General features: G+C 58.6%; 96 protein-coding genes and 6 pseudogenes (2 of these 102 running past the window's edge). 41 read left to right on the forward strand and 61 right to left on the reverse strand.

The features are described from left to right. Nucleotides 1-169: the 3' portion of a carbon-nitrogen hydrolase family protein gene (locus tag ELQ88_RS15845; protein WP_138966194.1), read on the forward strand. It extends 755 nt beyond the left edge of the window; 169 of the gene's 924 nt are visible here — the last part of the coding sequence; the start codon falls outside the window, past its left edge; the stop codon is at nt 167-169. Between the two features lie 110 nt (nt 170-279). Here ELQ88_RS15845 and ELQ88_RS15850 read toward each other — a convergent pair whose 3' ends face one another. From ELQ88_RS15850 to ELQ88_RS15865, 4 genes are all read right to left on the reverse strand, one after another. Then, nucleotides 280-822 carry a GNAT family N-acetyltransferase gene (locus ELQ88_RS15850; protein WP_128869799.1) on the reverse strand — a complete coding sequence of 181 codons (543 nt, stop codon included), beginning with the start codon at nt 820-822 and terminating at the stop codon, nt 280-282. A 51-nt stretch (nt 823-873) separates the two neighbouring features. Continuing rightward, nucleotides 874-1,347 (reverse strand): LEA type 2 family protein, encoded by a 474-nt coding sequence (locus ELQ88_RS15855; protein ID WP_138966196.1) that lies wholly within the window; start codon nt 1,345-1,347, stop codon nt 874-876. A gap of 114 nt (nt 1,348-1,461) precedes the next feature. Then, a complete protein-coding gene (locus ELQ88_RS15860; protein ID WP_128869797.1) occupies nt 1,462-2,910 on the reverse strand; it encodes a nucleobase:cation symporter-2 family protein in 1,449 nt (482 codons plus the stop codon). A gap of 95 nt (nt 2,911-3,005) precedes the next feature. Beyond that, nucleotides 3,006-3,899, reverse strand: coding sequence for a LysR family transcriptional regulator (locus ELQ88_RS15865; protein WP_128869796.1), 894 nt, complete (start codon nt 3,897-3,899; stop codon nt 3,006-3,008). 101 nt (nt 3,900-4,000) lie between these two features. Here ELQ88_RS15865 and ELQ88_RS15870 point away from each other — a divergent pair, with 101 nt between their 5' ends. Both ELQ88_RS15870 and speB read left to right on the forward strand, forming a co-directional pair. Further along, the gene (locus tag ELQ88_RS15870) at nt 4,001-5,092 is read left to right on the forward strand and encodes a polyamine ABC transporter substrate-binding protein (RefSeq protein ID WP_138966198.1); all 1,092 of its coding nucleotides are present in this window, start codon (nt 4,001-4,003) and stop codon (nt 5,090-5,092) included. Between the two features lie 13 nt (nt 5,093-5,105). Then, entirely contained in the window at nt 5,106-6,065 is a 960-nt protein-coding gene (gene speB / locus ELQ88_RS15875; protein WP_138966200.1) for an agmatinase, read from the forward strand. A 127-nt stretch (nt 6,066-6,192) separates the two neighbouring features. On the opposite strand, the gene ELQ88_RS15880 is transcribed toward speB, so the two are convergent. Continuing rightward, a complete protein-coding gene (locus tag ELQ88_RS15880; protein WP_138966202.1) occupies nt 6,193-7,245 on the reverse strand; it encodes an aldo/keto reductase in 1,053 nt (350 codons plus the stop codon). Between the two features lie 285 nt (nt 7,246-7,530). Between ELQ88_RS15880 and zapE the strand changes: the two genes are divergently transcribed. Beyond that, nucleotides 7,531-8,649, forward strand: coding sequence for a cell division protein ZapE (gene zapE / locus ELQ88_RS15885; protein ID WP_138966204.1), 1,119 nt, complete (start codon nt 7,531-7,533; stop codon nt 8,647-8,649). Between the two features lie 18 nt (nt 8,650-8,667). Next, a complete protein-coding gene (locus ELQ88_RS15890) occupies nt 8,668-9,249 on the forward strand; it encodes a DinB family protein (RefSeq protein WP_138966206.1) in 582 nt (193 codons plus the stop codon). A 1,330-nt stretch (nt 9,250-10,579) separates the two neighbouring features. On the opposite strand, the gene ELQ88_RS15905 is transcribed toward ELQ88_RS15890, so the two are convergent. The 4 genes from ELQ88_RS15905 to ELQ88_RS15920 form a co-directional block, all read right to left on the reverse strand. Next, nucleotides 10,580-10,783: a hypothetical protein gene (locus ELQ88_RS15905; protein WP_128869791.1), complete on the reverse strand. Its 204-nt coding sequence runs from the start codon at nt 10,781-10,783 to the stop codon at nt 10,580-10,582. Nucleotides 10,784-10,883: 100 nt separating this feature from the next. Further along, the gene (locus tag ELQ88_RS15910) at nt 10,884-13,121 is read right to left on the reverse strand and encodes a TonB-dependent siderophore receptor (RefSeq protein WP_138966210.1); all 2,238 of its coding nucleotides are present in this window, start codon (nt 13,119-13,121) and stop codon (nt 10,884-10,886) included. A 274-nt stretch (nt 13,122-13,395) separates the two neighbouring features. Beyond that, on the reverse strand, nt 13,396-15,141 hold the full coding sequence (locus ELQ88_RS15915) for a phosphoethanolamine transferase CptA (protein ID WP_128869789.1): 1,746 nt from the start codon (nt 15,139-15,141) through the stop codon (nt 13,396-13,398). A 196-nt stretch (nt 15,142-15,337) separates the two neighbouring features. Further along, nucleotides 15,338-15,520, reverse strand: coding sequence for a DUF6026 family protein (locus ELQ88_RS15920; RefSeq protein ID WP_128869788.1), 183 nt, complete (start codon nt 15,518-15,520; stop codon nt 15,338-15,340). Between the two features lie 271 nt (nt 15,521-15,791). On the opposite strand from ELQ88_RS15920, the gene gnd reads away from it, so the two are divergent. From gnd to ELQ88_RS15935, 3 genes are read left to right on the forward strand one after another with little or no spacing between them, the layout of a single operon-like run. Further along, nucleotides 15,792-16,772, forward strand: coding sequence for a phosphogluconate dehydrogenase (NAD(+)-dependent, decarboxylating) (gene gnd, locus ELQ88_RS15925; RefSeq protein WP_128869787.1), 981 nt, complete (start codon nt 15,792-15,794; stop codon nt 16,770-16,772). Beyond that, a complete protein-coding gene (gene zwf, locus ELQ88_RS15930; RefSeq protein ID WP_138966212.1) occupies nt 16,769-18,292 on the forward strand; it encodes a glucose-6-phosphate dehydrogenase in 1,524 nt (507 codons plus the stop codon). Before gnd ends, zwf begins: the two co-directional genes overlap by 4 nt. After that, complete coding sequence (locus ELQ88_RS15935; RefSeq protein WP_138966214.1) at nt 18,289-19,110, forward strand: HAD family hydrolase; 822 nt, start codon at nt 18,289-18,291, stop codon at nt 19,108-19,110. Before zwf ends, ELQ88_RS15935 begins: the two co-directional genes overlap by 4 nt. A gap of 114 nt (nt 19,111-19,224) precedes the next feature. Here the strand turns inward: ELQ88_RS15935 and ELQ88_RS15940 are convergent. The 3 genes and pseudogenes from ELQ88_RS15940 to ELQ88_RS15950 all read right to left on the reverse strand — a co-directional run bounded on the left by ELQ88_RS15940 (nt 19,225) and on the right by ELQ88_RS15950 (nt 22,218). Beyond that, nucleotides 19,225-20,299: pseudogene (locus ELQ88_RS15940) on the reverse strand (hypothetical protein). Between the two features lie 78 nt (nt 20,300-20,377). Beyond that, nucleotides 20,378-21,667, reverse strand: coding sequence for a hypothetical protein (locus tag ELQ88_RS15945; RefSeq protein ID WP_138966216.1), 1,290 nt, complete (start codon nt 21,665-21,667; stop codon nt 20,378-20,380). A gap of 284 nt (nt 21,668-21,951) precedes the next feature. After that, nucleotides 21,952-22,218 (reverse strand): hypothetical protein, encoded by a 267-nt coding sequence (locus tag ELQ88_RS15950; protein ID WP_128873511.1) that lies wholly within the window; start codon nt 22,216-22,218, stop codon nt 21,952-21,954. Between the two features lie 341 nt (nt 22,219-22,559). On the opposite strand from ELQ88_RS15950, the gene ELQ88_RS15955 reads away from it, so the two are divergent. Further along, nucleotides 22,560-23,885, forward strand: a complete 1,326-nt coding sequence (locus ELQ88_RS15955; protein ID WP_128873510.1) for a sigma-54 dependent transcriptional regulator — start codon at nt 22,560-22,562, stop codon at nt 23,883-23,885. A gap of 89 nt (nt 23,886-23,974) precedes the next feature. Here the strand turns inward: ELQ88_RS15955 and ELQ88_RS15960 are convergent, their stop codons facing one another. The 8 genes from ELQ88_RS15960 to pnuC form a co-directional block, all read right to left on the reverse strand. Continuing rightward, nucleotides 23,975-25,282: an autotransporter domain-containing protein gene (locus ELQ88_RS15960; RefSeq protein WP_138966218.1), complete on the reverse strand. Its 1,308-nt coding sequence runs from the start codon at nt 25,280-25,282 to the stop codon at nt 23,975-23,977. Nucleotides 25,283-25,327: 45 nt separating this feature from the next. After that, nucleotides 25,328-26,071, reverse strand: a complete 744-nt coding sequence (locus tag ELQ88_RS15965; RefSeq protein ID WP_138966220.1) for a hypothetical protein — start codon at nt 26,069-26,071, stop codon at nt 25,328-25,330. Between the two features lie 44 nt (nt 26,072-26,115). Then, nucleotides 26,116-26,796, reverse strand: coding sequence for a C39 family peptidase (locus tag ELQ88_RS15970; protein WP_138966222.1), 681 nt, complete (start codon nt 26,794-26,796; stop codon nt 26,116-26,118). Nucleotides 26,797-26,861: 65 nt separating this feature from the next. Further along, nucleotides 26,862-27,872, reverse strand: a complete 1,011-nt coding sequence (locus tag ELQ88_RS15975; RefSeq protein ID WP_138966224.1) for a heme utilization protein — start codon at nt 27,870-27,872, stop codon at nt 26,862-26,864. A 63-nt stretch (nt 27,873-27,935) separates the two neighbouring features. Then, nucleotides 27,936-28,514 carry an adhesin gene (locus ELQ88_RS15980; protein WP_128873505.1) on the reverse strand — a complete coding sequence of 193 codons (579 nt, stop codon included), beginning with the start codon at nt 28,512-28,514 and terminating at the stop codon, nt 27,936-27,938. A 1-nt stretch (nt 28,515) separates the two neighbouring features. Further along, entirely contained in the window at nt 28,516-28,962 is a 447-nt protein-coding gene (locus tag ELQ88_RS15985; protein ID WP_128873504.1) for a hypothetical protein, read from the reverse strand. A gap of 352 nt (nt 28,963-29,314) precedes the next feature. Further along, nucleotides 29,315-29,839: an AAA family ATPase gene (locus tag ELQ88_RS15990; protein WP_138969529.1), complete on the reverse strand. Its 525-nt coding sequence runs from the start codon at nt 29,837-29,839 to the stop codon at nt 29,315-29,317. After that, nucleotides 29,836-30,399 carry a nicotinamide riboside transporter PnuC gene (gene pnuC, locus ELQ88_RS15995; RefSeq protein WP_128873503.1) on the reverse strand — a complete coding sequence of 188 codons (564 nt, stop codon included), beginning with the start codon at nt 30,397-30,399 and terminating at the stop codon, nt 29,836-29,838. Before pnuC ends, ELQ88_RS15990 begins: the two co-directional genes overlap by 4 nt. 299 nt (nt 30,400-30,698) lie before the next feature. On the opposite strand from pnuC, the gene ELQ88_RS16000 reads away from it, so the two are divergent. Together ELQ88_RS16000 and ELQ88_RS16005 are read left to right on the forward strand one after the other, a co-directional pair. After that, on the forward strand, nt 30,699-31,529 hold the full coding sequence (locus ELQ88_RS16000; RefSeq protein ID WP_128873502.1) for an undecaprenyl-diphosphate phosphatase: 831 nt from the start codon (nt 30,699-30,701) through the stop codon (nt 31,527-31,529). Then, nucleotides 31,526-31,954 (forward strand): DUF1294 domain-containing protein, encoded by a 429-nt coding sequence (locus ELQ88_RS16005; protein ID WP_138966226.1) that lies wholly within the window; start codon nt 31,526-31,528, stop codon nt 31,952-31,954. Before ELQ88_RS16000 ends, ELQ88_RS16005 begins: the two co-directional genes overlap by 4 nt. A gap of 12 nt (nt 31,955-31,966) precedes the next feature. On the opposite strand, the gene ELQ88_RS16010 is transcribed toward ELQ88_RS16005, so the two are convergent. Next, nucleotides 31,967-32,326 (reverse strand): MmcQ/YjbR family DNA-binding protein, encoded by a 360-nt coding sequence (locus ELQ88_RS16010; RefSeq protein WP_128873500.1) that lies wholly within the window; start codon nt 32,324-32,326, stop codon nt 31,967-31,969. Continuing rightward, the gene (locus tag ELQ88_RS16015) at nt 32,323-33,231 is read right to left on the reverse strand and encodes a LysR substrate-binding domain-containing protein (protein ID WP_138969530.1); all 909 of its coding nucleotides are present in this window, start codon (nt 33,229-33,231) and stop codon (nt 32,323-32,325) included. The genes ELQ88_RS16010 and ELQ88_RS16015 overlap by 4 nt, the downstream gene beginning before the upstream one ends. Nucleotides 33,232-33,360: 129 nt before the next feature. Between ELQ88_RS16015 and ELQ88_RS16020 the strand changes: the two genes are divergently transcribed. Continuing rightward, nucleotides 33,361-33,972, forward strand: coding sequence for an FMN-dependent NADH-azoreductase (locus tag ELQ88_RS16020; RefSeq protein WP_138966228.1), 612 nt, complete (start codon nt 33,361-33,363; stop codon nt 33,970-33,972). A gap of 168 nt (nt 33,973-34,140) precedes the next feature. Beyond that, complete coding sequence (locus ELQ88_RS16025; RefSeq protein ID WP_138966229.1) at nt 34,141-35,178, forward strand: dienelactone hydrolase; 1,038 nt, start codon at nt 34,141-34,143, stop codon at nt 35,176-35,178. Nucleotides 35,179-35,288: 110 nt separating this feature from the next. Here the strand turns inward: ELQ88_RS16025 and ELQ88_RS16030 are convergent, their stop codons facing one another. Next, on the reverse strand, nt 35,289-36,476 hold the full coding sequence (locus ELQ88_RS16030; RefSeq protein WP_138966231.1) for an MFS transporter: 1,188 nt from the start codon (nt 36,474-36,476) through the stop codon (nt 35,289-35,291). Between the two features lie 266 nt (nt 36,477-36,742). After that, a complete protein-coding gene (locus tag ELQ88_RS16035) occupies nt 36,743-38,332 on the reverse strand; it encodes an ABC-F family ATPase (RefSeq protein ID WP_128873497.1) in 1,590 nt (529 codons plus the stop codon). A gap of 481 nt (nt 38,333-38,813) precedes the next feature. Between ELQ88_RS16035 and lpxO the strand changes: the two genes are divergently transcribed. Beyond that, nucleotides 38,814-39,713, forward strand: a complete 900-nt coding sequence (gene lpxO, locus ELQ88_RS16040) for a lipid A hydroxylase LpxO (protein WP_138966233.1) — start codon at nt 38,814-38,816, stop codon at nt 39,711-39,713. 154 nt (nt 39,714-39,867) lie between these two features. Here lpxO and ELQ88_RS16045 read toward each other — a convergent pair whose 3' ends face one another. Further along, a complete protein-coding gene (locus tag ELQ88_RS16045) occupies nt 39,868-40,740 on the reverse strand; it encodes a Ku protein (protein WP_128873495.1) in 873 nt (290 codons plus the stop codon). 202 nt (nt 40,741-40,942) lie between these two features. Between ELQ88_RS16045 and ELQ88_RS16050 the strand changes: the two genes are divergently transcribed. The 3 genes from ELQ88_RS16050 (at nt 40,943) to ELQ88_RS16060 (ending at nt 43,184) form a co-directional block, all read left to right on the forward strand. Continuing rightward, nucleotides 40,943-41,296: a hypothetical protein gene (locus ELQ88_RS16050; RefSeq protein WP_128873494.1), complete on the forward strand. Its 354-nt coding sequence runs from the start codon at nt 40,943-40,945 to the stop codon at nt 41,294-41,296. A 50-nt stretch (nt 41,297-41,346) separates the two neighbouring features. Then, complete coding sequence (locus tag ELQ88_RS16055) at nt 41,347-42,498, forward strand: PQQ-dependent sugar dehydrogenase (protein WP_138966235.1); 1,152 nt, start codon at nt 41,347-41,349, stop codon at nt 42,496-42,498. Nucleotides 42,499-42,914: 416 nt separating this feature from the next. Further along, nucleotides 42,915-43,184, forward strand: coding sequence for a DUF1652 domain-containing protein (locus ELQ88_RS16060; protein ID WP_138966237.1), 270 nt, complete (start codon nt 42,915-42,917; stop codon nt 43,182-43,184). A 130-nt stretch (nt 43,185-43,314) separates the two neighbouring features. On the opposite strand, the gene ELQ88_RS16065 is transcribed toward ELQ88_RS16060, so the two are convergent. From ELQ88_RS16065 to ELQ88_RS16115, 11 genes are all read right to left on the reverse strand, one after another. Next, the gene (locus ELQ88_RS16065) at nt 43,315-43,587 is read right to left on the reverse strand and encodes a DUF2790 domain-containing protein (RefSeq protein ID WP_138966239.1); all 273 of its coding nucleotides are present in this window, start codon (nt 43,585-43,587) and stop codon (nt 43,315-43,317) included. Nucleotides 43,588-43,750: 163 nt separating this feature from the next. After that, nucleotides 43,751-45,247 carry a xylulokinase gene (xylB, locus tag ELQ88_RS16070; RefSeq protein ID WP_138966241.1) on the reverse strand — a complete coding sequence of 499 codons (1,497 nt, stop codon included), beginning with the start codon at nt 45,245-45,247 and terminating at the stop codon, nt 43,751-43,753. 184 nt (nt 45,248-45,431) lie between these two features. Further along, complete coding sequence (locus ELQ88_RS16075) at nt 45,432-46,904, reverse strand: mannitol dehydrogenase family protein (protein WP_138966243.1); 1,473 nt, start codon at nt 46,902-46,904, stop codon at nt 45,432-45,434. Nucleotides 46,905-46,920: 16 nt separating this feature from the next. Then, on the reverse strand, nt 46,921-48,024 hold the full coding sequence (gene ugpC, locus ELQ88_RS16080; protein ID WP_138966245.1) for a sn-glycerol-3-phosphate ABC transporter ATP-binding protein UgpC: 1,104 nt from the start codon (nt 48,022-48,024) through the stop codon (nt 46,921-46,923). 396 nt (nt 48,025-48,420) lie between these two features. Continuing rightward, entirely contained in the window at nt 48,421-49,251 is an 831-nt protein-coding gene (locus ELQ88_RS16085; protein WP_128873487.1) for a carbohydrate ABC transporter permease, read from the reverse strand. Nucleotides 49,252-49,261: 10 nt separating this feature from the next. Further along, on the reverse strand, nt 49,262-50,188 hold the full coding sequence (locus ELQ88_RS16090) for a sugar ABC transporter permease (RefSeq protein WP_128873486.1): 927 nt from the start codon (nt 50,186-50,188) through the stop codon (nt 49,262-49,264). Between the two features lie 143 nt (nt 50,189-50,331). Further along, nucleotides 50,332-51,642, reverse strand: coding sequence for a sugar ABC transporter substrate-binding protein (locus ELQ88_RS16095; RefSeq protein WP_138966247.1), 1,311 nt, complete (start codon nt 51,640-51,642; stop codon nt 50,332-50,334). Nucleotides 51,643-51,951: 309 nt separating this feature from the next. Further along, on the reverse strand, nt 51,952-52,857 hold the full coding sequence (locus tag ELQ88_RS16100) for an AraC family transcriptional regulator (RefSeq protein WP_138966249.1): 906 nt from the start codon (nt 52,855-52,857) through the stop codon (nt 51,952-51,954). Between the two features lie 83 nt (nt 52,858-52,940). Further along, nucleotides 52,941-53,813, reverse strand: a complete 873-nt coding sequence (locus tag ELQ88_RS16105) for a phospholipase (RefSeq protein ID WP_138966251.1) — start codon at nt 53,811-53,813, stop codon at nt 52,941-52,943. Between the two features lie 109 nt (nt 53,814-53,922). Further along, on the reverse strand, nt 53,923-55,218 hold the full coding sequence (locus tag ELQ88_RS16110; protein WP_138966253.1) for a glycosyltransferase: 1,296 nt from the start codon (nt 55,216-55,218) through the stop codon (nt 53,923-53,925). A gap of 94 nt (nt 55,219-55,312) precedes the next feature. Then, nucleotides 55,313-55,678: a response regulator gene (locus ELQ88_RS16115; RefSeq protein WP_128873481.1), complete on the reverse strand. Its 366-nt coding sequence runs from the start codon at nt 55,676-55,678 to the stop codon at nt 55,313-55,315. 258 nt (nt 55,679-55,936) lie between these two features. On the opposite strand from ELQ88_RS16115, the gene ELQ88_RS16120 reads away from it, so the two are divergent. From ELQ88_RS16120 to ELQ88_RS16140, 5 genes are all read left to right on the forward strand, one after another. After that, nucleotides 55,937-59,428 (forward strand): response regulator, encoded by a 3,492-nt coding sequence (locus ELQ88_RS16120; RefSeq protein WP_138966255.1) that lies wholly within the window; start codon nt 55,937-55,939, stop codon nt 59,426-59,428. Beyond that, nucleotides 59,428-60,261: a protein-glutamate O-methyltransferase CheR gene (locus ELQ88_RS16125; RefSeq protein ID WP_128873479.1), complete on the forward strand. Its 834-nt coding sequence runs from the start codon at nt 59,428-59,430 to the stop codon at nt 60,259-60,261. The genes ELQ88_RS16120 and ELQ88_RS16125 overlap by 1 nt, the downstream gene beginning before the upstream one ends. Further along, on the forward strand, nt 60,258-60,851 hold the full coding sequence (locus ELQ88_RS16130) for a chemotaxis protein CheB (protein ID WP_138966257.1): 594 nt from the start codon (nt 60,258-60,260) through the stop codon (nt 60,849-60,851). The genes ELQ88_RS16125 and ELQ88_RS16130 overlap by 4 nt, the downstream gene beginning before the upstream one ends. Further along, nucleotides 60,845-62,026, forward strand: a complete 1,182-nt coding sequence (locus ELQ88_RS16135; protein ID WP_138966259.1) for a hybrid sensor histidine kinase/response regulator — start codon at nt 60,845-60,847, stop codon at nt 62,024-62,026. Before ELQ88_RS16130 ends, ELQ88_RS16135 begins: the two co-directional genes overlap by 7 nt. A gap of 77 nt (nt 62,027-62,103) precedes the next feature. After that, nucleotides 62,104-62,481 carry a response regulator gene (locus ELQ88_RS16140; RefSeq protein ID WP_128873476.1) on the forward strand — a complete coding sequence of 126 codons (378 nt, stop codon included), beginning with the start codon at nt 62,104-62,106 and terminating at the stop codon, nt 62,479-62,481. Nucleotides 62,482-62,579: 98 nt separating this feature from the next. Here the strand turns inward: ELQ88_RS16140 and ELQ88_RS16145 are convergent, their stop codons facing one another. The 3 genes from ELQ88_RS16145 to ELQ88_RS16160 all read right to left on the reverse strand — a co-directional run bounded on the left by ELQ88_RS16145 (nt 62,580) and on the right by ELQ88_RS16160 (nt 67,478). Further along, the gene (locus ELQ88_RS16145) at nt 62,580-64,250 is read right to left on the reverse strand and encodes a response regulator (RefSeq protein ID WP_138966261.1); all 1,671 of its coding nucleotides are present in this window, start codon (nt 64,248-64,250) and stop codon (nt 62,580-62,582) included. After that, nucleotides 64,247-65,749 (reverse strand): ATPase domain-containing protein, encoded by a 1,503-nt coding sequence (locus tag ELQ88_RS16150; protein WP_138966263.1) that lies wholly within the window; start codon nt 65,747-65,749, stop codon nt 64,247-64,249. Before ELQ88_RS16150 ends, ELQ88_RS16145 begins: the two co-directional genes overlap by 4 nt. A 673-nt stretch (nt 65,750-66,422) precedes the next feature. After that, nucleotides 66,423-67,478, reverse strand: coding sequence for a HEAT repeat domain-containing protein (locus tag ELQ88_RS16160; protein ID WP_138966265.1), 1,056 nt, complete (start codon nt 67,476-67,478; stop codon nt 66,423-66,425). Nucleotides 67,479-67,634: 156 nt separating this feature from the next. On the opposite strand from ELQ88_RS16160, the gene ELQ88_RS16165 reads away from it, so the two are divergent. The 3 genes from ELQ88_RS16165 to ELQ88_RS16175 are packed head-to-tail and all read left to right on the forward strand — an operon-like array spanning nt 67,635 to nt 70,915. Then, nucleotides 67,635-69,770, forward strand: coding sequence for an FUSC family protein (locus tag ELQ88_RS16165; protein ID WP_138969531.1), 2,136 nt, complete (start codon nt 67,635-67,637; stop codon nt 69,768-69,770). Then, nucleotides 69,760-69,960 (forward strand): DUF1656 domain-containing protein, encoded by a 201-nt coding sequence (locus ELQ88_RS16170; protein ID WP_128873473.1) that lies wholly within the window; start codon nt 69,760-69,762, stop codon nt 69,958-69,960. The genes ELQ88_RS16165 and ELQ88_RS16170 overlap by 11 nt, the downstream gene beginning before the upstream one ends. 4 nt (nt 69,961-69,964) lie before the next feature. Then, complete coding sequence (locus ELQ88_RS16175; protein ID WP_128873472.1) at nt 69,965-70,915, forward strand: HlyD family secretion protein; 951 nt, start codon at nt 69,965-69,967, stop codon at nt 70,913-70,915. A gap of 320 nt (nt 70,916-71,235) precedes the next feature. Here ELQ88_RS16175 and ELQ88_RS16180 read toward each other — a convergent pair whose 3' ends face one another. From ELQ88_RS16180 to mexE, 3 genes are read right to left on the reverse strand one after another with little or no spacing between them, the layout of a single operon-like run. Beyond that, nucleotides 71,236-72,657: a TolC family protein gene (locus ELQ88_RS16180; RefSeq protein ID WP_138966266.1), complete on the reverse strand. Its 1,422-nt coding sequence runs from the start codon at nt 72,655-72,657 to the stop codon at nt 71,236-71,238. Further along, a complete protein-coding gene (locus tag ELQ88_RS16185) occupies nt 72,654-75,836 on the reverse strand; it encodes an efflux RND transporter permease subunit (protein WP_138966268.1) in 3,183 nt (1,060 codons plus the stop codon). The genes ELQ88_RS16180 and ELQ88_RS16185 overlap by 4 nt, the downstream gene beginning before the upstream one ends. A 12-nt stretch (nt 75,837-75,848) precedes the next feature. Continuing rightward, nucleotides 75,849-77,102 (reverse strand): multidrug efflux RND transporter periplasmic adaptor subunit MexE, encoded by a 1,254-nt coding sequence (gene mexE / locus ELQ88_RS16190; RefSeq protein WP_138966270.1) that lies wholly within the window; start codon nt 77,100-77,102, stop codon nt 75,849-75,851. A 718-nt stretch (nt 77,103-77,820) separates the two neighbouring features. Between mexE and ELQ88_RS16195 the strand changes: the two genes are divergently transcribed. Beyond that, nucleotides 77,821-79,491, forward strand: a complete 1,671-nt coding sequence (locus ELQ88_RS16195) for a BCCT family transporter (protein WP_228761617.1) — start codon at nt 77,821-77,823, stop codon at nt 79,489-79,491. Nucleotides 79,492-79,558: 67 nt separating this feature from the next. Here the strand turns inward: ELQ88_RS16195 and ELQ88_RS16200 are convergent, their stop codons facing one another. The 7 genes from ELQ88_RS16200 to ELQ88_RS16230 all read right to left on the reverse strand — a co-directional run bounded on the left by ELQ88_RS16200 (nt 79,559) and on the right by ELQ88_RS16230 (nt 86,817). Continuing rightward, on the reverse strand, nt 79,559-80,272 hold the full coding sequence (locus ELQ88_RS16200; RefSeq protein ID WP_138966274.1) for a 3'-5' exonuclease: 714 nt from the start codon (nt 80,270-80,272) through the stop codon (nt 79,559-79,561). 5 nt (nt 80,273-80,277) lie between these two features. Then, a complete protein-coding gene (locus ELQ88_RS16205; protein ID WP_138966276.1) occupies nt 80,278-82,158 on the reverse strand; it encodes a DUF294 nucleotidyltransferase-like domain-containing protein in 1,881 nt (626 codons plus the stop codon). Between the two features lie 367 nt (nt 82,159-82,525). Continuing rightward, nucleotides 82,526-83,059: an inorganic diphosphatase gene (ppa, locus tag ELQ88_RS16210; RefSeq protein ID WP_138966278.1), complete on the reverse strand. Its 534-nt coding sequence runs from the start codon at nt 83,057-83,059 to the stop codon at nt 82,526-82,528. Between the two features lie 26 nt (nt 83,060-83,085). Further along, nucleotides 83,086-83,382, reverse strand: coding sequence for a DUF6388 family protein (locus ELQ88_RS16215; protein WP_138966280.1), 297 nt, complete (start codon nt 83,380-83,382; stop codon nt 83,086-83,088). Between the two features lie 66 nt (nt 83,383-83,448). Continuing rightward, on the reverse strand, nt 83,449-84,657 hold the full coding sequence (locus ELQ88_RS16220) for a D-alanyl-D-alanine carboxypeptidase family protein (protein WP_228761618.1): 1,209 nt from the start codon (nt 84,655-84,657) through the stop codon (nt 83,449-83,451). A 116-nt stretch (nt 84,658-84,773) separates the two neighbouring features. After that, complete coding sequence (locus ELQ88_RS16225) at nt 84,774-86,159, reverse strand: HAMP domain-containing sensor histidine kinase (RefSeq protein WP_138966281.1); 1,386 nt, start codon at nt 86,157-86,159, stop codon at nt 84,774-84,776. After that, nucleotides 86,137-86,817 carry a response regulator transcription factor gene (locus tag ELQ88_RS16230; RefSeq protein WP_138966283.1) on the reverse strand — a complete coding sequence of 227 codons (681 nt, stop codon included), beginning with the start codon at nt 86,815-86,817 and terminating at the stop codon, nt 86,137-86,139. Before ELQ88_RS16230 ends, ELQ88_RS16225 begins: the two co-directional genes overlap by 23 nt. A 567-nt stretch (nt 86,818-87,384) precedes the next feature. Between ELQ88_RS16230 and ELQ88_RS16235 the strand changes: the two genes are divergently transcribed. Beyond that, the gene (locus ELQ88_RS16235) at nt 87,385-87,588 is read left to right on the forward strand and encodes a hypothetical protein (RefSeq protein ID WP_138966285.1); all 204 of its coding nucleotides are present in this window, start codon (nt 87,385-87,387) and stop codon (nt 87,586-87,588) included. A 276-nt stretch (nt 87,589-87,864) separates the two neighbouring features. After that, on the forward strand, nt 87,865-89,202 hold the full coding sequence (nhaA, locus tag ELQ88_RS16240) for a Na+/H+ antiporter NhaA (RefSeq protein ID WP_138966287.1): 1,338 nt from the start codon (nt 87,865-87,867) through the stop codon (nt 89,200-89,202). Nucleotides 89,203-89,295: 93 nt separating this feature from the next. On the opposite strand, the gene ELQ88_RS16245 is transcribed toward nhaA (ELQ88_RS16240), so the two are convergent. Together ELQ88_RS16245 and ELQ88_RS16250 are read right to left on the reverse strand one after the other, a co-directional pair. Continuing rightward, nucleotides 89,296-89,730 (reverse strand): universal stress protein, encoded by a 435-nt coding sequence (locus tag ELQ88_RS16245; protein ID WP_138966289.1) that lies wholly within the window; start codon nt 89,728-89,730, stop codon nt 89,296-89,298. A 131-nt stretch (nt 89,731-89,861) separates the two neighbouring features. Continuing rightward, nucleotides 89,862-92,594: a cation-transporting P-type ATPase gene (locus ELQ88_RS16250; RefSeq protein ID WP_138966291.1), complete on the reverse strand. Its 2,733-nt coding sequence runs from the start codon at nt 92,592-92,594 to the stop codon at nt 89,862-89,864. A 601-nt stretch (nt 92,595-93,195) separates the two neighbouring features. Between ELQ88_RS16250 and nhaA (ELQ88_RS16255) the strand changes: the two genes are divergently transcribed. Continuing rightward, nucleotides 93,196-94,398: a Na+/H+ antiporter NhaA gene (gene nhaA / locus ELQ88_RS16255; RefSeq protein ID WP_138966293.1), complete on the forward strand. Its 1,203-nt coding sequence runs from the start codon at nt 93,196-93,198 to the stop codon at nt 94,396-94,398. A gap of 83 nt (nt 94,399-94,481) precedes the next feature. Further along, nucleotides 94,482-94,629 (forward strand): annotated as a pseudogene (locus tag ELQ88_RS16260) (C4-dicarboxylate ABC transporter); the annotation flags it as partial. Here the strand turns inward: ELQ88_RS16260 and ELQ88_RS16265 are convergent. From ELQ88_RS16265 to ELQ88_RS16275, 3 genes are all read right to left on the reverse strand, one after another. Continuing rightward, nucleotides 94,624-95,010, reverse strand: coding sequence for a DUF1850 domain-containing protein (locus ELQ88_RS16265; RefSeq protein ID WP_138966295.1), 387 nt, complete (start codon nt 95,008-95,010; stop codon nt 94,624-94,626). The pseudogene ELQ88_RS16260 and the gene ELQ88_RS16265 sit on opposite strands and share 6 nt — an antisense overlap. Then, nucleotides 95,007-97,034 (reverse strand): TRAP transporter permease, encoded by a 2,028-nt coding sequence (locus ELQ88_RS16270; RefSeq protein WP_138966297.1) that lies wholly within the window; start codon nt 97,032-97,034, stop codon nt 95,007-95,009. Before ELQ88_RS16270 ends, ELQ88_RS16265 begins: the two co-directional genes overlap by 4 nt. An 81-nt stretch (nt 97,035-97,115) precedes the next feature. Beyond that, nucleotides 97,116-98,069, reverse strand: coding sequence for a TAXI family TRAP transporter solute-binding subunit (locus tag ELQ88_RS16275; RefSeq protein ID WP_138966299.1), 954 nt, complete (start codon nt 98,067-98,069; stop codon nt 97,116-97,118). A gap of 238 nt (nt 98,070-98,307) precedes the next feature. Here ELQ88_RS16275 and ELQ88_RS16280 point away from each other — a divergent pair, with 238 nt between their 5' ends. After that, nucleotides 98,308-99,627 (forward strand): chloride channel protein, encoded by a 1,320-nt coding sequence (locus ELQ88_RS16280; protein ID WP_138966301.1) that lies wholly within the window; start codon nt 98,308-98,310, stop codon nt 99,625-99,627. Between the two features lies 1 nt (nt 99,628). Here ELQ88_RS16280 and ELQ88_RS16285 read toward each other — a convergent pair whose 3' ends face one another. Continuing rightward, on the reverse strand, nt 99,629-100,906 hold the full coding sequence (locus ELQ88_RS16285) for a DUF2254 domain-containing protein (RefSeq protein WP_138966303.1): 1,278 nt from the start codon (nt 100,904-100,906) through the stop codon (nt 99,629-99,631). A gap of 315 nt (nt 100,907-101,221) precedes the next feature. Here ELQ88_RS16285 and ELQ88_RS16290 point away from each other — a divergent pair. The 3 genes and pseudogenes from ELQ88_RS16290 to ELQ88_RS16300 all read left to right on the forward strand — a co-directional run. Continuing rightward, nucleotides 101,222-101,515: pseudogene (locus ELQ88_RS16290) on the forward strand (potassium transporter TrkG); the annotation flags it as partial. Nucleotides 101,516-101,680: 165 nt separating this feature from the next. Beyond that, the gene (locus tag ELQ88_RS16295) at nt 101,681-101,920 is read left to right on the forward strand and encodes a hypothetical protein (RefSeq protein ID WP_138966305.1); all 240 of its coding nucleotides are present in this window, start codon (nt 101,681-101,683) and stop codon (nt 101,918-101,920) included. 158 nt (nt 101,921-102,078) lie between these two features. Beyond that, nucleotides 102,079-102,177 (forward strand): annotated as a pseudogene (locus ELQ88_RS16300) (transposase domain-containing protein); the annotation flags it as partial. Nucleotides 102,178-102,261: 84 nt separating this feature from the next. Here the strand turns inward: ELQ88_RS16300 and dctM are convergent. The 4 genes and pseudogenes from dctM to ELQ88_RS16320 all read right to left on the reverse strand — a co-directional run. Continuing rightward, a complete protein-coding gene (dctM, locus tag ELQ88_RS16305) occupies nt 102,262-103,545 on the reverse strand; it encodes a C4-dicarboxylate TRAP transporter large permease protein DctM (protein ID WP_138966307.1) in 1,284 nt (427 codons plus the stop codon). Continuing rightward, nucleotides 103,542-104,174, reverse strand: a complete 633-nt coding sequence (locus ELQ88_RS16310; RefSeq protein ID WP_138966308.1) for a TRAP transporter small permease — start codon at nt 104,172-104,174, stop codon at nt 103,542-103,544. Before ELQ88_RS16310 ends, dctM begins: the two co-directional genes overlap by 4 nt. Before the next feature lie 70 nt (nt 104,175-104,244). Next, nucleotides 104,245-105,252, reverse strand: a complete 1,008-nt coding sequence (locus ELQ88_RS16315) for a TRAP transporter substrate-binding protein (RefSeq protein ID WP_138966310.1) — start codon at nt 105,250-105,252, stop codon at nt 104,245-104,247. Between the two features lie 184 nt (nt 105,253-105,436). Then, nucleotides 105,437-105,514: pseudogene (locus ELQ88_RS16320) on the reverse strand (DUF190 domain-containing protein); the annotation flags it as partial. Between the two features lie 159 nt (nt 105,515-105,673). Here ELQ88_RS16320 and ELQ88_RS16325 point away from each other — a divergent pair. Beyond that, a complete protein-coding gene (locus ELQ88_RS16325; RefSeq protein WP_138966312.1) occupies nt 105,674-107,059 on the forward strand; it encodes a nodulation protein NfeD in 1,386 nt (461 codons plus the stop codon). 205 nt (nt 107,060-107,264) lie between these two features. On the opposite strand, the gene phaC is transcribed toward ELQ88_RS16325, so the two are convergent. Together phaC and ELQ88_RS16335 are read right to left on the reverse strand one after the other, a co-directional pair. Next, complete coding sequence (gene phaC, locus ELQ88_RS16330; RefSeq protein WP_178084758.1) at nt 107,265-108,944, reverse strand: class II poly(R)-hydroxyalkanoic acid synthase; 1,680 nt, start codon at nt 108,942-108,944, stop codon at nt 107,265-107,267. Nucleotides 108,945-109,169: 225 nt separating this feature from the next. Further along, nucleotides 109,170-109,382: a DUF1059 domain-containing protein gene (locus ELQ88_RS16335; RefSeq protein WP_128873469.1), complete on the reverse strand. Its 213-nt coding sequence runs from the start codon at nt 109,380-109,382 to the stop codon at nt 109,170-109,172. 822 nt (nt 109,383-110,204) lie between these two features. Between ELQ88_RS16335 and ELQ88_RS16340 the strand changes: the two are divergent. From ELQ88_RS16340 to kdpD, 6 genes and pseudogenes are all read left to right on the forward strand, one after another. After that, nucleotides 110,205-110,330 (forward strand): annotated as a pseudogene (locus ELQ88_RS16340) (IS3 family transposase); the annotation flags it as partial. A 260-nt stretch (nt 110,331-110,590) separates the two neighbouring features. Then, the gene (kdpF, locus tag ELQ88_RS16345) at nt 110,591-110,683 is read left to right on the forward strand and encodes a K(+)-transporting ATPase subunit F (RefSeq protein WP_138966316.1); all 93 of its coding nucleotides are present in this window, start codon (nt 110,591-110,593) and stop codon (nt 110,681-110,683) included. Beyond that, the gene (kdpA, locus tag ELQ88_RS16350; RefSeq protein ID WP_138966318.1) at nt 110,680-112,452 is read left to right on the forward strand and encodes a potassium-transporting ATPase subunit KdpA; all 1,773 of its coding nucleotides are present in this window, start codon (nt 110,680-110,682) and stop codon (nt 112,450-112,452) included. The genes kdpF and kdpA overlap by 4 nt, the downstream gene beginning before the upstream one ends. A 10-nt stretch (nt 112,453-112,462) precedes the next feature. Further along, on the forward strand, nt 112,463-114,541 hold the full coding sequence (gene kdpB, locus ELQ88_RS16355; protein ID WP_138966320.1) for a potassium-transporting ATPase subunit KdpB: 2,079 nt from the start codon (nt 112,463-112,465) through the stop codon (nt 114,539-114,541). Nucleotides 114,542-114,553: 12 nt separating this feature from the next. Next, nucleotides 114,554-115,126 (forward strand): potassium-transporting ATPase subunit KdpC, encoded by a 573-nt coding sequence (kdpC, locus tag ELQ88_RS16360; RefSeq protein ID WP_138966322.1) that lies wholly within the window; start codon nt 114,554-114,556, stop codon nt 115,124-115,126. Nucleotides 115,127-115,152: 26 nt separating this feature from the next. After that, on the forward strand, nt 115,153-115,343 hold the 5' end (the start) of the coding sequence (gene kdpD, locus ELQ88_RS16365; RefSeq protein ID WP_138966324.1) for a two-component system sensor histidine kinase KdpD. 2,503 nt of this gene lie beyond the right edge of the window; only the first 191 of its 2,694 coding nucleotides appear in the window; the start codon lies at nt 115,153-115,155; its stop codon lies off the right edge, out of view.

Here is a 115,343-nt window from a genome sequence, read left to right on the forward strand (position 1 = left end):
GGCTGGGCCGCTGCGCGGTGGGCCCGGATTGCTGACCGCTGAAATCGACACGGATGAGCTGGTTCGCGCGCGGTATGACTTCGACGTGGTCGGACACTACGCGCGCCCGGACGTGTTTGAATTGACGGTGGATGAGCGGGCTAAACCCGGTGTCCGCTTCACCACATAAATCTCCCTGTAGGAGCGAGCTTGCTCGCGATTGCGGTAGGACAGTCAAGCTATTTGCTGAATGTGCCGCCGTCTTCGCGAGCAGGCTGGCTCCCACAGTGGCGTTAGGCTTCAGCGCTGTTGAAGCCACTCTTCACGGGTGATTTCCCAGATTTCTCTCGGCAATCGCCCGCTGACGAAATCCCCCTCGTCGGTACCGATCAAACGCATGCCCGTACGCTGTGAGAGTTTGCGCGAGCCGATATTGGGCACCGCTTTCGGCACACGCAGCACTGAACGACTGAGTGTCTCGAACCAGTATTGGGTCACTGCGGCACTGGCTTCGCTCATCAAACCCTGGCCTTGCCATTGCGGTGCGAGCCAGAAGCCGCGGTTGTTGTCCTGCTCGTCCATCAAGCTGATATTGCCGATGAGCTGGTCAGGCGCCGACTTCAAACGAATTGACCAGTGCCACTCTTTGCCGGCTGCAACAGCGGGTAGGGCGATATCCCGCAGATACGTCAGCGCACCGTCGACGGGATAGGGCCAGGGCACCAACGCGTTCAGATAGCGCACCACTTCCCAGTGCGGGAACCGTTGCTGGATTGCCTCGGCATCAGCCAGTTCCAGCGGGCGCAGGATCAGGCGTTCGGTGTAGAACGTGGGGATGTCCATGGGTGTTACCTCCTTGTCTATACGTACTGAACGTTTTCGCCAGCCGCGGATTTACCTGGGGGTGGTCGGCGGCCCCGGCAGGCTGAGCTTGCCACTGTCGACAAAACGCAGGGTGCCAAACAGGCCGCCTGCCAGTTTGCCGCGCAGCACGTAAGGCACGTTGTTCAGCGTTTGCGTCTGGCTCAGGCCCAATGTCTGGCGCAGCACCGAGAACGCCGAGACGCTGACCGGCACGGTCAGCACGGTGTCGGAAAAGCGCGCAATCGTGCCGGCCTGATCACTGACGCCCGAGGCCAGGGGCTGGCCGTTGACCTCCAGGTCCAAGGCCACGCCGTTGTAGTCGATCGCGGTTTCATTGGGGTTTTGCACGCGTATCTTCACGGCAAAACGCACTTCCATGTCCTGGCTCGGCAGCGGCTCGAAACCGACCACGTTGACGTTCAGCGGATCGCGATTGGGCAGCAGGGCGCAGGCGCTCAGGGAGAGCAACAGCAATGAGAGGGATAGAGCGAGGAGTCTGCGCATGAAGGAGCTCTCGACAGAAAAGGGGATCGAACCACGGATGGCTCGACCCTTGAGCAACTGTCCAGCGGTTCACTTGTGCGACCACGTTCACTGTGAGGGGTTCGCTGCAGACTGTCACTTGTTGCTGCGCGATGTGCCTTCGGCAAGCGCCGGTGGATTCTCCATGACTTGCAGGATCGAGGCTTCCGGATCGAAATCATCCTCTTCCAGCTCGATGAATTCTTCGGGCAGGAACACATTGAGGATGATCGCGCAAAGCGCACCGACGGTGATCGGCGATTCGAAGATGTTGTGCAGTGCCTTGGGCAGTTCGCGCAGCACTTCCGGTACGGCCGCCACACCCAGGCCCATACCCAGCGAAATTGAAACGATCAGCATGTTGCGCCGGTGCAGGCCGGCTTCGGCGAGGATCTTGATCCCGGCCACGGCGACGGTGCCGAACATCACCAATTCGGCACCGCCGAGCACGGGTTTGGGCATCAATTGCAGTACCGCGCCGATCATCGGGAACAGCCCCAGCACCACCAGCAGGCCGGCAATGAAAAACGCCACGTAGCGGCTGGCGACGCCGGTGAGCTGAATCACCCCGTTGTTCTGGGCGAAGGTCACCATCGGCATGCTGTTGAACACCGCCGCCATGGCCGAGTTGAGACCATCGGCGAGCAAGCCGGACTTGATCCGGCCCAGGTAGATCGGGCCTTTGACCGGCTGCCGGGAAATCATCGAATTGGCGGTCAGGTCACCGGCCGCTTCCAGCGGCGACACCAGGAAAATCACCGCCACCGGCACGAACGCCACCCAGTCGAAGGCGAAACCGTACTTGAACGGCACCGGTATGCTCATCAGCGGCACGTCGGGCAGACTGGCGAAGTTGACGTCGCCCAGCAGCCAGGCCACGGCATAGCCGAGCGTCAAGCCGATGACAATCGCACCGAGGCGCAAAAATGGCACATCGACGCGGTTCAACACGACAATGGTGCCCAGGACCAATGCCGCCAGCCCCAGGTGGCTGGCCGCACCGAGATCCGCCGCACCGAAGCCGCCGGCGATGTCGGTCATCGCGACCTTGATCAGCGACAGGCCCATGAGGGTGATGATGGTCCCGGTCACCACCGGGGTGATGAGCATGCGCAGTTTGCCGATGAACTGGCTCAAGACGACTTCGATGAACGCCGCGAAAAAGCACACGCCAAAGATCGTCGAGAGGATTTCATCGGGGCCGCCACCTCGGGCCTTGACCATGAACCCGGCGCTGAGAATCACGCTGATGAACGAGAAGCTGGTGCCTTGCAGGCACAGCAGGCCGGAGCCGACCGGCCCGAAGCGCCGCGCCTGGACGAAAGTGCCCAGGCCCGAGACGAACAGCGCCATGCTGATCAGGTACGGCACTTCGCTTTGCAGGCCCAGGGCACTGCCCATGATCAGGGTCGGGGTGATGATGCCGACGAAACTCGCCAGTACATGTTGCAGCGCGGCGAAGACCGTGGCGGTCAGGTGCGGGCGATCGTCGAGGCCGTAGATCAGGTCGTTGTGGCGCGAGGGGGCTTTTTCAGAGGCGGTCATGGTGATGTGCGTGCCAAAAGGCGGGCCGGGTCAAAAATGGAGGCGCAGGATGCCAGAAAGACCATTTAGTGGCGAGCGATGAGTCCGCTGTCCCCTCAGACAAACGCCGCGAGCAAATCCTCTTCGAATGCCTTCTGCGCATCCCCCGGCACCTGCGCCCGATGCCGGGCCAGATGAAACGCCACCTCAAAACTCATGTCGCCACGGCGCACGCCCCTGAGCAAACCCTTGTCCTCCCAGCTCCTGGCAAAGTGACTGGGCAGATACCCCACATGCTTGCCAGAGAGAATGAAGGCGAGGGTGCCTTCGACCTGCTCCGAGCGCGCCGAACACAGCTTGCCCTGGAACGGTTCGTCGCAGCGCAGGAAGCGGTAAGGGTGATCGACCCGGTCGCAGGCCTGGAGTGCCTGATCGTCCGGCGCATCATCGGTAAACAACGGATGGCCGGGGGCGCAATACAAGTGCTGGGTTTCGGTGAACAGTTCGCGGTAGTCAAACGCGCTTTGCACCTGTGAGAAATAGCCGATCGCCAGGTCCAGCCGCTGTTGCAGCAGCAAGCGTTCCATGTCCCCGGGCATGGCACTGATCAATTCGATGCGTACCGATTCGTCCCGCTCGCGAAAGCGCCGGATAGCCTCGGCCACCCGTTGCAGCACCGATTGATCGAGCGCCTCGGACAATCCCAGCCGTACTTCGCCGATCAATCGACCCGCCACGCCGTTGGATTGATGGCGGAATGCCTCGATGGATTCGAACAACCCTCTCGTCGCGGTCAGCAGTCGTTCACCCTTGGGCGTGATCTTGAATCCGCCCTTGCCGCGACTGCACAACCGATAGCCGAGCCGGGTTTCAAGCTTGGCCATTTGCTGGCTGATGCTCGACTGGCTCAGGCCCAGTTCACCCTGGGCCGCGCTGAAACCGCCGCATTCGACCACGCTGACAAACAGCCGCAGCAGGTGCAGATCAAGATCGTGCAGTTGGCCGAGCATCAAACATTACTCCAGGATAAAGTCAGGATAACAATCTTTATATTTTACCAATGTATCCGACGCGGCATCCTGCAACCACTTCTCCCGGTCAGGTGTACGTCATGGCTCCTCTATTCAAGCTGTGTTTACCCGCGCTGTTCCTCGCCATGGCCGTCCCGGTCCAGGCCGAGGACAAGGTGGTCAATCTGTACAGTTGGGCCGATTACGTGGCGCCGGAAACGCTGCAGCGGTTCGAGCAGGAAACCGGCATCCGCGTGCGTTACGACACCTTCGATGCTTCCGAAGTCCTGGAAACCAAATTGCTCACCGGTGGCAGCGGGTATGACGTGGTGGTGCCGTCGTCGAGTGTGCTGGCCCGCGGGCTGGCGGCCGGTGCGCTGAAGGAGATTCCCCACGAGGGCCTCAAGGGCTACGCCAACCTCGACCCGGACTTGCTGGAAAAGCTCGCGGCCGTGGATCCTGGCAACCGTTATGGCGTGCCCTACACCTGGGGCACCCTGGGTTTGGGGATGAATGTCGAAGCGGTGACGCAGCGTTTGCCGAACGTGCCGCTCAACAGCCTGGACCTGCTGTTCAAGCCGCAATACGCCAGCAAGCTGAAAGACTGCGGCATTGCCATTCTCGATTCGCCCCAGGAAGTGATCGGTCTGGCCCTGCATTACCTGGGAAAAAATCCCTACAGCACCGACAAGGCCGATCTGTCAGCCGCCGAGGCGTTGTTGCATCAGCTGCAGCCCAATGTGCTGTACGTCGCCACCGGTCGGCAGATCAGCGATCTGGCCAACGGCAGCGTCTGCCTGGCATTGACCTATAACGGTGACGCCAGCATGGCCGCCGACCAGGCGCGCAAGGCCAACAAACCGTTCGAGGTGGCGTACCGGATTCCGCAGGAGGGCACGCTGGTCTGGCAGGACAACCTGGCGATTCCCAAGGATGCGCCTCATCCCGAAGCCGCCCGCGCCTTTATCGAATTCATGTTGCGCCCGGAATCCGTCGCGGCGCTGACCAATACGTTGTTCTTTGCCACGGCCAACCAGGCGGCGACGCCGCTGGTGGATGAGGCGGTGCGCAGCGATCCGGACATTTACCCACTGGCCGACGTGCGACAACGGCTGTACGCCGACCGCAGCATGAGCCTCAAGGACATGCGCCAGCGCACTCGCTTGTGGACCACTTTCCGTAGCCGCCAATAATAAGGAGCCTTCAATGGACGTCCCTGTGCAGAACGATCAAGCCCTCACCCGTGACAGCCTTTACGGAACAGCCGCCGAAAGCACCTACGCCGGTATCACCAGTTTCATGCGCCGTCGCTACAGCCGCGACTTGCGCGGAGTCGACGTGGCGGTCAGCGGGGTGCCGTTCGACACGGCGACCAGCAACCGCCCCGGCGCGCGTTTCGGACCGCGTGGGATTCGGGCCGCGTCCACCGGGATTGCCTGGGAGCGCCACTGGCCGTGGACGTTCGATCCGTTCGACCATCTGGCGGTGGTCGACTACGGTGACTGCGACTTCGATTACGGCACGCCGCAGTCGATTCCGGAAAGCATCGAGGCGCACGCCGAGCACATCCTCAATGCCGGCAGCGCGATGCTGACGTTCGGCGGCGACCACTTCATCACCTATCCGTTGCTCAAGGCCCATGCCCGCAAACATGGTGCCTTGTCGCTGATCCACTTCGATGCCCACAGCGATACCTGGCCGGACGAGGGCGGCAAGCGCGTCGATCACGGCACCATGTTCTGGCACGCGGCCAGGGAAGGTCTGGTCGATCCGTCGCGGTCGGTGCAGATCGGTTTGCGCACCACCAATGACGATCATCAGGGGTTCGAGGTGCTGGATGCACGCCAAGTGCACCGCCGCGGGGTCGATGGGATTGTCGAGGCGATTCGGGCGCGGGTCGGGGATAGTCCGGTGTACCTGACGTTCGACATCGACTGTCTCGACCCGGCTTTTGCCCCGGGTACCGGGACGCCGGTGTGTGGCGGCTTGAGCACGGTGCAGGCCCTGGAAATCCTCGGCGGCCTGCGCGGGATCAATCTGGTGGGGATGGACGTGGTGGAAGTGGCGCCGGCCTACGACTCAGCGGACATCACCTCATTGGCGGCGGCGACCCTGGCGATGGAGATGCTGTGCCTCTATGCGGCCAAACACAAGGTCGACCGGTAACACACACACACCCCTTGTAGGAGCTGGCTTGCCAGCGAAGGCGGCACATTCAACACAGATGCTGACTGACCCACCGCTTTCGCGAGCAAGCTCGCACACATGTTGATCTCCCACCTGTTGATCCGTATCAGGCCACTGGAATGATCGGCAGGTCCAGGGTTTGCGCCCCGGTAAACCGCGTCATCGATCCGGCAATGGATTCATGGGGCACGCCCATTGCCACGTCGCTGACGCCATCAAGCCGCAACACCTGCTCAGCGCTCAACCTCACCTCCAGCGCCCCCAACGTCGCATCCAGTTGCTCTCGGGTCCGCGAACCCAGAATCGGAATCAGCGCGGTGGTCGAACGCCGGGCCTTTTCCCGCAGCCAGGCAATGGCCACATGGGTCGGGCTGGCTTCCAGTTCCGCGGCGACGGCCAGCAAGGCGTCGAGCAGGGCGGTGTCCCGGGCGCTTTTCTCGGCGTGAACCAGCATGCCGAGTTTGGCCGCGCGGTTGTCACCATCGTTGCCGCGGTACTTGCCGGTGAGGAACCCGCCACCCAAGGGCGACCATAACGTCGCGGCCAGGCCGAGGGCTTCGGCCATGGGCAGTTGTTCCCGTTCGGCTGTGCGTTCGGCAAGGCTGTACTCGACCTGAATGGCAGCAATCGGCGCAAAGCCGCGCACCTCGGCCAGCAAGTCGGCCCGGGATATGCGCCACGCCGGGAAGTTCGACAACCCGGCGTAATGAATCTTGCCGGCACGCACCAGATCGTCGAAACCCCGCAGGATCTCTTCCATGGGCGTTACGCCGTCGCTCATGTGCGCCCAGAACAGATCGATGTGATCGGTTTTCAGCCGTGTCAGGCTTTCTTCCACGGCACGGATCATATTCTTGCGGTTGTTGCCGGTGTGGGAAATGCCCGCAGCCGGTGTAGTCCCCAAGGTGTATTTGGTGGCGATGACCAGATGATCGCGTTCTGCGGCGATAAACTCGCTGAGCATGGCTTCCGATTGTCCACCTTGATAGCCGTTGGCGGTGTCGATGAAATTGCCACCGGCTTGCAGATAGCCGTCGAAGATGCGCTTGGCTTCGTCCCGTTCGGCGCCGTGCCCCCAGCCTGTGCCGAAGTTACCGGCGCCCAGCGCCAGTTCCGAGACCCGCAAGCCGGTTTTGCGGCCAAAAACTTTGTAATGCATGGGATGACTCCTGACAGGAAAGGCATTGGGCCGGGTTTGGATGCGGTTCGATACTTGATCAATATGATGATCATAATATAATCCGTCAAGACCCTTTTCCATCTACTTCCTTGCCTTTCACACCTAACGCTGTGGAGCGGGCGGCGATTCGACTTGCCCGCGAAGGGGCCGTCACATTCAACGAATATATCGGCTGCCAGGACGCCTTCGCGGGCAAGCCCGCTCCCACAGGGGTATGTGTCCGGCTGGAGATCTCCCTGCAGCGAACGTGGCATACTGCCGCGCATGAATCCCGACTCCCCCCTCAGCGCCTGGCAGCACGCCATCGAACACAATGGCTTCGTCCAGGACGAGGCCCAGGAACATGCGGTCTGGGCCTTGCAGAAATGCTACGAAGCCCTGCATGAAGGGCGCGCGCCGATCACCGGCGTTTACCTGTGGGGTCCGGTCGGACGCGGCAAGACCTGGTTGATGGACCAGTTCTACCAGAGCCTGCAGGTTCCGGCCCGGCGCCAGCACTTCCATCACTTCATGGGCTGGGTGCATCAGCGCTCGTTCCAGCTGACCGGCACCGCCGACCCGTTGCAGGCACTGGCCCGTGAACTGAGCCAGGAAGTGCGGGTGTTGTGCTTCGATGAACTGTTCGTCAATGACATCGGTGACGCGATCATTCTCGGGCGCTTGTTCCAGGTGATGTTCGAGCAGGGCGTGGTGGTGGTCTGCACCTCCAATCAGCCGCCGGACCAACTGTACGCGGATGGCTTCAACCGCGACCGGTTCATGCCAGCCATCGCGGCGATCAAGCAGCACATGCAGGTGATCGAGGTTAATGGCGGCGAAGATCATCGCCTGCACCCGGGCACCGGTTTGCAACGTTACTGGGTCGCAACGCCCGGGCAGCCCGGGGCCTTGGCGGACGTGTTCAAGGCCCTGACCGTCGGCCAGTCGGTATCCAGCGAACCGATCAAGGTCGGCTACCGTACTCTCGATGTGCTGCAGTCCAGTGACACCGTGCTCTGGAGCCGGTACTCCGACCTCTGTGAGCAGCCCTTTGCCGCGATGGATTTCATGGCGCTGTGCGACACCTTCAAGGCTATTCTGTTGAGTGAGGTACCCAACCTCAGCGCGCAGAAACGCGCCGGACGCATCGCCCGCGGTACTGAAGATGGCGTCGAGCGAGTGCTGGCGGGCGATCGCGAGTTGCCGCAGTTGTCGGTGAATGACGACGGTGTGCGGCGTTTCATTGCCCTGGTGGACGAGTGCTACGACCGTAAAGTGCCGCTGTACCTCGAAGCGCAGGTGCCGATGGAATCGCTCTACACCGAGGGTTATCTGGAGTTTCCGTTTCGCCGCACCCTCAGCCGTCTACAGGAAATGCAGTTGCAACGTTTCGCCGACGCTTGAAATTAGGGAGGAGCGAAGATGAATCAGCCGCTGTCGCACCATTTGCTGACCATGGCCTATCAGAACGCCTGGGCCAATCATCGACTCGCCGGGGCCTGGGGCCAGTTGAATGCGCAGGAGCTGACGGCGCCCAGGGTCAGTTTCTTCCCCAGCCTGCGCGCGACGCTCAATCACATCCTGACCTGTGACTGGTTTTATGTGGATGCACTGGAGCGGGAATTGCGCGGCGATGACCCGCATCCCGATTACGCCGTGTTTTTCAAGCACGACGAGCCTTGCTCAACGGCCGCCGACCTCAAGCGCGAGCAAGCCCTGGTGGACCGGCGCCTGATTGCCTACTGTGAGCAAATGCGCGACGCAGACCTCGGCAAGATCGTGACCATCGCCCGTGACACGCCACAACATGACAGCCGTTTGCGCCTGCTGTCGCACCTGTTCGAGCACCAGATTCATCATCGCGGGCAGGTGCATGCCATGCTCAGCGGCACCCCGGTCAAGCCGCCGCAACTGGACGAGTTTTACTGTGCCGGCGAGTCGGGATTGCGGGCGGCGGATTTCGCCGAGCTCGGGTGGACCGAGGCCTTGATCTGGGGGCATTGAAGTCTGTCAGCCAAAATATATGCTGAATGTGCCGCCGCCTTCGCCAGCAAGCCGGCTCCTACACGAGATCGGTGGCGTTCCCCGATCTGGTGTGCGCTGAAGATCCCCCTGTAGGAGCTGGCTTGCCAGCGAAAGCGGTGGTTCAGTCAACACTACTATTGAATGTACCGCCGCCTTCGCCAGCAAGCCGGCTCCTACACGAGATCGGTGGCGTTCACCGGTCTGGTGTGCGCTGAAGATCCCCCTGTAGGAGCTGGCTTGCCAGCGAAAGCGGTGGTTCAGTCAACACTACTATTGAATGTACCGCCGCCTTCGCCAGCAAGCCGGCTCCTACACGAGATCGGTGGCGTTCACCGATCTGGTGTGCGCTGAAAATCCCCTGTAGGAGCTGGCTTGCCAGCGAAAGCGGTGGTTCAGTCAACACTACTATTGAATGTACCGCCGCCTTCGCCAGCAAGCCGGCTCCTACACGAGATCGGTGGCGTTCACCGATCTGGTGTGCGCTGAAAATCCCCTGTAGGAGCTGGCTTGCCAGCGAAAGCGGTGGTTCAGTCAACACTACTATTGAATGTACCGCCGCCTTCGCCAGCAAGCCGGCTCCTACACGAGATCGGTGGCGTTCACCGATCTGGTGTGCGCTGAAAATCCCCTGTAGGAGCTGGCTTGCCAGCGAAAGCGGTGGTTCAGTCAACACTACTATTGAATGTACCGCCGCCTTCGCCAGCAAGCCGGCTCCTACACGAGATCGGTGGCGTTCACCGGTCTGGTGTGCGCTGAAGATCCCCCTGTAGGAGCTGGCTTGCCAGCGAAAGCGGTGGTTCAGTCAACACTACTATTGAATGTACCGCCGCCTTCGCCAGCAAGCCGGCTCCTACACGAGATCGGTGGCGTTCACCGATCTGGTGTGCGCTGAAAATCCCCTGTAGGAGCTGGCTTGCCAGCGAAAGCGGTGGTTCAGTCAACACTACTATTGAATGTACCGCCGCCTTCGCCAGCAAGCCGGCTCCTACACGAGATCGGTGGCGTTCACCGATCTGGTGTGCGCTGAAAATCCCCTGTAGGAGCTGGCTTGCCAGCGAAAGCGGTGGTTCAGTCAACACTACTATTGAATGTACCGCCGCCTTCGCCAGCAAGCCGGCTCCTACACGAGATCGGTGGCGTTCACCGATCTGGTGTGCGCTGAAAATCCCCTGTAGGAGCTGGCTTGCCAGCGAAAGCGGTGGTTCAGTCAACATCTCTGCTGAATGTGCCGCCGCCTTCGCCAGCAAGCCGGCTCCTACACGGGATCGGCGTCGTTCGCCAGCGAGCCGGATCCTACACACGGGATCGGTCATTTCGGCTTGTAGGACTCGGTCACTTGCGCGGTTTGATCGTCCGGGACCCGGACCTCCGAGCCTTTGTTCTCCTGTGCCTGCTGTTGACTGAGCCGCAGGCTGTCGTAGTAATACCGCATCCGTTCTGCCCCGCCTTCGGCCAAGGCGTTGGCCGAGACGAACGTCATCAGGCCGGCGATGATCAGGGGTGTACGTTTCATGGTGGGCCTCCCATCAGGAATGTCGGGTACCTTTCGTCCATGATCCAGTGCAATGTCGAAAGTCCATTTTCTGCCGATTCCGTTAAGTGGGCGTTAAACCCTAGAGCTTCCAGTCCAGGCTCAGGGTGACTGTGCGCGGGTCGCCCCAGAACACGCCGTTGTAGAAACCGACGTTGTCGTAATACTTCTTGTCGAACAGGTTATCGACATTCAGCGACGCGGACAGGTGCCGGTCGAACTCATACCGCGACATCAGCCTGACCACGGTATAAGCCTCCTGGCGGATTTTCGTGCTTTGAGTGATGACCTCACCGTCCGCGTCGCGTCCGATCGGGCGACGGGCGGCGCGGAACACCTCGCTCTGCCAGTTCACCGCGCCGCCCACGGTCAGTGCCTGCCAGTCGCCGGGCAGGCGATATGCTGTGGAAAGGCGAAGCATATTAAGCGGCTGGTTGGTATTGGCGCGTTGCTTTTCGCCGTCGGCAGAGTGGGTGTAGGTGTAGCCGGCCGTCATGTTCCAGCCGGCCATGACCTCGCCGGAAACCTCGGCTTCGAAGCCCTGGACCTTGTTGCCTTTCCCGCCTGACTTGAAGAATTCCTCGCGGGTCACCGGGTCCGGCGGCACTGAGTCGTCGAGTTCCGCGACGTTGTCCTGTTTGCTCCAGAACAGCGCGGTGGCCAGGTTCAGGCGTTCTTCCAGGAGGCTGCCCTTGAGCCCCAGCTCATAGTTGCTGCCCACCACCGGCTCGAGGTATTTGCGGTTGCTGTCGCGATTGGACTGCGGTTTGAAAATGTCGGTGTAGCTGACATACACGGTGTATTCGGGGGTGAGGTCGTAAAGCAGCCCGGCGTATGGCGTCCAGATGTCGTTGTGTTGCTGGTGGGTGGCATCGACGCTGCTCAGCTGCAGGTTGGCGTCGTAGCTGTTGGTCCGGTTCGACGCTTTCCAGCTGCCATAACGACTGCCGAGCACAGCGTGCAGCTCGTCCGTCAGACTCAGGCGAGTGGCCAGATAGCCGGCCTTCTGACGGGTACTGTCTTTTGCACCTGTAAGACTGGTGACGGTATCGGAATACTTGGCGATGTTGCCCATGTATTTCCAGTCGGGAATGCTCAAGTAGTCCGGCGGCAGTGCGCCTTCGACCAGGTAGGGGCTTTCTTCGCTGCGTTCGGCTTCGCCATACCCGAGCATCATTTCGTGCTCCCGTCCGAACAGCGAGTAGGGGCCCGCCACGTTGAAGTCATAAGCCTTCATTTTCTGCGTCCCGAGCATGTGGCCCGTGTAGGCGGTCATGCCACTGCGGTCCTCGTTCGGGTAGCCGGCTCCGCCGTAATACAACTTGCCGTCGGTATCGCTTTCGCGGTGGGTGTAGGCCGCTTTGAAATGCCAGCCGGCGCCGAGTTGCTGCTCCAGCGTGGCGAATGCCGTCTGGTCCTTGATCGGCCAGGAACTCCAGGACGTCGCCATATTGGTGGAACGTCCCAGGTTGGCTTTGCCGCCGTCGGAGTTCCAATACGGCAAGGTGCCATAGGAGGAGCCCTGCACGTGTTTGTTCTGATAGTCGTAACCCACGGCCAGCACGGTGTCGTCAGTCAGGTCGGCTTCGAGAATGCCGTAGCCGACTTCCCGTTGTTGCTGGTACTTGTCGCGGTATGAACCGGCGTCGCGATAGGCCAGCACGCTGCGCCCGCGCAGTCGGCCGTCGAACGCCAGCGGGCCGCCGACATCCAGGTAGCTGTAATAGTCGTCATAACTGCCGCCACTGGCACCGGTCTGGACTTGCCACTGCGCGGTCGGTCGCTTGCGCACCATGTTGATGGTGGCCGACGGGTCGCCCGCACCCGTGGTCAGGCCGGTCGCACCGCGAACCACTTCAATGCGGTCGTAGATGATGGTGTCCGAATCGGACTTCATGTAGCTGAAGGTGTTGAGCATGCCATCGACCTGGAAATTGCTGATCGTGTAGCCGCGCGAGGAATAGCTGACCCGGTCCGAGTCGTTGTGCTGCACCACCACGCCGGTGGTCTGGCTCATGGCTTCGGACAGCGAGCCGAGCTTGAAGTCGTCCATTTGCTGACGGGTGACCACGGACACCGATTGCGGCGTTTCCTTGATCGACAGGTTCAGGCGGGTGGCCGTGCTCATGGCGCCGGTGGTGTACGACTCGGTGTTTTCGGTGGTACTGGCCAACCCCAGGGCGGACACCTGGGTGGCGTCCAGTTCGAGGGTGCTGCCGGGTGCTTGATCAGAACCGGTTTCAGCCAGCAGCTCGGGGCACAGGGCGACACTGCACAGGCCCAGGGTAAAGGTCATGGAACGGGTGATAGGCGCGAACATCGCAGCCGACTCCTTGTCTTCGAGGGAAAATTTCCGTTTGCTCAAAGACGAAGGGGAGGGCGGGGATTTAGCCTTAAACGAGAATAATTATTATCTTGGGGTCTGCTGTAAGAAGAATTCCTGTGCAGGAGCCTTGTTCCGGGCGGCGCTCCGACGATGGACTCAAGAACACCGCTTTGTGCAGGAGCGAGCTTGCTCGCGATGGATTCAAGAGCGCCGCGTTCAGTCAGTCAGCACGCGTTATCGTTAACGTCCATCGCGAGCAAGCTTGCTCCTACTTCTGCACGACTTCCGGTGCGACTGGCAATGCCTTGGGCTTGATCAGGCTGAAGTCGATCAGCGGCCGCTGTTGACGCTCGTAGGGGTTGCCGATCATCAAGGGCCGGGGCTTGAAGCTGTCGCTGACCAGGCTCTTGCTGCGATCGAGTTCATCGAAGCTGAGCCCCGCGAGATCGGCCCAAGTATGAATCAGGTGCGAACTGCTGTACGGCCGCCCCAGATCGCCGGCGAAGCTCCAGTCATGGGTTTCGCGCCATTTCGGCGAGGCCCAGGCCACGAACGGAATGGTGTACATCGGCGCCGTCGGCTTGCTTTCGTTGCGCCCCAGGGTGCCATGGCCAGGGGAGTCGAATACATCTTCCCCATGGTCGGAAAGGTACAACAGGAACCCGTTCGGATCGGACTTGGCGTAGTCCTTGATCAGGCTCGAGACCACAAAGTCGTTGTACAGCACCGCATTGTCGTAGCTGTTATAGGTCGGCAATTGATCATCGCGCACGCCTGGCGGAACGCCCTGGCGGTCCTTGAACTTGTCGAAGGTCGATGGGTAACGGTATTGGTAGCTCATGTGCGTGCCGAGCAGATGCACGACGATCAGCTTGCGCGGCGCAGCGTCGGTCAGGGCCTTGTTGAACGGCTCGATCACATCGCCATCGTACTGTGCGGCGTTCTGGTTGCGGTTGTTGTTCAGGTACACCTGCTCGTCGGCCTGCTGGGAGAAGGTCGTCAACATGGTGTTGCGCTTGGTCATGGTCTGTTGGTTGGTGATCCAGAAGGTCTTGTAGCCCGCCTGTTTCATCATGCTCACCAGCGACGGGGTCGACAGGTACAGCTCCGGGTTGTCTTCGTCGGCGAAGGTCAGCACCTGTTGCAACGCTTCGATGGTGTAGGGGCGCGGGGTGATGACGTTATCGAAGACCGCCAGCTGATCCTTGAGCTTGTCCAGCTCCGGCGTGGTTGCCCGAGGGTAGCCGTACAGGCTCATGCGCTGACGGTTGGTGGACTCACCGATCACCAGTACCAGCGTTGACGGCTGATCGGCCGCCGAGTCCTTGAGGTTGTGCAGCGGCGGGATTTTGCTCGCGCTGGTGAGCATGTCCTGCATGCCGGCCAGGGTGTCAAGGTAGCGGTGATAGGCCACGGCCATCTGCCAGGGCACGGCGGGCTCGACGCGGGTCTCGAACTTCTCGAAACCGTCGGCAAAATTACCGGTGCGCAGGGTCTGCTTGACCAGCGGGTAACCGATCACGGCCACCAGAATGGCGGTTGCTGCGACCAGTGCCTGCCCGCGAGGCAGGTACACCGGACGCAAGCGCGTCCACAGGAACCAGGCGAACAGCGTGTGGGCGACGAAGGCCGCCACCATCCACCAGGCGAAGTACTGGGTCATGTACTCGCCCGCTTCAGAGATGTTCGACTCGAACATGATGAAGATGACGCTTTGGGAGAATTCCTGCTGGTAAATGAAGAAGTAGCCCAGGCTCGCCATGGAGCAGGCCCACAGCACCACACCGATCAGCGCGGCCAATACCCGGGTCTGTTTAGGGAACAGCAGCATCGGCGCCAGCCAGATGGCGCTCATGATAAAGGCCTGGCGGAACCCGGTGAAACCGGAGGTGCCCGTCAGCTGGATCAGTAGTTGGGTAATACCGGAAAAATACCAGAAGAACAAAAACAGCCAGAGCAATCCTGCCCAATCAAAACCTTTCGCAGACGTGGTGCTGCGTTTAAACAAAGCCATTCATCGCTCCAACCTGAAATCACTGCCTTCGCCGAGACGTGAATATCACCGACGAACGGGTGGCGCACGGATACCGAGCGGCCACAATGAGTCGAAGTATCAAGATGTTAGTGTGAAAAAATTGTGATTGCCGGACGGTCAGGCATCGGGGTGTATTGGAAGCAGCAGAAGGCCGCTTCCGATTCAAGCGGAGGTATCAGGCGTGGGGAGCGCGCTGCGTGACGGGCCAGGACTGAGCCTGAGCATCTTGTGTCAGCAGGCGCAGTTGCGCGACTTCCTGCCTCAACTGGTCGCGTTCGTCTTTCAACTGGCGCAGTTCATCGCGACGGATCGTGACGTAAAGGGTTTGTGCTGGCCGTGCTGCTAGTAATGTGCCCATTGCTCACCTCGCAAATGGCTGATTCAACTGTAAATCCGCTCCGACGTCGGATGCTGACTTACTATCGGCGCCGATTTTGATTTCTTTTGTCCAAGAATGGAACTTTTTTATTTTTCATGGTCGCGGTGTCTTCGGCACGATTTCTGACGTTATCAGTCTGGATCGGGCACAATGCCCGGAAACTTCGTCCCGCCGCTCTGGACTAACCCACATTAGTCGCGTTGGGCTATAACCTTTGACACACTTTATTTGTAGTAGGGAGCATCAACACATGCAACTCGGGATTATCGGACTGGGCCGCATGGGCGGCAATATTGCGCGGCGCTTGATGCTCAACGGGCACACCACCGTTGTTTACGACCGCAATACCGCTTTCGTCGAAAACCTGAGCGAAGACGGCGCCACCGGCGTTGCCGACCTGCCAGCCCTGGTTGCCGGCCTGGCCAAGCCACGGGCGGTCTGGGTCATGTTGCCGGCCGGCGCACCGACCGAAGACACCATCGACACCCTGAGCACATTGCTCGAAGCCGGCGACACCATCATCGACGGCGGCAACACTTTTTATAAGGACGACATCCGCCGGGCGAAAACCCTGGCGGAAAAAGGCCTGCACTACATCGACGTCGGCACCTCGGGCGGCGTCTGGGGCCTGGAACGTGGTTACTGCATGATGATCGGCGGCGATGCCGAGACCGTTAAACGTCTCGATCCGCTGTTCGAAAGCCTGGCCCCTGGCCTGGGCGACATTCCGCGGACCAAGGACCGCAAGTCCGATGACGATCGCGCCGAACGGGGTTATATCCACGCCGGTCCGGCCGGTTCCGGGCATTTCGTGAAGATGATCCACAACGGCATCGAATACGGCATGATGCAGGCCTTCGCCGAAGGCTTCGACATTCTCAAGACCAAAGCCAGCACCAACCTGCCGGAAGACCAGCGTTTCGACCTGAACGTCGCCGACATCGCCGAAGTCTGGCGTCGTGGCAGCGTGGTCTCGTCCTGGCTGCTCGACCTGACCGCCGACGCACTGGCCAGCGATCCGAAACTCGATGGGTATTCCGGTTCGGTGGCCGACAGCGGTGAAGGTCGCTGGACCATCGAAGCCGCCATGGAGCAATCGGTGCCTGTACCGGTGTTGTCGAACTCGCTGTTCTCCCGCTACCGTTCGCGCGGCCAAGGCACCTTTGGCGACAAGATTCTCTCGGCCCAGCGCTTCGGCTTCGGCGGCCACGTGGAGACTGCGAAGAAATGACCCGTCTGATCCGCAATAAATCCAAGGCAGAACCCGCACCACCGACCACGCTGTTCCTGTTCGGTGCCCATGGTGACCTGGTCAAGCGTCTGCTGATGCCGGCGCTGTACAACCTGAGTCGCGACGGTCTGCTTGGGGATGGACTGCGGATCATCGGCGTTGACCACAACGCCATCAGCGATGAAGACTTCGCGAAAAAACTCGAAGACTTCATTCGCGCCGAAGTGGCCTCCAAGGTCGGCAAAGGTGATCAAGCCCTTGATCCGGTGTTGTGGGCCAAATTGGCGAAAGGCATCAGCTACGTCCAGGGCGATTTTCTGGACGACAGCACTTATCAAGCGTTGGCGGCGAAAATTGCCGACAGCGGCACGGGCAACGCGGTGTTCTACCTGGCCACCGCGCCGCGTTTTTTCAGTGAAGTGGTGCGCCGTCTTGGCGCCGCCGGTTTGCTGCAAGAGACGCCTGAAGCCTTCAGAAGGGTGGTGATCGAAAAACCGTTCGGTTCCGATCTGCCGACCGCCGAAGCCTTGAACGCTTGCCTGCTCAAGGTCATGACGGAAAACCAGATCTACCGGATCGATCACTATCTGGGCAAGGAAACCGTGCAGAACATTCTGATCAGCCGGTTCTCCAACAGCCTGTTCGAAGCGTTCTGGAACAATCATTACATCGACCACGTGCAGATCACCGCCGCGGAGACCGTCGGCGTGGAAACCCGTGGCAGTTTTTATGAACACACCGGCGCCCTGCGGGACATGGTGCCCAATCACCTGTTCCAGTTGTTGGCGATGGTGGCCATGGAGCCGCCGGCAGCCTTTGGCGCCGATGCGGTTCGCGGCGAGAAAGCCAAGGTGGTCGGCGCGATTCGCCCCTGGTCGGTCGAGGAGGCTCGGGCCAACTCGGTCCGCGGCCAATACGCATCCGGTGAAATCGACGGCAAGCTGTTGCCGGGGTATCGCCAGGAAAACAACGTGGCGCAAGACAGCAACACCGAAACCTACGTGGCACTCAAGGTCATGATCGATAACTGGCGCTGGGTCGGCGTGCCGTTCTACCTGCGCACCGGCAAGCGCATGAGCGTACGCGACACCGAGATCGTCATCTGTTTCAAGCCGGCGCCTTACGCGCAGTTCCGCGATACCGAGGTCGATGAGTTGCAGCCGACCTATCTGCGGATCCAGATCCAGCCAAACGAAGGCATGTGGTTCGATCTGCTGGCGAAACGGCCAGGCCCAGCGCTGAAGATGGCCAATATCGAACTGGGGTTTGCCTACAAGGATTTCTTTGAAATGCAGCCGTCCACCGGCTATGAGACCCTGATCTACGACTGCCTGACGGGCGATCAGACGCTGTTCCAGCGCGCCGACAATATCGAGAATGGCTGGCGCGCCGTGCAGCCGTTCCTCGATGCCTGGCAGCAGGACGCGAGCGTGCAGAGTTACGCGGCTGGCGATGACGGGCCGCAGGCCGCAGAAGACCTGCTGACCCGCGACGGTCGCGTCTGGCACGGCCTCGGATGAGTGAGCCGACGCAACACCCCATCCGGTTTTTGCTCAGTGACATGGACGGCACGTTGCTGCTGCCCGACCACAGCCTCAGCCAGCGCACCCTCGAAGCGGTCAGTTCGTTGCGCGAGGCGGGCGTGCTGTTCAGCCTGGCCACCGGTCGTCCGCCCAAAGCCATGCTCCAGCAGATCGAAGCCCTGGGCGTCGACCTGCCGACGGCGGCGTTCAATGGCGGCACCCTGGTCCATCCCGACGGCAGTATCCTGGTCGCGCATTACTTGCCGGCCACGGCCGCGTTGACCACCTTGACGCTGTTTGCCGATCTGCCGGATATCGAAGTCTGGGTATTCAGCGGCGGCGACTGGCTGGCGAAAGATCCCTCCGGGCCCATGGTGCCGCGCGAGCAGCATGGCCTGGGATATCCGCCGGTGATGGTGGAGAGCTTCGAGCCGTATCTGAAGCAGATCGACAAGATCGTCGCCGCCAGTCACAACACCGAACTGTTGATCGAACTGGAAGCGCAATTGCTGCCCAAGGTCGAGGGGCAGGCTCAGGTTTCACGTTCACAACCGGTGTACCTGGATGTGACTGCAATGAAAGCGAACAAGGGCGAAGCGCTGGCGACACTGGCCGAATTCCTCGGTGTGCCCCTGGAGCAGACGGCAGCTTTGGGCGATGGCGGCAACGATCCGGCGATGTTTCATCGCGCCGGGTTGTCGATCGCCATGGGGCAGGCGGAAGAGGCGGTGCAGCGCCAGGCGCACGTGGTGACCGGGACCAACACCGAAGAGGGCGCCGCCCAGGCGATCGAGCGCTACATACTCCCTCGCTAACGACACAAAACCCTGTGGGAGCGGGCTTGCTCGCGAAGGCGGCGTGTCATTCACAAGTGTTATGTCTGAAAAGCCGCCTTCGCGAGCAAGCCCGCTCCCACATTTAATCGGTGTCTACAGCCAGTAACTCACCGCATACCAGCCAAGTACCCCCATCACCACCGTATACGGCAACGCCATCCACACCATCCGCCCATACGACAGGCGAATCAGCGGTGCAATCGCCGACGTCAGCAGAAACAGAAACGCCGCCTGGCCATTAGGCGTGGCAACGCTCGGCAGGTTGGTGCCCGTGTTGATCGCAATCGCCAATGTCTCGAAATGTTCGCGGCTCATGTGGCCGGAGAGGAAAGCCTGTTTCACTTCGGTGATGTAAATGGTCGCGACGAACACGTTGTCGCTGATGGCCGACAGCAAGCCGTTGGCAATGAACAGCATGCCCTGCAATCAGGATCAACGCCGCCAGGCCCTGCACTATCAGGGCGGCACGTTGGCGTGCGGTGCGTGCGGCGTTGTCTTCGGCGGCGTAGTTGGCCAGCACCGAACGCACGTTGCCCGGCAGCAGCGTGCCATAACCGAACCAGCGCAATTTCTCCAGCAATACGCAGGTCACCAGGCCCGCCACCAGTACCGGCAAGGACACCGGAGCGATTTTCAGGAAAAACGCGGCGAAGTGCCACCCCATCTCATGGCCGATCAGCAGGTTCTGCGGCTCGCCGACCAAGGTGCAGACGCCACCCAGCGCGGTACCCACGGTGGGCGTCGAGAAACGCCGACAGGAAGCAGAACATCAGCGCCAGCATGGACTTGGAGCGGCCCCCGAGCAGCAGTCGCGAGAACAGGAACAACAACAGGTCTTTCATGAAGTAGATGCCGGCCACCATGAACATCAGCAGCGGGATCACCGGAAAGTTGTGCACCAGTTCGTCATAGAGTGCCTGGGGCGTGGTCATCTTCAACAGCAGGGCTTCGCCCAGCAGCAGGCCGCCGGGCATCAACGGATAACACTTGAGTGCCATGGCCAGGGTGACGATGAATTCCAGCACCAGCAGCCAGCCCGCTACCACCGGGCCGACCGTCCACAACACCAGGGCGTTGAGGATCAGGAAGCCGAGAATGCTGCCTTGTACCAGCGGGGTGAATGCCCGAGAAAGTTGTGCGCGAACGCCTGGGCCATTGAGCCGGACATTGGCTACTCCTTATAAAAAGAAGCGCGCAAGGTGCCGTAAGTCCAAGGCAAGATCAAGTGTAGGAAAAATCCTTTGGGTTAACCCAGGTAGCGTGCGACGACCGCCCGACAGTTGCCATCCAGTGAAGAGCCCGCCACGACGATGCTTGCGTTCGCTTGCACGGCCAATGAAGTGGCAATATCCAGGCTCCGACCCTGGCGGGTGCGAACCCAGCCAGTACCATTGCCGAAGCGATAATCGAGCTGTCCGTCGGGCATGTAGCGGGCCAGGATGAAGTCGCCCTCGACGCCGCCGAGGGTTGCGCCTGCCGTCAGCACGCATCCGTCCGGCAATGCCAGGGCGGCGTTCCACTGGCAGCCACTGTGGCCGATTTCCAGCAATTGCGGATGGCCGTCGTTGCAATGGCTGTCCGGACGGCCGTTGCTGTGTACTTTCAGTGAAAGGCAGTGCATCGGGTCGCGGCTGCTGCCAAAACACTGCAAGTCGCCATCGTCGTGCTGGATGATCTGGCTGAGCTGAACGCTGCGCTCCTGTGCCTTGAAACTCATGAAGCCGTCCACGGCGAAACTGTCGTCGAGCCGGCCATCGGTGTGATAACGGGCCAACAGGCCTTCCTGGGGGAAGTTGATCGAGCCGCCCACCAGGATCCGGGCGTCTCGTTGGACCATCAGGCTGCTGATCCAGGTGTTCATCAGCAAATGCCTGACCATCACGAAGCCACGACCATTGAATGTGCTGTCGAGTGAACCGTCGGCATCGAGTCGTATCAGCATGCCGACATGGTCGGCCAGTTCAAAGTGATGATTGGCCAGCAGCAGGATGCGACCATCCTCCTGCACACACACATCACAGGCTTCGGTGCCTGGCATGCCTGGGGGCAGCCAGCCGTCGCGCGCACCCATGGAAAGATTGCCCGGCAGGCGCACCACGCAGCGACCATTGTCGCCAAAGCCTTGAGCCGGACGGCCTTGCTGATCAAACAGGGCAAGGGCAGGCAGTGTCTGGTGCGCATTCTCGTAATGCAGCCCGGCCAGTAGAATGCGCCCATCCGCCAGGACATGGACTTTTCCACCCATCGCCTCGAAGCCGTGTTCGAACTGCCCGATGACGCTGCCTTGATGGCCGAATACCAGATCGGCCGAGCCATCTTCCAGCAGGCGAGCCAGGCCGAAGCGGCTACCGCCCGGCGTTCCGACCTTCGCCGCGACCAGCAGCCTGCCCTGTGAATCGATCGCCACCCCGTTGGCCATGCTTGAGGTGCTGCCGGCGAAATACACTTGGGTCGTGCCGTTTCCGGCAAAGGATAAATCGAGTGCTCCAGCGTCGTTCAGTGTGGGCGTCGAGCTAAAAGCGGTCTGGCTTGCCATGCACGCAGCTCCTTGCAAGTCGTCCTGATCCAGAAGTTGGGTGGCGACTTTCATTAGGGAAATCATTCAATCCCTGAATGCGCGGATGCACAACAGTGAGAACTAACAGGCGGAGGGTCGTTTTGTGCCAGAACAGTGTCTTTTCGAACCACTGGCAAGCCTGGCAATCAAACAGGTTCGCCCGGGTTCGAAATAAACTATCGTCAAGTGCAGATGGCCCTGCAACGCCAGCTGCCCGTGATAGAGGAGGGTGCGGGTTACACGAAGTAACCCGCCATCAATGCTTAGTGCGGCATCGACCAGGATTGCAGGGTGTAGCCTCCCTCGCTCAACTCGGCACGTGCCTGATTTAGCAGGCTTTCAAGTTGTGCGGGATCGGTATAGGCGCTGCTTGGAATCTGCTGGCGACCGATGCGGGTGTTGGTACGGTCGATGACACTCAGGCTGAGTTCGCCATTACCGTCCTGTGGGGCCCAGGCCACGCATTGAAAGGGTTTGAATGCGCGGTCGGCGATCAAAAGAGCTTCGTTGATACGGAGCGGGGCGTTCATGGGATCGTCTCTCTGTATGCCCAATCAAGTGAAGTGCCGCCGGTTGGGCTTACCGTTCGGCTCGTTACTTGTACTGATGCCCGCAACCCGGGGTTGGGTCACATTCAAGTCAACGTTATTTCAACTTTCTTTCATTGGTCAAGGTGTGGAGGCATTTTGAAAGCTGCATGAAAGGTTTGAGTCGTTAGGCAACTAACAAAGCCGCTTCTTATAACTATTCACTTAACGGCCTTATAGTCAAACGATACAAGGGACCGTCAAAATCTTGCTAATGTTACAGTCAAGATCGCCAAATGACTGTTTTTAATAATATTTCATATATTTGGCGCCAAGGAACAGTCATGAGCGAAGCGCCTGCCTTACGACGTCTATTAGTAGTGGACCCCTGCGATGACTGCCATCGGCTCTTGCCGGGTTTACGCTCTGTGGGATGGGATGTAGACAGCTGTACCCTGGAACACGCCGCTGACAAAACCTGCGATGTCGGCCTGCTGCGATTACAACCTTTTCACCTCGAACGACCGGACGCGGTCAAGGAACTGATCAGCCGCAGCGGCACCGAGTGGATCGCCGTACTCAACCAGGAAGTCCTGCGCCTGCAGAATGTCGGGGACTTCGTTTGCGAATGGTTTTTCGATTTCCATACCTTGCCGTTCGATGTGTCCCGGGTTCAAGTCACGCTGGGCCGGGCGTTCGGCATGGCGCGCCTGCGCGGTCAGGGCACGGTTCATATCGATCAGCCTGAGCATGAACTGCTTGGTGACAGCAAGCCGATTCGTGAACTGCGCAAGCTGCTGAGCAAACTGGCACCCACCGAGTCGCCGGTTTTGATTCGCGGTGAAAGCGGGACCGGTAAAGAGCTGGTCGCGCGCACGCTGCACCGACAGTCCCAGCGCCACAGCAAACCCTTTGTCGCGATCAATTGCGGCGCGATTCCCGAACACTTGATCCAGTCCGAACTGTTTGGCCACGAGAAGGGTGCCTTTACGGGCGCCCATCAACGCAAGGTCGGGCGGATCGAAGCCGCCCACGGCGGGACGCTGTTTCTCGACGAAATCGGTGACCTGCCCCTGGAACTGCAAGCCAACCTGTTGCGCTTCCTCCAGGAAAAACATATCGAGCGTGTCGGCGGCAGTCAGCCGATTCCAGTGGATGTGCGGGTATTGGCGGCGACCCACGTCGACCTTGAGGCCGCCATCGAGAAAAAACGCTTCCGCGAAGATTTGTACTACAGGCTGAACGTCCTGCAAGTTGTCACCGCACCCTTGCGCGAGCGTCACGGCGATCTGTCGATGCTGGCCAATCATTTTTCCCATTTCTACAGTCATGAAACCGGTCGCCGCCCTCGCAGTTTCAGCGAAGACGCGCTGGTTGCCATGGGCAAGCATGACTGGCCGGGCAATGTCCGTGAGTTGGCCAACCGGGTTCGCCGCGGGCTGGTGCTGGCGGAAGGACGGCAGATCGAGGCGCGGGACCTGGGGCTGATCAGCCAGCATGCGATCGCCGCACCGATGGGCACCCTCGAAGACTACAAGACCCGCGCCGAGCGCCAGGCGTTGTGCGACGTATTGAATCGTCACAGTGACAATCTCAGCGTCGCTGCCCGGGTATTGGGCGTGTCGCGGCCGACCTTTTACCGATTGCTGCACAAGCACCAGATTCGCTAGACGCAGGATCAAACGATCAAGCGATCTTTTGATCTGCCACAAAAAGCCCCGCTGCGATTGAAGTCGCAACGGGGCTTTTCGGTTGTGGGTCAGAAGTAATACGGGAATTTCAGGCTGAAGGTAAAGTCCGGGGCATCGTCCGTCATGCCGATGGACAGGTTGGGGACGATGGTCAGGTTGTCGGTAGCCGCAATGGTCATGCCGACGTTGAAGTAGCCGGCGTTGGCATCGCTGGAAACAACCGATTGCCAATCCCCGCCATCTTCCCTGATCTTGCTTTTCCGCTGCACCAGGTCAGACACCGAGAACGACATACTCATCTTTTCGTTCAACGCAAACGCAATACCGGCGCCGATCTGGAAGCTGTCGCCGATACGCACCTTGCCCGGGGTTTTCTGGTTGACGGTGGAACTGATGTCGTCAAAGGAGTCCTCGAAGTTGTGGGTATAGGAGAGGCTACCGAACAACACGGCCGGGTCGAAGGTCTTGACCAGCGAGATGCCAGGGGTGATCGACCAGACGCCGTTGCCGGTCGGCAGGGACTCAGGCACGAACAGGTTGGTGTTGGCATTATCCTGAACCAGCTTGATCCCGAACGGTTCCTTGCCGGTCGGTGACTTGACGCGCAAGGTGAGCACCGCATCCGGGGTGTTGACCGACTCGTCGAGGAACTTGTAGGCAATGCCGAAGTTGACGTCGCCAATGGTTGGATCGCGTTTGACACTGCTTTCGGTGGTGACCCCTGCGGACCCCTCGTTACCGCCGCCGGACTGATAGGTCGATTCGCGGTAGATCACCGGCACGTTCAGGTCGAACTGCCAGCGGTTGTCGAAGTTGTAGCGGCCGGTGAGGTCAAGCGTCCAGGTGTCGGCCTTGATCCGGTCCAGGTTGATGTTGCCCAGAAAGATCGAGTCCAGCGCGAGGAAGCCATTGAGGATCAGTTGGCGCGTATCGTAGCGGGAATAGGTCAGCCCGGTTTCAAGGCTGAACTTGCCGCCGCCGAAGAACCCGCTGGCCTCGTCATACAGGTTGGAAACACTTTGTGCCGGCTGAGAATCATCGGACAGCGATTGTCCGTAGGAACTGCCGCCGCCCCCGGCCGCGCCCCCTGACGCCGCCGCAGCACCGGTGCCGGTGGCGACTTGTGAATTGTTTTTGAGGTCGGCTGGCGACTTGGCCAGACGTTTGGGTTGTGGTGTTGCCGGTTGGTCTTCGACCTGACGGACCCGTTGCTCGAGGATCGCCAGTGCTTTTTGTTGTACTTCGTATCGTTGCTTCAGCTCCAGAAGCTCCTGTTTCAGAATCTCCACATCCGAGGCGGGTGCTGCTTGCAAGATCGCCGCGGGGAATAAAGTGCTCAAACATACAACTGCGCGCAGTGATACTGATCGATACATGAATAAGCCGTCCCTTAATGCCCAATGATCGAGACTCAGCGTAGTTCAATATCCCAGACTGCGTAGTGCGTTCAGTTGAGACAGGTTGCAGTCCAGTGCACCTGCGCTCGGGCCATTATTGTTCAGCACTACATTAAGCTGAGTCATGTTGTTGACCACGTTGCTGCTGCCCAGTAACCGCGTGTTCTGCAACAGGCCACCCTGGGCAACTTGCTGCAGGGACGTGCCCTGGTTGTTGTTGGCCTGAATGGCCATCTGGATGCCGCCGCCAGTGGCGGAAACAGCCACAGTGCCGGCCGCACTGCTACCGGTAATGGTTTGCCCGCTCATCAACACCTGGCCCAGGCTCGGGTTGTTGGCCGGGGCATGACTGGCCTCTTTAACGTCGATCGCGACATTGTTGTAGGCCGTGTTGCCATCGCCGGCGGCACGCACGCTTTGGGTGATCCCTTGTGCGGTGTTCAAGCCAGCGCCGCCAATGACGCTGCCTGTGCCTTGGCCGGGCGTACTGCCGTCACCGGACTGGCTAAAGGTTGAAACGTAGAATTCGGGTTTCAGGGTACCTGCCTGGATCTGCATTGAAGTGGCAGCCCCGATCAAATCACCACTGGCATTACGCCAGGTACTGCTCATGACCACACCGAAACTGATGATCCGTCCCGGCATGACGTAACGGCCACGCAGCTCGCCGAGCTCATGGTCGTTGATTTCGATAGGTTTGAATCCGTTGGCATAGCCTGAAGCACTCGCTGCCAGACAGGCGGCGGCCAGCCAGTATGAGGTTTTCATCTGCTGCTCCCGGAGCATCCCGCCCCAAAATCATCTTTGGGCGATTAAAAGAAGTCGCTCTGTATGAAACCAAAATCCATCAACTCGGCATCTTTGACCGGGTTGAAGTTATCCAGCTTGTTTTTGGCCGTCAGGGGTTCCGGTGGACTGCGTAGCACATTGGTCTTGTCATAACCGGGACCTACGATAGCGAAGACAATGCCGTTCCAGCCTTTGACAAAGTCATCATGGGAGTAGCGTTTGTGACCGAGGACCGGGTCGCCGATATAGACCCATTCCTTGTCTGCCCGCTGCATCACCACGAAGTGCTTGTAGCCGCGAATTTCCATCAGTACCACCACCGGAATCGTCACTGCATCCAGCTTTTCAGTGGGGATCTTGTAGCCACGGGCGCGCATGCCGATGCTTTCTATGTAGCGCTTCATGTCCAGCATGGAAAAACCTTGGGTACGAACAAGGTCCTGGTCAGCATTGACCAGCATGCCTTTGATGATGTGCTCTTCATCGACGTCGAGCCAATAAGCCTGGCGCAGGACCGTCGCCAGTGCGGCGGCGCCGCAGCTGAAATCGGTTTTCTGTTCGACGATGTCGCTGAACTTGCGCTCACGCAAACTCTGTACCTCCTTGTAGACCAGCATACCGCCAGGCAGGGCGGCCACGGGCATCTGTGCGGCCTGAGTCAGGCCAGACAGGCAGAGCAGGGCGAAAAGGGCAGTCTTACGCATGATCGATACGCCTTTGCGGACTGTGGAAAAAAGCCCCGTTGCCGGGGCTTTTATTTCGATCGCGATTACATGCAGACGTTGCAGCCTGCAGCGATGGACAGCGAGTTGCTTTGTTGGTTGCCTACACCCGATGCTACGTTGGCGCCGCCGTTGCCGGAGAAGCCGTTCATCGAGCCCGACATGACGGCGGTGTTGGTCACAGGGGTTTTCCAGCCATCTGCGGTCAGTTTTTGCTCAGTGGTTACGCCAGCCAGGCCGAATACGCCGACAGCGACGAAATCAGACTTGGTGACATCGTCATGGCCGCCACGGCCACCTTTGTTGCCATAACCATGGCCGCTGCCGTGATGGTCATCCTCTTTGGACACGGCTTTGCCAGCAGCCACAAACGCACCCGCAGCGGTAAAGGTGCCTGTGAGCGTGTCTGTCTTGTACACCTGGGTGCCATAGTTATTGACAGCCAGCCCGGTGGAGCTTTGGTTGGCCGCAGCAGCTGCGGTTGCTACACGGCCGCCCGATACAGCGATGGCCAGGTTGTTTTTCTGTTGGTTGAAGCTGCCGGAAGCCACGTTTATGCCGATGTTGCCGGAACCGTTGTTGCCTGCGTTGTTGAGGGTCGACGTATTGCCACTGGAGTAGTTGTTAGCAGAGTTGCCAGTGTTGTATTGAGTCGCGGCTGAAACGGCGGTTGCGGAGCCGAAGATGAAGGTTTCGTCGGACGTGGCCAGTGCAGCGGCGTTGTCTTGCTGGTTACCGTCACCGGCTGCAACGTTGGCGCCCATGTTGCCGTTGGAACCATTGAGCGAGTTATCGCCTTTAGCGTCGTTTTTGGTGCCTTGGTTCAGCCCTTTGTTGCCGGAGCTGTTCTGCACGTCCAGCACGGCTGCCTGGGCGCCGGAGCTGAGTGACAGCAGTGTGTCAAAGCTTGGGCCGCGATCATGCCCGTTGTTGCCGTGACCATTGCCGTGGCCATTGCCATGACCGCGATCATCATCACGACCGCCTGCTTGTGCCGCGATTGCCATCACTGCTGCCAGAGCGAAAACCAGTGGTTTGAGAGCCATTGTAGGTTTCATGGTGTTTCTCCGTGCTTATTAGTTGGTTAAGTATTGGTACTTTCCAATCGCACTACGTTTGGGTCAGTCAGCGACCCGGATGCTCAGGGTGTTAGCCATTCGGTTCCCCACCCCGGCACTCTGGTTCACCTGGATTACCCCTCGACTGCCGGTGAAGGCCTGGTCGCTGATCACGACCTGGCGACTGCCGATTGAGGTGCCAGTTGCTCCTGAGCTTGGTTGCAACGCCACGTTCTGTTGAGAAAGGGCGCTATCGTCGACGCTCTGCGGCGCAGCACTGATGCTGATGCGCATGGCGTTGGCCATCTGGTTGTTGGCCCCGGCGCCCTGGTTGACGCCCAGTACACCGTTGCCATTACTGAAAGAGGTGCCGCCGATGGTGGCCGTCGCGTTCATCGACGGATTGGCGGAGGTGTTGATTTTCTGGTTGATGCGGGTGGTCGCGGCAGCTTCGGTGCCAATGGCGATCGCCCGGACGTTGGTCTGTTGCTGTTGGTCACCGGCGGCCTGGTTGACGTTGAGGTTGCCTGTGTACTGGCTGCCGGAGTCCTGGATTCTGGCGCTGTTCACCGTGCTTACGCTGGAGTCGGCCATGGCGCTGGTGCAGCCGAGCAGGGCGAGGACTATCAATGAGCGAGTCATGTCATTGGCCTCCAGCCAGTCTGCCCAGTGGGGCGAGGCCGGTACTCAAGGCACGGTTGATGGTTCCCGAGATCGCCCCGCCACTGCCGCCACCGTGGCCCGCGGTCATGCCAGGCATGCCGTTGGGGTTGGTGATCACGTTGAGGCCTTGCATGCCTGAGCCGTTTTGGGGAATGTTGTTGCTGATGGAGGAGCCGCTGGCGACGTTGGCAAAGTCGCCATCGCTGAGCTCGGCATTGCTGAGGCTTTGGGTGACTCGTTCAGAAGGGTTGACGTTGACAGTCGTCGGATTGGGATCCTTGCCTCCGTTGCGGCCGATGTGCACCGGCTGAACGTCACGTTTAAGCACGATGACCCCATTGCCTTCAGCTTGAACATTGAAACTGAGTATCGAGGTGGCGAATCCGACCAGCAGGAGGTGGGTTATTCCGTTGTTGAAAGTTCCCATGGCAACTATTCCTTCTTCTGCGAGCTGGACCTTGTCAGCGTTATGAAGGAGATAGCGAAAGCTGTGCCGCTTTCTGATAGTCGTGGGAATTCAATAGCTTGCGAATTATGCCAAGAGGGGGCGTGTTGGGCTCTGTTTCAGATTTGAGACAGTGCTAAACACCTGTATCAGGCAAAAGCAGTTGCGATGCTCTAGATCAAGGGTTGACGGCGATGTGTTTCATTTTCCTTACAGCCGGGGTGTAAAGATTATGAAGCCGTTCAAATAGCCAGTTTGAGCTCGGAGGGGTGTTTCAAAAATGGACACTTCCCCCCCAAAACAGGGGAAAACCGCGTCCGGATTGGCAAAATAGTCAGGAATCGAGCAGGAGCTCAACGGCCTTCAGGGCCTGGCTGCGACGCGCGGCCCAATCGCCCTGCAGCACCTGAACCGGTTGTCGATGGTGCTCCAGCCAGGCAAGGGTCTGCTCGAAGAAGTCCCGGCGTTGTCCCAGTTCGGGTTGGCAACGCTGCCCGTCATCCGTCCAGGCGACATCGTCGGGGGACAATAGCAGGTGCAAATCATATTGCCTGGTCAACAGCGCCTGTTCGATCCAGACCGGGCACTCGCCAAACAGGGTCCGGCTCCAGAGGATGTTGCTCAGCAAGTGAGTGTCGAGCAGCAGCAACCGAGGCTGTCGGGCGCGGGCCCCGTCCTCCCATTGCAGTTGTCCGCGGGCAATGGGCGTAATGTCGGCCAGGCAGGTATCCCGTGGGTTCTGCTCGATGAACCAGCGGACATATTCGTCCACCAGAACGCCGCCGAAATGCGCTTGCAGTTCGGCCGCGAGCCAACTCTTGCCACTGGATTCGGGACCGGTGAGCACCAGGACTTTCATGTGCGCAATACCGGGTCGGCGCGCCATTCCCGCCAGCCTTGCACGGCTATCAGGGCAAACAGCGCGTAGAGGCCGGCGGTCAGGTACATCCCCTTGTAGACAAACAGCCCGACGAAAATCACGTCCAGGGTGATCCACAGTGGCCAGCATTGCACGCGTTTCTGCGCCATCCAGACTTGCGCCACCAGGCTGAAACCGGTCAGCGCCGCATCGAGCCAGGGTTGGGCGGCATCGGTCCAGTGCGCCATTGCCGCGCCTAGCAGCAGACTGCCGATCGCGCCGACGGCAAGACTGAGCGTTATCGATTGACCATCGAGCCGGCTGACCTGCCGCCCCTGACGGGTGTCGCCCGCACGCGTCCACTGCCACCAGCCATACAGCTGCAAGGCGGCATAGATCACCTGCAGCAGCATGTCCGAATACAGTTTCACTTCAAAAAAGATCCAGCTGTAGAGCAGTACCATGACCAGGCCGATCGGCCAGCACCAGGGGTTCTGTTTGACCGTCAACCAGACGGCAATGACACCGAGGGTGGCGGCAAACAGTTCAAGCCCGGACATGGAGGTTCCTTGGGGGAAGTCGAAGAGGGAGGCGATTGTAACGGGTAGGCGCGGTTGGCGGGGTGGTTTGATCGTGTACATATCCGTTCACGGATAAGTACTCCGCGGCAGCGTTTATCAGACTTGTCTGATAGGATTTCGGCCCCGCGCGGAAAAACCTGAGTCCAAGTTGATTTTTCACGGAATTTTTACGGTTTTGTGGGGGAATTGCGCGCGCGGGACTTCATCTGCACTGATCACAGTGGCGTTCTGAAAATATTAACGGGGCATGCCGTGGCGCATCGCTTCTTGGGGGATTGATGGATCTTTGGACCGCCTTTCAGGCATTGATACTTGGCGTTGTTGAGGGATTGACGGAGTTTTTGCCCATTTCCAGTACCGGGCACCAGATCATCGTGGCCGACCTGCTCGACTTCGGGGGGGAGCGGGCCATGGCCTTCAACATCATCATCCAGCTCGGGGCGATCCTGGCGGTGGTGTGGGAGTTTCGCCGCAAGATTTTCGATGTGGTCGTCGGCCTGCCGACCCAGCCGGGCGCTCGACGCTTTACCGCGAACCTGCTGATCGCCTTTATGCCGGCCGTGGTATTGGGGGTGATTTTCGCCGACCTGATTCACCATTACCTGTTCAACCCGATCACCGTGGCCACGGCGCTGGTGGTCGGCGGTGTCGTCATGTTGTGGGCTGAACGGCGTCAGCATGAAGTGCATGCCCACACCGTTGACGAGATCACCTGGAAAGACGCGCTGAAGATCGGCTTTGCCCAGTGTCTGGCAATGATTCCGGGCACCTCGCGCTCCGGTTCGACGATCATTGGCGGTTTGCTGTTCGGCTTGTCGCGCAAGACCGCCACCGAGTTCTCGTTCTTCCTGGCGATGCCGACCATGGTCGGCGCGGCGGTGTACTCGGGCTACAAATACCGCGACCTGTTCGTGCCGGCGGATTTTCCGGTGTTCGCCATCGGCTTCGTCACTGCGTTCATCTTCGCGATGATTGCCGTGCGCGGCCTGCTCGTGTTCATCGGCAGTCACAGCTACGCGGCGTTCGCCTGGTATCGCATCGTGTTCGGCCTGATCATCCTTGCCACCTGGCAGTTCGGTTGGGTTGACTGGACCGCCGTCCAGCCATGACCGACTCCAGCGCGCGCAATAACCCCGGACGCCGGTCCGGGGGCGAGATTCGCCATCCCGGGCTGAAACTGCTGGTGTTGGCGATCCTGTGCGCGCTGCCGCTGTCGGGTTCGATGACGATGTGGCTGGGGGGCATTTCACGGGTGCCCCTGGCGGCTTATGGCATCGTCAGCGTGCTGGCGTTCCTGCTGTACTGGAGCGACAAGCGCAAGGCTCGGCTCGATCGCTGGCGCATACCGGAGAACGTGTTGCATGCGGTGGAACTCGCCGGCGGCTGGCCTGGCGCGTTGCTGGCCCAGCAGGTGTTTCGGCACAAGACGCGCAAGCTTTCGTTTCAGGTGCTGTTCTGGGTGATCGTGTTGCTGCACCAGGTGTTCTGGATCGATCAATTGTTCCTTGGCGCCCATCTTTTCGCGCTGGTTTAAATTCGCGCAGCTTTAAAGCAACAGGCCGACCTGGGTGCGCTTGGGCAATTTGCGCACCACCAGTTGATGGGAACGTCGCAACAAGTCTTGCAGCTCTTCGGCACCAAGCGGGTAGGGCGTTGCCATGATGATCCACTGCGCCCGCGCCAGATAAGGTGCCGGGTGAATGCCCGGACGGTCGCAATGACCGAGAAACAGATCCTTGTCGACCTTGAACGCCAGGGATGCGCCCCGCAGGTTCTGCAAGGCGAACATCTTGTTTCCGGCAATCGAAAACACCCGCACGCCACCCCACTTGTAGTCTTCCCGCGCGCCGGGCAGCGCCAGGCAGAACTGCGCGACATCCTCTTCGCTCATGCGTGCGGCCTTCATAGCAATCGTTCCCCGCAGGCGTTGAAAGATTCGATCAAATGGTCGATCCAGGCGCGCACCGCCGGCATCACCCCGCGCCGATGAGGGTAGACCGCTTGCAGCCAGCCGCCTGGCAATGACCAGTCAGGCAGCAACTGCACCAGCGAGCCGTCTGCCAGCGCTTGCTCGCAATACATCATCGGCAACAGGGTAAACCCCTGGCCCGCCAGGGTGCAGGCCTTGCGCACGATGAAGTCATCGATACCCAATCGCGCTTCGAGGGTCAAGTCAACGCTGTTGCCCTGTTGATCGAGCATGCGGATGTGCACCATGCGATCGGCTTCCAGCGCGCCGAGCACCGGCAGTTTTTTCAGGTCTTCGGGGTGGTTGATCTCATGTCCATGCAGGAAGGCGGGGCTGGCGACCATCGCCATTTGCGCCTGGCGCAGGCGTCGGGTGACCAGCAACGGGTCTTCGTCGCCCAACTCGCGCACGCGCAGGGCGACGTCGACGCCCTCGGTTACCAGGTCGACCCGTCGATTGAGCAACATGACCTCCAGTTGAACCAGTGGATACTTCGCCAGGAAATCACTGATCACGGTCGGCAGAATCTCGTGGGCCAACCCCACCGGACAAGACACCCGCAAACGTCCGCGGGGCTCGCTGGACATGCTGGCCACTGCCTCATCGGCCATCTCGGCTTCCAGCAGCATCGCCTGACAGTGCCGCAGGTAACGCTCGCCCACGGCCGTCAGCTTGAGTTGGCGGGTGGTGCGTTGCAGCAGGCGAGCGCCGAGGCGTTCTTCCAGCTCGGCGATCCGACGCGACAGGCGCGACTTGGGTATCCCGAGCAAACGCCCGGCTGCCGCGAAACCACCGGCTTCGACCACCTTGGCGAAATAGTAGAGATCATTGAGGTCTTGCATATGGGTCACTCGATTGTTCTATCAGTGGGACGAACTATCGTATTGTTGCCATCTAATCAGCTATTGGTTTCGCCTGTAGGATTGTTTCCATCAGATCGCCATGAGCGGTCCTCACTTGGAGATCCCCACATGAAATTGCTGCATATCGATTCGAGCATTCTTGGCGACAACTCGGCTTCCCGTCAGTTGAGCAGCGAAGTCGTCAAGGCCTGGCAAACCGCCGAGCCGAGCGCCGTGGTGACTTACCGTGACCTGGCTGCCGACGCCATCAGCCATTTCTCCGCCGCCACCCTGGTGGCTGCCGGCACCACGGCAGAACTGCGCAATGCCGCGCAACAGCACGAAGCCGATCTGAGCGCCCAGGCGCTGGCTGAATTCCTCGCCGCCGATGCGGTGGTGATTGCCGCCCCGATGTACAACTTCACCATTCCGACTCAACTCAAGGCCTGGATCGACCGCATCGCCGTTGCCGGTCAGACCTTCCGCTACACCGAAGCCGGCCCTGAAGGCCTTTGCGGTAACAAGAAAGTGGTGATTGTCTCGACATCTGGCGGCCTGCACGTGGGTCAGGTCACTGGCGTTGCCCATGAAGAATATTTGAAAGTCATGTTCGGCTTCCTCGGTATCACCGATATCGAGTTCGTCCGCGCCCATGGCCTGGCTTACGGTGATGAAGTGCGGACCAAGGCCATGAACGATGCCCAGACGCACATCAGCGAGCAATTGTTCGTCGCCGCGTAAGGCTTGCGTAAAGACGTCAAACAGCTCGGGCAACAACCAAAAAACTCTGTATTCTGATCACGCAAGTGCCAGAAGCGGAGTTTTTTGTTTCTGGTTGTTGCTGGTTCTGGCCCGGGTTATGCACTCAAGGGTTATCGTCTCCGGTCAAGTAACAAGGTGGGGCATCCCATGGTGCGTCTTTGTGCAAGCTTGCTGATATGTCTGCTCGGCAGCCTGAATTCAGTGCACGCCGCACCTGCGCCACATACGCACTGGAGCGTCGGCTTCCATGAGATGAGCTTCCTCGATCCGCTGGACCTGCAGCCGATGCGTGCCATCGCCTTCTATCCTTCCAGCGACAAGGAACACACCAGCATACTCGAGGGCTATACCGTCGAAGCCGGCGAAGATACCCGCGTCGCCATCGGTCGTTTCCCGATGCTGATGCTGTCCCATGGCAACACCGGAACCCCGCTGGCCCTGCACGATCTCGCCACCTCGCTGGCGCGCAAGGGGTTCGTCGTGGTGGCGGTGATCCATCCCGGCGACAACTCCAGGGACCACAGCCGCCTGGGTACCTTGAGCAATCTGTATGGCCGGCCGATCCAGATTTCCCAAGCCATCACCGCGACCCTGGGCGATCGCATGCTTGCGCCCTTCGTCAATGCCAACCAGGTCGGCGTGATCGGCTATTCGGCGGGAGGGGAAACCGCATTGATCCTCTCGGGTGCGACGCCGGACCTGGACCGTCTGCGCCGCTATTGCCAGGAGCGGCCGGATGATCGCGATGCCTGCAACACCCAAGGCGAATTGATCGTTGATCGCGATGACCTGCAACCGGTGGCTGACCCACGGGTTCATGCCTTGCTGCTGATGGCGCCGCTGAGCCTGAAGTTCGGGCGCCATACCCTGGCCGACGTGCACGTGCCGGTGCTGCTTTACAGCGGCGACGGCGACAAACTGGTGGCATTCGACAAGAACGCTGCAGCGTTGGCGCGCAAACTGCCGATCGCGCCGGACTTCAAGTTGCTGGCCGGCGCCGGGCACTTCGTGTTCATGGCGCCCTGCAACGAAGAGCAGATTATCGCGATGCCGGCGTTGTGCACCGATGCCGACGGGGTCGATCGCAAAGACATCCACCGCACCATGATTTCCGAAGCGGGGCGGTTCTTTTCCCGTGCGCTGGGCAAGCCGGACAGGGCCGGCATGCAAACCGCCGATCAATAAGGTTCACGCCACCCCCTGCAGGAGCTGGCTTGCCAGCGAATGGTCTTGAGTCTGCAGTGAGCCAATGGACGCCTTCGCTGGCAAGCCAGCGCCTACAGGAGACGTGGCAATCAGGCCATTGCGCGGCGTTTGAGTAACAGGGTCAAACCAAGTGCGCTCACCGACAGCAACGCCGCACTAAAGAATATCCACGAGTACCCCAGGTTCAAGGCGATGGCGCCCATCAACGGCCCGGCAATCGCCAGCGCCAGATCGAAAAACACCGCATAGGCACTCAAGCCCGCGCCGCGACTGGAATTGGGTACCTGCTTGATCGCCTCCACACCCAATGCCGGGTAGACCAGCGACAAGCCGAAGCCGGTCAGACCTGCGCCGATCAACGCATAAGTGGTCGAGGGCGCGAGCCACAGCAGCCCCAGGCCCAAGGTTTCAACACACATGCAGGCAATGGCCGAGGTGAATCCGCCGAAGCGGCTGATGCTGGAAATGAACAACAGCCGCGCCAGAATGAAACAGATGCCGAACACCGTCAGGCAGTAGGCCGCGCCAGCCCAGCCGCGGCTGACGTAATACAAAGTGATAAAAGTAGTCAGGGTGCCGTATCCGATGGAGGCCAGGCTCAGGCTCGCGCCAAACGGCGCAATGCGCCCGAACACCGCCCAGAATGGCAGGCGCTCGCCACGAATCACCGGCACCGAGGGTTTGTTGCGGATCAGCAGCAGTGCGGCCAGTGCCAGCAGTGACAGGACAATCCCCAGGCTTTCAAAGCCGTACTCGGCGACCATCACCACCCCAAGTGGCGCGCCAATGGCGATGGCGCCGTAGGACGCAATCCCGTTCCAGGAAATCGAGCGCGCGGTATGTTCGGCACCGACCTGGCCCATGCACCAACTGATGGTGCCGACGCCAATCAAGCCTTGGGCGATCCCCAACAGCAGGCGGCCGGCGATCAGGATCAACAGACTCAACAACGGAAAGCTTTGCAGCAACGTCGACAACAGCGTCAGCACTCCGCTCAAGACGATCCCCGACAAGCCGTACACAATCGCCCGTTTGGTGCCAACACTGTCCGACATGCGCCCGGCCATGGGGCGGCTGAGCAGAGTGGCCAGGTACTGGCAGCCGATGGTCAGCCCCGCGATGATCGCGCTGAAACCCAGCTGTTCGTGGACGTACCCCGGTATCACCGCAATCGGCAGGCCGATGCACAGGAAGGCAATGAAGGTATAGAAGACGATGGAGACGATCTGCAGGGTGATCGCCGTGGAGCTTTGCGGGGGCACTTGCTGCACAGACATGACGGCTCGTTCGCGGGCGGCGGTAGGAGAACTGCATCATCGCTTGGATATAAAATAAAAGGAAGCAGGCTAACTATATCCGTGAGATCGAGGGCCTCTTCGCGAGCAAGCCCGCTCACACATTGGATCGCGGTCACCTGTAGGAGCGAGCTTGCTCGCGATGATTTGCGCACCACAGAAATTCTTGAACATTGAAATGCAAAAAGCCCTGTCACAAGGACAGGGCTTTTACTTGCATCTTGCAGCTTGAAACCAATAGCTGCTCTTTAGAACACAACACCCTGACTACGCAGGTAGTCATCATAGGTACCGCTGAAGTCGATCACGCCGCTGGCGCTCAACTCGATGATGCGAGTAGCCAAGGACGATACGAACTCACGGTCGTGGCTGACGAAGATCAGCGTGCCCGGGTAGTTCTCCAGCGCCAGGTTCAGCGCCTCGATCGATTCCATGTCCAAGTGGTTGGTCGGTTCGTCCATGATCAGCACGTTCGGCTTTTGCAGGATCAGCTTGCCGAACAGCATGCGACCCTGCTCACCACCGGAGATGACCTTGACCGACTTGAGGATCTCGTCGTTGGAGAACAGCATCCGGCCGAGGGTGCCGCGAACGATTTGCTCGCCGCCCTGGGTCCATTGGCCCATCCAGTCGAACAGGTTGCAGTCGTCTTCGAAGTCGTGCGCGTGGTCCTGGGCGTAGTAGCCCAGTTCCGCGGCGTCGGTCCACTTCACGGTACCGGCATCCGGGGTCAGTTCATTGACCAGGGTGCGCAGCAGGGTGGTTTTACCGATACCGTTCGGGCCGATGATCGCCACGCGCTCTCCGGCTTCAACCACGAAGCTGAAATCCTTGAACAGCGGCTTGCCGTCGAAGCCTTTGGCCATGCGCTCGACGATGACCGCCTGACGGTGCAGCTTCTTGGTTTGTTCGAAACGGATGAATGGGCTGACACGGCTCGAAGGCTTGACCTCGGCCAGTTGGATCTTGTCGATCGCCTTGGCGCGGGAGGTCGCTTGCTTGGCTTTCGAGGCGTTGGCCGAGAAGCGGCTGACGAACGATTGCAGCTCGGAAATCTGTGCTTTCTTCTTGGCGTTGTCCGACAGCAGTTGCTCGCGGGACTGGGTCGCCACGGTCATGTACTCGTCGTAGTTGCCCGGGAACAGGCGCAGCTCGCCGTAATCCAGGTCAGCCATGTGCGTGCACACGCTGTTCAGGAAGTGACGGTCGTGAGAGATGATGATCATCAGGCTGGAGCGCTGGGTCAGGATATTTTCCAGCCAGCGGATGGTGTTGATGTCCAGGTGGTTGGTCGGTTCGTCGAGCAACAGCACTTCCGGATCGGAGAACAGCGCCTGAGCCAGCAATACGCGCAGTTTCCAGCCCGGGGACACTTCGCTCATCGGGCCGAAGTGCTGCTCGATGCCGATACCCAGGCCCAGCAACAGTTCGCCGGCACGGGATTCGGCGGTGTAGCCGTCCATTTCAGCGAACTCGGTTTCCAGCTCGGCCACGGCCATGCCGTCTTCTTCGGTCATTTCCGGCAGCGAGTAGATGCGGTCGCGCTCGGCCTTGACCTTCCACAGCTCTTCGTGACCCATGATCACGGTATCGATCACGGTGAATTCTTCGTAGGCGAACTGGTCCTGGCGCAATTTACCCAGACGCACGTTCGGCTCCAGCATGACCTGGCCGCCCGATGGCTCGAGGTCGCCACCGAGGATTTTCATGAAGGTCGATTTGCCGCAACCGTTCGCGCCGATCAGGCCATAACGGTTGCCCGCGCCGAATTTCACCGAAACGTTTTCAAATAGCGGCTTGGCGCCGAACTGCATCGTGATGTTAGCTGTAGAGATCAAAGGTTTTTCCTGCGAAGCTTAAAAAGTAGCAAGGGTTGCGGCAGTACCGATTCAGTACCCGTTTCCGGTCTCCGAACCACGGTAAATTCATCCCGGTCAGAAGCGGAAGGTCCATCTGGCAATAAGTGGACAGCAGCATAAGGAGCGCTTGGCCCGAGTCGAAGTGCGCTGAGGCGGGGTTCATTCCCGTCATCAGCCAAGGGGGGCGCATAATGTTTGGCGGCGATTGTACTGGTCTGGCTCTTTAAACGATAGGGCGTTGAGGCCGTACGGCTCCTTTGACACCATCAGCGGTCAGATTTTAAGCGCTGAATGCTAACAGCAGGTTACAAACGCTGGCTAAAATGCCACCTTTGATCCTGAGGCCGACAGTCGACATGCGCTCAGGGACGCGCCACCGGCACCTCCGTTTCGATATCAGACGCTGCACAAGGCCCTCCAGGGGACGCAGTTTGTTCACTTCTGACGTGTGACGATTTTCGTGAAGCTCATCATTGCTGTTATTTATGTTGTATCGATCGCGTACGTTCATCTGCGCGGACGCGTGCGCCACAAATTGGGCCGCCAGCTGAGTGATCACTCGACATTTCTGGCACCGGTCAATTGCTTCCTTTACCTGTTCTCGAAAATCCCCAACAGGCCTTATCTCGACACTGCCGATTTTCCTGACTTGAGTCCGTTGCAGACCCATTGGCAAGACATTCGCGCCGAAGGCCAGAGCCTGCTCGAGAACGGTGAGATCAAACGCTCGAACCAGTATGACGATGTCGGATTCAACTCGTTCTTCAAGACGGGCTGGAAGCGCTTTTACCTGAAGTGGTACGGCGATAGCCACCCATCAGCCATGAAACTCTGCCCGCGCACCACTGAACTGGTGCAGAGTATCGGCTCGATCAAGGCCGCGATGTTTGCCGAGCTGCCACCGGGATCCAGACTGGTCCGTCACCGCGATCCGTATGCCGGATCCTATAGGTATCACCTGGGCCTGGACACGCCGAACGATGCCGGGTGCTACATCAACGTCGATGGCGAGAACTACCACTGGCGCGACGGTGAAGCGGTGATGTTCGACGAGACCTTTATTCATTACGCCGAAAACACCACCCAGCAAAATCGCATCATTCTGTTCTGCGACATTGAGCGGCCGATGAAGTATCGCTGGGCGGCAGCGTTCAATGGCTGGTTCAGCCGCCATGTGATGGCGGCAGCGGGGGCGCCGAACGCTGTGGGCGACAAGACCGGTGCTATCAACCGTCTGTTCGGCAAAATCTACAAGTTTCGCCTGAGGGGAAAGGCGCTCAAGAAGCGCAATCGCAAGCTTTATTATCTGGAGAAATGGGCGATTCTGGGTGGGTTGCTGGCAGTTTTTGTACTGATCTGATTTTTGCGTTGCGGTCCCTGACGCCTTCGCGAGCAAGCCCGCTCCCACATTCGAACCGGTTTCTCCAATGGAGTGCGGTCAAGTGTGGGAGCGGGCTTGCTCGCGAAGAGGCCTGCACTTCCATCGCATAACTCATGGATGCTCCTGTGTTCAATCAGCCACTGGAACGCTTTGAAGGTTTTTTCGCCGGTGCCGGCTTGTCGGTCGATTTAGCTTTCGCTGCAGGTTTGGCAGCCGCCTTGCCCCCCAGACTACGCTTGAGCAACTCGGTCAAATCAATCACATCCGCGGTCTTGCGCTCCTCTTCACCCGTCGCAGTTTCCACGTCCTCGATCTTGCCTTCATGGGCCTTTTTCTCCACCAGCGCCATGATCTTGTCTTCGAAACTGTCGCGGTAGTCCTCAGGGCTCCACTCGGCACTCATGTCTTCAACCAGCCGCTTGGCCATGTCCAGCTCGCCCTTGACCAGCTTCGCATCGGTGACTTCGCTGCCCAGTTCGAGCGTATCCAGGCTGCGCACTTCAGCCGGCCAGCGCAGCATGACCAGGACCATGGCCGACTCCAGCGGCATCAGTGCGGCCAAGTGCTGGCGAGTGTGCAAGACCACGTGGGCGAGGGCGACCTTGTTGGTTTTGCTGAGGGTTTCGCGCAGCAGCGCGTAGACCTTGCCGCCGCGTTTATCGGGTGCAAGGTAGTAGGGTGTGTCGATGTTTTGCAGGGGAATCTGTTCACTGTCGACAAAGGAAAAGATGTCGATGGTTTGTGTGGACAGCGGGTGCGCCGACTTGATCTCCTCCTCACTGAGCACCACGTAGCGCCCCTTTTCGTATTGCACACCTTTAACGATGTGCTCTTTGGTGACCTCCTTGCCGGTGACCTTGTTGATGCGCTTATAGCCGACCGGCTCCATGCTCCGGCTGTCGAGCCAGTCGAAATCCACCCCTTGGGAAGACGTCGCCGAGACCAGCGCGACAGGGATATGCACCAGCCCGAAACTGATTGCGCCTTTCCAGATTGCTCGTGGCATCGTCGTCTTCTCCCAAGTGATGATCAGGTGACCCGTGGCCTGGAGCAAAAGTTTCAGCCGCTTTGAGCCGCATTTCGAGGGCGGATCAGCGGTACGGTCAAAGGGTGTTACATCTGCCTGGGAGGTTTTGATTAACAAATGCGAACCCCGGGCGTAGCGTGCTATCGAAGACTCTATCCACGCTTACGTCGAGAGGCTCCCGATGAACCGATTAACGCTTGGCATCACTGCGTTGGCGTTGAGTGGCGTGCTGAGCAATCCGGCCCAGGCCGATCCGGCGCCATCCTCACCGTTGCTGCTGGCGCAGAGCCCGACGGGCAATTCAAGCAATCCATACAACAGCCCGATTCGCCGGGCCAACCCCAACAGCATGCAGGGCACCCAACCCGGAGCTCCTGGCATTCGCGGACCGAACACCGTACCGGTTCCGCGACCACCGACCCTGGACAACGGCGGGATTGGCAACCGCTATCCCCAGGACCGCCCCGCTGCGCCTAGCCAACCGATATTCATACCCAATCCGCCTCATCGAGACACAGGCACCAGCAACCGTTGAACGGCAAGACGCAAGTCTGCCAGCCATCCTGACGACAAAAGGAATCGTGCATGTTGCGTAGAACCCTCCTGGCCACACTCTGTGCCAGCACCTTGATCACTGCGACCGCACCGACCTATGCCGCGCCCGTTCAAGAACTGAAAAGTGAACAGGGCACCCTCGAAGTGACCCCGATCGTCGAGGGCCTGGAGCACCCGTGGGCCCTGGCGTTCCTGCCCGATCGCCAGGGCATTCTGGTAACCGAACGCCCTGGCAACCTGCGAGTGGTCAGCACTGACGGCAAGCTCTCGGCCCCGCTCGACGGCGTGCCGACAGTCTGGGCCAAGGGCCAGGGCGGCTTGCTGGATGTGGCGTTGTCGCCCGACTTCAAGCAAGACCGCACGGTCTATCTGTCTTATGCCGAAGGGGGCGGCAAGGGCGACAAGGCCGGGACCGCGGTCGGCCGCGGACAATTGTCGCAAGACCTGAAGTCAATCAGGAACTTCAAGGTGATCTTCCGCCAGGAGCCCAAACTGTCGGTCGGCAACCACTTTGGGTCGCGCCTGGTGTTCGACCGCGACGGTTATCTGTTCATCACCCTCGGTGAGAACAACGACCGGCCGACGGCCCAGGACCTCGACAAACTGCAGGGCAAGGTCGTGCGGATCTATCCCGACGGCAAGGTCCCGGACGACAACCCCTTTGTCGGTCAGACCGGCGTGCGCCCGGAGATCTGGTCTTATGGCCAGCGCAATCCACAAGGTGCGGCGCTCAACCCCTGGACCGGCGTCCTCTGGGAAAACGAGCACGGCCCCCGGGGCGGCGACGAGATCAACGTTATCGAGCGTGGCAAGAACTATGGCTGGCCGCTGGCAACCCACGGCATCAACTATTCCGGCCAGCCGATTCCGGAAGCCACGGGCAAGACCGCCGAAGGCACCGTCGCGCCACACCATGTCTGGGAAAAATCCCCTGGCCTGAGCGGCATGGCGTTTTACGATGCCGATCGCTTCAAGGCCTGGCAACACAATGTGTTTATCGGCGCGCTGGTCAGTCAGGAGCTGATTCGCTTGCAATTCGACGGCGACAAGGTGGTGCACGAAGAGCGGTTGATGGGTGAGCTGAACAAACGCATTCGTGATGTGCGGCAGGGACCGGACGGCTATTTGTATGTGTTGACCGATGAGGCTGACGGAGTGCTGTACAAGGTTGGCCTGAAGTAAAACATCGCCTGCCGAAGATTCAGCCCGACGGTAGTGATATAGGTCAAAGATCCCGTGATGCGGCCTTGCGTGTATGTGGAGTCGGCAGATACTGAGTCAAGGTCGTTACAATCTTGCCGCCGTGGATCATGCAAATTGCCGGGTTGAAATCGACTTTTGTTGCATTTTGCATGAAAAGGTTTGCTGTCAGTGCCCGTATATCATTGAAATTACCGATGAGCTGCACGGCGAAATTCGCGGCATGTTTTATGCTGTAGCTGGCCTTGAGCTGACCGGCTTTTCATTTGAGTCAGTGGCTACACCGGAAAACAGTCAGATGAGGACTTGATAAAGCCTGCAAGAAACATGAGCGGGGAATTTAGTACTGATCGACGTGGATGTTTGATTGGCATTCTCACATTAAGGAGAGGGTCGTAATGTTTCTTTCTGCCTTGGAACTTCGAAACATCATTGAAAGCAGTTTTCTTCCGAAACGTTGTCAATGTACGTTGTCGCCGGACCTGTCGATGACTATAAAAGTGTATTCCGATCGTAAAACCGATCACCTCGATCTGATGGTGACCGGAATCAACGCCAAACATCTCAATGGCTGCAGGGAAATCAATGACCTGATTGCCGAATTGCGTGTGGACATGCAAAACAGAGCCGAAGTCCAGACTCTGCATCCGGACAGGAAAGCGCTTTAACCCCACGGTTTCAAGGCTCGCGCCGGTCTGGCGGAAAGCCAGGCCCGGCGCCAGCTCTATCATCAGCATGCAATATGCCAGGACCGGCATGGCGCTCGAGCCATTTGCCGGTGCACTGCGTACTGCCTGGTCAGCTTTGCATGCTGCAAGCGTCGGACAGTTTTCGATAAGTGATCTGAGCCGTTTGGCCTGACGTGTCGATGTACTTCATTTCAGCGGTAATGACTTCGCAATACAGGGTCGAGGGCTCGGTCAGCGAGATGACCTTGGCCACGTGCAATGGCATTCCATAGTGATATGCAGGGACTTGGACCTGGGTCGAGGACGTTTCGTCGGCCAGAGCAAGACCGGCAAAGGCGGTGCAGGCGAGGGCGGCTGTCGACAACAATGTGCGCGTGTTCATGAACGATCTCCAGTGCAGGCGAAAAGTCAGCTCGACATAAGGTCGAACCTGCCGCACTGGGCGTCAGAGAGATCTGAGGGCGTGCGGTCCAGTAAAGCTTTGGACCGCAGCGTTAAGAGATGGTTAAGCCGGCTGAACGCCGCCTGTCGGCAGTTCCTTCTCTTCAAAGGATGGCGACCTGCTGTCGATAGCGTTCATACGCCTGCTGGCAGGCTGCCACATTGTCGGCTATCGGCAGGGTTTCGCTGGCCGGATCGAGCTTTACGCAGCGCTTGCACAAATCCGCCAGGCTGTGTTCATGGCCGTTTGCCCAGGACTTGCACCACGCCGCCTGAATCGCTGCGCCGAGCGCCGCGGCTTCGCTTTGCCCGGTGCAGATCACGGGGGTGTTCATGATGTCCGCGACCAGCTGCCGCCACACCGTGCTTTTCGAGCCGCCGCCGATCAGGCAGATGCTGCGGCTTTGCAGGCCATCGCGGCGCAACAGGTCCAGCCCATAACGCAAACCGAAGGTCGTGCCCTCGACCACGGCGCGACACAGGTTGGCCTGCGTCAGGTTGGTCATGGTCAGCCCCAGCAGGCTGCCCGTGGCATGGGGCAGGGCAGGCACCCGTTCACCATTGAGAAACGGCAGCATGCACACGCCTTCGGCACCGATCGGCGCTTGCGCGACGAGCTCGTTGAAGCGCGGGATATCCAGCTCGAACAACTCGCGAATCACCCCGGTGGCATTGGTCAGGTTCATGGTGCAGATCAGCGGCAGCCAGCCACCGCTGGATGAACAGAAGGTCGCGACCGAGGCGTCCGGACTGACATTCGGCTGGTCGGCATAGGCGTAGACCGTTCCCGAGGAACCGAGGCTCATGGTGATTGCACCGGGCTTGATGTTACCGGTGCCGATGGCGCCCATCATGTTGTCGCCACCGCCGCTGGACACCAGGGCCTGCGGGTTGATGCCCAGGTGTTCGGCGATGCCCGGCAGGAGGGTGCCAACGGCCTGGTGGGCGTCGATCAGCTCCGGCAACGCGGCTTGCAGGCGGCCGGTGGGGTCGATGTCGCGCAGCAGCTGCAAGTCCCACTGACGGGTGCGAACGTTGAAATAGCCGGTGCCCGAGGCATCGCCATACTCACTGCAACTGCGGCCGGTGAGCCAGAAGTTGAGGTAGTCGTGGGGCAGCAGGATGTGGGCGATGCGGGAAAACGTTGGCGGGTGCTGTTCTTTGGTCCAGAGCAGCTTGGATACGGTATAGCCCGGCGCGATGACGACGCCGAGGCGTTCCAGCGAGCCGCTTTCGCCGCCCAGGTGGGCCAGCAGGCGGTCGTTCTGCGCGCTGGATTCGGTGTCGCACCAGAGTTTGGCCGGGCGCAGTACCTGGCCCTGATCGTCGACCAGGACCAGGCCGTGTTGTTGACCGGAGACGCCGATGCCAAGGATGTCCTGGCCGTCGACATTGGCCGCGATCAGCGCTTGGCGAGTGGCGCAAGCGAATGCTTCCAGCCATTGCGACGTGTCCTGCTCGCGCCGGCCATTGGCGCCACTGATCAGGCTGTGGGGAGCCGCACCCTGGCCGAGGACCTCGCCGCTGATGGCGTCGAGGATCAGGGCCTTGGTGCCTTGGGTGCCGCAGTCGATGCCGAGGAAAAGTTGTTGGTTTGCCATGGAGGATCCTTGGATCGTCAGGTCGATGTCAGTCAACATTCAACGTATAGGGTGCCTGTCAGTCCGCCTTCGCGGGCAAGCCCGCTCCCACAGGGACCCGCGTCGTCCACAAATATGTATTCCACCGCGGACCAGTGTGGGAGCGGGCTTGCCCGCGAAGACGGCAGCAGATTCACCACGGTACTTACGCCAGCACCCGCTCCAGGGTTCGCGTCACCCCAACCTCGCGCAAGCTGTTGCAGCACCATTCGAACGCCGCCACAAATTCGGGCGAGCGGGGAATCTGCGTACCAAAGATCTCCTCGACCTCCAACAACCGCTGGGTGATCAACACATCATCGGCCACCAACGCCTGACAAAACGCCGCGCGCGGATCCGGAATCGAGTACGTATCGCCCTGCTCATTCACCCCCTTCAAGTACAAGGCCCAGGCTGCCACCACCAACGCCGCACGCTTCGTCTCGCGGCCCTCGGCAATCAAGCGATTGATCGTCGGCACGGTGAACTTGGGAAACTTCGACGAACCGTCCGAGCACACGCGCTCCAACTGGTCGGCAATCGCCTGGTTGGAGAAGCGTGCGACCAGGGTGTTCTTGTAGTCGGTCAGGTCTATCCCCGGCACGGGCGACAACTGTGGCGTCACGTCCAGATCCATGTAAGCGCGCACGTACCGGACAAACAGCGGATCGTTCATGGTCTCGTGAACGAAGCGGTATCCCTTCAGGAATCCCAGATACGTCAGGGCCAGGTGGCTGCCGTTGAGCAGCTTGATCTTCATGTCTTCGTAAGGCGTGACGTCGTCGGTAAACTGCACGCCGACCTGTTCCCAGGCCGGGCGCCCGTTGACGAACTTGTCTTCCAGCACCCATTGCGCAAAGGGTTCGCAGACCACTGGCCAGGCATCGTCGACGGCATGCCTGGCGGCCAGTTGCAGGCGATGTTCAGCGCTGGTCATCGGCGTGATGCGGTCGACCATGGCGTTGGGGAAACTGACGTTGCTATCGATCCAGTCGCGCAGTTCGGCATCGCGCAGGGCCGCAAACGCCAGGAGCGCCTTGCGGGTGACCGTGCCGTTGTGCGGCAGGTTATCGCAGGACATCAAGGTGAATGCCGGCGTGCCGGCGGCACGGCGTTTGACCAGGGCGGCGCAAAGAAAGCCGAACACGGTTTGCGGTGCGTCCGGATGGGCCAGGTCATGTTGGATCTGCGGCAAATGGGCCATGAATTCGCCGTTGCTGTCGTCGATGCAGTAGCCGCCTTCGGTGATGGTCAGCGAGACAATCCGAATCTCGGGGTTCGCCAGTTTGTCGATCAGCGCCTGGGCGCCGTCTTCGGCCAGCAGCATGTCGCGGATGGCGCCGATCACCCGGACTTCGGTGTCGTCGGAGTCGCCCAACTCAAGCAGGGTGAACAGGTAATCCTGCGCCTTCAGGTCATCCCGGGCACGACGGTCTTCGGCGCGCAGGCCGACGCCGCAAATGGCCCAGTCCAGATCCTTGCCGGTGTTCATCAAGGCGTCGGTGTAATACGCCTGATGCGCGCGGTGGAAACCGCCGACGCCGATGTGCGCGATGCCCTGGCGGGTGTCGCTCAGGGTGTAGGCGGGCAGGATCACTTCGGGGGCGAGGTGGTGCAGATTCTGGTTATTCAGTTTCATCACAGGCTCTCTGAATTCAGGCGGCAACGCGCAACGGACGGGTCAGCGCTACGCCGTCGGCATCGAACAAATGGCAGTGTTCGGCATCCAGGTGCAGGCTCAGGGTTTCGCCGTAACGGCTGGTCAGGTCACCGCGCACGCGCATGGTCAGGGCTTCGCCGGACGCCGTTACCACGTGGCAGAACGTGTCGCTGCCCAGGCGCTCGCTGACGTCGGCGGTGACCTGCAACGTGCAGTCGCCGGTTTGTGCCAGCTCCAGGTGTTCCGGGCGGATGCCCAGGGTAACGGCGCCGCCGACGCTCAGGTTGGCGCCGCTCAATGGCAGGTTGATACGGGTGCCGGCGTCCAGCAGCACTTCGCAGCTCTGACGGTCGACGCCGGTGACCTTGCCCTTGAGGAAGCCCATCTTCGGCGTGCCGAGGAAGCCGGCGACAAACAGGTTGGCCGGTTGGTGATAGAGCTCCAGCGGTGAGCCGACCTGTTCGACCTTGCCGCCGTTGAGCACCACCACCTTGTCGGCCAGGGTCATGGCTTCGACCTGGTCGTGGGTCACGTAGATCATGGTCGCTTGCAGTTCCTTGTGCAGCCGCGACAGTTCCAGGCGCATCTGCACCCGCAGGGCGGCGTCGAGGTTGGACAGCGGTTCGTCGAACAGGAAGATTTTCGGGTTGCGCACGATCGCCCGGCCGATGGCCACGCGCTGGCGCTGGCCGCCGGAGAGTTGCTTGGGCTTGCGCTCCAGCATCGGCCCGAGTTCGAGGATGCGCGCGGCGTCGTTGACCTTTTTCTCGACGTCGGCTTTGGGCACGCCGGCCAGGTCGAGGGCAAACGACATGTTTTTGCGCACGCTCATGTGCGGGTACAGGGCGTAGGTCTGGAACACCATCGCCAGGTCGCGCTTGGCCGGGCTGACTTCGGTGATGTCGCGGCCATCGAGTTCGATGGTGCCGCCGCTGACTTCTTCCAGGCCGGCGATCAGTCGCAGCAGGGTGGACTTGCCGCACCCCGAGGGGCCGACGAAGACCACGAATTCCTTGTCGCGCACTTCCAGGTCGATGCCCTTGATGATGGAAAAGCCTTCGAAGCCTTTTTGCAGGTTTTTGATTTTCAGGTTGGCCATGGTGATGGGTCTCCGATTGTTGTTATTCAACTTGTGCCGGGCGCGCTTTTCGTAGGAGCTGGCTTGCCAGCGAAGGCGGCCGAAAGATCGATGCAAAATTTGCGGGCCTCTTCGCTTTTCGTAGGAGCTGGCTTGCCAGCGAAGGCGGCCGAAAGATCGATGCAAAATTTGCGGGCCTCTTCGCTTTTTGTAGGAGCTGGCTTGCCAGCGAAGGCGGCTGAAAGATCGATGCAAAATTTGCGGGCCTCTTCGCTTTTTGTAGGAGCTGGCTTGCCAGCGAAGGCGGCTGAAAGATCGATGCAAAATTTGCGGGCCTCTTCGCTGGCAAGCCAGCTCCTACAGGGGATCGCGTTGGGTCAACCATCCATGTGTGAGATCGCGTTGGGCCGACGATCTTCATTTCACCGCGCCAAACGACAGGCCGCGGACCAGTTGTTTCTGGCTGATCCAGCCGAAGATCAGGATCGGTGCGCAGGCCAGGGTCGAGACTGCCGACAACTTCGCCCAGAACAGCCCTTCGGGGCTGGAGTACGAGGCGATCAGCGCCGTCAGCGGTGCGGCCTGGGACGAGGTCAGGTTCAGCGACCAGAAGGCTTCGTTCCAGCACAGGATCAGCGACAGCAGCACCGTGGAGGCCAGGCCGCCCTTGGCGATCGGCAGCAGCACCCGCACCATCTCTTGCCACAGGGTCGCGCCGTCCAGTCGCGCGGCTTCGAGGATGTCCTTGGGGATGTCCTTGAAGTAGGTGTAAATCATCCAGACCACGATCGGCAGGTTGATCAGGGTGTAGATCACGATCAGCGCGATGCGCGTATCGAGCAGGCCAAAACTCTTGGCCAGCAGGTAGATCGGCATCAGCACGCCCACCGGCGGCAGCATCTTGGTCGAGAGCATCCACAGCAGCGTGCCCTTGGTGCGCTGGGTTTCGTAGAACGCCATGGAGTAGGCGGCCGGCACCGCGATCAGCAGGCACAGGGCGGTGGCGCTGAACGAGATCACCACCGAGTTCCAGGCGAAGCTGAAGTAGTCGCTGCGCTCGTTGATGTGCAGGTAGTTCTCCAGGGTCGGGGTGAAGATGAACTGCGGCGGCGTGGCGAACGCATCGATTTCGCTCTTGAAGCTGGTCAGCACCATCCAGAAGATCGGGAAGAAAATCAGGATCGCGATGGCCCAGGCCAGGGTGCCCAGCAGCAGGCTTTGCAGACGACGGGATTGTTGAAGGGTCATGGCAATGGCCTCAGGCTTTGTCGGTCAGGTTTTTGCCGATCATCCGCACCAGGACGATGGCCGCGATGTTGGCGATCAGCACCGCGATCAGGCCGCCGGCGGAGGCCATGCCGACGTCGAACTGCACCAGCGCCTGGTTGTAGATCAGGTAGGCGAGGTTGGTCGAGGCGTAGCCGGGGCCGCCATTGGTGGTGGTGAAGATTTCGGCGAACACCGAGAGCAGGAAGATGGTTTCGATCATCACCACCACCGCGATCGGGCGGGCCAGGTGCGGCAGGGTCAGGTGCCAGAAAATCGCGATCGGACCGGCCCCATCGAGGCGCGCGGCTTCCTTCTGCTCCTGGTCGAGGGACTGCATGGCGGTCATCAGGATCAGGATCGCAAAGGGCAGCCATTGCCACGACACAATGATGATGATCGACAGCAGCGGGTAATGCGCCAGCCAGTCCACCGGCTGCGCGCCGAACAGTTTCCAGACGTAGGCGAGAATCCCCGACACCGGGTGGAAGATCAGGTTCTTCCAGATCAGCGCACCGACGGTGGGCATGATGAAGAACGGCGAGATCAGCAGCACCCGCACGATGCCGCGGCCGAGAAACTCGCTGGCCTCCAGCAAGGCACTGATCAACACGCCGAACACCACGCTGATCAGCAGCACGCTGCCCACCAGCAACAGGGTGTTGGTGGCGCCGGGCATGAACCCGGAATCGCTGAGGAAGTAGCTGAAGTTTTCCAGGCCGACGAACTGGTTTTCACCGGGGTAGAGCAGGTTGTAGCGGATCAGCGAAAAATACACGGTCATGCCCAGCGGCACGATCATCCACAGCAGCAACAGCGCCACCGAGGGGCTGACCAGGAACCAGCCGGGGTTGGCCAAGCGGCTTTTACGCACGGGTTGGGGGAGGTCGATATGAGCTTTGGCAGTTGAAGTATTCATGGCGATAACACCGATTAATGCAGACCTGTGAAGATCAAACTGTGGGAGCGAGCTTGCTCGCGAAAGCGGTATTGCAGTCGCTGAAGATGCTTCGGATGTACCGGCCTCATCGCGAGCCAGCTCGCTCCTACAAGGGGGCGGGGTTATCTGGGATAACCGGCGCGCTTCATTTCACGTTCGGTGGTTGACTGGGCGGCGGTCAGGGCCTGGTCGACCGTGGTCTGGCCGATCAGCGCCGCGGAGAACAATTTGCCGACCTGGGTGCCCACCGCCTGGAATTCAGGAATGGTCACCAACTGAATGCCGATGTACGGCACCGGTTTGGCGCTCGGCTTGCTCGGGTCCGCCGCTTTCAGCGATTCCAGGGTTACCCTGGCGAATGGCGCAGCCTGCAGATAGGCCTCGCTGTAGGTCGAGGCCCGGGTGCCTGGCGGCACGTTGGCGATGCCGTCTTTTTCCGCGACCAACGCCCCGTACTCCTTGGAAGTGGCCCAGGCGCTGAAGGTTTTTGCGGCGTCCTTGGCCTTGGAGCTGGTGGGAATCGCCAGCGCCCAGGAGTACAACCAGGCCGAGCCCTTGTCGGTGGTTTCGTGCGGTGCGTAGGTGAAGCCGACCTGTTCGCTGACCTTGCTCTGGCTCTTGTCGGTGACGAAGGAGCCGGCCACGCTGGCATCGACCCAGATTGCGCACTTGCCGCTGTTGAACAGCGCCAGGTTTTCGTTGAAACCGTTACTCGAAGCACCCGGCGGGCCGGATTTCTTCATGGTGTCGACGTAGAAATTCAGCGCGTTCTTCCATTCCGGACCGGTGAATTCCGGCTTCCACTGCTCATCGAACCAGCGTGCACCATAAGCATTGGCGACGGTGCTGATGAGCGCCATGTTCTCGCCCCAGCCGGCCTTGCCGCGCAGGCAGATGCCGTACTGTTCCTTGTCCTTGTTGGTGAGCTTGCTGGCGAACTCGCCGATCTGGGTCCAGGTCGGGCGTTCGGGCATGGTCAACCCGGCGTCCTTGAACAGGTCGGTGCGGTAATAGGTGATGGAGCTTTCTGCGTAGAACGGCAGGGCATAAAGCGTGCCCTTGACCGACAGGCCTTCGCGCACCGAAGGGAATACATCGTCGAGGGCGTAGCTGGCCGGCAAGTCCTTCATTGGCTCCAGCCAACCCTTGGCGCCCCAGAGGGCCGCTTCGTACATGCCGATGGTCAGCACGTCGAACTGGCCACCCTGGGTGGCGATGTCTGTGGTCAGGCGCTGGCGCAGGACGTTTTCTTCCAGTACCACCCAATTGAGCTTGATGTCTGGATGCTCGGCCTCGAAGGTTTTCGAGAGCTTTTGCATGCGGATCATGTCGCTGTTGTTGACGGTGGCGATGGTCAGGATCTGGGCGCCGAGGCTGACGCTGCTGAGGGTCATGCAGGTGAGGGCTAGCAGAGCTTTTACAGAAGGTTGCATCGTGCACTCCTTTTCTGCACCCGGCGGGTTGCAGAAGGACAGTTATTGTTTTTGTGTCTTCCTGGGGCGGGAAGAATGTGCGCTGATTACAGCCTTCAATTGATGGCGTGACAAATCATCCGTCGCACTTGGATTGATACTATTTTGCACTAGAGTCGAGGGGGAGAGGTGCTGGGGGCGGCTTTGCGGCGGTTGAATAGCATTGGATTTGTACAGGTTTCGAGGGCCCCTTCGCTGGCAAGCCAGCGCCTACTGGGGAATGCGATCCCCTGTAGGCGCTGCCGGAGGCGGCGATCTTTTGATCTTTCTTTACCCCAGATTCTGCTCGGTCAACCGCTGCACCGCCAACTTGCGGTAATGCGACGGTGTCATGCCTTTGAGCTGCTGAAACCGTCGATTGAAATTGGAAATATTGTTGAACCCCGACTCGAAACACACATCGGTCACCGGTTTGTCACCGTCGGCCAATAGCTCGCAGGATTTGCTGATGCGCAGGCGATTGACGAATTCGATGAAGCAACGCCCGGTGGCTTGTTTGAACACCCGGCTGAAGTAGGTCGGCTTCATGCCCAGGTGCTCGGCCACTTCCTCCAGCGACAGATCCCGGGCGTAGTGGGCGAAGATGTAATCCACCGCCCGGTTGGTGCGATCGATGTTGTGTTCGTCGGCCAACTGCGGCGTCGTGGCGCCGGAGAGCGTTTGGTAATCGTCGCAGGCCGCCAGCAGCTCCAGCAGAATGAAAAAGTGCCCGAGCCGGGTCACGCCCTTCGTGTCGGCGATACGCTGCATCAGGCCCATCGCCTGGCGGATGGTGCGTTTGCAGCGGAATTCGATGCCGTACTGCGCACGCTCCAGCAGCGGTGCCAGGCTCTTGAGCTCGGCGAACACCAGATGGCCGCTGTCGAACAATTCATCGGTAAAGTTGACCAGCATGTCGCGCTTGGGCACGACTTCGTCTTCGGCGACCTGGCTGATCCAGTTGTGGGGCAGGTTGGGGCCGGTGAGGAACAGCGATTCCGGATAGAAGTTGCCGATATAGTCGCCGATGAACACCTTGCCGGAGCTGGCGACGATCAGGTGCAGTTCGTATTCCTTGTGAAAATGCCAACGCACCAGCGGGCAGGGGAAGCCATGCTGGCGATAGATGATGGACAACCCGTTGTGGTCGTCCATCAGCTCGTAGGAAGGGTCGGTAACTCTGGCAGTCCGGGTCATGTCAGCGTGCTTTGGTTGTTATCGCCCGCTGATCATGCCTCGTTCCAGCCCGTCAAGGCTACCCGGTGGTTCGCCCGGGCCGGCTATGTGCGATGCAAGGACTCGCCGTAAACCGCTTTCATGCTCGTGGCAATCCAGCAGTATTGGACAATCTCGGATTCATCAAAAAAATCAGTGCTGATGATGCTGCAGCGCGTGACCCAATCCCGGCTATGGTGGAACCAGTCGTTGATGTAATGCTTGATGTCCTGAGGACCACCCAGAAAGCCATAACTGGTAGCCGACAAAGACCATAAACAGGGGGCGGAAGGTAGGCTTTGGAGTGTGCGGGAGATGTGCTTTTTCAGATCATCGGTATCCGTGAAGTGCTTGCCGCTCCACTTGTGCCATATGCGTGGCCAGAAGTAATGATCGTCCAGCTCTCGCAACAGCGGCGCGGCCAGCACCACCCTTCGTTTTGCGCTCGCCTGTTTCAGTTCGCCCACCGTTAGCGTGGCATCCGACGGCGGTATGATCCGCTCCCGGAGCTTGTCAATCAGTAAGTCATTGAGCTTTTTATAAGCGAAAGGCTTTTCACCGTCGCCTAGTTGGTGAAAATCGAGAACGATAAACTCATCCCGATTCTCATCGAGAAAGGTCGACACCGCATCGATCAGCTCCTCGAGGAGGCGATGGGACTGATAGCCATTGTGATGAAAGTAGAATATCGATTGGTCATGTCCTTCGGTGTAGCCGAGGCGGATATCGAAGGCTCGCGCGCCGTTGGCAAGTTGCCAGGCAAATGAATCGTTTTGACAGGTGGTCCAGTTGCCGATGACAACCTCGTAGTTTGGCGCCTTTTTGTCCATGCCCGAGTTGTGAGTACCGGGCCAGACGATATCGGACAGCTTCAGTCGGTTGATGTCGAGCGCCTTGCTCATCCAGGTTTTTTTATTCAGATTCCCTTCATTGGTCATTGTCGAGCCCTGTGGTGACTTCGCCCATCCATGGGGCGAAGTTGATCGATGGAAACCCGATCATAGAGGGCCGCGTTGGCAATACCAAACGCGTAACTATGTACAAAAATTATGTGACCTGACGGTTTTTCGCTTCAATCCATTGCGACATGTATTGAGTGCTCTTGTGCTGATGATGGCGCAGCATGCTACCGGTGAAGTTATCCCTTCTGATCGACGAGAGATGCTGCCGGCATTCGTTGATTCGGGCGATCAACGCAGGGCCATGACGGGTGCGCTGGTAACGACTGGCCAGCAGTTGCAACCCTTGCGCCTGTGCATCCAACCAGCGGGTCTTGTCTTTATAAAGTTGCACGGCGTTATCGGCGAACGCCTGGGCTGTCCGGGTCACCGCCCCTGGCCAGGGTTCCTCGCCGTGCATGGCTTCTGCGCCGATCGGCGTGGTGACATTCGGCGTACCGCAGAGCATGGCGTCAACGAGCTTGCCTTTAATGCCTGCCCCGAATCGCAACGGCGCCAGGCACACTCGCGCCGCCGACATGACCTGCAAGGCATCTTCTGCCCAGTTCATCACATGAAACCCCTGGGCGGCATTGTGCAGCGCAGTGGCTTTGGGCGGGGTATAGGCGCCGTAGATGTGCAACTGGGCACTCGGCAGCTGTTCGCGGATCAGCGGCCAAAGGCGGGTTTTCATCCAGAGCACCGCGTCCCAATTGGGTGCATGGCGAAAGTTGCCGATGCTGAGAAAGTGCGCCCGATCCTCGAAGGTCGCCGGCGGCGCACTCGGCAGGTCGACCATCAGCGGGCACCAATGCAACATGTTGCGCGGCACCGTGAATTGTTCCACCAGCAACTCGATTTCCACTTCGGAAATCATCAGGTTCAAGTCGCAACGATAAATCGCGGCGATCTCCCGTTTGGCCAGGTCGGTCTCGGCCATGAACTCGAACTCTGCACGCAGTGCCGGGGCGAACAGCTCACTGAAATCATCGGCGTCGTCACTCGCCTTCAGGCGCTCCTTGAGGCGTAGATGCCGGGCATCGCGCAGGCTTTGCAGGTCGGAGGTCTCAAGGACGCGCAAGGCATCCGGGCAGTGTTTTTCAACGCGCCAGCCAAATTGCTCTTCCATCATGAACCGGTCGAACAGCACCACATCGGGAGCCAGTTGGCTGATAAATGTGTCGAAACTGCTGTTGTTCAATTCGATCGGCACTTCACGAATGCCCAGCGCCGTCAGGTCTGCCCGGTGTTCGCCAGTGCCGGCGGGACTGCTGAAGGTGATGTCCCAGCCTTGCTCCAGGAACGACTCGAGAATTTGCATCATATGCCCGCCAGCCGCCGAAGAGCGGGGCTCGGGCCAGACGTAACCAATGACCAGGACGCTGGTTGCGCGGGGCTGACTCATGAATGGACATTCCTTGAAACGGGGGCAGGGGACGAAGTCGGGGGGCGATTAAACCACAGGCGATGGTAAACCCCGTTGCCCCCCTCAGTGCAGATCAGGCGTTGTTGAGAATGCCTTTGACCTTGTCGCGCAGCTGGTCGATGGAGAACGGCTTGCCAATCACATGCATGCCCTCAGGCACCTCTATGCTTTCGGCATAGCCACTGGCGAACAGGATCGGCAGTTTGGGATGCAGCATCCGCGCCTGCGTGGCCAGTTCACGGCCATCCATCACCGGCAGGCCGACGTCGGTCATCATCAAGTCGATGTGCTGGTCTTCATCGTTGAGAAACTCCAGTGCCTGTTCGCTGCCATCGGCCTCGAGCACCTTGAACTCCAGTTCCTCCAGCACATCGACGATCAGCATGCGGACGATGGCATCGTCTTCGACGACAAGGATGATGGACGCATTGGAGGACATAGTGGGGTTCTCGAAGAGTGAAAGGGCGTTTGCCGTCGATCGAAATGGCCGGGCTCTAGCATGAGTAAGTGACAGATCCCGACAAGTTCCCGGCGCTGCTAAAAAAAGATAGTTACATAAAGCCGGCAAGGATAACCGCTCCTTTGCGCTGGAGCAGCTGTTTGTAGGATTTTGCCGGAAAACCTGTCAGAAAGTTGGATCATCGTGGCGGTTTTGGGGCAAACTCCGTGGTTTTCAATAGATCGACAAGGCTTCCCCATGACCTCCGCGTCTTCGGTTGACGAGCAACGATTTCGTAAACTCCTGAGCCGCAACGTCAGCCTGCCGTTGGGTGTCGGCGTACTCAGTGCCGTGTTCTTCGTGTCACTGATCGTTTATCTGATGTCGGTGATCCAGTGGGTCGAGCACACCGACCGGGTGATCAATAACGCCAATGAATCGATAAAACTGACCGTCGATCTGGAGACCGGGATGCGCGGGTTCCTGCTCACCGGCGACGAGCAATTCCTCCAGCCCTACGAAACGGCGAAGCCACGGATCACAGTCGCCCTCGGGACCTTGCTCGAACTGACGGCGGATAACCCGGTGCAGACCGATCGCCTGCACCGGCTGCAGGCCTTGCAGGATGAATGGGCCGCTTACGCCACGACCATGATCGATTTGCAGCGCTCCCGCGGGGACTATCGCGGCGCGATCAAGGCCGGGCAGGGCAAACGCCTGACCGACGAGATCCGCAAACAATTCGAAGACGTGATCGACATGGAGCAGCAGTTGCGCACCGCGCGCAACGAGGAAGTACGGCGCACGACCCTCTGGAGCATCGGCCTTTATATCGTGTTCATCGCCGGTATCAGCGCACTGCTGGCCTACATCGGCCGCCGGGATTTGCTTAACCTGGCCCAAAGCTACAGTGCCAACCTCGCCGCGCAACAGGCCAGCGCCCGTCGCCTGGAGCAGCAGGCCTGGCTGCGTAATGGCCAGACCGAACTGGCCGAGCAAGTGCTGGGGCAACTGTCACTCAATGTGCTCGGGCGTAACATTCTGCAGTTTTGCGCGCAGTACCTCGGTACGGCGGTGGCCGCTATTTATGTCCGTGAAGAGCACGGCGGTCTCAGGCGCGTTGCGTCTTATGGTTTCTCCCGGGAACAGGAAGCGCTTGAACAACAGATCCACAGTGGCGAAGGCATTGTCGGCCAGGTCGCGCAACAGGCTCGCCTGATCCGCCTCGACCACGTACCGAGTGGCTACTTCAAGGTCAGCTCCGGCCTTGGCGAAGGCTTGCCCCATAGCGTGCTGGTGGTGCCGACCAGTGACGATGACCGGGTCAATGGCGTGATCGAACTGGGTTTCCTGCGACCGCTCGACGACCGTGATGTCGAACTGCTTGAACTGATTGCCGGCAACATCGGCACCTCGATCGAAGCCGCGCGCTATCGTCAGCGTCTGCAGGAGGTGCTGGCCGAGACCCAGCAGCTCAACGAAGAGCTGCAGGTTCAGCAGGAAGAACTCAAGACCGCCAACGAAGAGCTGGAAGAGCAGTCGCGAATTCTCAAGGAGTCCCAGGCACACCTGGAAACCCAGCAGGTCGAGCTTGAACAGACCAATGAGCAACTCGCCGACCAGGCGCAGATCCTCGCCGATCAGCGCGACGCGATGGACCAGAAAAACACTGAGCTCAATCAGGCGCAGACCCAGCTCGAAGAGCGCGCCGAAGAGTTGCAGCGTTCGAGCAAGTACAAGTCCGAATTCCTCGCCAACATGTCCCATGAGTTGCGCACGCCGCTGAACAGTTCGTTGATCCTGGCCAAGTTGCTGGCGGAAAACCCCCAGGAAAACCTCAGCGCCGAGCAGGTCAAATTCGCCGAGTCGATCTACTCCGCCGGCAACGACTTGCTCAACCTGATCAACGATATTCTCGACATCTCCAAGGTCGAAGCCGGCAAACTCGAGGTGCGCCCGGAGAACACCAGCGTCGCGCGTCTGGTGGAGGGTTTGCGCGGGATGTTCCAGCCGCTGGCGGCAGACAAGAAACTGGACCTGCAAGTCGAATTGCAGCCGGGCGCGCCGACGATGATCTATACCGACCGCCAGCGCCTGGAGCAGGTCATCAAGAACCTGCTCTCCAACGCGGTGAAATTCACCGAAAAAGGCGCGGTCAGCCTGACAGTGGCCAACCAGCCTGGCGACGGTATCGCCTTTATCGTTCGCGACTCCGGGATCGGCATTGCCGCGGACCAGCAGGACAGTATTTTCGAAGCCTTCCGCCAGGCCGATGGCACCACCAACCGCCGCTACGGCGGCACTGGCCTGGGCCTGTCGATTTCCCGCGACCTGGCGGCGTTGCTCGGCGGCTCCATCAGCGTTACCAGCGAGCCGGGGCAGGGCAGTGTGTTTACCCTGGTCTTGCCCCGGCAATATGTTGAACCGGGGGATGAACCGGTCGAGCCGATGAAAGCCTCACCGGTGGCCATGACCCCGAGAGTCAAGCCCGCCGCGCCGGTGCCGCTGATCGCCGCCGTCGATATCCCGCGTTTCGACGACGATCGCGCAAAGGCGCCCTTCGCCACCCGATGTATCCTGGTGGTGGAGGATGAGCCGAACTTTGCGCACATCCTCTACGACCTGGCCCATGAGCTGGGTTATCAGTGCCTGGTGGCCCATGGGGCCGACGAAGGTTACGACCTGGCCAGGGAGTTCATCCCGGACGCCATCCTGCTGGACATGCGTCTGCCGGATCATTCCGGATTGACCGTCTTGCAACGACTGAAGGAACACGCGCAAACCCGGCACATTCCGGTGCATGTCATTTCTGTGGAAGATCGCGTCGAAGCCGCCATGCACATGGGCGCCATCGGGTATGCGGTCAAGCCGACCACCCGCGAAGAACTCAAGGACGTGTTTGCCCGCCTCGAAGCCAAGCTGACCCAGAAGGTCAAGCGTGTGCTGCTGGTTGAAGACGATGATGTGCAACGCGACAGCATTGCCCGGCTGATCGGCGACGATGACATCGAGATCACGGCCGTCGGCTTGGCGCAGGAAGCGCTGGGCCTGCTGCGCACCACGGTTTTCGACTGCATGATCATCGACCTGAAGCTGCCGGACATGCTCGGCAACGATCTGCTCAAGCGCATGTCCACCGAGGATATCTGCTCGTTCCCGCCGGTGATTGTCTACACCGGGCGCAACCTGACCCGGGACGAGGAAGCCGAACTGCGCAAGTATTCGCGCTCGATCATCATCAAGGGCGCGCGCTCGCCCGAGCGTCTGCTGGATGAGGTCACACTCTTTCTGCACAAAGTCGAATCCGGGTTGTCCCATGAACGGCAGAGGATGCTCAAGACCGCGCGCAGCCGCGACAAAGTCTTCGAGGGCCGCAAAGTACTGCTGGTGGACGACGATGTACGCAACATCTTCGCCCTGACCAGTGCGCTGGAACACAAGGGGGCGGTCGTGGTCATTGGCCGCAACGGCCGTGAGGCGATTGAACGCTTGAATGAAATCGAGGACATCGATCTGGTGTTGATGGATGTGATGATGCCGGAGATGGACGGCTTCGAAGCCACCAGCCTGATCCGCAAGGACCCGCGCTGGCGCAAGCTGCCGATCATTGCGGTGACGGCCAAGGCCATGAAGGACGATCAGGAGCGCTGTTTGCAGGCCGGCTCCAACGATTACCTGGCCAAGCCCATTGACCTGGATCGCCTGTTTTCGTTGATTCGCGTGTGGTTACCGAAGATGGAACGCATTTAGTGGAAAGCATTTATTCCGGGCAGCGAAATAGCGAAATCGAATTGCGCTTGCTGATCGAGGCGATTTACCTCAAGTACAGCTACGACTTTCGCGATTATTCCGGTGCGTCGATCAAGCGTCGCGTCCACCACGCGTTGGGCCAGTTCGAGTGCGCCACCATTTCGGCGTTGCAGGAGAAGGTGCTCCACGACCCCACAGCGTTCATGCAATTGCTGCAATTGCTGACGATTCCAGTCAGTGAAATGTTCCGCGATCCCTCGCACTTCCTTGCCATTCGCCAGGAAGTGGTGCCGCTGCTCAAGACCTATCCGTCGATCAAGATCTGGATCGCCGGTTGCAGCACCGGCGAAGAAGTCTATTCGATGGCGATACTGCTGCGCGAAGAAGGCTTGCTCGATCGCACCATCATCTATGCCACCGACATCAACCCGCGTTCGCTGGACAAAGCCAAGCAAGGGATTTTCTCCATGGAAAATGTCCGGGCCTACACTCATAACTACCAGCAGGCAGGTGGCCAGCGTTCCTTCGCCGACTACTACACGGCGGCCTACGGCTACGCCATTTTCGACAAGACGCTGTGTGACAACGTGACCTTCGCCGACCACAGCCTGGCAACCGACAGTGTCTTCTCAGAAACTCAATTAATTTCATGTCGTAATGTATTGATTTATTTTAATAAAAAACTTCAGGATCGCGCTTTCGGTTTGTTCCACGACTCCCTTTGCCATCGAGGATTTCTGGTGCTGGGCAGCAAGGAAACCCCGGAGTTCTCGGGCTACGGCAGCCAGTTCCAACCCCTGATCAAACAAGAACGGATCTACCGCAAATCATGAACAGCGCAAAGGAATTGCCTTGTATAGAAGCTATTGTGATCGGCGCCTCGGCAGGCGGCGTGGAGGCGTTGCTTACGCTCCTCGGCCCGCTGCGCAAAGGCTTCGGCCTGCCGATCGTGGTGGTGCTGCACCTGCCTGAAACAGGACGCAGCCAGCTCGCCGAAGTCTTCGCGCGAAGGGTATCCCTGCCGGTGCTGGAAGCCCGCGACAAGACGCGGGTCGAAGCCGGCACCCTGTATTTCGCCGGGCCTGGGTATCACTTGTCGGTCGAGCAGGACCGCAGCTTTTCCCTGAGCCTGGAAGACCGCGTGCATTATTCGCGGCCCGCGATCGATTACCTGTTCGAGTCGGCTGCCGATGCGTATGGCCCGGCGCTGGCCGCGGTGTTGCTGACCGGCGCCAACCGCGACGGCGCGCGCGGCCTGGCCCAGGTCAAGCAGCGTGGCGGCCTGACCATCGTGCAGGATCCGGCCGAAGCCCAGGTCGCGATCATGCCCCTGGCCGCGCTGGATACCGTTGCGCCAGACCACATCCTTCCCCTGCGCGGCATCGGCCGTCTGCTTGTCGAGCTGGAACGAATAGCATGCTAAGTAACATCCAAGCCAAACTGCTGATCGTCGACGATCTTCCGGAAAACCTGTTGGCGCTCGAAGCGTTGATCAAGCGTGAAGACCGTATCGTCTACAAAGCCTTGTCCGCTGACGAAGCCTTGTCCCTGCTGCTGCAACACGAATTCGCCATGGCCATTCTCGACGTGCAGATGCCCGGCATGAACGGTTTCGAACTGGCCGAGCTGATGCGTGGCACGGAAAAGACCCGAAACATTCCTATCGTGTTTGTCAGCGCTGCCGGCCGCGAGCTGAATTACGCATTCAAGGGCTACGAAAGCGGTGCGGTGGACTTCCTCTACAAGCCGCTGGATATCCACGCGGTGAAGAGCAAGGTCAATGTGTTCGTCGAACTGTTCCGCCAGAGCAAGGCGATGAAACAACAGGTCGAAGCGCTGGAGCAAAGCCGGCGCGAACAGGAAGCGCTGCTTCAACAGTTACAGAGCACCCAGCTCGAACTGGAGCAGGCGGTGCGCATGCGCGATGATTTCATGTCGATCGTCGCTCATGAAGTCCGCACGCCGCTCAATGGGCTGATTCTCGAAACCCAGCTGCGCAAGATGCACCTGGCCCGGGATAACGCCGCCGCGTTCACCCTGGAAAAGATGCACGCGATGGTCGATCGCGACGAACGGCAGATCAAAAGCCTGATCCGACTGATCGAAGACATGCTTGATGTGTCGCGAATTCGCACCGGCAAACTGTCGATCCGGCCGACGCGCTTCGACTTGTCGGCGCTGGTTGGAGATTTGTTACAGAACTTTGCTCCGCAGATCGAAGCCGCCGAGTCCTCCGTAACCCTGCACGCCGGGCATCCGGTGGTGGGTAACTGGGACGAGTTTCGCATCGAACAGGTCATTTCCAATTTGTTGACCAACGCTTTACGTTACGGCGCCAAGAGTCCGGTCACCGTGAGGGTGTACAGTGAGAGCGGCCAGGCGCTGGTCGAGGTGCAGGATCTGGGAATCGGTATTGGTGAAGAAAACCAGAAGCGCATTTTCCAGCAGTTCGAGCGGGTTTCGGCCAAGCACGCCGTCGCCGGGTTGGGCCTGGGGTTGTTTATTTCAGAACAGATTGTGACCGCCCATGGCGGTTCAATTACCGTCGAGAGCCGGATTGGCGAAGGCGCCTTGTTTCGCGTTTGTCTGCCGCTGTAGGAAAACAGCCAGTTAAACGCAACCTCTGATCGACCCCACGGTCGTATCAGCAGCTATTGACCGAACAAAGGCTTCCCATGAGTGAAGATGCACAAGACGTCGTACTGATCGTCGAAGATGACCCCTCGATATTGATGGTGCTATCGGCCTATCTGTCGGGTGAGGGCTACCGGGTATTGCAGGCCGAAAACGGCGAGCAGGCCTTTGAAATCCTGGCGAGCAAGCCGCATCTGGACATGATGATCACAGACTTCCGCCTGCCTGGCGGGATCTCGGGCGTACAGATCGCCGAACCCGCGGTGAAACTGCGACCGGAGCTGAAGGTGATTTTCATTAGCGGCTATCCGCAGGAAATCCGCGAGACCGACAGCCCGATCACGCGAAAGGCGCCGATCCTGGCCAAGCCGTTCGACCTGGATGTGTTGCAGGAGCTGATGCAGCAGATGCTGTCGTAGGAGCGAGCTCGTCGTTAACGATAACGCGTGTTTGCTGGATGACACGCGGTGCTCTGGAATCCATCGCGAGCAAGCTCGCTCCTACAGGGGGAGGGCATTCAGATCTGGATCATCTCCCGCACCTTCGCCGTCAACAGGTCGAAGGTGAACGGCTTGGTGATCATCTGCATGCCCGGGTCCAGGAAGCCGCCACGCACCGCGGCGTGTTCGGCGTAGCCGGTGATGAATAGCACCTTGAGTTCAGGCCGGTATTGCCGGCCGATTTCTGCCAGCTGCCGGCCATTCATGCCGGGTAGGCCGACATCGCTGATCATCAGATCGATCCGTTGCGCCGAATCCAGAATCGGTACCGCACTGTCGGCATCACCGGCCTCGACAAACGCATAACCCAGGTCGCTCAACACGGTACTGACCAACACCCGCACCGCCGGGTCGTCTTCGACGATCAACACCGTTTCGCCGTGTTGCGCGAACGGAGCATGCTGGACGTCATCCAGAACGTCCCCGGGCAGGTCACCCCCGAACCGCGGCAGGAACAAACTCACCGTGGTGCCACTGCCCACTGCGCTCTGAATGGCGACGTGGCCGCGCGATTGTTTGCTGAAACCATAAATCATCGATAACCCGAGGCCTGTACCCTGGCCGATCGGCTTGGTGGTAAAGAACGGGTCGAAGGCCCGGTTGATAGTGCTTTGCGGCATGCCACAGCCGGTGTCGGTGACGCTTAGCATCACGTAGTCGCCCGGGTCGAGGTTGCTGTGGGCTTGGGTGAAGCTTTGGTCCAGATGGCGATTGCTGGTCTTCACCACCAGTTGGCCGCCACCGGGCATGGCGTCCCGTGCATTGATCACCAGGTTGAGCAGGGCACTTTCCAGTTGATTGGGGTCGGCTTCGGCCACCCACAGTTGCTCGCTCAGTTGCATGTCCAGCTGAATGCTTTCGTTGATACTGCGCTGCAGCAACTCGCCCATGGACACCACCAGGCTGTTCATCTGCACCGGTTTTGAATCCAGCGACTGGCGCCGGGAGAAGGCCAGCAGGCGATGGGTCAGGCCGGCCGCGCGGTTGGCCGAGGTCACCCCCAGGTCGATCAGGCTGTCCAGGTCGTCGGTGCGGCCACGGGCCAGGCGCCGGCGTAATAACTCCAGGCTGCCGATGATGCCGGTCAGCATGTTGTTGAAGTCATGGGCGATGCCGCCGGTGAGCTGGCCGACCGCTTCCATTTTCTGTGACTGGCGCAGGGCTTCTTCGTTGTGGCGCAGCTGTGCGGTGCGTTCCTCGACCTGCTGTTCAAGCGTTTCGAGGGTGTTCTGCAACCGCAACTCGCTTTGACTCAGATCGATCAGCCGATCCCTGGCTTCGTACTGTCGTCGCCGCCCGCGCAACGCGGTCGTCACCAGGCTGATCAGGGTCACGGGATGAAAAGGCCGTTCAAGAAAGGTGACATTGCCCAGTTGCGGACCGAATCGCGACGCGGGGTTCTGTTCCGGACCGCCATGATAGGTCAGCAACACAATCGGCAAGTCCGACCAGGCCGGCTGTTGCTCGATCAGGCCGAACAGCGGTTCAAGATCACTGCCCAGCAACGCCTCCGACGAGATCAGCAGCAAGCCTGCGCCTCGCGTCAACTCGCGGCAAAGGCCCCCCAGATCGCGAGTGATGACGCCGTCGTAACCCGCTTCATTGAGCATCATCAGGGCAATCTGGCTGTCGCGTCCCAGCGGCGCGAGAATGATCGCGCGCTCGGACATTGCTTCCAGGACCGTCACGGGCTCTCGTCCCCGAGCAGCGGATTGCTCGCGCCCATATAAGTGGGCACCCCGCGCAGTACGCCCTGGAACGCGTCCAGCGGTTCGCCGATGGTCATGCCCAGGCCGCTGATGCGGTATTCACGAATGGTCGATTCATGGCTGCCGGTACGTTTCTTGATGATCGAAATCGCCCGGCGCACCTTGCCCAGTGCTTCAAAATATCGCAACAGGATCACCGTATCGGCCAGGTAGGTAATGTCCACGGGGGCCTGCATGTCGCCGACCAGTCCGTGCTGGGCGACGGTCATGAAAGTCGCGGCGCCCCGGCGATTGAGGTACAGCAGCAACTCGTGCATGTGCAGCACCAGGGCGTTTTCTTCCGGCATCGCCGCCTGATAGCCATTGATGCTGTCGATCACCACGGTCTTGATATCACGCTGGTCGACGCAACGACGAACCCGGTGCGAAAACTCGCCGGGGGACAATTCGGCTGCATCCACTTGTTCGATCAGCAGGTTGCCGGTGTCTTGCAGGGCTTTTAAATCGATGCCCATGTTTTTCATGCGTTCGAACAGCAACCCCAGTTCTTCATCAAAAATGAACAACGCGGCTTTCTCGCCCCGGGCCACGGCCGCCGCGGCGAAGATCATCGAGATCAGCGATTTGCCGGTACCGGCCGGGCCGAGGATCAAGGTGCTAGACCCGGTCTCGATGCCGCCGCCGAGCAGGGCATCCATTTCCTTGATACCGCTGGTCAATTGCTGACGGGTGTACACGCCGCGATGCTCGGCGGCCACCAGCCGCGGGAACACGTGGACGCCATCGCCCATGATGGTGAAGTCGTGGAAGCCGCCACGGTATTTCTGGCCGCGATACTTGACCACGCGGATCCGCCGGCGCTCGGCGCCATAGTTGGGGGTCAGTTCTTCCAGGCGAATCACGCCGTGGGCGACACTGTGCACGGTCTTGTCGAGGGACTCGGTGGTCAGGTCGTCGAGCAACACCACCGTGGCGTCATAGCGCACGAAGTAGTGTTTGATCGCGAGGATCTGGCGCCGGTAGCGCAGGGAGCTTTGGGCCAGCAGGCGGATCTCGGACAGGCTGTCGAGTACCACGCGAGTCGGCTTGACCCGCTGGACCACTTCGAAAATCTGCTTGGTGGCTTCGCCCAGTTCCAGGTCGGAGGAGTACAGCAGGCTTTGCTGATGTTCGGCATTGAGCAGGCTTTCCGGGGGTGTCAGCTCGAAGATGTGGATGTTTTCATCCAGCTCCCAGCCATGGGACAACGCACCCTGGCGCAGTTCGCGCTCGGTTTCCGACAAGGTGATGTACAACGAGCGCTCGCCGGCTCGCGCGCCGGCCAACAGAAAATGCAGGGCGACCGTGGTTTTACCAGTGCCTGGTTCACCTTCGAGCAAAAACACATGGCCACGGGACAATCCGCCGGCCAGGATGTCATCCAGACCTTCGATGCCGGTGGCGGCTTTTGCACTGAACAACTCGTTAGATGTAGACAAAAAATGCCCTCTCAAGATCAGGGGAAACGAGGCAGCAGGCCTGAAGAGCCTGAATGGACTGCCTGATCACTTGACCTTTGGCCGCGACGAGCGTTCAACACTTTTTGCCGGGATTGGCCACAGTATTTGCGTGCGCCCCCGATCCCCTGTAGGCGCTGGCTTGCTAGCGAAGGGGCCGTGTCAGTCGACATCGATGCCGGATGTCAGTCCGCTTTCGCTGGCAAGCCAGCTCCTGCATTGGATCTATGCCGATCACAGGGCTTGTGTACACCCCGATCACCTGTAGGAGCCGGCTTGCCGGCGAAGGCGGCGTGTCAGTCGACATTATTGCCGGATGTCAGTCCGCTTTCGCTGGCAAGCCAGCTCCTACATTGGATCTCTGCCGGACATGGGATTTGGGTACGCCCCGATCCCTGTAGGCGCTGGCTTGCCAGCGAAGGGGTCGTGTCAGTCGACATCGATGCCGGATGTCAGTCCGCTTTCGCTGGCAAGCCAGCTCCTACATTGGATCTTTGCCGTGCATGGGGCTTGTGTACACCCCGATCACCTGTAGGAGCCGGCTTGCCGGCGAAGGCGGCGTGTCAGTCGACATTATTGCCGGATGTCAGTCCGCTTTCGCTGGCAAGCCAGCTCCTGCATTGGATCTCTGCCGGTCACAGGATTTGGGTACGCCCTAAAGCCCCTGCTGCAACGCCGGGTCGTCGGGATTGAGCTGTTCCAGTTGCGCCAACAGTATCTGCACGTTCTGCAGTTGTCCGCTTTCCTTCCAGTAATTGATCAGCAACACCCGGGCCCTGCGATCGGCCGGGTGGCGCTGGACGATTTCCTGCAGCTGTTTCTGCGCCGCTTCCAGCTCCAGTTCGCCGTGCAGCGTGGTGGCCAGGTCGTAGCGGTAATCCTTGTTGTCCGGCTCCAGCTCCACCGCCTTGGACAGGCCGAGCAGGGCGAACTCGCTTTGACCGTGATGCAGCAGCCAGAGCCCCAGGGCATGTTGCAGGTAGGCCGAATCGGGTTGCGCCTTCAACTGTTTGGCCAATAGCAGCCGGGCGGCTTCGCTCTGGCCCTGTTTGTCGAGCACTTCAATTTGCATCACCAGCGCGGGCAGGTTGCCGGGGGCAAGACGCAAGACGTTCTCCAGTGCCTGTTGCGCTTGTTGCAATTGGCCATTGTGCAGGTGCAGCCGAGCCAGTTGGTAGTGGTTGTCGGCGCTTTCGGGCTGACTTTTCAGGTCCTGCTCCCAGGCGTCGATGGCTTGCTCCAATGGCCCGAAATACAAACCGAGATCGTCTGGCGAAAGCCCCAGCAAGGCGTTCACGGCGGTGTAGCGCACGCGCTGATCGCTATCTTCGAGCAGCGGGCCCAGCAACAGGCTGCGCTGGCCGTTGGGCACCAGGGCGCTGATGCTGTCGATCGCCGCAACGCGCACGTCCGGCGATTCATGTTGCAAGTCCGCAGTCGCCAGTTTCAGCGCGACGGAGCTGGGGTAGTTGGGCAGTTCGGCATGCAGCCAGATACGTCGTTTCGGTGAAAGGTCCGGGCGTGCCAATTGCTGGTAGAGCACCCGCGCCGCACCTGGTTGACCCGCGCGCGCCTGGTCGAGCGCTTCGGTGTAGCCGCGCTTGATCGCTGCCGGCACCTCGGGTGCGGTGCTGCGCAGGAAAAACCAGGCAAGGCCGATGGCGAACAGGGCGCAGAGGCTGATGATCAGGTAGCGGCGGGACTGGGGCATGCAGGGATCCGGGAGCTGGAAAAAGCTGTCGCAGAGCCGCCAGCTTCGGTCAGGCGGGACCGTGAGTCAAATCCTGACGCCAACATCCTGACTGAAACCTGTCGAGGCAACACAGCAATGACTACGCTTGCTGGAGACGACCCGACGGGCATTCCCATGCAAGCGCTGCTTTTATATTTCAAGGCGATGCTCAACCCCGGCCGCGGAGTGCTGTTGTTCGCCTTGCGGACGATCGCCGCCGGGCTGTTGACCCTGTACCTGGCCTTCCTGTTCGACCTCGACCAGCCCAAGTGGTCGATCATGGCCGTGGTCATCGTCAGCCAGCCATTGGGTGGCATGGCCCTGGCCCGCAGTTTCGGCCAGGTCATCGGCACCACGCTCGGAGCGGTCGTGGCGGTGTTGATCATGGGGATCTTTCCCCAGGCTCCGTTGCCTTTCATCCTCACCCTGGCCCTGTGGCTGGCGCTGTGTACCGCCGGCGGCACCTTGTATCGCTACACCAGTTCCCAGGCGTTTGTGTTGAGTGGCTACACGGCGGTGATCGTGGCGCTGCTGGCGGTGCCTGATCAGGCTGGCACCTTCATGCTGGCCGTGACCCGAGTGACCGAAACACTGTTGGCGGTGGCGTGCGTGTGCGTGGTCAGCCTGCTCACGGCACGACCGGAAGCCGTGGCCCGGGATTATTTCGCCCGGATCGATCAAGTGATCAAGCTGCTCGCGACCCATGCGGCCGCCGTCATCCGCACCGAAGAAAGCGAGGCCGACTTCCGCCAGCGGCAAATGACGCTGTTAGGCGAGATCAGTGCCCTTGAAGGGGTACGGCGGCATTTGTACTTCGATGCGCCACGCCTGCGCAGCGCCAATGGCCTGGTGCAGTTGCTCGGCAATCAATTGGTGCTGCTGACGTCACGGCTGATGGCATTGCGTCACCAGCGGGAGTTGTTGCTCGAACGCTGGAAAGGGGCGCTGCCCGTCGACTCCCAGCGCTTGCTGGCCGAAGAACTGGTGTTCCTGGACGAAGTGGCCCGGCAGGGGCGCTCGTTATCGGCCGAGGCACGCCACTCTTTCGCCGCGCTGCAAAAACGCTTCGATGAACTGGCCTACCGGTCTGAACGACTGACCGAAACGATGCCGGCCACGTTGCGCTCCCTGGCGTGGTCGCTGCGTTGGGAACAGGCACGGATGTTGGAGCAGCTGAATCAGATTCTGGATCTGAGCGACGCGATTCAGGAGGGGCGTGAAGCCAGTTGCGTGTTCCGCGGCCAGGACAATCCATTGCACCTGGATTTCACCCTGGCGGCGATGAACGCGACGCGGGCTTTTTGCGCGCTGGTGGTGGCCGGTCTGATCTGGATCGAGACCGCCTGGGACGGGGCGAGGGGCGGGATGATCGTGGTAGGGGTCCTGTGTTCCTTGATGGCGACTTTTCCGCGGCCGCTGCTGGCCGCCCAGAGTTTTGCCAGGGGGCTGGCCCTGGCGCTGGTGGTATCGGCGCTCTATCAGTTCATGCTGGTGCCCATGATCAGTGACTTCGAGCTGCTGGCCTTGCTGTTGGCACCGTTGTTGTATGCCGTCGCGGTGGGATTGGCCAGTCCGGCCACCACGGGCACGGGCATTGGTCTTGGCCTGTTGACGTTTCTGTTGCTGGGGCCGCAAAACACAGGGACAGGCCAGAACACCGCGATCCTGTGGTTCGAATTTGCCGGCGCCTATGTCTACGCCGTCACGCTGGCGTTGGGTGTCTACGTCCTGATCTTCCCGTTCAGGCCCGATGTGCGGATGCGCCGGCTGTTCACCGAGAACCGCGAGCAGGTCTACGCTTTGCTGAAGACGCCAGCCACCGACGAGCAGCAATTTGCCTTTGAGAGTCGCATGGTCGATCGCCTGACCATGATGTTGGGACTGCTGCCGGCGACCCGTGACAAACAGTCCGGCGCGTTGTTCGAAGTCAGCCTCGGGTGCATGGCACTGGGTGTCGCCTTGAACCAGCTCAGGCAACAGGGGCAAAGCAACACGCTGCTCAGTACCGATCAGCAGCAGCGTTTGCTGGCAGCCGTGCGTGAAACGGGACGATGGGTCGCCGGACGCCCCGGAACAGGCCTTGGGCAGTTGCTGGACACCTTGCGTGTCCTGGGCGATGAAATGGACGAACTGCATACAGACGTGCATGAGCACCTGTGGTCGGTATTCAGGATGCGCGTGGCGCTGCTGATCGTGGTGTCGTTTCTGCTGCGATACCCCGACTATTTTCAACCCTCGGACGTGGAAGGAGTACCCGCCCTTGCCCATTGATCTGGAAGTAGGTGGCGTCTACTTGCCACCGATCGCCCAGGCCTTGCTGCTGGCCTTGCCGATTTTCCTGCTGTTGGACTGGACCTTGCGTCGCCTGGGCGTGCTGCGTTTCGTCTGGCATGAAGCCTTGTTCGAAGGCGCGTTGTACGCCTGCGTTTGCGCGACGCTGATTCTGCTGATGGGAGCCTGACGCATTGAAGAAAATTATGCCCCGACTGGTGACGGCGGCGGTGGTAGTGCTGGCCTTTGTGCTCGGCTGGTTTGCCTGGGAACATTACACCCGCGCGCCCTGGACCCGGGATGCGCGGGTGCGCGCCGATGTGGTGACGTTATCGGCGGACGTCGCGGGTCGCATCGTCAGCCTCGCGGTCCATGACAATCAACATGTACAGAAGGGGCAGTTACTGCTGGAGATCGACCCGGCGCGCTACGTCCTGGCGGTGGAGCACGCCAGGCGCTCGGTGGAAGTGGCGAAGGCGGCGCTGGGTCAATCCGAAGCGACGATAGTCTCCAGCGGCGCACTGCTCAGGCAGCGCCAGAGCGAAGAGCGCCGGCGTCGCACCCTCAAGGAACGCGCCGCCATCTCTGGCGAGGAGTGGGAGAAATCCAGCACGGACGTGGCCGTGGCGCAGGCCGAGTTGCTGCGCAACCAGGCCATCCTGGGTCTGGCCCAGGCCAACGTGCAACTGGCCATCGCGGCATTGACCCAGGCGGAACTGGATTTGCAGCGCACCCGGGTCGAAGCGCCTGTCACCGGGTACGTCACCAACCTGCTGACCCGCCAGGGCGACTATGCCAGCGCCGGCGGGGCGCTGTTGGCGCTGGTGGACAGCGACTCGTTTTATGTCAGTGGCTACTTTGAAGAAACCAAGTTGCCGCGGATCGAGGAGGGCGACCGGGTCCGGATCGAATTGATGAGCGGGGAAACCTTCGGCGGCACGGTGAAAAGCATTGCCTTCGCCATCGCCGACAGGGAAAACCTGCCCGGCGGCCGCCTGCTGGCCAACATCAATCCCAGCTACACCTGGGTCAAACTGGCGCAGCGGGTGCCGGTGCGGATACAGATCGATGCCGACTATGCGGGCAAACACCGCCTGCGCGCCGGAACCACGGCCACTGTCACTGTCCAGGAACACCAACAATAACGCGGCCACCCACGCCCCCCTGTAGGAGCTGGCTTGCCAGCGAAGGCGCCCTCAAGGTCAACGTAAAACTACGAGGTTGATGCAAGACTCAAGATCGATGCAAGACTTCGAGGTTGATGCAAGATTCAAGATCGATGCAAGACTTCGAGGTTGATGCAAGACTTCGAGGTTGATGCAAGATTCAAGGGCCTCTTCGCTGGCAAGCCAGCTCCTACAGGGGGGTATGGGCAAATTTTGGGCAAAAAAAACCCCGCGACCGAATGAGGCGCGGGGCAAAAAATCTGGTTGGTTGCGGCCAACCAAAGGAGCTCGTTGAAACCTTACTGGCTGGCGACCGTCTCCGGTTGCCAGCCACCGCCCAGTGCCTTGTAGATCGCGACAATGCCGCGATACAGATCGACTTCGGCCTGGGCCTGGGTATCTTCCGCGGCCAGGCGCTCACGCTGGGCATCGAGCAGGACGAGGAAGTCCGCCGTGCCTTCGCGGTAGCGGATTTGTGCGAGGTCGGCCGCGGCGCGGCTTGATTCACTCTGGCGAATCAGCGAAATCAGGCGTTGCTGGCGCTTGCCGTAGTCGCTGAAGGCGTTTTCCGATTCTTCCAGGGCCAGCAGCACTTGCTGTTCGTAAGTGGCCAGGGCGCCTTCGGCTTCGGCATCGGCGCCGCGCAAACGGGCGCGCACGCTGCCCAGGTCGAACGCCGCCCAGGTGATGCTCGGGCCCAGCGCCCAGGCGTTGGCCGCCGAGGAACCGATCTGCGAGCCGCGCCCGGCGGTGAAACCGAGGAAGCCGCTGAGGCTGACCCGCGGGAACAAGTCAGCCTTGGCCACGCCGATACGGGCCGTGGCGGAAGCCAGCTTGCGTTCGGCACTGAGAATGTCCGGACGACGTTGCAACAGTTCACCCGGATCGCCGATTGGCAGGGCCTTGGCAATCGCCGGCAGGTCCTTGGGACTGAGGTCCACCGTCAATTTGTCCGGCCGCTCACCCAGCAGGGTGGCAATGCGGTTTTTCTGCCGGACCTGTTCCGCCTGCAGTTGCGGCACGCTGGCTTCCACAGACGCCAGGCGCGCATCGGCACGGACCACATCGAGCTGATCGCCGACGCCGGCATCACGCAGGCTTTCGGTGATCTTGCGCGATTCCTGCTGGTTGTTCAGGTTAGCCAGGGCAATTTTTTCGCGCAGTTGCGCACCGCGCAGTTGACCGTAGGCGTCCACCAGTTCGGCAATCATGCTGACTTGCAGCTGATACAGGTCGGCTTCGGCAGCCTGTTGTTCGGCGTCACTGGATTCCAGATTGCGCTGGATGCGCCCGAACAGGTCCAGCTCCCAGGCCATGTCCAGCCCCAGGTCATAGCGCTCGCTGTTGACCCGGTCGGTGGTCTGGCCCGGAATCTGTCCCTTGCCCAGATTACTGCTGACGCGGCTGGTGATGGTCGGCATGGCGTCATTACTGGCGTCATCGCGGATCGCCCGTGCCGCTTTCCAGCGGGCGAAGGCGACGCGCAGATCACGGTTGCCTTGCAGCGATTGCGTCACCAACCGGTTGAGGGTCGGGTCTTCGAATTGCTGCCACCAGATGCCTTCGAAACGGGCGCGGTCGAAGTTCTTCTGCCCGGCGGCGCCATCGGTAGCGTGAGTGATGTTGGCCGGCTCGGTGGCCGGGGTCTGGTAGTCCGGGCCGACCGCACAGGCACTCAGGGCCAGCACCAGCAGGCTCGGCAGAAAGGCTTTCAGGCTCATTGTTGCGCCTCCAGTTTCAGGGCTCTGGCCGCTTTGCGCTGCTCGCCGCGCTCGACGAAATTACGGATCAACACGTAGAACACCGGCGTCAGCAACAGACCGAAGAAGGTCACCCCGAGCATCCCGGAGAACACCGCCACACCCATGGCGTGACGCATTTCGGCACCGGCGCCGCTGGAGAACACCAGGGGCACAACCCCCATGATGAACGCGAAGGAGGTCATCAGGATCGGCCGCAGACGCAGGCGGCACGCTTCGAGCACCGCCGCCAGCGGGCTCATGCCTTCGTCCTGCTGTTTGTCCTTGGCGAACTCGACGATCAGGATCGCGTTCTTGCAGGCAAGTCCCACCAGAACAATCAAGCCGATCTGGGTGAAGATGTTGTTATCGCCTCCCGAAGCAATCACCCCGGTGATGGCCGACAGCAGGGTCATCGGCACGATCAGGATCACCGCCAATGGCAGGCTCCAGCTTTCGTACTGTGCCGCGAGCACCAGGAACGCCAGCAATACGCAGAGCGGGAACACGAACAGCGCGGTGTTGCCGGACAGAATCTGCTGGTAGGTCAGGTCGGTCCATTCGTAGGTCATGCCGTTCGGCAGTTCTTCCTTGAGCAGTTTCTCGATGGCTTTTTCCGCCTGGCCGGAGCTGTAGCCGGGAGCTGCCGCACCGTTGATTTCAGCGGTGATGAAGCCGTTGTAGTGCATCACGCGGTCCGGGCCCGAGGTGTCGCTGACCTTGATGAAGGTCGCCAGCGGGATCATCTCGCCTTTGTTGTTACGCACTTTCAGCTGACCGATCTGGTCGGGTTCGAGACGGAACTGCTGCTCGGCCTGAACGTTGACCTGGTAGGTACGACCGAAGCGGTTGAAGTCGTTGGCATACAGCGAACCCAGGTAGATCTGCAGGGTGTCGAAAATGTCGCTGACGGCCACGCCGTGGGTCTTGGCCTTTTCCCGGTCGATCGCCGCATCGACTTGTGGCACGTTCACCGTATAGCTGGTGAACAGGCCGGCCAGTTCCGGCACGTTGTGGCTTTTGTTGATGATGTTCATGGTTTCTTTGTACAGCTCGTCGTAGCCCAGGTTACCCCGGTCTTCGATCTGCAGACGGAAACCACCGATGGTGCCCAGGCCTTGTACCGGCGGCGGCGGGAAGATCGCCATGTAGGCTTCCTGGATCCCGGCGAACTGGCCGTTCAACGCACCGGCAATCGCCCCGGCAGACATGCTCGGGTCTTTACGCTCGTCGAAGGGTTTCAGGGTAACGAACACGATGCCGGCGTTAGGGCTGTTGGTGAACCCGTTGATCGACAGGCCGGGGAACGCCACCGCACTTTCCACGCCGGGCTGTTTCAGGGCCAGGTCGGACATGCGCTTGATCACGTCTTCGGTACGGTCCAGGCTCGAGGCATCCGGCAGTTGCGCGAAGGCCACCAGGTATTGCTTGTCCTGGCCGGGGACGAAACCGGTCGGGGTGCTGGAGAAACCGAAGAACGTCAGCACCATCAGGCCGGCGTACACCAGCAGGGCAATGCCGCTGCTGCGAATGACCCGGCCCACCGTGCCGACATAACTGTGGCTGGCCTTGTCGAAGAAACGGTTGAACGGACGGAACAGCCAGCCACCGAAGATCTTGTCGAGGACCTTGGAGAAACGGTCTTTCGGCGCGTCATGGCTCTTGAGCAATACCGCAGCCAGTGCCGGCGACAGGGTCAGGGAGTTGAAGGCCGAGATCACGGTCGAGATCGCAATGGTCAGCGCGAACTGCTTGTAGAACTGCCCGGTCAAGCCGGAGATGAAGGCCGCCGGGATGAACACTGCACACAACACCAGCGCCGTCGCTATGATCGGACCGGTCACTTCGCGCATCGCACGCTTGGTGGCTTCAACCGGGGTTAATCCGAGCCCGATGTTTCGCTCGACGTTCTCCACCACCACGATGGCGTCATCCACCACGATACCGATGGCGAGTACCAATCCGAACAACGACAGGGCGTTCAACGAGAAGCCGAACAGGTGCATCACGGCAAAGGTACCGATCAGCGACACCGGCACCGCCACCAACGGAATGATCGAGGCGCGCCAGGTCTGCAGGAACAGAATCACCACCAGCACCACGAGGATCAGCGCTTCGAACAGGGTGTGAACCACCGCCTCGATGGAGCCGCGCACGAAGATCGTCGGGTCATAGACGATGCTGAAGTCCATGCCTTCCGGGAAGCTCTTCTTCAGCTCCGCCATCTTGTCGCGCACTTCGTTGGAAATTTCGATCGCGTTGGAGCCAGGGCGCTGGAAGATCGGGATCGCCACCGCCGGCTGGTTGTTCAACAAGGAACGCAGGGCGTACTGGCTGGAGCCCAGCTCAACGCGAGCGATGTCCTTCAGCCGCGTGATTTCACCGTTGTCGCCGGAGCGAATGATGATGTTCTCGAACTCTTCCTCACTGACCAAACGGCCCTGGGTGTTGACCGACAGCTGGAACGCCGTGGCATTCGGTGCAGGCGGGGCACCCAAGGCACCGGCCGCCACTTGCCGGTTCTGCTCGCGAATCGCGGTCACCACATCGGTGGCGGTCAGGTTGCGCGAAGCGGTCTTGTTCGGATCCAGCCACACCCGCAGCGAGTAGTCGCCCATGCCGAACAGCTGCACGTCACCGACACCGCCCAGGCGCGCGAGCTCGTCCTTGATGTTGAGCAAGGCATAGTTGGACAGGTAGAGCATGTCGTAGCGTTTGTCCGGCGAGGTCAAGTGCACCACCATGGTCAGGTCGGGCGATGCCTTGTCGACGGTGATACCGATGCGCGTCACTTCCTCGGGCAGTTTCGGCTCGGTCCGGGTCACGCGGTTCTGCACCTGCACCTGCGCATTATCCAGGTCAGTGCCCAGGGCGAAGGTGATGGTCAGGGTGATCTTGCCGTCGGCGGTGGACTGCGAGGACATGTACAGCATGTTCTCGACGCCGGTGATGGCTTGCTCCAGGGGAGCGGCCACGGTTTCACCGATGACTTTAGGGTTGGCGCCCGGGAAGTTGGCGCGGACCACCACGGTCGGTGGCACCACTTCCGGGTATTCGCTGATCGGTAACTGGAACAGCGAGATGGCGCCGGCGATCAGGATCAGCAGCGACAGCACCGCTGCGAAGATCGGCCGTGAAATGAAGAATTGGGAAAAATTCATCGTCGAGTTCCCTTAACCGCGTGGTGTCGCTGCAGCCACTTTCACAACCGCACCCGACGCGACCTTGGCAGGTGCGACTTGGGGCAGGTTGCTGGCTTCCAGCGCTTGTCGTTGTTGAGCCAGAGCGGCGAGGGTTTCCTGGCTGGCCATCGGGATCACTTCAGGGGTGACCGGCGAACCAGGACGTACACGTTGCAGGCCTTTGACGATGACGGTGTCATCCTTGCTCAGGCCGTTGCGCACGATGCGCAGGCCTTCGATCTTCGGACCCAGCTCGACCGAGCGATACACCGTCTTGTTGTCGGCATCCATCACCAGCACGAACTTCTTGCCCAGGTCGGTGCCGACCGCTTCGTCATTGATCAGCACGGCGGAGTAGGTGCCGCTGCCGACCAGTTTCAAGCGTGCATACAGGCCAGGGGTGTAGGCGCCGTCGCTGTTGTCGAACACGGCGCGACCGCGGATGGTGCCGGTCTTCGGGTTGACCTGGTTGTCGACGAAGTTCATCACGCCCTGGTGGGGGTTGCCGTCTTCGTTGGACAGGCCGAGGTAAACCGGGGTGGTGGCGCCACGTTTACCCTGGCGGGCGAGGGCGGTGTACTTGAGGAACACGCGCTCGTCGGCGTCGAAGTAGGCGTAGACCTTGTCGGTGGACACGACGCTGGTCAGCGCGCTGGTATCGGCGGTCACCAGGTTGCCCGCGGTGATTTCCGCACGGCTGACGCGACCGCTGATGGGTGCGGTGACGCGGGTGAAGCTCAGGTTCAATTTCGCCAGATCCAGCTGCGCCTGGAGGGCGCCGACGGCGGCACGGGCTTCCTGGGCAGCGCTGGTGCGCGAATCGGCCAACTCGGCGGAAATCGCATTGCTGGTGCGCAAGCGCTCACCGCGCTGGGCTTCGTTTTCGCTACGGTTGGCGTTGGCGCGGGATTGGGCAACCAGGGCCTCGAGTCGGCGGACCTCAGCCTGGAACGGACGCGGGTCGATCTGGAACAGCAAGTCGCCTTTCTTGACCAATGCGCCTTCAGTGAACGCCACTTCATCGATCTGGCCGGAGACCCGAGGCCGGATCTCCACGGTTTCCGGGGCTTCGAGGCGCCCGGTGAATTCGTCCCACTCGTTGACCGGTTGTTCCAGCACCTTGGCCACACTGACCTTGGCCGCGGGCAGCGTGGCGGCCGTGTCCGGAGCCTTGCCGCAGGCGCTCATCACCAACATGGCCAACAAGGCCAAGGGGAAGCGCAAATGTTTGAGTGATTGTTCCATGGATTCATCCGCCAATGTATTGAGAATGGACGGATGATGCTCGGCGAGGTTGTATCTCACGAATCGAATGAGGCAAAGGTAACTATCATTCGGAATGATATAAGCGCGAAGTGAGCCCTCTAGCGCGCACCTTTCATTAGGTTGCTATCAATCTCATTAATGACAATTCAGTCCGAAACACCCAATGTCCGGCGATACGTGCGATGCCTTCATCCAGGCGGCAATCCTGCTATGTACGATCCGGACCGCTCTCATGCCCCGCGCTGCAAGGGCCGGATGGAGAGGATGCAGATACGCTGCTTAGCCGTGCGGATGGCGATATGTACCGCATGAAAAGACGCCGTTCTGCGGCTGGATAACAACCGAATGCTCCTACGCAATGGGGTTTGGATCTCGACCGATGATCTTGAGCGATAGTGCTTTATCTCGCACATCTCGGGTAGATCCGCAGGCTTACTCGGCCCCTATTGAAGCGACTGCAAGACAAAGGCTTCGCGGTGGAACGGCTGCTGATAACACAGCAATAGCGTCGGATGGGGATTACTGACCAAATGGGCTATGTGATTGAACACTAACCGCGTCGCAATGGAGGCTCACAACTACCAGATAATTGTCAAAAGTTTGCTAGAATATGTGAGCAAATATCTCGTTTTTACCATAGGAACAGCGGGGCTATCAGACCAACGCACGCTATAGCGTGTCAAATAAGGAGATGATCGTGCAGAGAGACCCTCTAGGCGATTCGCAAAAAAAACCTCATTCACCCAGTGTAGAAGGTATACCAGCCCCGAGCGGTGAGGCCAATCTGATCGACACCGATTACGTCATCGGTCAGGACAATATCAGAGGTGATTTTTCATTCTCCTTAGATATTCATGGCAAAGTATTCATCATTTCTGCAGCCACAGTATTGCTTTTTGTCATAATGACGCTGGCACTACAGAATGAAGTTGAACCTCTTTTCAGTTCGATCCGTAATTGGTTGACCGGCCACTTGGCCTGGCTTTTCATGAGCATAGCCAACATTTTTGTTGTTCTGTGTCTCGCGCTGATTATTTCGCCTCTTGGAAAAGTTCGGTTGGGGGGTAGAGATGCCAAACCGGATCACTCATACGTCGGTTGGTTTTCTATGCTGTTCGCCGCAGGGATGGGCATTGGGCTGATGTTCTACGGTGTTGCGGAACCGATGTCTCATTATTCCGCAGCGATGGGAGGCATCAGCCTCGATGCATCCGGAGCGCGCGTTGATTGGGCACCACTTGGAGGTGCTGCGGGTGATATGAAGGCCTCTGCAGACTTGGCCATGGCCGCGACCATTTTCCACTGGGGTCTCCACCCTTGGGCAATCTACGCAATTGTTGCGTTGTCCTTGGCATTGTTTTCGTACAACAAGGGATTGCCACTTTCGATACGGTCTATATTTTACCCATTGCTGGGCGAGCGTGTATGGGGATGGCCAGGACACATCATTGACATCCTGGCAGTATTTGCCACGTTGTTCGGGTTGGCGACTTCTTTAGGCATCGGTGCGGAACAAGCAGCAGCGGGGATTGAATATCTGTTTGGTATCAAGTCCACCAATGTAAGCAAAGTGGTGCTGATTATAGGCATTACAATGATTGCCCTTTGGTCAGTGCTCTCGGGCTTGGACAAGGGGGTAAAGATGCTGTCCCAGATCAATATGGGATTGGCTTTGCTCTTGCTGCTATTCATTATTATTGTTGGCCCAACAGTGGCTATTTTCACTGGTTTCTTCAAAAACCTGGTGACCTATGTCGAATACCTGCCTGCGCTTTCCAACCCGTTTGGTCGCTCGGATACTGAGTTTACCCAAGGCTGGACGGCGTTCTACTGGGCGTGGTGGATCAGTTGGTCGCCGTTTGTCGGGATGTTCATCGCGCGTGTCAGTCGTGGGCGTACGGTCCGGGAGTTTCTGATCTCGGTACTGTTGGTGCCTTCGCTGGTATCGGTATTGTGGATGACCACCTTTGGTGGTACTGCCATCGATCAGGCAACCATTCAGGGGTTGGCAGGTGTCAAGGACGCTGTACTGGAACTGAAGTTGTTCGCCATGCTGGGGGCGCTGCCACTCAAGGAAATCACATCATTCCTCGGGATTGTCCTGGTTATTGTCTTTTTCATCACATCCTCGGACTCCGGTTCGTTAGTGATCGATACGATTACGGCGGGAGGAAAGATCGATGCACCCGTCCCGCAGCGGGTTTTCTGGGCCATCATCGAGGGCGTAATCGCTATCGCGCTGCTGTTGGGGGGAGGGTTGGTCGCACTGCAGGCGATGGCGGTCTCCACGGGGCTGCCCTTCGCCATTGTGCTAATGATCGGATGTATTTCGCTGGTCAAGGGGCTGATGTCTGAACCCCGATCCTAATCCGTTGTAACAGGTAGAAAAAAGGTGCATCTGTGAGGATGCACCTTTTACAGGCGTTTTTTGTGTGTCAGTCCCATAGCTCACCAACGGCGATAGAGGGGGTGTAGTGATTGGCAATTTGCGCCTGCAACAACTCTGCCGTTGCGAGGGCATCAGTGAGGGCATGATGAGCGTGATATTGAGGCAGGTTGTACCGCATACGGCTATCAGCCAGCCTGATCGAGAGAAGAGGGCGGCGAAACAATCTGTCAATCCAACCGCGTTGTTTTCGGTGCATTCGCGCCTCCAATTGCATGGTGTCAATCACCGGGAACTGCAATCCTTCTCCAGTGTGACGTCGCAACGACTGATCAAGAAAACCTCGTTCGATGGCCCGGTAGTGAACGACTATCACTTTTCCAGCCATGGCTTCCAGAAGTGTCTCCAATACGTCGGGCAATTGTGGTGCATTCAAGATATCGCTGTGTGTGATGTGGTGGAAGGTGACCGATTCGCCACGTAGCTCTGATGGTGGATTGATTAGCCAATACAAGGCTGCGCCACAACGTATTCGCTTCAGCGTGAAAGGCAGAAGGCCGATACTGACAATATTGTGGGCGTGGGCATTTAGCCCAGTGGTTTCAACATCTATTGCGAGCATTTCTACCTGCTCTAACGGTGTCTGTGCGTCGACCACCCCCGCTTGATAAAACCGCTTGAGCAGTGGGTGCTTGGCTTCCTGTGCGAGCGACTTGAATTGCGCAGCCCAATCGCGTATTTCAATTCTCTTTTGCACGTTCATGCCTATCATCGCGAAGGTCGGATGCTGCCTGGGTACCTGAAACGTAAAAACTTCTGCGCATTACTCAGCACCTGGAACGCCTCCTTGAGGTTGTGACGTTCGCTATTTGAAAAACGTTCGGGCTCAATATAGTTGTCTGGTTTTTGCCCTTGCTCGATCGCATCTGCCTGGTGTCGGATCCGCACCATGGATAGAAATTCCAAGGCATAGCGTAAATGTTTGATGGCCTCCGGTTGCATGAGTTGTGTGGCGCTGATGGCTTCAAGTCGATCAAAGGAGTTCTGCGCCGTACTCCCGCACGCCAGGGCATGAATGCGGATGACATCGGTCAATGGGGCGGTGCCACGACCTTTGAGATTGATCAACTGCTTGTGTTGACCATCCGTCTCCATAACGAATGTGCGGAAAAAGCCCAAGGGTGGCGTTCTGTTCAACGCGATACGGGCCATTGCGTTGAGAAAGGTCGGCGTGACGCTCGACTTTTTCGCACACAGGTTTTTTAGTTTCTCAACCAATTCGAGTTCGCCGTAGACACCGTCAAGATCGAAGAAGATGCAGCTTTTCAGTAGAGTGGCGGGGTTGGGGTTTTCGATCCACTGGGTGAAATACGATTGCCAGACTCGCAAAGGCTGACGCCATTGATCATTGGTTGCCATTATGCCGCCTTTGCAATAGCTATAGCCGCAGGCAGCAAGCCCGTCACTGACGTAACCCGCAAGCCTTCTAAAGTACTCGTCGTGTTTTTCGGGATCGAAGCGGTCGTCCAGTACCAGCGCGTTGTCCTGATCAGTCAAGAGCAATTGTTCATCACGCGCCATTGACCCAAGCACCATGAAGCAGTACGGAACGGGGGGCGGCCCTAACTCTCTCTCTGCCAGTTCAAGCAAGCGCTGGGTGAAGGCTCGTCCGATACCGGAAATAGCGTTACCGATCATCTGGGCCGTGGCTCCGTCACGCACCATACGGATATAGGTGCCGCGCAAGTCCCGCAGGAGAGATCGCAAACCTGTGACAGAGGTCTGGTGGGAAATACTGTTGACCAGATACAAGCTGCTCTGCGACTCGTGCCGAATAATGTCTGACAGATTGATCAGGCCTAGGGTGCGGCCTTTATGAACTACCGGCAGATGATGGATGTTGCGCCTTAGCATGCATAGCATGGCTTCAAATACCGAGTCATCCGCCTGGATGACTATCGGATCACCTGACATCACTTCAGCAACCGTCATGGCACTGGCACAACCATTGGTGGCCACCACTCTTGTGCGAAGATCCCTATCGGTGACAATTCCCAGCATCCTCTCAGAGCCCTGCTGACCAGGTTCCAGTACAACCACACAAGAGACGCTTTCCTGGGTCATCAATCGCGCGGTTTCATGGATGGAAGTGCTTGGGCCAACCCAGACCAAATTACGGGAAATTAAAGCGCGTGACTTGAGTTGTATCAAATCGCTTGCTCGCCCTTGAGCCTCGACAGCAGACTTGAGTCTGGAGTGGCCTTCTGCTTCGACAAAGTCAGCGAAACTGTCGTTTTGATCGCAAAGTTCGGCGAACACATCCGCAGGGATAAAGTAAATCAGACTGTCTTCGAGTGCGCGGGCTGGGAAACGCACCTTGTTACTGCGCAATAGCCCCGCTTGGCCAAATATATCGCCTTCCTCAAGACGATTGTAAAGCTCACCGTTGCGTCTATAGATTTCTACCGCACCACTGCGCACGTAGTGCAAGTCGCGAATAATTTCGCCGGCTTCAAGGATCTTGCTTCCCGCTTTGAAGTAACTGACCTCAACGCGCTGCGCAATCGCTTCCAGGGTTACTTGCGATAGCGTGTCAAAAGGAGCGAACCGGTGAAGATGGTCGCGAATTTCCAGTAACTCTATCTGCATGGCGTCTCGTACCTAACGGGTATGGAGCAATGGGTGCTGTTCTGTCGCTGCAGTTTCATTAGACGCTTCGGGATTGTTCGCTACTGCTCTGTCACCGGCGTCTTGCGTCCTGATGATAGATGAAAACCGCCCCAATTGAGGCCAAGCCGTACTGCAGTATCCGAAGCAAAAGTACGCTGAGTTTTGCCGCCGATAGCCAGCGTTGTTCTGAAACGAATGCATCAACATGTACACCAGTATCGCACCAATGTGGCCCCCAAGGTAGAAAAGCCATATGCAGGTTAATGCTCCATTGTGTATTTCCTGGTGGTGCACGAATGATCCGATCGAACCAACACGGCCCACCCGCGCGGTGGTGTGCGCCAAACTACTGTTTTTGGACGTAAGCAACGACCGACTTTCGAATGGCCTCCCTTGCTTCATCTGCGCACCCCCAACGCCCCACCTTCACCCACTTGCCCGGCTCCAAAGCCTTGTGGTTTTCGAAATAATGTTGGATCTGGGCTAGCAACAGTACAGGAAAATCTTCCCACTCCTTCACGTGGCTGTAGATAGGGGTAAGGTTCTCGTGAGGAACCGCGACTACTTTGGCTCCCGGGCCTGTTTCGTCATTTGTGTGCATCACACCAACAGGACGACTACGAACTACAACGCCAGATGATATCGGATAAGGGCAAATCAAAAGTACGTCCAGAGGGGCGCCATCTTCACACAGGGTATTCGGAATAAATCCGTAGTAGGCTGGATAGAGAGTCGATGCACAGAGGAAGCTGTCAACGAAAATCTGCCCGCTTAGATTGTCCACCTCGTAATTAACTGGCGAATGGTTGGCAGGCATCTCGATAACTGTAAAAAAGTCATCGGGGATCTCGTTACCTGCTGTAATGTCCTCATAACTCATGTTCATACCTCAACGGTTTAAAAAGACTACCCGCTAATCCCATTCAGCTTGCAATACTCCTCCCAATCCATTTCTACCATGTCTGCCACTTCACGATGAAATTCCAACGTCAGGAGTTTCAGGTCTTCGGAAGACTCTGAAATCATTATGAGCGTTAGTTCCCAGACTTCGATCCCCAGACACATCGCCTCTTGCTCAAAAGCGGACTCGATACATAGTTTTCTTTCAATCGGATTCAGCCCTTTGACATCGTCATTGAGTGATGAATTGCCGTTGAAAAACTTCGAGAGGGCTAACTCTCTTCGTAAATCATCCGAGTTCATCAGGTTCTCCAATATTGGGATCCGTCTCGGTATTTTTGCCTGATGATACATGAATATTGTCCATGGCTAGGCAATCTCAGTGTCAGCGAACCAATTGCGAATAATTTTAAAGAAAAACAAATGCATCGTGTCCCACCAACGTGTCCACCAAGTACCGGCCTCCTCATATTCAAGGGCAATTAATGGCCGACTGCCCAACTTTCGGCCATCATCATACAGTTCCAGCCTTCCGACGATGGTTCCAGCAGCAATAGGGGCCTCAAGCGGTCCATCAATCTCAAAGCGCGTTTCTACTTTTCGATTTGTATTTTTGGGGAGGGTAAGAGTCAGATCATCCAGCAATCCCAGCGCAATCGACCGCTGCTTACCTTTCCAGAGCGCAGATTCTGTGAGTATCTCCCCGCCTTCTACATAGGTTTTGGTGTCGTAGAAGCGAAATCCGTAGCCCATCAGCTTTTCCGTTTCTGCTGTGCGCTTATGGGTACTGCTTGCGCCAAGGATCACGCTGATCAAGCGTCGCCCGGCTCGGTGCGATGAAGCCACCATGCAATAACCGGCCGCCTCGGTATGGCCGGTTTTCAGCCCATCGAAACTGGAGTTACGCCATAAAAGAAGATTTCGGTTGGCCTGTCGAATTCCGTTCCAAGTGAAGTGTTTCTTGGCGTAGAGCCTATAGGATCCGGTTCCTTCGCCAATGATTGCTGCCGCTAGAGTGGCCATATCGCGAGCAGATGAATAATGCGCTGGCTCAGGCAACCCGGTGGCATTCATAAAGTGTGTATTGCCCATTCCTAAGGTGGTAGCGGTCGCGTTCATCATCCCGACGAAGACGCTTTCGCTCCCAGCTGCGTGCTCAGCCAGTGCAACGCTTGCATCATTACCGGAGACGATGATCACACCTTTCAGCAAATCATGAATCGAGACTGAGCTGCCAGGGTCAAGAAACATTCGTGAGCCACCCGTACGCCAAGCGTTTTCGCTGACCGTAGCTGTGTCATTTTCTTTCATGCGTCCGGCCTTGATCTCACGTGTAATGACAAGCGCGGTCATCATTTTTGTCAGGCTGGCCGGAGGTAGCCGCATATCGCTGTTGTGACTGGTAATAACGCTACCCGTTGCCGCGTCAATCAGTATCCAGGCTTTGGCGCCGAGCTTGGGTGCTGCAGGGATCATCGCCCCTCGAGTGGTCGTTTCAGCCCGAGCATGGTTAACACAGGCAAGAGGCGTTGTTGCGCAAAGCACGGTCAACACAAGCCGGAACAACAAATATTTCACAAGCAGGAAGCCTTGGTTTAGCAGAAAGTACTGAAAACCTAGTCCACCGCCCTGAAGCGCTCAAATTAAACTCAATTAACTTAAATTTAATGTTCGGCCTGTGAGGAATACCAAAATCAGTCGGAGACCATCGGGCAGTGAATCAAGACACGGGTTCCGCGGTGTGTAGCCGCAGGTTGAATATCCAGCGAGTAGCCGTGCAATTTGACGATGGCAGCGACCAACGATAATCCAAGACCATGCCCGGGCTGCATTCTGCTTGCATCTCCACGATAGAGTCGACGAATGACATGTGTACGGTCCGTCTCGGGTATGCCGGCACCATCGTCGGCGACTTCAATGAGAACCGTTGAATCCTTGATACTTCCCTGCAGTTTGATATGCCCACCCTCTGGCGTAAATTTGATCGCGTTATCGAGCAAGTTGACCAAGGCCTCAAACAGCAACGAAGCGTCACCATACAGTTGTGGTAGGTCATTGGTGATTTCCAGAGAAAGCGTCTGAGAGCGATTGAGTGCCAAGGGTTCGTAAAATTCATGTGCTTGTTGTAACAACGCCATGATGTGGAAAGGTGCAAATGCTGAGCGGCGGCGAATGTCTTCGAGTTCGGCAACCCGAAGCAATCCCTGGAAACGCACCATGATCGATTCGCTTTCCTCAAGAGCCTGATTTAATATTTGCTCGTGTTCACTGTCCAAAGGCAGTTGCTGGAGCTGATAAAGCCGTGCACGCAACCGTGTCAGTGGCGTACGCAGATCATGGGCGACACCATCGCAGACGCTTTTAACCTCATGCATCAGTTGTTCGATATGGTCGAGCATCGTATTGACGGCGTTCGCCAGCATATCCAACTCGTCGCGACGGGCTGATAAGGGTAAGCGCTCCGACAAATTGCCTGAAACAATACTCTCCGTACAAAGCTGCAGACGTTTGACACGGCGCAGCGGGAGACGCCGTAATAAATGCCAGCCAATCAATCCGGGGATGAGTGTTAATGAAAATCCCCACATCAATGCCTGCTCAATAATTCCCCCGACGGCTGAAATCGAGCCACCGTCCCGGGCCAAAATAAGAATGTGTCCATCGCGGCGTCGAGTCAAAAGGGCATAGCTGCTTCTGGTTTCTTCATCGGGTAACGCTATACTCAACCCGCGCTCAAGGTAATGGACCTTCCCATCATCGGGCAAACTGGAACGCAGTTTGAGCAGGTCTCCCGCAATATGCTGGCCATCGGCTGTGAATAATCCATACGCATCGATTCCGGGCGTTGAATAGGCTTCACTGGCAGCCAGTTCTTTTGCCAGTTTTTTATCATCGACTTTTTGATAGTAATGCGCACGCTGCAATAATGTCCGCTCTGCAACGGTTCCCAGGTAGTGGGAGATTTGCCAATACAATACGCCGGTGAAGAGTGCCCCCCAAGCCACAAAAAATATGGCGTAGAACCCGATCAAACGACTACCGGAAGAGCGCCACTCCTCAGTCTTTGGTAGCAAGGACATAGCCAGCACCACGTATCGTATGGATGACGGGAGAGTCTTTATCGCCTTCGAGCTTTTTGCGCAGTCGGCCTATGTGAACATCTATGATGTTCGTTCCCGGATCGAAGTGATAACCCCAGACCTCTTCGAATAGCATGGTGCGCGTAACTAGCTGGCCGGCACTGCGCATCAGGTAATTGAGCAGTTTGAACTCGGTTGGAAGCAGCAGGATGTGTTCGTTGTTTCGAGTCAATTTGTGCTCGACCAGATCCAGTCGCAGGTTTCCACAACTGAGATGTGGATGGCTATAATCGGCACTGGTGCGCCGAAGCAACGCGTCTAAACGCGCAAGCATCTCGGTAGGCGAAAATGGTTTGGTCAAATAGTCGTCGCCGCCCGCCCGAAGCCCCTTGACGCGCTCATCTACGTCTGAAAGTGCACTGATCATGAGGACCGGTGTCTGAATACCAAGGCTCCTTAACGTACTGACAATGGTTAGCCCATCAAAATCGGGAAGCATCCGATCCAGGGTGATGGCCTCGTAGCCTCCAGCAATCGCCAAGGCCAGTCCGTCTCGTCCGGTTTCGGCCCATCTGGAGCTGAAACCGTTGCGTTGGAGCGCGGCGATAATGACTTCCGCCGTTACCTCGTCATCCTCTATAACCAACGCGTAAGTCATAACTTCCCCCGTTTAATGCCGACAGTTGATACGGCGTACCCTAGTGACCAACACGATGGCCGAAAATTAAATATTTCTTAATCCACCTTAACCTTGATGCGTTCCAAAGCACGGATATATTTGTCATGGCGGATGCTTACACGTACTGACAGACGGAAAAATGTGACCCCCTATCTGGCTTTCTTTTTGCTTGCGTTCGGTCTGTTGTGTACCTATGCGAATTGGATTACTGCGAAGAACAATCCGGCGTAGCGGCGCTCAATCGTCTTCCTTCCATCAGGTCATTCCCAGTGATTTGATTCTAACCAGCATCAAATACCAAATCGACTGCTGAGCAAAACGGTGCCGACCATTCGATCATGCCTTAGCTATGCAGCTTAACGCGACCGGCAAACATCAAAAAAGCTCGTATACGTGGTACGGCCATTTTCACGCATTAGCAGCAAATTTCTTGCTTGCTCAGGGCTGATGACACCTACCACGGGGACCTTGCAACTAACGATTTACGCAGGTGTCGATTGTTTACGGTTGCGGATCAATGCTCGTTTTCCACTGCTGGAGAACCCTATGACTCGGCAAGAAGAATTTTTGGCAAAAGCGCTTGAAATACACCATGAGTACGAACAGGCGACAGCTATCCTCCACGCCATGATGAGTAAAAACGTTGCCGTTGGTCCTGCGTGGGATGCTGCTGTCGAGAGGCAACTCGCAGCACTTGACACCTGGATGGAGTTGCCTCGTGCTTACGGCGATCTTCAGGCTGACGACTGATGCAATGGTGGTCAGTTGGTGTAACACCCATGGCCAACGAGCGATCAATTTTAGTATCACTTGATAGTGACGTGATCGGTCAGATTTACGGATTTGCGTGAGAGGTGATGAACCCTGGGTGGAGTATTCTTGACAGCCAAAGGTTCATTCAGTCGCATGGGCCGGTCATTTGCATCGTACTTGTTAACTCCTTATCATCCGGCTGGGTGCGTTGCGGCATACGGCACAGCGCAGGTTAAACTCAAACGTTGGTCGGGCCGCCAGCGGAGAGTCAATGTGTCTGAAAAAAACTCGACGTCCTCCTCTATTCCCCGTCCTCAGGTTCTGACCGATCGCGCACTGTCCGCAATAGAGCGTTTTTCGCATATCGAGGCGGTCAGCGGCATCGTCTTGCTACTCGCTGCGATGGTTGCACTCATCTGGGCCAACAGCCCGCTTGCTGATTCTTATGAGCACTTTTGGAACACCCGACTCACCTTGGGTTTAGGCGAGTTTACGGTCTCGTGTTCGCTGCATTTTTTGGTCAATGATGGGCTGATGGCTATGTTCTTTCTCGTGGTCGGAGCCGAGATACGCCAGGAGATCAATGACGGCGCGCTTGCGAATCTCAAACTGGCGACGTTACCCCTTGGCGCTGCGTTAGGTGGCGTCATGATGCCGGCGATTATTTACATGGCATTCAATCAGGGTACCGAAGCCAGTACAGGGTGGGCAGTACCCACCGCCACCGACATTGCGTTTGCTGTCGGGGTTCTCGCACTGTTAGGAAAGTCGATTCCCAATGGTATTCGCGTGCTGCTGCTCGCACTGGCCATCATCGACGATATCGTTGCCATATTGATCATTGCCGTTTTCTATACCGCGAGCCTGGATTACCTGGGCTTAGTGGTCGCGATGAGCGGGTTGGCGCTGGTGCTGCTTTTTCAGAGAATGGGCATTGGCAAGGCCTATGTATACATGCTGCCTGGCGCCATTGTATGGTTTGGCCTTCTGAAAACCGGTGTTCACCCCACACTGGCGGGCGTAATACTCGGTCTGATGACGCCGGTAAACTCCAAGCCCGCAACGGAACGACCACTGGATACAATTGGGCGAAATTTCCATGAGTTGATGGAGCGTTTCTCCCATTCCACCAACAGTCCGCAGGAGGTCGCCAAGCCGCTGAAGCAACTTCAGCAAGCACAGAGGGAAATACTGCCTCCGGTGCAGCGGGTCCAGATAGGATTGCACCCATGGGTAGCGTTTGGTGTCATGCCGCTCTTCGCTTTGGCCAATGCGGGCGTAGGTCTTGAAGGCATAAATCTGGACAATGAGGTCTCTCGGAATATCTTCATGGGTGTGATATCAGCGCTTGTGCTCGGCAAGCCGCTGGGAATCATTCTTGCGAGCGTCACCCTCGTCAAACTCAACGTTTGCAAGCTGCCTGAAGGGGTGACATGGAGTGGTATCGGACTGGTGGGTTTGCTGGGCGGTATCGGATTTACGATGTCGATCTTTATTTCATCGTTGGCTTTTTCTGATCCTGCGTTACTTTCTTCGGCAAAACTCAGTGTTCTTGTGGCTTCGTCAGTGGCTGCAATTATCGGGTTGATCTGGGGGAAAATGAAGTTCTGACGGTATGCTCCCGGTTCAATATCCGATTGTGCGAACATCCACGGCGCACTGGCTGACTAGCCAGTTCGCCGTGAAATCGAATCTTACGATCTATTATTTGACCAATGTGATTGGGATGCTGGAGAGCTGAATCACTTTTGCCGCGACAGAGCCCAGGAAGATTCCCGCCAGGAAACCGTTGCCATGTGAACCTAAAATGATGCTGTCACATCCCAAGGATTGCGAGGCGGCTACAATTTTGCTGGCCGCGTCACCCAGCAACGTGTGAAATGTGAATGCAATGCCTTCTTGCTTCAGCAGAGCAACTGCCTTTTGTGAATCTTCAGCACTTTTGTGATCGTAGTAGCGATCAAGCTCATCCTCGGCTGTGTCTTGTGCGATTCGTGTCGGTAAAAGTGGCTGCACATTCACCAAATTTACCTCAACACTTCCCCCCAGCAATCCGCCATCCTGGATCAGTCCGATGAGGTAAAGCACCGCGCGTTCTGAATGCTCGGAACCGTCGACAGCAACAAGAATTTTATGCATTTCCAGATCCTTTTTTCAGTGGCCTGAAGGTGCTTGTCCAGCAAGCGTTCCCCAAGCGAACCTCCTTGCGGCACAAGGGGAACAGTTGCAGATTGCACCCCAATAGTATGGGGCCAGCTTGCAACCGAGTTCTACTCGGACAAACGTATTCGAATCTGTTTTTCGATCTCGATGATGGCAAAGAGTGCAACGCCTACGCCAATGATCAGCAGGCCATCAACGAAGGGGATCGCTTGCGTAGCGAATACCTTTTGCAGCGGTGGTGCATAGGTGATGGCGAACTGAGCGAAGGTAACCACTGCGACGGTCATCCACACGACCTTGGTGCCTCGAATGCCCTTCCAGGTAAGCGATGTGCTGTAGAGATTGCGAATGAAGAACAGATGGAATATTTCCATCACGACTAACGTGTTCACCGCGATGGTTCGGGCCAACTCCACTGAGTAGCCACGGTCGAGCGCATACGAAAAAATGCCGTAAACGCCGCAGAGAAACAGAATGGAAACAAGCACCATATGCCAAACTAATGCACCGCTTATCAGTGGCTGTTTGCGCGAGCGTGGCGGTCTGCGCATGGTGTTTTCTTCGGTAGGCTCGAACGCCAGAGCGATGCCGAGTGTCACTGCGGTAATCAGGTTGATCCACAGAATCTGTATCGGCGTCACCGGCAGCGTAATGCCGAGTAGCAGCGCGACAATGATGGTCATCGTCTCGCCCGCGTTGGTAGGCAGCGTCCAGCTCAGCACTTTCTTGATGTTGTCGTAGACTGTCCGCCCCTCGCGCACCGCCGCCACGATGGATGCGAAGTTGTCATCAGCCAACACCAGGTCTGCGGCTTCCTTGGCGGCTTCGCTACCTTTCCCGCCCATGGCGATACCGGCATCTGCGCGCTTTAGCGCTGGAGCGTCGTTTACGCCATCGCCGGTCATGGCCACTGTCATGCCGTTCGATTGCAGCAGCATTACCAACCTGAGCTTATGTTCGGGGCTGGTGCGCGCAAAAATATTGACGTGCTTTACCGCCTCCTTCAGAGCGGCATCGTTCATGGCGTCGAGGTCTACGCCAGTCAGCACCATTTCGGGATTTTCCAGGCCAATCTGGCGACCGATAGTGGCGGCGGTACCGCCGTGATCGCCAGTGATCATTTTGACGACAATGCCTGCTGCTTGGCATTGCTGAACTGCCTTTATCGTCTCGGGTCTAGGCGGGTCAATCAGTCCGACCATGCCCAGCAGGGTTAACCCTCCTAGTACATCCCCAAACTCCAACACGGTGTGCTCGGGCGGAACTGATCTCACTGCAAACGCCAATACACGCTGCCCCCTGGCAGCAATGGCGTTTGCCTGTGCGTGCCAGTAGTCCGCATTGAGCGGTTCAGTCCCGCCAGCGTTGACGAGCTGCTGCGTGCTCATGGCCAGTATTTGCTCTGGCGCGCCTTTCACATAGATAGAGGCATGTCGATCATGGTTGTGATGCAGTGTCGCCATAAAGCGGTGTTTCGCGTCAAACGGAATGGCATCGGTGCGGGGCCAGGCCCGATGATCTTCATCGCTATCAATTCCGGTCTTTCCGGAAAATGCCAGCAAGGCACCTTCCATCGGGTCACCCTCTACCTTCCATGAGTCTTCATGCAAGCGCAGTACAGCATCGTTGCACAGGCTGGCTGCTCTCCCCAATTCTGCCAACGCAGGGTGAGTCGATATGTCGACTAGCTGATTTGCAAGGCTGATACTTCCCGCTGGCTGGTAACCTGCGCCATCGACTGTGAAGATGAGATCGTTGGTGACGACCGATGCCACCATCATTTCGTTGCGGGTGAGTGTGCCAGTCTTGTCAGTGCAGATGACGGATACCGAGCCGAGTGTCTCGATAGCAGGCAGGCGACGCACAATGGCGTTGCGGCGAGCCATTGCCCGAACGCCGACCGCAAGCGTGATGGTAAGGACGGCGGGCAGCCCTTCAGGTATCGCCGCTACCGACATCCCCACCACGACCATGAAGATCTCGGTGAACTCGTAGTGCCCGACATAATGGCCAAACACGAGCAACAGGCCGCCGATTAACAGGATCAGGATCGTCAGCCAGCGCGCAAACACGTTCATTTGCTGCACCAGCGGGGTGGTCAGCGTTTCTACACCGGCAAGCAGCGTACTGATGCGTCCGATCTCGGCTGCTGCTGCGGTAGCGACGACAACCCCTGTCGCTTGCCCGCAAGTCACGAGCGTACCGCTGAACGCCATGCAAGTACGATCACCCAGGGCTGCGTCAAGGGCCACCGGTTTGGTATGTTTTTCTACGGGTAGGGATTCACCGGTAAGAATGGCTTCTTGAATTTGAAGTCTGTTCGCGTGCAGCAGGCGTAAATCAGCAGGGACTTTGTCTCCCGCCTCCAGCAATACGATATCGCCCGGTACTAGTTCCTCACCCACAATACTTAAGCGTTCGCCTGCGCGAATCACGGCGGCGCGCGGTGCCAGCATCTGCCGGATAGCGTCCATGGCTTTTTCCGCTTTTCCTTCCTGGACGTAGCCAATGATTGCGTTTGCAATTACCACAGCCAGAATCACCACCGTATCCCACAGATGTTGCAGCATCGCGGTAATCGCAGCGGATCCTAGAAGCACGTAAATCAGAATGTTGTGAAATTGCCGCAAGAATCGCAGCCACGCCGGTCGCCGCGCTGCTTCTGGCAAGCGATTGAACCCAGTGCGGTCAAGCCGGGCTTGAACGTCGGCCACGTCCAGTCCGACATGCTCATTGACCTCAAGCAGGTTCTTCACCTGCTCTGCAGGCAGGGAGTGCCAGGCCACGGAATGCGGAGGGATTGGCGCTTGCTCAGCTGCTGCGTTGACTACCTGCTTCATCAAGGAGTATCTCCTGTGCACACAGCTCAACGAAGCGGGCCTGTGTCTACTTACAAGCTTAGGTGGCCATGAGCTGGCGTGGGTATATCAGAATGCTGAGAAATCGTCGGTCGCTCTTGCATGTTTACTGCCATGAAGATGATAGGAGTGAAGGTGAATATGCAACCAGAGAATTTGAAACTGTTGATTTAAATCAATCTGTTGGTGGTTAAATAGTGTAACCGGATATTTTGGTGGCCGCTATTATTTTAGTGTCATGAATAATTTTTATGTATTGGCTGCTTGGTTGTTATACGTTTCCAGCCTGTACTTGCTGAGGTGTCAAATATCTTATGTGGTTATTGGTTATTGGTTTCTGGCTTTAAGGGGTAGGACTTATGATTACTATTGCTAATTTAATAAGTGTATGTGGTATTTCCTTGTTGATGTATGAATATGTCGCGCATGCAGATATCTTTGGTTTAAGCTGCATTCGAGAGCGTTTGATGGAGAACGTAAATAGCGTTGTACAGAAAGGTAATAAACTGTTGATTGCATGACGTAGCCCAACCGTCTAGTGCAGATGTTATTATATGCTTTTTTAGTACCCCTAAGGACGCTGATGACCAAGCATCAAGCCAAAGCCAAAGCCGAAACCCCTAGAGCAGCTGCCGTTCTGGCCCGTTTCCTATCCTCCGAAGCCGCTGGAGGTCTTGTGCTGATGGCAGCAGCTTTGGCGGCTCTGATTGTTGCCAACTCGCCTCTGTCCGAGCGTTATTTTGCACTCCTGCACACTGTCTGGTCGGGCTTGTCCGTGGCGCATTGGGTGAACGATGGGCTGATGGCGATCTTCTTCCTGATGGTGGGTCTCGAGATCAAAAGAGAAGTGCTGGCAGGTGGACTTTCCACCTGGGGCCAGCGCGCCTTGCCGGGGTTTGGTGCCTTAGGCGGCATGGTTGTTCCTGCGCTGATCTACATCGCAATCAACTGGGGTAATCCTGAGACCATGGGCGGGTGGGCCATCCCTGCGGCTACCGATATCGCATTTGCCTTGGGTGTCTTATCGCTGCTGGGCAAGCGAGTCCCGATTTCACTGAAGGTATTCCTTGCCGCCTTAGCGATAATTGACGATCTCGGCGCGGTCGTGATCATTGCCTTTTTCTATACATCGGGTCTTTCCATGCCGATGTTGCTGGCATCACTCGCAACTCTGGTCATTCTGATCGCAATGAATCGATTGGGCGTAAGACGACTGTTTCCGTATCTCCTGGTCGGGGGCGTGTTGTGGTTCTTCGTCCTGCAATCGGGGGTACATGCCACCCTGGCGGGTGTTGCACTGGCACTGTGTATTCCCATGGGCAAGCCGGAAGAAGAAGCTCGTTCCCCGTTGCTGTTCCTCGAAGAAAAGCTGCACTCATGGGTAGCGTTTGCCGTAGTGCCTATTTTTGGCTTCGCCAATGCGGGTGTTTCATTGACCGGTATTTCCATGGAGAACCTGATCGATCCGGTTCCTCTGGGTGTAGCGCTGGGCTTGTTGGTGGGCAAGCAGGTCGGTGTTTTTCTATTGGCTGCACTGGCTATTCGTATGGGCTTGGCCAAGATGCCAGAGGGTAGTAACTGGATACAGCTGTACGGCGTGGCGCTCTTGTGCGGAATCGGTTTCACCATGAGCCTGTTTATAGGCAATCTGGCATTCCCTGGATCGCCTCATTTGGTCGATGAGGTCAAAGTCGGGGTATTGATTGGTTCGATTTTCGCTGCGATTGGTGGCGTCATCGTTCTGCGCCGCTGCAGCGCCCAAGCGAGTGCTGCCGTAGCCAGGTAATCTCGCCTGAGATGACCGCAGTATTTCTCGAGGCAAAGAAATACTGTGGTTCAGTAACCCGCGTCAGTGAACAAGATTCCCCGGCTGATCGTGGGGAGCTCGCTCTGGCGCTTGGGGACTCTTCTGTGGCTGACGCAAAAAACGGCGTGGAAGATGCCGGGTTCAAGGCCCCCGCTGACAAAGTTGCGAGCAATTGCAGGAGCCTATCCGAACTACATTCAAATTTCAGCCTGCATCGCATGCCCACATCTGCAGGGAGGGCTGATTATAGGTCGGTGCTCCGACCCACTGGCTCACCGAGGAGCACTGGCCACTGAAGCACAACTGGTAATCGCCAGCCTCCGGTGTTCGCCCCAGGTTCAGTGGCTGTAGAGGCGGCAGCAGACGTCGGTAGTGCCAACTGCCATTCTCCAGTCGAGCGTCTGGCGGAATCTCCATCCCCGCGCCGTTGCCACGTACACGAGCTTCTTCCAGTACCAGGCCCTGTTCGGTGACGCGGTAGTCCTCCTCCCAGCGAATCTTTTCAATGGTGTGATTCCACGCCAGCGTGAAGTGCGAAATCGACAGTTGAGCCCACACGGCGCCGGTGAGACCCAGACATAATCCGATCATGCGGTGGCGATCCCCGCCTTACGGGAGCGCCAGACGTGTTGGAGTATCACCAACGCCCCAAGGGCGAAGCCCAACTCATCGGTCAGTGGCAACGCCACCACCAGCAAGGCGCCTGCGCCAACACTCAATAAACGCTCCCATACGGGCATCCTCCGTTGCAGGTAACCGGTGGAAGCCATCCCCCAGAGCCCGACCGCTAACGCTGTCTTGATCAGCATGTAGGCGGTCATCCACAAATTGTCGCCTTGCAGCATGAGCGCCGGGTTGTAGACCGCCATAAACGGGATGACGAACCCCGCCAGTGCAATTCGCACCGCCCACAGGCTGATCTTGAATCCGCTCTCCTTGGCGATCGGTGCCGCAGCAAAGCAGGCGAGGGCGACCGGTGGCGTCAGGTCGGCGAGGATGCCGAAATAGAACACGAACATATGCGACACGATCAGCGGCACCCCCAACTCCAAGAGGGCAGGGGCTGCGATCGAACTGGTGATGATGTAATTGGGAATGGTCGGGATGCCCATGCCCAGAACCAGGCAGGTGATCATCGTCAGTATCAGCGACAGCAACAGGTTGTCTCGGCCAATGGCCAGTATGTAACCGGCAAAGGTGGAGGCGACGCCGGTCAGTGATACCACGCCGATGATGATGCCTACCAGAGCACAGGCGATCCCTACCGGTACCGCATGGCGTGCGCCTTCGACCAGCGCATGCAGGCAGATGGTCAGTGTTTCTCGACCGCCCTTGATGAACCCGCAGACCACCACCAGTACTGCGATGACCGCAAATATCACGGCGATCCCCAGCTGGAAAAAACCGGTGCACAGGATGCCTAGCGCTACCCAAAAAGCGCAGCGCAGGCCAAAATTTTGCACCCGAAGAATGATCGCCGAACCGAGAATCACGATGGCCGTCAGTGCCAGTCCGACCATGCCCGAGAATAGGGGCGTGCGCCCGGAAAACAGCAGGTAGACCAAAACCAGCAGTGGAATCAGCAGGTACCAGTTCTCTTTTACTGCGCCCAAAGCGCTGGGGCATTGATCCTTGGGAAGTCCTTTGAGATTCGAACGCTTGGCTTCCAGATGAACCATCCAGAACACCGAACCGAAGTAAAGGATGGCAGGAATCAACGCCGCCTTGGCAATCTCCACGAACGGCACGTTGATGGTTTCGGCCATGATGAAAGCGACTGCGCCCATCACTGGCGGCATCAACTGACTGCCCATGCTGGAGGTCGCTTCCACCCCTCCGGCAAACGCAGCCCGGTAGCCAAAGCGTTTCATCAACGGAATAGTGAATTGCCCCGTGGTCACGACGTTAGCAATCCCCGAGCCGGTGATGGTCCCCATCAGCGCCGACGAGGCGACCGCGACTTTGGCTGGCCCGCCCAACTTGTGACCGAACAGGCCCATGGCGAAGTCGGTGAACAGCTTGATCATTCCGGCTTGTTCGAGGAACGCGCCGAACAGGATAAACAGAAAGATGTAGGTGGCCGACACGTAGGTCGGTGTGCCGTACAGCCCCTCGGTGCCAAATGACAACTGGTTGATGATCTGGTCGAAGCCATAACCGCGGTGTGCCAGCTCGCCCGGTAGATACTCGCCGAACAGGCCATAAGCCAGGAACAGGCCGCAGATGATTGGCAGCGCAATGCCCATTACCCGACGTGCAGCTTCGAACACCAGGGCAACCAGCAGGATACCTATTACCATATCGGTGGACGTCAGATCCCCCGAGCGCTGGATCAAGTCTGCCTCGAACACCCACTGATACATCGCTGTGGCAATGGCTGCGAGGCTGAGCAGCCAACCCAGCGGCTGCCAAGGGCGATCCTTGCCGTAAGCGGGGTAACTTAAAAATACCACCCACAGCAGGAAGCCCACGTGTACGGCACGCAGTACCTGACTTGAGAACGGTGCAAACGCCGCAGTGACGATCTGAAAAATCGAGAACAGTAACGCGACGTAAAACAAGGTTTTTGGCCAGTCTCGCGGATTCGCGGAGATGCCCTGATGCTCTTCACTCATTAGCTGCCTGCCTCATGACTGCATTGAAAAAGGGGCGAACAGTCGGCGCAGCGACAACCCTGACCGCTGCGCCTGACGCCGTTACAGCGCGCCTTTTTCCTTGTAGTAGCGCTCGGCGCCTGGATGCAGCGCAATCGGCAGGTTCCTCGCCGCGTTCTCCAGCTTGATGTCCTTGGCCGCCGAATGAGAGTTGCCCAAACGCGTCAGGTTTTCGAACAGCAGTTTGGTCATCTGATAAGCCACTTCATCTGGCACATCGGCACGGGTAACCAGGATGTTGGTGATTGCGACCGTTGGCACTGCGTCAGGTTGGCCGTCATAGGTATTGGCCGGAATCATTGCGCTCTGATAGGCGGGATTGCCGATTTTTGCGACCACATCAGTCGGCACGGAGACATAGTTCAATGGCATGACCGAGGACAGGTCGCGAATGGCCGCCATGCCCAGGCCGGAAGACTGCAGCGTGGCATCCAGTTGTCGGTTCTTGATCAACTCGACCGATTCGGCGAAGGGCAGGTATTGCACTTTACCCATGTCTTCGTAAGTCAAACCCGCGGCTTTGAAAATCGCCCGTGCGTTGAGTTCAGTGCCTGATTTTGGTGCGCCGACCGAGATGGTCTTGCCTTTGAGGTCGGCCAGGGTCTTGATCCCCGACTCCTTGCTGGCGACGATTTGAATGTAGTTGGGGTAAGCACCGGCAACCGCGCGCAACTTGGTCAGCGGTGCATTGAAGCCTGCGTCGGCGACACCATTCTTCGCATCGGCCACGGAGTCACCCAGCGCCAGCGCCAATTCACCTCGACCGGCCTGGAGCAGGGTTAAATTCTCGACCGATGCTTTGGTGGCCTGGACCGAGGTCTTGACGCCTGGAATACCATCGCTGTAAATCTGCGACAGACCGACCCCAATCGGGTAATAAACCCCGCTGGTACCCCCTGTCAGGATGTTGATGAACACCGGCGCGGCCTGAGTTGCGGTTGTGACTGCCAAGGTTGCAGCGGCGGCCAGCAGGGTAAAGCGGCTTTTTACTCGCATGGGAAACTCTCCGTCTTGTTATGGCTGTATGCAGAGTGACTCCACTGTAGTTGAAAGAGGCGCAAAGGTGGCGAGTTGCTAGTCAATCTTTGCGCTGCAATACCTTGTCAAGCTGACTAGCACGGGGACGCGGGGGGATTGTTTTGTAATCATTTGGCCGGTGTCGGTTGGAGGTCATCATTTATCCGGTTAGTCTTGCCCTCACCACAGTGTTGAACTTCAACTGGAATCCACTCGGGTGATCAAACCGCTTTTATTGATACGCCGTCGTTTTGCCTCGATCCGTTGGCGCACACGAGTCACGCTTTGGGTCGCCGCTACCCTCGCGGGGCTGCTCGTCGTGATGTTCGCTCGACTGGCCGACCTGGCACTGACGCAATTTGCCCTACAGACGGCCGAACGGCCTTGGCTGCCCTTTGTATACACACCTCTGGTTGGCATGCTGGTGGTGTGGCTGACTACTCGTTTTTTTGTGGGTTCACAGGGCAGTGGCATCCCCCAGGTGATCGCCGCCACCCGGCTGGCGCACCAAGGTAAGCCGGTCGATAAACTGGTGTCGTTACGTATCGCTTTCGCCAAGATCGGCCTGGGTACCCTGGCACTCACCGGTGGTTTTTCAGCAGGACGCGAAGGCCCTTCGGTTCAGGTCGCCGCGTCGATCATGCATTTTTTTCATCGCTATTTGCCCAATGCCCGAATCATCCGCAGCGAAGACTTGATCCTCGCTGGCGGTGCTGCGGGCATCGCCGCCGCGTTCAACACGCCCCTGGCCGGTGTGGCCTTTGCGGTGGAGGAGTTGGGGCGCAAGCTGGAAACCCGAACCAGCGGGGTCTTGCTCAGCACAATTATCCTGTCGGGGATGGTCGCGATTGCCTTGCAGGGCAACTACAACTATTTCGGTCACTTCGACGTTCAAGACATCCAACTCGATATCGTTGTCCCGGTGCTGGCGATCGGTATTGGATGCGGTCTTCTGGGAGGGTTGTTCAGCCGGATGCTGCTGTGGCCGCAGCGGCATCATCGATTTGTCGTCTGGGAATGGCGTCGTGTGCATCCAGTCTGGTTCGCCGGCATATGTGGAATGATCGTGGCGATACTCGGTTGGCTCAGTGGCGGGATGTCGTTCGGCAGTGGTTACGGGGTCACCTCCCAGATCATCACTTCCGATATCGGCCCGCCATGGCATGCGCCAATTACGCGTTTTCTCGCGACGGTGGTGACCTACTTTTCCGGTATCCCCGGCGGTATTTTTGCTCCCTCCCTGGCGGTAGGGGCGGCTATTGGAGCCAACGTCGCGGAACTCTTCGGACTGGCTGTACAGCCGATGATTGCTCTGTGCATGGTCGGTTTTCTGTCTGCGGTCACGCAGTCGCCGATCACGTCCGCGATCATCGTGATGGAAATGATCGACAGTCATGGCATGGTCATCAGCCTCTTGGCCGTGGCACTGATTGCCAAAGCGGTCAGCGCCAGAATGGGTCCTGAGTTATATCAACAGTTGGCTCGTGGCTTTCTGCAATCGGCAGACAGTGGCGCATCTCCACGAAAACCAGGTTGATCTAACGCATCAGTTGTCGAGCCGCTGCACTGAGTGTTTGTTTGTCTTCCTCCAATGTCAGCGACAGGTCTGAGCGTTTGAGTAGGAGGTCTGCGTGCCTGACACAGGCGTCCTTGAACATCTGCGGGTTTATCTGCGCCAGGCTGACCAGCGCCTTCATCATGCGCAGGTCTACTTCGAGCAAGCTCGCGCCATCTCTGGCAATCGGTGCAAAAAAGTCTTCGAACAGGTCATCCACAGTCAGGCCGCGGAGGTAAACCTGCTCGCAGTCTTCATCGATATTCCCAGCGTGGTCTTGCGGTTTACCCCAACAGGTGAGGCTTCTGACCCCCCGGCCAATGACATCAATGGCAGTTCCTGGGTCGTTGACTGCTGGCGACAAGGCGCGTGAGGCAATCTCTGAAAGTACCGACAGCCCGAATCGGGGATCGTGTTCAAACGTTCGGCGTACGCCAATGGTCAACGCGGCGAGGATTTTTCGGGTGCTGGAGTTCAACTCGTCTACGCGCTCCTTGTTCAAGCTCACGGTTCGGGCGAGCGGCATGCCCAGATGGACAAAGCTTCCAGGAAGGACGTCCAGAAAAATCTGCATCTCGCCTGCTTTGGCGATGGCGGCTAACGCGTTTACATCGATGTGTTGGACGTACCCGGTTTGGTGACTGGTAATTGATTGAGCGCTGGCTGGAATCATCCACTCGGCAGGGTAGGCGGCACCGCCCAGATGAGGCCATTGGACCCTGTTGTTAATGGCGTCGATCGTGGCCTGTTCGACACGATCAATGGTTTCACCGACCCGTCCGAGTTTGGACAGGTGATCGATCCAGCGCAGAAGCGTGTAAACAATCAGAATCACCACGGCAATGGTCACCGCAAATAGTAGAACCCTTCCTTGCTTGCCGTAGACCCCGGTACTCAGTGCAATAATTCCCACCAGGCTAAACAGAAATGAGCCAATAAAGGTCGCGAGGGCATTTTGTGTTGTGGTGTCTTCCATCACCAGCGTGGTGGCACGGGGCGTCACGCCACTGCTGGCTGCACCGTAGGCGGTCACCATCGTGCTTAACGAAAACGTGGTCACTGCAAGCATGCTTGAGGCAATGATGCCCAAGATCTTGTCGACAGCGTCGGCACCGATACGGGCGGGCAATGATTCGGGAATGTAGTCCTTGAAGACAACGGCGAGCAACGCTGTTGTCACGCCTAGCAGCGAAAACAGTGTGGCTCTGAACCACAGCCGTTTGGTCAGTTGATGTAACAGCCAGCGCCAACGAGCGATCATTTTTTATACCTTGTGATAGTGACGCGAACGGTTAGAAGACTCCAAGTCTGGGTCAATAACGGAGGGGCTGCTCACCCTTGATGGAGTGTTTCTGGTGGACGAAGGTTCATTCAGCCGTTTGGCCTGGTCATTTGCATCTCACTTATGCTTAACGAACTCGACCGCGAGTTGGAACGGCGGGGTCATCGCTTCGTGCGTTATGCCGATGAAGCGAACATTTATGTGCGCAGCCAGCGGGCTGGCGAACGAGTGATGGTCAGTGTTGAGCGTTTCCTGAGTCAGCGTTTGAAACTGGTGGTGAATCGGGTGCGGGAGCGACCGGATACTGCCCAGCTTCGTCCGAGGGATATGTACCTGCTAACGACTGGCAGTTGGGTGGTGGTGTGTACCTTTGCGGCGTTGCCTATGGTGTTCATCAGCCACATCAGTTACACGGACGCTTTTTTTGAAACGATGTCTGGCATTACAACCACGGGCTCAACTGTCTTGAGTGGTTTGGATACCGCTTCACCTGGATTGTTGATCTGGCGCTCGATGCTGCACTGGCTGGGTGGTATCGGCTTCATCGGCATGGCTGTGGCGATCCTTCCACTGCTGCGAGTGGGTGGCGATCTTGCGCTCGCTTTTGACCTTCTCGTTTTTCTTCACTATCACTATTGCCGCTATCGCCTTGGGTCTGGCTCTCATTGGGCTTGATTGGACAACAGCGTTGAGCGGTGCCGCTACTGCGGTGTGTAACGTAGGGCCAGGGCTTGGCACGATCATTGGGCCGGCATGTTGCGCATTCATCTGCTGCGCGTGGCGGGTAGGAGGGAATCGGCCGGCCGAAGTGTTCTACATCATCGGCCGCGTCGAAACGAACAGGAAGAACAACACGGCAACGGCGTTGAAGGTGGTCAAGACGGCTGCCGCCAACATGAACTCGGCATTGCCGACATGCTCGCAGTCGCCGTTATTATTGTGTTTAGCAACTTTGCGCTGTATCAGGCTCGGACTTTTGTGACGAAGCTGTAGTTGCATGCATGTTAAATAATGGACAGATCTCTATCAATCGGGATGGCATGAAATACTCGCTCAAAAGGCTAGAAATTGTGCCCGCTTAAATTTGAGCGCGCACCATGTCTTGGCTTTTCAGGGCTGGGTAGATAACTTGGTCGGACGCATACTGGCAAGATTTGTATGCCTATCTCAAAGATGTGCTGACGCGGCTGCCGACGCAGCTTGCGAGTGAGATCGACCAGCTATTGCCGCATCAATGGGTGCTTGCCTGAGTCATGCAAGGTGACTCAGGCAGACGTTTACCAACACAGTTCTGTTTAGTACGGACCGCAATCAAGTACCGAGAAGGGCAGGCATCAACTCATGCCCAGCCAGTTTGGCAAAGCCAGGGAAATCCAAGGCACGTAGGTAATCAGAATCAGGAACAGGAGCAGAATCATTAGCCAGGGCATGGCGGCTCTGATGGTTGCCGGCAGTGACATACCCGTCACAGCAGAGGTCACGAACAGGTTCAGACCCACGGGTGGCGTGATCAAGCCGATCTCCAGATTCACCACCATAATGATGCCCAGGTGAATCGGATCGATACCCAGCTTCATGGCGATGGGGAAGAGGATCGGTGCCAGGATCAGGATGATGGCCGAGGGTTCCATAAAGGCCCCTGCAATCAACAGCACAATGTTCACCACCAGCAGGAACGTCACCGGTGTCAGCCCCGCTTCAATCACCCACGCGGTGATCTGTTGCGGTAGCTGCTCGGTCGTCAGCACATGGGCGAAGAGCATGGCGTTGGCAATGATGAACATCAGCATGATGCTCAGCTTGGCCGAGTCGAGCAGGACTTTTGGCGTATCGCGAAACGTCAGGTCTTTGTAGACGAACAAGGCGATGAAGGCTGAGTACACGGCCGCCACCGCCGCAGCTTCTGTGGGGGTGAACATCCCGGAGTAGATGCCTCCCAGGATGATGAGCATCAGCAGTAGGCCCCAGATCGCCTTGCGTGCCGTGCCAAGCCACTCACGGAACGTCGCGCGTGGCATGGCGGGCAGCTTTTTCTTCACGGCGACGATGTAGATCGCCACCATCAACGCCAGCCCCAGCAGCAGGCCCGGTAACACGCCCGCCATAAACAATTTTCCGACAGACGTTTCGGTTGCGGCGGCGTAGACCACCATGACGATCGAGGGGGGGATCAGGATGCCCAAGGTCCCCGCGTTACAGACGATCCCCGCACCGAAGGCCTGCGGATAACCGGAGCGGACCATGCCGGCAATGGCAATCGAGCCCACCGCGGCGACAGTGGCCGGGCTCGATCCGGAAAGGGCAGCGAACAACATGCACGCCAACACGGCAGCGATGGCCAGACCACCCCGGATATGGCCGACGCAGGCATTGGCAAAGTCAATCAGCCGCCGAGCGACGCCTCCGGTGGTCATGAAGGCCCCCGCGAGCAGAAAGAACGGGATGGCCAGCAGCGTGTAGTGCTCCGACGTCTCGAACAGTTTGATCGCCAGAGAGCGCACGGAGTCGGGACTGAAGAAAACGATGGTCAGTGAGCCCGCCAACCCCAGGGAGATGGCAATGGGAACGCCGATCAACATCAGCACGAACAGCGATGCAAACAGGAAGGCAATGGTCATGACTTGTCATCCTCGTGTTCGGTCAGTTTCATCGCATCGGCGGCTTCATCGGCCAGGCCCAGACCGGTCTGCCTGTTTTGCAGGATGCGTACGAGGATTTCGGCGAAACGGATGAAGACCAGAGCGAACCCTACGGGGACAATCAACCCGATGTGCCATTGCATGATTCCGTACTGGCCCAGGTCTTCGGCACCTATGCGCGCATTCATCAGGGTCTGGATCCACCCGAAACTGGCGATGCTGAGGAGTCCGGCATAAGTCAGGCAGAAAAGACAGGCAATGATGCCAATAAGCCGTTGCACCGGTTTGCTGGCCAGCCTGACCAGCGCATCAACGCCGATATGGCCGGCCGTGCGCACGCCGTACGACAGCCCGAAAAAAATCAGCCAGCCAAACAAGGCCTTGGTCAGTGAGGTACTCCAGGTCATCGCCTGGGCCATTCCCATGACCCCGTCGCCGATGGCGAACAGCGATTCGCTGGCGCCTTCCCAGCTTTCGGCGAGGCGGTAGAACAGGGTGTAGAGATTGTTGAGGACAACGTAGACGAATGTTACCAACGTCATGGCGGCCAGCAGGAAGACGATGAAGCCTTCCTCGAAGTGTTCCCAGATGCGCCGAAGAGCATTCATGGATGGCATCTCCTGTAGCGGGCGACAGGCAGGTGCTGCCAGGAGGGCGGCAACACCTGCCGACGACCGATCATTGGGCCTGGTTGGCAGCTTCAGCGGCAGTGATCAGCTCGGCGCCGATATCGCCTTCGAATTTTTTCCACACCGGTTTCATCGCGACACGCCATTGTTCGCGTTGCTCAGGCGTCAGGATAATGATCTCGGTGGTTTTGGCCGCGATGATGCTCTGCTTGGCATCCTGGTTCAGTTTCTCGGCCTCTTTGTTCACATGGGCGGTGACTTCGACGAGGATCTTGTCCAGTTCGCCACGAATCTCTGGCGACAGACCGTTCCAGAACTTGGTGTTGGTGATCAGCATGTAATCCAGTACACCGTGGTTGGATTCGGTGATGTATTTCTGCACTTCATGCATTTTCTGGCTGTAGATGTTCGAGTAAGGATTTTCCGCACCGTTGACGACCCCAGTCTGCAAGCCTTGATACACCTCGGCGAAGCTCATCTTGCGCGGATTGGCCCGTACGACCTTGAATTGCTCCTCGAGCACTGCGGAAGCCTGCACCCGAAACTTCAGGCCACGGGCATCACCCGGCACTCGCAGTGCCTTGTTCGCGGACAGTTGTTTCATCCCGTTGTGCCAATAGGCCAGGCCTGTGATGTTTTTGTCTTCCATGGACTTGAGCAGTCCCTGGCCCTGCGGGCTCAGCTGGAAGCGGTCAACAGCGGCGATGTCATCAAACAGGAAAGGCAGGTCGAACAGTTGAACGGTCTTGGTGTAGTGCTCGAACTTGGCCAGGGACGGTGCAATCATCTGGACGTCCCCGAGCAGTAACGCCTCCATCTCTTTGCCATCGCCAAACAACGAGGAGTTGGGGTAGACCTCGACTTTGACCTTGCCGGGCAAGCGTTCTTCCACCAGTTTCTTGAACAACAGGGCGCCCTGGCCTTTGGGCGTCTGCTCTGCAACGACGTGGGAGAATTTTATAATTACCGGATCGGCAGCCATGGCCGTGCTCATGGTGCCAAGGCCAAGGCCAAGGGCAAGGGCGCAGGCGACTGCCTTCCACATGGGTTTGAACATTGGGGGGATTCCTCTTGTTTTAGTTTTTCGTACAGTTCCATGCTCTGAAAAGCATGTGCACGTCGGACAAGAGCAAGTCTAGGCAGAAAACTGCCATTTGGAGGGTGATAACTGGATGTTGTTGGAAATCTTGTTGGTAATAGTACTCGTCCGGCAACACCCTCTTACAATGTTAATTGAATGCTGTGGAGAGGGTCGCGCCACGCAGGCCCTTTTCTTTGGCTGAATCAACGAGCCAGTCGCCGAGCATCTTTCCCTCCATTTGCCCTCCGAGAGGCGCAGTACGGTGGTGCGAGATCTTGGCGAACAGTTTCGGCACTTGCCCCGTATCAACCGCCGCGTCCGCATCGCCTGCATGGCTGGCTAAACTACGCTTTAAGTGAAGGTTGCAGGCTGCCGAACCTGCAACCGGGAGGGTCCCATGAACAGCCGCTGGTGGTGCCGCCTGCTCCTGCTGATGATACTGGTCGGGTTGCCGATGGGGTCGGTGATGGCTGCAGGCAGCATTGTGGTCCTGACGATCAACGATGCCATTGGCCCGGCCAATGCCGACTACGTCCTGCGCGGCCTGACGCGTGCGCAGGCCGAGGGCGCACAGTTGGTGATCATCAAGCTCGACACCCCCGGCGGGCTGGACACTTCGATGCGCTTGATCATCAAGGCGATTCTGGCCAGCCCTCTGCCAGTGGCCAGTTACGTCGCCCCCAGTGGCGCGCGAGCGGCCAGCGCCGGTACCTATATCCTATATGCCAGCCATATTGCCGCCATGACCCCTGGCACCAATCTGGGCGCGGCTACGCCGGTGCAGATCGGCGGTCTGCCCGGGACCGCGCCCGATCCACCGCGCCCATCAGCCGCACCTGCCACCGACAAAAACTCACCGTCCGAGCCGCTGGATACCCTGACTCGCAAACAGATCAACGATGCGGCGGCTTATATCCGCGGCCTTGCGCAACTACGCGGACGTAATGTCGACTGGGCTGAACAAGCGGTACGTGAATCGCTCAGTCTGTCAGCCGACGAAGCGCTCAAACGCAAGGTGGTCGATTATGTGGCCAATGATGTGCCAGACCTGCTCAAGCAACTGGACGGCAAGAGCCTGAATGTCGCCGGTCAAACGTTGAAGCTGAGTACCGCCGGGGCTGCACTCATCGATCATGCGCCTGATTGGCGCACACAACTGCTGGCGGTGATCACCAACCCCAGCGTGGCATTGTTGCTGATCATGTTCGGGGTCTATGGGTTGATATTCGAATTCATGAACCCAGGGACGGGAGTCGGTGGAGTGCTTGGCGGTATCTGTCTGTTGCTGGGGTTGTATGCCCTGCAACTGTTGCCTGTGAATTACGCCGGGGTCGGACTGATTCTGCTGGGGCTCGCCTTCATGATTGCCGAGGCGTTTCTACCAAGTTTCGGTGTGATCGGCTTTGGTGGGGTGGTTGCTTTTGTAGTCGGCGCAGTGATTTTGATGGACACCGATGTACCGGGTTTTGGCATTCCGTTGGCGCTGATCATCGGCATGGCACTGATCAGCGCCCTGTTGCTGATGACTCTGGTCGGCATGGCGTTCAAGGCCCGAAGCCGTGCCCTGGTCAGCGGCGATGCGGGCCTGGTCGGCAGCCTGGCCACGGTGACGGGGCTGCTGCCGGGTCTGCCGATGAGCGGCTGGGTGCACCTGCAGGGCGAAAAATGGCAAGTTCAGAGCCGCTCCCCCCTGCACCTGGGCCAACAGGTCCGGGTGGTGGCGCGCAGGGGGGTGATGCTGGAAGTCATTGCGCCGGATGAAACGCCACCGCGAGGAGGTTGATCCGTGTTCGTCGAATTGGGTTTTGGCGCGCACTTTCCCCCTCAAGGGGGGCGAGCAATCTCGAATGGGGGACCCTTAAGGATCCCGGTATGGCGCTGGCTGGCTTTCAATGCACCTCCATATCGGGATTGGATGTAGTGCAGGGCTCCTTCTGAAGGGGCGATCCGATGTTGTTCGTAGGCGGCACCTGCGACCGACCGCAGATTCAGCGCAAGTGCACGTAGGTACCCGGCGCAGCCTCAGCCGCAGCATAAGCCCTGTTGCCCAGTTTACGGGGAGCCTTTTTATGAGCGCCCGAGCGTGCCTGCAGCCAGGCCAGCCAATGGGGCCACCAGGAGCCTGCCTGTTGACTGGCAGTTTCCATCCACTCCTGAGCCTCGACTGGCAGCTCGCTGCCGGTCATGAAGCGCGCCTTGGGGTTGCCCGGCGGGTTGAGGACGCTCTGGATATGCCCGCTGTTGGACACCACGAACTCGCCCTGACCACCAAACAGATGCATGGAGCGGTAGCAGGCGTCCCACGGAGTGATATGGTCGGTCAGGCCTGCAACGCAGTAGAAATCACTGGTGACCTGACCGAGGTCTATCGGTGTGCCGCAGACCTCCAAAGCACCGGCGCGGGCGAGCGGATTGGTCTGGTACATGTCAATGAATTCGCCGTGCAGCGTGGCCGGCAGGTTGGTTGTGTCGTTGTTCCAGTAGAGGACATCGAATGCCGGCGGCTCGTTGCCAAGCAGGTAGTTGTTGATCCAGTAATTCCAGATCAAGTCATTGGGGCGCATCCAGGCGAAGACTTTGGCCAGCTCGCGACCTTTCAGCACGCCAGCCTGAGAGGAACGGCGCTTGGCGGCCACCAGCGACTTCTCGTCGGCGAACAGCCCGACCTGGGTGTCGGGGCGTATGTCCAACATACTGACCGCCAGGGTAAAGGCATTGACCTTTTTCTCGTCCAGGGCAGCGTAGTGGCCCAACAGCGAGGACAGGGTGCAGCCTCCGGAGCAGGCTCCGAAGGTGTTCAGGTCGGCGCTGCGGGTGATCGCAAGAACCGCATCGATCGCTTCCTTCAGGGCTTCTACGTAGCTGGACAACCCCCATTCACGCTGTGCCTTGCCCGGATTGCGCCAACTGACAGCGAAGGTCTGGATACCGCTGTCGAGGAGAAAACGGATCAGGCTCTTCTCCGGCGTCAGATCAAACAGGTAGAACTTGTTGATCTGTGGCGGTACCACCAGCAATGGACGCGCCTGCACCTGCTCAGTACGGGGCTTGTACTGGATCAGCTCCAGCAACTCATTGCGAAACACCACCGCACCTTCGGTGATGCCCAGATTGTGGCCCACCTCGAAAGCCGTCTTGTCCACCTGGCTCGGCATGCCGCCGTTTTCGATCAGGTCCCGGGTCAGCTGCGAGAAACCATCCAGAATGCTCTTGCCGCCGGTTTCAAAGAAGCGCTTGAGCGCTGCCGGGTTGGCCAGGGTGTTGGTCGGCGCCATCGCCTCGGTCAGCAGGCCAATGACGAACTGACCACGATGAGCATCCTGCTCGCTAAGGTTGCTGGTGCTGATCCAGTCGTTCATCTCCTGACACCAGGCCAGGTAAGTCTTCATGTAGCGACGGTATAGCGGGTTGCGCTGCCAGGTCTGCTCGTCGAAACGTTTGTCTCCCGTCGCTGGCTTGAGCTGCGAGCGGTCGAGCAGGATATTTTTCAGCTCAACGCCAAATGCCGCCATATGCCGAGCGCTATGCACGGGTTGCTTCAACACTTGTCGCAGGACCATGCGGGCGGTGCCGAGCAGATCGCGCCGCCGAGGACCGAACACCGGATTCAGGCTCAACGTGTGCATTGCAGATTGCTGGGAGAGGTCTTTATTTTTCTTGTTCATCATGACACCCGGTAAGGCACCCAAGTCGGGCGCCCGGAAGTTGTATGGCTGCGGGCAAGCGGCCGGGCAAGCGGCCGGGCAAGCCGCAGACAGGCAGGGCTCGCCACGCAGATCTCGAGAAGTTTATAGACGGGGGGGCGGCCAGCATTTCATTGGGCGACAACGCTTTTTCAATTCATGACAATCCAGGACCTTTGATCCGGGATTGTGCACGGCGTTGCCTGAATACTAAGCGGGCCGCGGTGCTTCAACAGGCGGGGTGCCGTCGTGAAACATCGTCTTCAGTTGAGCACGCAGTTCCGGTGAGTCGGTGTGCTTGTGAACACTGACTGCATGCTGTGCGGCGGCCTCGAGCAGTTCGCTTTCAGAGTCTGCGGACAGTGCGACTGAGCACTGGGTATCGCTCGGAAACTCGCGGCAGTCGATGTATTTACGCGCCATGATAGGTTCCTCCCTACGACGAAGGCAGGCCGTGGCCTGCGTGAACGATCGCTCGCAGCGTCAGCCCATGCATCAGACATAATTGTGTGTCACATCGGGTGCGCCGACCCTTGAAGTATAGGCCCACCGGATGTCAGTGTAGTTGTGCCAGGCATGAAAATGGTCGTGCGCAAACTGGGAGCAGATCACTCATGGTCACGGTGCTGAAGCATCAGGGGTGCCAGCCGTAATATCCGGCGATCGCCGCCAGGACGAACCCGAGTTGCGCCCCCCGGTTAGCCCACTTCTTCCAGTCGATGCCCGCAAGGGCTTTTCTGAAATTCATCGCGCTTGCTCCAAGGTGTCGGGAGAGCCTGAGCCCTGAGTTTTACAGGGTTCTCAGATCTTACGGCCCCGGCTGCTCGAGACTATCCGGATCCCCGAAGAACATTTAAATATGGCTCTAGATCGCGTGTTTCAGCACGAAAAAATCAAATGTACCCCCAGACGTACCCCCAGTCGCGTCTCGTGCGCGAGCGATCGCGAATGGGGATTTCTGACGAATTCAATGATGGCGTTTGGCGGCCTTCAGTGTAGCGCCACATTGGAGTTGAGGGGAGGGTGCAGACGCTTACCCGGAAAGGCACCGCGGCTCGGCCGCTAACAAGAGGGAGCTCATGTAAGATAGAAAGCTTCCAGCGTGTCACTCTTGGCTCCTTCCCCTCAGGCGCACATTTTCCAAAGTCATACTCGATGTTTGGCAGTGAGGACGGAACTTCTCTACTGACTCTTTCATGCGGCGGTTTGGGATGGGTCAGCTTCTCGATAGCAGCGCTTCAAGGTGCTCGTAGTGATGTGTTCGATTACATCGAGATGTTCTACAACGTAAAACGTCGTCATGGTTTCAACAATCAGCTGTCGCCGGTAGAGTTTGAAAAGCGTTACGCAATGAGCTTGCAAGGTGTCTAAAGAATCCGGGGCGATTCAAATCTCAAATCACACACTATGAGCGGCAACGACATTCAAGCGGCACTATTTAATCGTGGTCTTTATAAGATCTTTATTCTTTTGCCCCCAATTCTTTTAACAATTTAATCGAAGCCAAACTAGGCTTCCCTCATCGTTGGAGGGCATGCCATGGATTTCGTCTTTTTAGTGCTTGGCGCACTGTTTTTTTTCATCTTTGTCGGTCTTGCTCGTGGCTGTGCCGCGCTTAACAGGAGACGGTCATGACTGGCTTCTATCTTTTCGGCGGCCTGATAGCGGCGGGTTTACTGATTTACCTCGTCTGCGCACTGCTATTTCCGGAGGACTTCCTGTGACAACTCAAGCCTGGGGCCTGCTCGGGGCCTTTCTGTTGGCGCTGGGTATTCTGGCCTGGCCTCTTGGGCGCTGGTTGACCACGGTGATGGAGGGCCGATTTGCCTTCGGTGCGCGCATCGAGTCACCGCTGTATCGTTTGGCCGGCGTCAAGCCTGAAACGCAGATGAGTTGGCTCCAGTATGCCCTTGCCCTGCTGCTGTTCAACGCACTGGGATTGCTGGCCGTTTATGCCCTGCAACGGCTGCAAGGCGTTCTGCCATTTAACCCCCAAGGGTTCGGCGCCGTCACTCCAGACTCCTCGTTCAATACCGCCTCCAGTTTCGTCACCAATACCAACTGGCAAGGCTACGGCGGCGAAACGACGATGAGTTACCTGACCCAGATGCTCGCGCTGACGGTACAGAACTTCCTGTCAGCCGCGACCGGTATCGTCGTCGCGGTTGCTCTGATCCGAGGGTTCGCGCGCCATAGCGCGGACAGCATCGGCAATGCCTGGACCGACCTCACGCGCATCACGTTATGGGTGTTGCTGCCGCTGTCGCTGATTTTTGCGCTGTTCCTCGTTAGCCAAGGCTCTATACAGAATCTTGACCCGTATGAGGACGTCACGACGCTGGAAGTCATGCAGTACCAGGCCCCGGTACTCAATGATGCCGGCCAGCCAACCCTCGACGCTCAGGGCAATCCGGTGACCAAGGCCGTCAGCACCGATAAGCAGACGATTGCCATGGGGCCTGTAGCATCACAAGAAGCTATAAAAATGCTGGGCACCAATGGTGGCGGTTTCTTCAACGCCAACTCGGCCCATCCTTATGAAAACCCCACCGCCGTCACGAACTTTTTTCAGTTGCTCGCGATCTTCCTGATCCCGACCGCACTGTGTTTTGTCTTCGGCCACATCGTCGGTGACATACGCCAAGGCTGGGCGCTTCTGGCGACAATGACGATCATCTTCGTGATCGCAGTAGTGGCGGTCACCCATTACGAACAACTGGGTAACCCGCAGTTTTCGGCGCTGGGTATCGACACGGCGGCGGGCAACATGGAGGGCAAGGAGCTGCGCTTCGGCATCAGTGCATCCAGTCTGTTTGCGGCGGTGACCACGTCGGCGTCTTGCGGCGCCGTTATCTCGATGCATGATTCGTTTACACCGCTGGGCGGTGCGGTACCGCTGATACTCATGCAACTGGGTGAAGTGGTGTTCGGCGGTACCGGCTCAGGCCTGTACGGCATGCTGGTGTTTGCCATCCTCGCGGTGTTTATCGCCGGCCTGATGATCGGTCGTACGCCCGAGTACCTGGGCAAGAAGATCGAAGCCTACGAGATGAAGATGGTGGCCATCGCGATTCTGGTAACGCCATTGCTGGTGCTGTTCGGTACGGCCATCGCTGTCATGGCCGAGGCTGGAAGACTGGGGATCGCCAACCCCGGTGCCCATGGTTTCTCGGAAATCCTCTACGCCTTTACCTCGGCGGCCAACAACAACGGCAGTGCATTTGCCGGCCTGTCAGCCAACACCCCGTTCTACAACACGATGCTGGCCTTCATGACTTGGTTCGGCCGGTTCGGCGTCATCGTGCCGGTGCTCGCAGTCGCCGGCAGCCTGGCTGCGAAGAAGCGATTGGCGGTCACCGCAGGCACCATGCCCACCCACGGGATGCTGTTCGTGGTGCTGCTGATCGGCACGGTGTTGCTGGTCGGCTTGTTGAACTACGTACCGGCGCTCGCGCTGGGTCCCGTCGTTGAACACTTCATGATGATCAAGTGAGATCACGAACATGACACGCAAAGCGTTCTCCTTGTTCGACCCGAAACTGATAATGCCCGCCATGGTCGAGTCAGTGCGCAAACTCAGCCCCAGGATCCAGTGGCGAAACCCGGTGATGTTTGTCGTCTACATCGGCGCGATCATCACCACCGCCCTATGGGGCCAGGCGCTGAGTGGCAAAGGGGAAGCCGGTACCGGGTTCATCCTGGCGATCACTTTTTGGCTGTGGTTCACCGTGCTGTTCGCTAACTTCGCCGAGGCCTTGGCCGAAGGCCGCAGCAAGGCCCAGGCCGCTTCCCTGCATAAACTGAAAAAGGAAACCTGGGCCAAGAAACTGCGCGAGCCACACTACGGCGCCGAGTGGCAGTTGGCTAAATCGACCGACCTGTGCAAGGGCGATGTGGTGATCGTTGAAGCCGGTGACCTGGCCGACTCGGTGATCCCGGCCGACGGCGAAGTCATCGAAGGCGCGGCCTCGGTGGACGAATCGGCCATCACCGGTGAGTCGGCCCCGGTGATCCGGGAATGTGGCGGCGACTTCTCGGCCGTGACCGGCGGAACACGGGTGCTGTCGGACTGGATCGTCGTTCGAGTGACTACCGATCCGGGCGAAACCTTCGTCGACCGCATGATCGCGATGGTCGAGAACGCCAAGCGGCAAAAAACCCCAAATGAAATTGCCTTGTCGATTTTATTGGTCGCACTGACGATCGTGTTTCTGGGAGTGACGGTGACGCTCCTGCCGTTCTCACTGTTCGGGGTTGCAGTGGCCAAATCCGGAACCCCCGTCTCGATCACCGTCCTCATCTCGTTGCTGGTCTGCCTGATTCCCACGACCATTGCCGGCCTGCTCTCGGCTGTCGGTGTGGCGGGCATGAGCCGCATGATGGAGGCCAACGTGATCGCCACGTCCGGCCGAGCCGTGGAAGCCGCCGGTGACGTGGACGTTCTGCTGCTCGACAAGACCGGGACCATTACGCTGGGTAATCGCCATGCCTCGGCTTTTTTACCGGCACCGGGCATCAAGGAGGCCGAGTTGGCGGATGTGGCACAACTGGCCTCCCTGGCCGACGAAACCCCCGAAGGACGCAGTATCGTCGTCTTGGCCAAGCAGCGTTTCAATTTGCGGGAACGAGAAATCGGCGCACTCGACGCCCACTTCGTGCACTTTTCGGCGCAAACGCGCATGAGCGGAGTGAACATGGGCGACCGGCAAATACGCAAGGGCGCTGGCGAGGCCATTCTCAAGCATGTCCAGAGCCTGGGTGGCAGCTTTCCCGAGGCCGTGCAAAACAGCATTGAGGAAGTGTCGCGCCGAGGGAGCACCCCACTGGTCGTGGCAGACGGAGTCAAGGTGCTAGGCGTGATCGAACTCAAGGACATCGTCAAGGGCGGGATTAAGGAGCGTTTCCTCGAACTGCGGCGCATGGGCATCAAGACCGTGATGGTGACCGGCGACAACCGGGTCACCGCCGCCGCCATCGCCGCCGAGGCGGGCGTCGATGACTTTCTGGCAGAAGCGACCCCCGAACAGAAGTTGCAGTTAATTCGCGACTACCAGGCTGAAGGCCGGCTGGTGGCCATGACCGGCGACGGCACTAACGATGCCCCTGCATTGGCTCAAGCGGATGTTGCCGTGGCGATGAACTCGGGGACTCAGGCCGCCAAGGAAGCCGGGAACATGGTGGACCTGGACAGCAACCCGACGAAGTTGATCGAGGTGGTGGAAACCGGCAAACAGATGCTGATGACCCGCGGTTCGCTGACCACCTTCTCGATTGCCAACGATATCGCCAAGTATTTCGCGATCGTGCCAGCGGCTTTTGTCACTACGTACCCTCAGCTCGCGGCACTCAACATCATGGGGCTGACAAGCCCGAACTCGGCTGTGCTGTCAGCGGTGATCTTCAACGCACTGATCATCATCTTCTTGATTCCCCTGGCACTCAAAGGCGTGAAGTACCGTCCGGTCGGCGCGGCCTCACTGTTGCGCCGCAACATGTTGATCTATGGGCTGGGTGGCGTGATCGTTCCATTCATTGGCATAAAAGTGATCGACATGGTGCTGTTTGCCGTCGGTCTGACTTAAAGGAGCACTGTCATGGCTTCTCTACTGCGCCCGGCGTTGACCCTGTTCATTGCACTGTCGTTAATCACCGGCTTGGCCTATCCACTGCTCACGACGGGGATTGCCAGGTTGGTCTTCCCTTCTCAGGCGGCGGGCAGTCTGATTGAACGGGATGGCAAAACCGTAGGTTCGTCATTGATCGGTCAGAGCTTCAGCGATCCCAGGCATTTCTGGAGTCGTCCGTCTGCGACCAGCCCCACGCCCTACAACGCGGCGGCATCATCAGGTTCGAACCTGGGGCCGCTGAATCCCGCACTGGCGGACGCGATCAAGGGTCGCATCGATGCCTTGCGTGCTGCCGACCCCGGGAACACCGCCACGGTGCCCGCCGACCTGGTCTACAGTTCGGCTAGCGGCCTTGATCCGCATATCAGCATCGCCGCAGCCCAGTATCAGGTGGGCCGAATTTCGCGGATGCGCAATTTGCCCATAGAGCGCGTTCGTCAACTGATCGCCGAGCACTCCAAAGGCATGCTGTTCGGGTTCCTTGGCGAGCCTCGGGTCAACGTCCTGGAGCTGAATCTGGCACTTGACGCCGCACATTGAGCGCCAACTCACACACGGTAAGCCTGATGGCCGAACAACGTCCTGACCCGGACCAGCTACTGGCCCAGATTCGCGAAGAAGAAGCGCAAGCCAACCGCGGTCGGCTGAAGATTTTTTTCGGCGCCAGCGCCGGTGTCGGCAAGACCTACGCGATGCTGGCGGCCGCCCAAACGGCAAAACAACAGCACACCGATGTACTGATCGGCGTGATCGAAAC

Source organism: Pseudomonas sp. MPC6, from assembly GCF_006094435.1.
Classification (GTDB): Bacteria; Pseudomonadota; Gammaproteobacteria; order Pseudomonadales; family Pseudomonadaceae; genus Aquipseudomonas.

Excerpts from the sequence above, each read along its gene's own strand:
- ELQ88_RS16100 (WP_138966249.1), bottom strand. The coding sequence starts at position 52,857 with ATGACCCGGACTGCCAGAGTTACCGACCCTTCCTACGAGCTGATGGAC.
- ELQ88_RS16225 (WP_138966281.1), bottom strand. The coding sequence starts at position 86,159 with ATGTCCTTGCTACCAAAGACTGAGGAGTGGCGCTCTTCCGGTAGTCGT.
- ELQ88_RS16160 (WP_138966265.1), bottom strand. The coding sequence starts at position 67,478 with ATGCCCCAGTCCCGCCGCTACCTGATCATCAGCCTCTGCGCCCTGTTC.
- ELQ88_RS16010 (WP_128873500.1), bottom strand. The coding sequence starts at position 32,326 with ATGAAGGCCGCACGCATGAGCGAAGAGGATGTCGCGCAGTTCTGCCTG.
- ELQ88_RS15890 (WP_138966206.1), top strand. The coding sequence starts at position 8,668 with ATGAATCAGCCGCTGTCGCACCATTTGCTGACCATGGCCTATCAGAAC.
- pnuC (WP_128873503.1), bottom strand. The coding sequence starts at position 30,399 with ATGTCCGGGCTTGAACTGTTTGCCGCCACCCTCGGTGTCATTGCCGTC.
- ELQ88_RS15850 (WP_128869799.1), bottom strand. The coding sequence starts at position 822 with ATGGACATCCCCACGTTCTACACCGAACGCCTGATCCTGCGCCCGCTG.
- ELQ88_RS15860 (WP_128869797.1), bottom strand. The coding sequence starts at position 2,910 with ATGACCGCCTCTGAAAAAGCCCCCTCGCGCCACAACGACCTGATCTAC.
- ELQ88_RS16000 (WP_128873502.1), top strand. The coding sequence starts at position 30,699 with ATGGATCTTTGGACCGCCTTTCAGGCATTGATACTTGGCGTTGTTGAG.
- kdpF (WP_138966316.1), top strand. The coding sequence starts at position 110,591 with ATGACTGGCTTCTATCTTTTCGGCGGCCTGATAGCGGCGGGTTTACTG.
- ELQ88_RS16215 (WP_138966280.1), bottom strand. The coding sequence starts at position 83,382 with ATGAACTCGGATGATTTACGAAGAGAGTTAGCCCTCTCGAAGTTTTTC.
- ELQ88_RS15980 (WP_128873505.1), bottom strand. The coding sequence starts at position 28,514 with ATGACTCGCTCATTGATAGTCCTCGCCCTGCTCGGCTGCACCAGCGCC.
- ELQ88_RS15990 (WP_138969529.1), bottom strand. The coding sequence starts at position 29,839 with ATGAAAGTCCTGGTGCTCACCGGTCCCGAATCCAGTGGCAAGAGTTGG.
- ELQ88_RS15915 (WP_128869789.1), bottom strand. The coding sequence starts at position 15,141 with ATGGCTTTGTTTAAACGCAGCACCACGTCTGCGAAAGGTTTTGATTGG.
- ELQ88_RS16025 (WP_138966229.1), top strand. The coding sequence starts at position 34,141 with ATGGTGCGTCTTTGTGCAAGCTTGCTGATATGTCTGCTCGGCAGCCTG.
- ELQ88_RS16120 (WP_138966255.1), top strand. The coding sequence starts at position 55,937 with ATGACCTCCGCGTCTTCGGTTGACGAGCAACGATTTCGTAAACTCCTG.
- ELQ88_RS16090 (WP_128873486.1), bottom strand. The coding sequence starts at position 50,188 with ATGAATACTTCAACTGCCAAAGCTCATATCGACCTCCCCCAACCCGTG.
- ELQ88_RS16265 (WP_138966295.1), bottom strand. The coding sequence starts at position 95,010 with ATGATCGGATTATGTCTGGGTCTCACCGGCGCCGTGTGGGCTCAACTG.
- dctM (WP_138966307.1), bottom strand. The coding sequence starts at position 103,545 with ATGACCATTGCCTTCCTGTTTGCATCGCTGTTCGTGCTGATGTTGATC.
- zwf (WP_138966212.1), top strand. The coding sequence starts at position 16,769 with ATGACCCGTCTGATCCGCAATAAATCCAAGGCAGAACCCGCACCACCG.
- ELQ88_RS15910 (WP_138966210.1), bottom strand. The coding sequence starts at position 13,121 with ATGTTCGCGCCTATCACCCGTTCCATGACCTTTACCCTGGGCCTGTGC.
- ELQ88_RS16295 (WP_138966305.1), top strand. The coding sequence starts at position 101,681 with ATGTTGCGCATTCATCTGCTGCGCGTGGCGGGTAGGAGGGAATCGGCC.
- mexE (WP_138966270.1), bottom strand. The coding sequence starts at position 77,102 with ATGGAACAATCACTCAAACATTTGCGCTTCCCCTTGGCCTTGTTGGCC.
- ELQ88_RS15960 (WP_138966218.1), bottom strand. The coding sequence starts at position 25,282 with ATGTATCGATCAGTATCACTGCGCGCAGTTGTATGTTTGAGCACTTTA.
- ELQ88_RS16325 (WP_138966312.1), top strand. The coding sequence starts at position 105,674 with ATGAACAGCCGCTGGTGGTGCCGCCTGCTCCTGCTGATGATACTGGTC.
- ELQ88_RS16235 (WP_138966285.1), top strand. The coding sequence starts at position 87,385 with ATGACTCGGCAAGAAGAATTTTTGGCAAAAGCGCTTGAAATACACCAT.
- ELQ88_RS15880 (WP_138966202.1), bottom strand. The coding sequence starts at position 7,245 with ATGCATTACAAAGTTTTTGGCCGCAAAACCGGCTTGCGGGTCTCGGAA.
- ELQ88_RS16005 (WP_138966226.1), top strand. The coding sequence starts at position 31,526 with ATGACCGACTCCAGCGCGCGCAATAACCCCGGACGCCGGTCCGGGGGC.
- ELQ88_RS16135 (WP_138966259.1), top strand. The coding sequence starts at position 60,845 with ATGCTAAGTAACATCCAAGCCAAACTGCTGATCGTCGACGATCTTCCG.
- ELQ88_RS16140 (WP_128873476.1), top strand. The coding sequence starts at position 62,104 with ATGAGTGAAGATGCACAAGACGTCGTACTGATCGTCGAAGATGACCCC.
- ELQ88_RS15855 (WP_138966196.1), bottom strand. The coding sequence starts at position 1,347 with ATGCGCAGACTCCTCGCTCTATCCCTCTCATTGCTGTTGCTCTCCCTG.
- ELQ88_RS16075 (WP_138966243.1), bottom strand. The coding sequence starts at position 46,904 with ATGAAACTGAATAACCAGAATCTGCACCACCTCGCCCCCGAAGTGATC.
- ELQ88_RS16180 (WP_138966266.1), bottom strand. The coding sequence starts at position 72,657 with ATGAGCCTGAAAGCCTTTCTGCCGAGCCTGCTGGTGCTGGCCCTGAGT.
- ELQ88_RS16285 (WP_138966303.1), bottom strand. The coding sequence starts at position 100,906 with ATGATCGCTCGTTGGCGCTGGCTGTTACATCAACTGACCAAACGGCTG.
- ELQ88_RS16060 (WP_138966237.1), top strand. The coding sequence starts at position 42,915 with ATGTTTCTTTCTGCCTTGGAACTTCGAAACATCATTGAAAGCAGTTTT.
- ELQ88_RS15955 (WP_128873510.1), top strand. The coding sequence starts at position 22,560 with ATGAGCGAAGCGCCTGCCTTACGACGTCTATTAGTAGTGGACCCCTGC.
- ELQ88_RS16030 (WP_138966231.1), bottom strand. The coding sequence starts at position 36,476 with ATGTCTGTGCAGCAAGTGCCCCCGCAAAGCTCCACGGCGATCACCCTG.
- ELQ88_RS16015 (WP_138969530.1), bottom strand. The coding sequence starts at position 33,231 with ATGCAAGACCTCAATGATCTCTACTATTTCGCCAAGGTGGTCGAAGCC.
- ELQ88_RS15905 (WP_128869791.1), bottom strand. The coding sequence starts at position 10,783 with ATGAAACGTACACCCCTGATCATCGCCGGCCTGATGACGTTCGTCTCG.
- gnd (WP_128869787.1), top strand. The coding sequence starts at position 15,792 with ATGCAACTCGGGATTATCGGACTGGGCCGCATGGGCGGCAATATTGCG.
- ELQ88_RS16165 (WP_138969531.1), top strand. The coding sequence starts at position 67,635 with ATGCAAGCGCTGCTTTTATATTTCAAGGCGATGCTCAACCCCGGCCGC.
- ELQ88_RS15985 (WP_128873504.1), bottom strand. The coding sequence starts at position 28,962 with ATGGGAACTTTCAACAACGGAATAACCCACCTCCTGCTGGTCGGATTC.
- ELQ88_RS15920 (WP_128869788.1), bottom strand. The coding sequence starts at position 15,520 with ATGGGCACATTACTAGCAGCACGGCCAGCACAAACCCTTTACGTCACG.
- ELQ88_RS16105 (WP_138966251.1), bottom strand. The coding sequence starts at position 53,813 with ATGACCAATGAAGGGAATCTGAATAAAAAAACCTGGATGAGCAAGGCG.
- ELQ88_RS15970 (WP_138966222.1), bottom strand. The coding sequence starts at position 26,796 with ATGCGTAAGACTGCCCTTTTCGCCCTGCTCTGCCTGTCTGGCCTGACT.
- ELQ88_RS16050 (WP_128873494.1), top strand. The coding sequence starts at position 40,943 with ATGAACCGATTAACGCTTGGCATCACTGCGTTGGCGTTGAGTGGCGTG.
- ELQ88_RS16245 (WP_138966289.1), bottom strand. The coding sequence starts at position 89,730 with ATGCATAAAATTCTTGTTGCTGTCGACGGTTCCGAGCATTCAGAACGC.
- ELQ88_RS16230 (WP_138966283.1), bottom strand. The coding sequence starts at position 86,817 with ATGACTTACGCGTTGGTTATAGAGGATGACGAGGTAACGGCGGAAGTC.
- ELQ88_RS15870 (WP_138966198.1), top strand. The coding sequence starts at position 4,001 with ATGGCTCCTCTATTCAAGCTGTGTTTACCCGCGCTGTTCCTCGCCATG.
- ELQ88_RS16130 (WP_138966257.1), top strand. The coding sequence starts at position 60,258 with ATGAACAGCGCAAAGGAATTGCCTTGTATAGAAGCTATTGTGATCGGC.
- ELQ88_RS16310 (WP_138966308.1), bottom strand. The coding sequence starts at position 104,174 with ATGAATGCTCTTCGGCGCATCTGGGAACACTTCGAGGAAGGCTTCATC.
- ELQ88_RS15975 (WP_138966224.1), bottom strand. The coding sequence starts at position 27,872 with ATGAAACCTACAATGGCTCTCAAACCACTGGTTTTCGCTCTGGCAGCA.
- nhaA (WP_138966293.1), top strand. The coding sequence starts at position 93,196 with ATGACCAAGCATCAAGCCAAAGCCAAAGCCGAAACCCCTAGAGCAGCT.
- ELQ88_RS16065 (WP_138966239.1), bottom strand. The coding sequence starts at position 43,587 with ATGAACACGCGCACATTGTTGTCGACAGCCGCCCTCGCCTGCACCGCC.
- kdpB (WP_138966320.1), top strand. The coding sequence starts at position 112,463 with ATGACACGCAAAGCGTTCTCCTTGTTCGACCCGAAACTGATAATGCCC.
- ELQ88_RS16085 (WP_128873487.1), bottom strand. The coding sequence starts at position 49,251 with ATGACCCTTCAACAATCCCGTCGTCTGCAAAGCCTGCTGCTGGGCACC.
- ugpC (WP_138966245.1), bottom strand. The coding sequence starts at position 48,024 with ATGGCCAACCTGAAAATCAAAAACCTGCAAAAAGGCTTCGAAGGCTTT.
- ELQ88_RS16250 (WP_138966291.1), bottom strand. The coding sequence starts at position 92,594 with ATGAAGCAGGTAGTCAACGCAGCAGCTGAGCAAGCGCCAATCCCTCCG.
- ELQ88_RS16045 (WP_128873495.1), bottom strand. The coding sequence starts at position 40,740 with ATGCCACGAGCAATCTGGAAAGGCGCAATCAGTTTCGGGCTGGTGCAT.
- ELQ88_RS16270 (WP_138966297.1), bottom strand. The coding sequence starts at position 97,034 with ATGAGTGAAGAGCATCAGGGCATCTCCGCGAATCCGCGAGACTGGCCA.
- ELQ88_RS15865 (WP_128869796.1), bottom strand. The coding sequence starts at position 3,899 with ATGCTCGGCCAACTGCACGATCTTGATCTGCACCTGCTGCGGCTGTTT.
- ELQ88_RS16275 (WP_138966299.1), bottom strand. The coding sequence starts at position 98,069 with ATGCGAGTAAAAAGCCGCTTTACCCTGCTGGCCGCCGCTGCAACCTTG.
- ppa (WP_138966278.1), bottom strand. The coding sequence starts at position 83,059 with ATGAGTTATGAGGACATTACAGCAGGTAACGAGATCCCCGATGACTTT.
- phaC (WP_178084758.1), bottom strand. The coding sequence starts at position 108,944 with ATGATGAACAAGAAAAATAAAGACCTCTCCCAGCAATCTGCAATGCAC.
- speB (WP_138966200.1), top strand. The coding sequence starts at position 5,106 with ATGGACGTCCCTGTGCAGAACGATCAAGCCCTCACCCGTGACAGCCTT.
- kdpC (WP_138966322.1), top strand. The coding sequence starts at position 114,554 with ATGGCTTCTCTACTGCGCCCGGCGTTGACCCTGTTCATTGCACTGTCG.
- ELQ88_RS16200 (WP_138966274.1), bottom strand. The coding sequence starts at position 80,272 with ATGAACGTGCAAAAGAGAATTGAAATACGCGATTGGGCTGCGCAATTC.
- ELQ88_RS15935 (WP_138966214.1), top strand. The coding sequence starts at position 18,289 with ATGAGTGAGCCGACGCAACACCCCATCCGGTTTTTGCTCAGTGACATG.
- ELQ88_RS16115 (WP_128873481.1), bottom strand. The coding sequence starts at position 55,678 with ATGTCCTCCAATGCGTCCATCATCCTTGTCGTCGAAGACGATGCCATC.
- ELQ88_RS16335 (WP_128873469.1), bottom strand. The coding sequence starts at position 109,382 with ATGGCGCGTAAATACATCGACTGCCGCGAGTTTCCGAGCGATACCCAG.
- ELQ88_RS16095 (WP_138966247.1), bottom strand. The coding sequence starts at position 51,642 with ATGCAACCTTCTGTAAAAGCTCTGCTAGCCCTCACCTGCATGACCCTC.
- ELQ88_RS16205 (WP_138966276.1), bottom strand. The coding sequence starts at position 82,158 with ATGCAGATAGAGTTACTGGAAATTCGCGACCATCTTCACCGGTTCGCT.
- ELQ88_RS15950 (WP_128873511.1), bottom strand. The coding sequence starts at position 22,218 with ATGAACGCCCCGCTCCGTATCAACGAAGCTCTTTTGATCGCCGACCGC.
- ELQ88_RS15965 (WP_138966220.1), bottom strand. The coding sequence starts at position 26,071 with ATGAAAACCTCATACTGGCTGGCCGCCGCCTGTCTGGCAGCGAGTGCT.
- ELQ88_RS16315 (WP_138966310.1), bottom strand. The coding sequence starts at position 105,252 with ATGTTCAAACCCATGTGGAAGGCAGTCGCCTGCGCCCTTGCCCTTGGC.
- ELQ88_RS16185 (WP_138966268.1), bottom strand. The coding sequence starts at position 75,836 with ATGAATTTTTCCCAATTCTTCATTTCACGGCCGATCTTCGCAGCGGTG.
- ELQ88_RS16020 (WP_138966228.1), top strand. The coding sequence starts at position 33,361 with ATGAAATTGCTGCATATCGATTCGAGCATTCTTGGCGACAACTCGGCT.
- ELQ88_RS15945 (WP_138966216.1), bottom strand. The coding sequence starts at position 21,667 with ATGGCAAGCCAGACCGCTTTTAGCTCGACGCCCACACTGAACGACGCT.
- ELQ88_RS16055 (WP_138966235.1), top strand. The coding sequence starts at position 41,347 with ATGTTGCGTAGAACCCTCCTGGCCACACTCTGTGCCAGCACCTTGATC.
- xylB (WP_138966241.1), bottom strand. The coding sequence starts at position 45,247 with ATGGCAAACCAACAACTTTTCCTCGGCATCGACTGCGGCACCCAAGGC.
- zapE (WP_138966204.1), top strand. The coding sequence starts at position 7,531 with ATGAATCCCGACTCCCCCCTCAGCGCCTGGCAGCACGCCATCGAACAC.
- ELQ88_RS16110 (WP_138966253.1), bottom strand. The coding sequence starts at position 55,218 with ATGAGTCAGCCCCGCGCAACCAGCGTCCTGGTCATTGGTTACGTCTGG.